Here is a 115,343-nt window from a genome sequence, read left to right as displayed (position 1 = left end):
TATCTCATGGATTGATGTGCGTGGAAGCTGGGAAGAGCGCACGCAGATTATTACACGAGCAATCGATAAAATGCTTGCGTAATCGGACTCAGTTTGATTTGGCCTTGCCAATCAGATGACCACGCATGGCAAAAAACAAAATAAACAGGTAGCAAGGCAACATAATGGCAAAGAAGGTCCATTGAAAGTCGTATTGTTCTTTCAAGCTCGCGAAAATTTTAGGGATGATTGCACCACCTGCAATACCCATAATCAATAGTGCTGATCCACGCTCAGTAAATTTTCCAAGTCCGTCAATGGCTAAAGGCCAGATGGCTGGCCACATCATGGCGTTTGCCAGGCCAAGCGCTGCCACAAAACCAACAGAAACATATCCTTTTGTTAATAAGGCTGCAACTGTAAATGCAATTCCAAGCCATGCAGAAATTTTCAATGCCGTTTGTTGCGAAATAATTTTTGGAATAGTACTCAAGCCCGCCACATAGCCAACTAACATGGCAACAAGCGTAAGTGAGGTGAAGTATTTTGTTTCGTCAGTTGGAATGTTAAAACCTTTGCCATACGTGCCGATGGCATCACCGGCCATAACTTCTGCACCTACGTACACAAAAATGCAAAACGCGCCAAGCCATAGGTAGGCAAACTGAAAAATGCTTGTTTTTGTATTTGTGCCAGTGGGTTGGGTATTAACATCGGATGCTTTTATTTCCGGTAAACCGGATTTTAAAATCCAATAAGCCAAGACGGCAAGAATAGCTGCCATGATCATGTATGGCAAATAAATGGTTGCCGCAAAGGCAGAAAGAATTTGTTCTTGTTCTTGTGACGAAGCAGCCAGGCTAACCTTTTCTTCCAGCTTGTTGATGTCTTTAAGTACCAAGGCCCCCAACACAATTGGACTAAGAATTCCGGCAACCTTATTACAAATGCCCATGATACTAATACGCTTCGCAGCACTTTCAATAGGCCCGATGATGCTGATGTACGGATTTGAAGCGGTTTGAAGAATGGATAAACCAGAACCGATCACAAATAATCCAACCAAAGACACCGGATAATTTCTGTGTGTTGCAAACTGGCCAAACACAAATGTGCCAATGGCCATTACTAACAGACCCAGCGCCATTCCCTTTTTCATTCCGGTTCTTTCTAAAATCCAGGATGAAGGCAAGGCTAGAAAAAAGTAGGCCATGTAAAAGGCTGTTGTGACCAGAAAAGCTTTGGAATCGGTATCCAACGAGAAGGCCAGCTTTACGTAGGTGATTAGCGGACCGTTAAGCCACGTAACAAATCCGAAAATGAAAAATAATATACCGATTATGATAATCGATTGGGTGTAACGGTTGGCCGTTTGCTCCATAGCTTCTAATTTTAAACTTTCGATAATAAAGTAAATTAACTGAAAGACCATGAGCACAAACAATAAACTCACCTTACTGGTATTGGCAGCAGGTATGGGCAGCCGGTATGGCGGAATAAAACAAATAGATGGCTTTGGCCCGAATGGGGAAACCATAATGGATTACTCCTTATTCGATGCCATCCGCTTCGGCTTTACCAAAGTGGTGTTTATTGTGCGTGAAGAAATAAAGGAAACTGTAAAGGAAATCTTTCTGCCAAAATTGAAAGGCAAGGTTGAAGTTGATTTTGTGGTGCAGGCGTTGGATACGCTGGTTCCTAAAGAATACCAAAACCCCGAACGGCAAAAACCATGGGGTACAGGCCATGCCATGTTGTGCGCCAAGGATGCTATTCATGAACCTTTTGCTGTAATTAATGCAGATGATTTTTACGGACAAGAGGCATTTAAAAATGTGGCTGGTTTTTTTAAGTCCTCGAACAACGATCATGCCCTGGTTGGCTATACGTTAAAGAACGTACTTTCTGATTTTGGAAGCGTTTCGCGTGGAGTAGGCGAGGAAGATGCCAATGGTTACCTGACTTCTGTTGTTGAGCGGACTAATGTTTCACGCGTGGATGGAAAAATTATTGCAAAGGAAAAAGACGGGGATGTGGAACTTAATCCCGAAGCAAAGACATCTATGAATTTCTGGGGATTTCATCCTTCCATTTTTCCGGCAACCGAAAGAATGTTCCATAATTTCTTAAAAGAAAATTCATCAAACATAAAAGCCGAATTCTTCATACCCTTAATTGCCAATGAACTGGTTAAAACCGGTGAAGGAAAAATCAAGGTGATTTCTGGTGGAAGCACCTGGTTTGGTGTAACCTATAAAGAAGACAAGGAGGCAGTTTCCCAAAAAATCAAGGATTTGGTAAACAGTGGTGAGTATCCGGCAAAGTTGTGGTGACCACAAATATTCCTGAAGAAATTCTTCAGGCGTACAATTTTGATAAGCTTCAGGTTAAGATCGCCCCTTTAGGTGTCGGTCATATTAATCAAACGTTTAAGGTAACACAAGGCTCAGCTTGTTACGTTTTACAGCGCATCAATAAGCTTGTGTTCATTAAACCAGAGTACATTGCTGAGAATATACGTCTCGTTGCCAATCACCTGGATAAAAATTTTCCGGATTACTTTTTTTTGAAACCGGTGTTATCCGCTACCGGGAATGATATTGAGTTTGATCGTGACAACCACCCGTGGCGATTATTCCCATTTGTTGAAAGCGGTGTTACCAAAGAAACCCTGACCTCGGAACTTGAGGCATTTGAAGCGGCCCGTGGTTTTGCCGCCCTTACCCGAAGACTTTCAACCTGTTCGCTAGAAAATATAAAACCCACCATCGATCGGTTTCACGACCTCACCTGGCGCGTTGAACAGTTTAGAGAATCAATTTCGATGGCTGAGCAGAGCAGACTCGAAACTGCTGCAGAGGCAATTGCTGATGCAAACCGGTTTTCTTTTTTAGCAGATGAATATAAAACACTGATTAATTCAGGGGACTTACAACTTCGCATTACGCACAACGATACAAAAATCAATAACATCCTGTTTGATACGGAAACTGCTAAAGCACGCTGTGTAATTGACCTGGATACCTTGATGCCGGGTTATTTTATTTACGATCTGGGTGATCTCATTCGAACCTGTGTGAGTCCGGTGAGTGAGGAGGAGACGGATCCTTCCAAAATTATTTTTCGAAAGAATTTTTATGATGCAGTAGTTAACGGGTATCTCACAGAAATGGGGGAAGCTTTGACAAAGAAGGAATTGCATGCGGTTTCATTTTCTGGCCTGATGATGACGTACATTATGGCACTTCGATTCCTGACCGATTACCTGAAAGGCGATGTATATTATTCCGTTCGCTATGACGGACAAAATTTGAGCCGTGCAACAAATCAATTTAAGTTACTCCAGCTTTTGTATGATGAAGTTTATCATGGAAGTAGTAACAAAAAAGGCTAACCCGAAAGTTAGCCCTTTGATCTAGAAATAAGACTTCTTTAAAACTGCTCCATGTGCGAGAAGAAGAAGTTGCCTTCAATCTCGGCATTGGCATCGCTGTCTGATCCATGAATCGCATTCGCCTCAATGGATTTAGCAAACAGGTTGCGGATGGTGCCGGGTGCAGCTTTTTGTGGGTCAGTAGCGCCAATTAGCTTACGGAAATCTTCTACGGCATTTTCTTTCTCCAAAATCATCGGCACAATCGGTCCGGATGACATGTAGGTGCAAAGGTCTTTATAGAAAGGACGTTCCTTGTGAATCGCGTAAAACTGACCTGCACGCTCCGGACTTAGTTGCGTTTTTTTCATCGCAACAATACGGAAGCCCGCTTCCTCAATCATTTTGGTAATTGCTCCCGAATTTCCGGCACTCACCGCATCGGGTTTTATCATGGTAAAAGTTCTGTTTGTCGCCATTTTCAAAGTTTCGTTAATCGGCCGCAAAAATAGTGTTTTCGGGCATAGCGCACAGTTTTGAGTGCCGATTTTGGCAATTAATTCATAATCCTATAGCGCACACCTTATTGACTATGGACTAAAATTGCCATTTTTGCCCCTTCGTTAAAAGCATGACAAACCTGCAGGAGTATAATGAGTTTATGTCTGTTTCCAGGCGAGTGGTTATTGTTACCCACTTTAAGCCGGATGCGGATGCCTTGGGATCATCTTTAGGATTGTCTGCCTTTTTGAAGAAATACGGTCATCAGGTTACGGTTATTACCCCCAGCGATTATCCGGCATTTCTCAATTGGCTGCCTGGTAATGATGAAGTTGTGATTTTCAGCGAAAGGATAGTTGAAAAAGTGAAAAGTTTGGTGGCGGATGCCGAAGTTATTTTCTGCCTGGATTTTTCTGCGTTGAGCCGGATTAACTCCATTGGCGAAATGATAAAAAATGCTTCCGGCAAGAAAGTACTGATCGATCATCACCTTGAGCCGGAAAAGTTTGCCGATTTTGAACAATGGGATGCGAAGGCGGCCTCTACTGCCGGACTTGTTTACGAATTAATTATTGAGTTGGGGGAACGGGCAAAAATTGATAGCATCATTGCCGATTGCCTGTACGCAGGTTTACTTACCGATACCGGGGGATTCCGTCATAACAACACCAGACGTGAAGAATTTATGATTGCCTCTGACCTGGTTTCTTTAGGTGCTAATCCGACACGCGTTTCAAAACTTATTTATGATACCAATACGCTTGAGCGTTTAAGGTTAATGGGTTATGTACTCAGCGAGAAGCTCGTGGTATTACCCGAATATAAGACCGCATACATGACGCTTTCGCAGGAAGAACTTAAAAAATTTGGTTCGCAGTCGGGTGACACGGAAGGATTTGTGAACTATGGTCTTTCCATTGAAGGTATTCATTTATCGGTAATGATCTATGAACGCAAGGACGAGATAAAGTTATCGTTCCGTTCATTGGGCGAATTTTCGGTAAATGAGTTGGCAAGAAAATATTTTAATGGAGGAGGTCATCGGAATGCCTCAGGCGGTTCATCTACCAATTCATTGCAGGTTACCCTTGAAAAATTTTTAAGTATTTTGCCGGAGTACAAGGAGAAGATTCTCTCAGCCCGGGTTTAACATTAAATCTAAATAAATCTATACATGAAAATCCTAAATGCAGTACTGGTTGTTGGTTTGGCAATACTATTTGCCTGTGGTGATAGTGCTAAAGAAAAAGTTACTCCAAACGGCCTTAAGTTTAACGTGATTAAAGATGGTGATGGTGTATTGCCAAAGCCTGGAGAAGTTGTTGTGTTTCAGTTTGTTTTCAGCGACTCAAAAGATTCAGTTTGGGGAGAAACCAGTGATTTGATGCCGGCAGCTGCCATGATCAACGATAGTTCAGCGCTTGTTTCAGAAGATGGCATTACCCAAATGCTGCGCATGGTCTCAAAAGGCGACAGTGTTCGGTTAAGTTTGCCTATTACTAAATTCTTTAATGAAATTGTTCGCGCACCGCTCCCTCCGGATGTTGACAGCACACTTACGTTAATCTATAATATTCGGGTTGACAGTATCATGAGTCAAATGGATTTCATGACCTACCAGCGCGAAATCATGAACGGGTTTAACGAGAAGCAACTTGCTGATGATATCAAGGCCATTGATGAACACCTGGCTGGAAAAAACATTGAAGCTGTAAAGCTGGAATCAGGTATCCGGTATGTGATTACAAAACCTGGAGTTGGTGAAAATGCCAAGTCAGGTCAGACGGTTAAAGTAAACTACTCTGGTTATTTGCTTGATGGCCAGTATTTTGATTCAAGCGTTCAATCCGTTGCTGAGGAGAAGGGAATTTATAACCCCATGCGTCCGTATGAACCCTATGAGGTTACAATTGATCAAACCAGTGTAATAAAAGGCTGGCACGAGTCGTTGAAGTACCTGAATGCCGGTGCACAGGGAACGTTTTATATTCCGTCAACCCTGGCGTACGGTCCTCAGCAGCGTAGTGAAGTGATTAAAGAAAATTCGATTTTGGTTTTTGATTTAGAGGTGTTGGAAGTAAAGTGATTATGATTATGAAGAGAAGGGCAATAAGGTTTGCAGTAGTTGGTTTGATTTTTTTAGCAACATCCTGTCTGGATACCGATTTGGGGGTATCACCTTATGAGCAATTAGGCCGTGATATTGTTGCCATTGATAATTATTTAGCAGAGAACGGCATAGTTGCACTTGTAGATGCCACCGGGATGCGGATTGTGGTACACGAATTGGGTACGGATGGCTTACCGCCAAACACCGAAAATAACGTGACGGTGAAATATACTGGTAAGTTGCTTTCAAACGGGTTAGTATTTGATTCTAACACGACAGATGGAATATCTGGAAAACTCACCGAATGGATTATGGGGTGGCAAATTGGCTTGTCTATGCTTCCAGCGGGAAGCGAGGCAACGTTGTATATCCCGTCAGGGTATGCGTATGGCACAAGGGGTCAAGGTTCAATTCCTGCTAACGCCAATCTGATTTTTGATGTGGAGATTGTATCAGTCTCACCAACACCACAACAGCAATCCAGGCTAAACGATGACATTGCCACTATCGATGACTATCTCACAACAAACGAGATTGAAGCCATTGAACATGAAAGTGGAATACGTTATGTAATCACAGAGCAGGGTTCGGGATCTATTTCCCCAACATTATATGAACAGGTAAAGATAAACTTTAAAGGAAAGTTACTTACGGATGGTACTGTTTTTATAGACCAATTAGTTGAGCCACGTACTGATTTTAGTAGCCGGGTAGTAAATTTTCCGCACGGTGTTTTGATTGGACTACAATTAATGAAGGAAGGTGATAAAGCGACTATTTATGTTCCTTCAATTTTAGCTTATGGATCGCGAGCGTACACAAATGTCCCTGCAAATTCAAATGTGATTTTTGAGATTGAATTGTTAGAAGTCAATCCATGAGTAGTTACTGTATTGCTTCCAACAACAAACACAAAATAGAAGAGATGAGCACCATAATGGGCTCATCTTTTTCTTTTTTAAGTCTGGAGAATATTGGTTGTAGTGAAGAACTGCCTGAAACGCAAAACACATTGGAAGGCAACGCACTTCAAAAAGCAAGGTTTGTTTTTAATCGGTACAAAATTCCCTGCTTTGCTGATGATACAGGCCTTGAGGTTGAAGCGCTAAATGGCGAACCTGGAGTCTATTCTGCCCGCTATGCTGGACCAACGCGCGATGCGGAAGCCAATATGAATTTACTGTTGAATAAGCTGGAAGGTAAATCCAACCGCCATGCAAGGTTCAGAACGGTAATAGCCCTGATCGATAATCAAGGTGAGCATCTGTTCGAAGGAATCGTTGAGGGAACAATCACTCATGAAAAGCGCGGAAGCAGTGGGTTTGGTTACGACCCCATTTTCCAGCCTAAGGGTTACACACAGACTTTTGGTGAAATGCCGCTATCAGAAAAAAACCAGATCAGCCATCGGGCCAAGGCTGTGGAAAAACTTTGCGCTTACCTGCTGCAAAATCAATAGAAGTTAATTTTTCGGCTCTTTATTTTAAGGCGATATTTGCGCCATGACCAAACCTTTTACCATTGGGATAACCGGAGGCAGCGGATCGGGAAAGACGTATTTTCTCAAACGCTTATCGGATCGGTTTAAAGAGACTGAACTTTGCCTTATTTCACAGGACAATTACTACCATCCACGCGACAGGCAGCAAGAAGATGAGCGGGGCGTAAAAAATTTCGATTTACCTGAAGCCATCGATCATCAACAATTTGTTCAGGACATTAAACTGTTAAAAGCCGGAAAAACCCTTACCAAGGATGAGTACACATTTAACAACCCGGCAGCAACTCCACGTAAGCTAATTTTTAAGCCAGCACCCATCCTGATTATCGAAGGGCTATTTGTTCAATATTTTCCTGAAATAGAGCATGAACTGGACTTGAGCATTTTTATCGAGGCAAAAGATTACGTGAAATTATCCAGGCGCATTAAGCGCGACAACGAAGAAAGGGGGTATGATTTGAACGATGTATTGTACCGTTACCATCACCACGTAATGCCTGTTTACGAGCGGCTTATTGAGCCCATTAAGCACAACGCTGATATTGTGATTCCCAATAACAGCCACTTTGAACGAGCCCTGGAAGTGATAATTCTAATGATTCAGGCCAAATTGGCCGGTTTTAAGGTCTGATGCCTCTTTTTTGACCCGGCTGTTTCAAAATTGCTTCAATTGTATACTTTTGTAGGCCTTAATGAAAACCTCGAAAACGATACGATTCTGGTCACTTGCTATGGGAGTTCTCACAGCAGCGGGCATCCTGTTTTCGCAGTTTTTTTTCTTTGGCCAGCAAGAAACCCTTGCAAAGGCAGAAGTTGAGCAACACGATACCACATCTAACTCTGAAGATGGGGATCAATTCATCAGCCAACCCTCTTTCTCCCAACCGGTAACCGCTTCATTTGTTCTTCAGCAAGAACTGGCAGTTATTCAGGAAATTCTTTTCGGGGATCATGAGCCGGAGGAAGCGCCTATTCAATTAACCCTTTCAACCGGAAAATTCTTTCGGGCATTGTTTCAGTTTATCATTTCACCAAACGCACCCTAACGCGTTTGAATTCTTCACTGCCGGAGTTTTACCGGTTCACTATTTCTTAAACACTTAATTTTTAATAATCAGTTTTTATGCAGAACAAAGGATTTGTAATTGTACTTACCATTATTGTTACGGCTCTTTGCTTGTTCTATTTGTCGTTTACGTTTGTATCCAACAAAGTTCAGCAAGATGCCATTGATTATGCCACCGATGCGAGTGGTGTTTTGAACCTGAGTAAAAAACAAGCTTACCTCGATTCCATCTGGAGCCAGCCGGTGTATAACCTGTTTGGCGCAGAGTTTACCTACAAGGAAGTAAAAGACAATGAACTTAGCCGTGGCCTCGATTTGCAAGGAGGTATGCACGTAACCCTGGAGGTTTCTCCGGTGGATATTATTAAGGGTCTTGCCGGAAACAGCAAAGATTCGGCATTTGTGAAAGCCTTGGCAAAGGCACATGAGCGTTCGAAAAGCAGTCAGGAGCGATTTTCAAGTCTGTTCTTTGCTGCATACCAGGAAGATAATGCGGGGGCCAGACTTGCACCTGTTTTTGCTTCAACCGCAACACGCGGTCGTATTAGCTTAAATGATTCAGATGAGCAGGTTGTTACTGTAGTAAATGAAGAAATCGACAGGGCTATTGAACGTTCCTATACGATTCTTAAAAATCGTTTGGATCAGTTTGGTACATCGCAGCCGAATATTCAGCGCTTGCCCGGAACAGGCCGAATTCAAATTGAAATTCCGGGTGCTGATAACCCCGCACGCGTACGGAAATTATTGCAAGGCGTGGCACGCCTTGAGTTCTGGGATGTGATCGAACCCAATGATATCAACAGTTCGTTGATGGCTATCAATGCAGCACTGGTTAAAGAGAGACAAGTACAAGGCGCACTAAATATAACTACCGGAGAAGATCAGGTTGGCACCTCTGCAGACACAACGCAAGCTGATGGTGTAACCGATTTGGAAAAGCAGTTACAATCGGCAGCAGCAGGAGACACAACCTCTAATAGCTTGGATTCGCTTCAGAACCTCAATGTGTCACCTTTGTTCGCCAAAAGCAATCCTCCAGGCCTTTTCCGTTATGCAGTAACGGATACGGCAGAGATTAATCGTATTTTCAAAAAGCCAGAGATTAAAAGCCTGTTGCCTAGAAATGTAGGTGTGTACTGGGCTAATAAACCCGACAAAGATTTTGGTGCAACCGAAGGACTTCAGTTGTATTTTCTTGACATGGGCAGATCCGGCCAGCCGAAGCTGACCGGTGAAGTAATCAATGAAGCGCGTCAGGATTTGGATGAATACGCAAGGCCATCAGTAAGCATGACCATGAACGCGACTGGAACCAAGGCTTGGGCAAAAATGACTGCTGAGGCAGCAAGCAAAACACCTCGCGGCCGCATTGCCATCGTGTTGGATAATTCAGTTTACTCGGCCCCCTCGGTGAATGGTGAAATCCCAAATGGTAATTCGCAGATTTCCGGAAACTTTACTGTTGAAGAGGCAAAAGACCTTGCCAACATTTTGAAGGCAGGTTCATTGCCTGCACCAACCAAAATTGTTGAGGAAGCCATTGTAGGGCCAACTTTAGGTAAGCTTGCACAAAATCAAGGACTGTTATCTTCCTTAGGTGGTCTGGTGTTGGTGGTGCTATTTATGTTGCTGTATTATTCGAAAGGAGGCATTGTAGCCAACATCGCGTTGGTGTTCAACATTTTCTTCATTTTGGGTATTCTGGCTCAATTCAATGCTTCATTAACCCTTCCGGGTATTGCCGGTATTGTGCTTACCATTGGTATGGCGGTGGATGCGAACGTACTGATCTTTGAACGTATCAAGGAAGAAATTACGCATGGTCGTAAATTAAAGGATGCTATTAAAGTAGGATATCAACGTGCATTCTGGTCTATTTTCGATTCGAACCTGACTACATTGTTAACGGCCTTCTTCCTGTTTATGCTCGGACAAGGACCGATTAAAGGTTTCGCGATAACCCTTATGATTGGTATTCTTACTTCATTCTTCACAGCGGTATATGTTTCACGCGTTATTGTAGAATGGATGACCCGTAAGGGAGATGATAGTAAAATTTCATTTGACTCGTTTATTTCCCGTGCGGTGAAGAAGAGAAGAAGGTATGAGTTTGTTGGAAACAGCCGTAAGGCGTATATCGCTTCATCTGCTATAATTCTAATTGGTTTGGCACTGCTTTTTGTAAAGCCATTGAATATGGGTGTTGATTTTAAAGGCGGACGCTCATACGTAGTAGCCTTTAGTCAGCCGGTTGCTGCAACCGAATTGAAAGTTCAGTTGACCCAAAGTTTTGAAGGAGCAGGAACGGAAGTAAAGAATTACGGCAGCAACTCATCGGTGAAAGTAACCACCTCATACCTCATTGAGGAGGATAGCGAAGAGGCTGATGAAAAAGTTCGCGAAACGCTGATCAACGCGCTTCAAACCATTACCGGAAAGCAGTATACGAGTCAGGAAGCGCAGCTTGATGATAGTCGTTTTATTATCTCAAGCTCATCAAAAGTTGGTGCAACCGTGGCTGATGATATTAAGAACTCAGCATGGGAGGCCAGTCTTTTCTCATTGATCGGTATCTTTATTTATATCCTGATCCGTTTCCGTAAATGGCAATACAGTGCAGGTGCGATCATTGCTACGCTGCATGATACGCTCTTCGTGTTTGCTGCCTTTTCTATTGCAGGATTTTTGGGAATGAGCTACGAGGTTGACCAGGTATTTGTGGCCGCTATTCTTACCATTATCGGTTACTCCATTAACGATACGGTGATCATCTTCGATCGTATTCGTGAGTATATTGGTTTTGGCGCTACCCATGACCTGCGCAAAATCTTTAACGATGCCATTAACGATACCCTGAGCCGTACCATCATTACGGCTGGTACTACGTTATTGGTGGTTATTGTGTTATTGATATTTGGTGGCCAGGTACTTTCTGGCTTTGCATTTGCGCTTCTGGTTGGGGTGTCTGTCGGAACGTATTCCTCTGTATTTATCGCAGCTCCTATCGTGTTGGATATGGATAAAAAAGGACAAGAAAAAGAAGCTAAAAAAGCTGTTGCTGCAACAGCCTAATCTAAAACTTAGAGAAGAGATAACCCCGATTGTAATTCAATCGGGGTTATTTTTTTAATTACTGTTTTGTGATTTTTCCACCCTAATGCCTACCGATAAAACTCCTTTAAGTGTATCGGTGCGCATAAATTGTTCGAAGCGCACGGTGTATTTACCTGGGTTTTTGAAGGTATAGTTTTCCAATAGCGGAAACCGGTGTTCGAATACGTACCCCAACCCCGTGCTACCAAACGGTTCTCCGGTTTTCTCATGAAAAAGCAATTGATTTATTAACTTCTTCTCCAAGGGGGTGCTGCTTAACGAGTCAGATAGGGTGTACGTAAAATAAATGTTGGCGTTGGGGTAATCCGATTCATTTCTGATGGTGAAGAAAAGATTATACGGAATAGACGTATCCGCTATTTCAAAATCAAAAGTTGGGTGTTCAGTTACTAACCAATAGCGCTCCTTGAAATCCACATTCTTTTCATATAGTCGGGTTTCGTCACATCCGCTGAACACTACGATACAAGCAGATAACAGTAACAACTTTCTCATTCCTTTTTCCGGGCTTGATTTTGGTTAGCGTTCTGATTTTGGTTCCGGTTTTTGTTACGCTTTTTCTTCTTTTTCTTCTTACCGCCTTTTTGAAATTTTTTATCGAGACGTTCCAAATCGCTATTCAAGGTTTGAATCGGAGCTTTTTCTACGGCTACATCATCGGTAAGCGTAGCTGGTTTTTTGCCCGCACGATTTAACTCCAATATTTGATTCACCCGTTCCACATTTAACGGGTACCAGGTATTCTCTTCACGAAAACCGAACCACATGATGCGTTTAAAAATATCGGTCTTTTGAAGTTTAGCTTCACCTTGTTCGGTGAGCAGCGGAGCTTCAACTTTAGGGATGTGCTGAAGCGCTTCCATATACGTTTCCAGTTCGTAGTTGAGGCAACATTTCAATCGGCCACATTGGCCGGAAAGTTTGCTGGGATTAAGTGAAAGGTTTTGGTAGCGTGCCGCACTGGTGGCTACGTTTTTAAAATCACCCAGCCAGGTTGAGCAACACAACTCCCGACCACAAACGCCAATACCTCCCAGGCGACCAGCCTCCTGACGTAAACTGATCTGCCGCATCTCTACACGAATTTTAAATTCACCCGCGAGAATTTTGATCAGTTCCCGGAAATCTACCCGGTCCTCTGCAGAATAATAAAAGATGGCTTTGGTATTATCAGCCTGATACTCTACATCTGAGAGTTTCATTTGCAGTTTAAGCTCACGAATAATTTCGCGGGTACGGTACAAAGTGGGTAGCTCGCGCTTCTTCACATCTTCGTACTTCTCCAGATCTTTGGTATGAGCCAGCCGGTATATTTTCTTGATTTCGTTGTCGTTGGCGATTTTTTTCTTCTGCATCTGCAAACGCACTAATTCCCCTTGCAGGGAAACAAAACCGAGGTGGTGCCCATTGGGTATTTCAACAATCACGGCATCACCCGTGGTAAGTTGAAGCTTATCAATATTCCGATAGAAATCTTTTCGGCCGTTTTTAAAACGAACCTCTACAATATTAAACGTATCCTGAGTGGGCATCTCCATATTGGAAAGCCAATCAAACACATTCATTTTATTGCATCCGCCTGTTTGACAGGCGCCATTATTGTTACAGCCGGCTACTTTACCGCCAACCTTGGATGATCCACACGCACAGCCCATAGTAATCTATAATTAATCAGGATTTGGCGAATCACTTCAAATTCAACAAATCCATCCCGATATCTTTTCTGAAATATACTCCTTCCCAGCTTAGTTTGGTAACCCCGGCATAGGCTTTTTCGCGAGCAGATGCCATATCAGCCCCACGACCGGTTATAGCCATAACCCGGCCACCGTCAGTTACGATATGTCCATTTACCTGCGTGGAACCTGCATGGAACACGAGGGCAGGATTTGGAGCCTCTAAACCGGATATTGCTTTGCCTTTCGGATAATCGCCCGGATATCCCCCCGAAACCATCACCACAGTTGCGGCATAGTCGGCTGTTGCTTCAACCTTCTTTCCGGAAAGTTTTCCTTCTGCTGCGTCAACGAGTAGGTCGACAAAATCATTTTTTATGCGAGGCAGTACTGCCTGCGTTTCAGGGTCACCCATGCGGGCGTTATACTCGATTACATATGGATCACCGTTACAATTCATCAGCCCGATAAAAATAAAACCTTTGTAATCGATGTTTTCTTTATGTAAGCCGGCAATGGTGGGTTTAATAATCCGGTCTTCTACTTTTTTCATAAACGCGTCATCAGCAAACGGAACGGGTGAAATGGCTCCCATGCCACCTGTATTGGGGCCTGTATCACCCTCGCCAATGCGTTTATAGTCTTTAGCTTCTGGAAGAATAACATAATCTTTACCATCGGTCAGCACAAAAACAGAAAGCTCAATGCCAGAAAGAAATTCTTCTATCAAAACTTTCGTACTGGCTTCACCAAATTTTTTATCAACAAGCATTTCACGGATAGTCGATTTGGCTTCGTTAATATCGGGTGTAATGATTACGCCCTTTCCGGCAGCCAAACCATCGGCTTTCAAAACAATGGGAGGTGCGCATTCATCAAGGTATTGAAATGCTGCATCAACCTCATGCGCTAGAAAGGTTTTTGCTTTGGCTGTAGGTACGCCATGTCGCAGCATAAATTGCTTCGAAAAATCTTTACTGCCCTCCAGCTGTGCGCCCTTTTTTCCCGGGCCAACAAGCAAAATATGTTTCAGGTTTTGATCTTGTTCAAAATAATCGCGGATGCCTTTTACCAGGGGTGCCTCCGGCCCAACCACAACCAGGTTGATGTTCTGCTCCAAACAAAACTTTCCAAGAGCGTCAAAATTATCGACAGCAATGAGCACGTTTGTGGCCAATTCAGCAGTGCCTGCATTGCCCGGAGCCACGTATAACTTATCACACCGGTTGCTTTGCTTTATTTTCCACGCGAAGGCATGTTCCCGGCCTCCGTTACCAATGATGAGAATATTCATGGGGATTGGCTTAAAAAGCCTCAAAGATGGGCCGGAATGTTTAAGGTTCAAAGTTCAAGGTTCAAAGTTTTGGGAACTTTGGCCGTTAAACTTTGAACCTTGAAGTAATTAGTGCGCGTATTCGCTCATGAAATGAATGCGCATCAGGCGAATTTCTTCTTCTGAGTAATCAGCCAGCGATTCATCATTCAGTGCAGCATCCAGGCTATCGGTTTCTGCATTCATGAAATAGTCATGAATGTCATCCTGTTTTTGAGGATCAATTAGTGCCTCGAGGTAATAATTTAAATTCAGTTTTGTGCCCGAATAGCAGATGTTTTCAATTTCCGTCAACAATTCTTCAAACGACAGGTTGGTCATCTCGGCAATCTCTTCCAGGTCAACCTTTTTATCAATTTGTTGGATGATAAAAATTTTGGTTTTCGATTTATTTACCGATGACTTGACCACTACCTCTGTAGCTGTTTCAATGTCGTTTTCCTCTACATATTGCTTGATCAACTCCAGAAATTCCTTTCCGAATTTGTTCACCTTACCCATGCCCACGCCATTTACCCCTGCCAGGTCTTCTTTGGTGAGGGGGTAGGTGGTGGCCATTTCCTCTAGTGATGGATCCTGAAAGATAACATAAGGCGGAAGGTCTTTCTCCTTAGCCATTTTCTTACGAAGGGCCTTCAGCATTTCAAAAAGTTTGTCATCGTAAGCTTTGGCATTTACCGGAACTTTTTCTGATGACACTTCCTCATCTTCAATATCGGTTGTGAAGTCGTGATCGCGGGCTAACTCAACAGGCACAGGTTTCTTCAGGAAGTTTTCACCCCGCTTTGAAATTTTTAGTACGCCAATATTGTCGATGTCTTTTTCCAGGTATTGATAAATCAACGTCTGGCGGATAACCGATTTCCAGAAATCAGCATCTTCATCGCCACCGGTTCCATAAATCGGCAAATCGAAGTGGCCATAACTTTTTACGTACTCATCCTCAATGCCACGAATCACATTCACCAGGTGATTCAGCCCGAAGCGTTCATTGGTTTGCTTCACAGCCTGCAACACGGTTTTTACTGCCTCAGTGCCATCAAAGCGTTCGCGTGGATGCACGCAGTTATCGCACATGCCGCAGTTATCTTCTTTGAACTCTTCACCAAAGTAGTGCAGTAATTGGCGCCTGCGACAAACCGGAGACTCAGCGTAGTATTCCATTTCCTGTAGCAGTACACGTGCGTTTTCACGTTCCTGCACAGACTTGTCCTTATTGAATTTTTCGAGTTTGTTCAGGTCGTTGTGGCTATAGAACATTAAGCAGTGTCCTTCCAGGCCATCGCGGCCGGAGCGACCGGTTTCCTGATAATAACCTTCAAGCGATTTGGGAACATCGTAGTGTACCACAAAACGTACATCGGGTTTGTCGATACCCATGCCGAATGCAATCGTGGCTACAATAATGTCAACTTCCTCATTCAGGAAGTCATCTTGATTTTTTTCGCGTACATCCGGATCAAGCCCTGCATGGTAAGGGGCTGCTTTGAAACCATTAACCGATAACAGTTTCGCAATCTCTTCAACTTTTTTGCGACTCAAACAATACACAATGCCCGACTTGCCCTTGTTGTCGCGCATGAATTTGATGAGTTGCTTCTTGGTTTCCTTTTTAGGGCGAACCTCGTAATACAAATTTTTGCGATTGAAAGACGACAGATATATATCTGCGTCTTCCATCTGAAGATTTTTTTGAATATCGATCTGGACTTTTGGTGTAGCGGTTGCCGTGAGTGCCACTACCGGCAGATTGCCCAGTTGCTGAATCATGGTTTTTATTTTCCGATACTCAGGGCGGAAATCATGGCCCCATTCAGAAATACAGTGAGCCTCATCAATGGCAACAAACGATACCGTTATTTTTTTTAAAAACTCGATGTTTTCTTCTTTGGTGAGCGATTCCGGAGCTACGTATAAGAGTTTGACCACTCCGTTTGCGCAATCTTTTTTCAACCGGGTAATTTCTCCCTTGGTTAAGGTTGAATTCAGAAATCGTGCATTAATTCCATAGGCATTTAGCTGATCAACCTGATTTTTCATCAGGGCAATCAATGGAGAAATTACTATGGCCAGACCATCCGACAGAATTGCCGGCAATTGATAGCAAAGTGACTTACCGGCCCCTGTGGGCATAATAACGAACGTATTTTTGCCGTCCAGTATGTTCCGGATAATAGTTTCCTGGTTACCCCTGAATTGGGTATAGCCGAAAACCTCTTTTAATTTCAGCTTTAACTCGTCTTTCTCTTCAACCAACATCATGTCTACGTACTCCTGTTATGTCAATTCTTATATCTTTGCTTATAAACAAAGCTAACTCCACAAAGGGAATTGAATATAGCAAAAAATATTAAAAACATTGCACGAGAGGTGTTATTAAATGAATCCCGGGCAATTGAAAATCTGTCTGCTTTGTTAGACAACGATTTTGAAGAATGTGTTAAAGAAATTTATTCTTCAAAAGGGCGGGTTGTCATAACAGGCATTGGCAAAAGCGGCCATATGGCCAATAAAATTGTGATGACGCCAAACGCATCGGGTTTACCCACGATTTTTAAGCATTCATCAACATCCATTAATACTTGCCCAGCCCTGACTCAGCAGGATGATATTGTGGCCTGTATTTCCGAAAGTGGTACTACTTCAGAGATAAAGGTACTTGTGCCAATATTCAAACGCAGCAACATGAAAGTTGTTGTCTGTGGCAGCGTTACAAAAACACGATTGGTATCGCAGGATCGTAAATCAATTTGTTGTAAACAATTTTCGGCTTATTACCGATTTTATTCTCAGCCTGATTTAGTGAAAGAAAGAATTGCTTAGCCCTCAGCTCTTAACCCATGAAAAAAAATATTTACGTAGTGTTAATGGCCGGGGGCGTAGGCGTGCGCTTTTGGCCATATAGTCGCAATGCAAAACCCAAGCAGTTTTTAGATGTGCTCGGCATTGGAAAGTCGTTACTTCAATCAACCTATGAACGGTTTTTACCCATCTGTCCGAAAGAAAACATTTTTGTAGTAACGCATGAGGAGCATGCCACGCTGGTTCAGGAGCAATTGCCTGAGATGAATCAAAACCAAATACTGGCCGAGCCCATGCGCAAGAATACAGCTGCGTGCATTGCTTATGCTAGCTACAAGATCAGGCAACGCGACAAAGATGCCGTAATTGTAGTAAGTCCTGCCGACCACTTGATTTTGAAGGAGAGTGAATTTGTAAGCACCATCTCTAAAGCACTTGATCAGGCTCAGGATCAGGATAAGTTGATTACGTTGGGCATTACGCCCACCCGGCCAGAAACTGGCTACGGATATATTCAGTTTTTACCGAGTAAGCAGGTGTTGAAAAAAGTAAAAACCTTTACCGAAAAGCCTGAGATTTCGCTAGCCAAGAAATTTTTAGAGAGTGGAGATTTTGTATGGAACTCGGGTATTTTTATTTGGGGTGTAGAGGCCATTATCAAAGCGTTGCAAGAACATTTACCTGAAATGACGGAAGTATTTGAGGAACATTTGGCCCAGTTTGAAACGCCACAGGAAAAGGATGCTATTGAAAAAATATACGCGCAATGCAAAAGCATTTCCATCGATTATGGTGTGATGGAAAAAGCCACCAATGTGTATGTGTGTCAGGCAAATTTCAGTTGGTCTGATTTGGGTTCCTGGAATTCCATTCACGACATCTCCGCCAAGGATAAGAACAACAACCTGATTACCGGTCAGGCATTGGTGTATGATACCCGCAATTCTATCATCCGCTCATCCACACCCGGTCGTTTACTGATAGCACAAGGCCTGAATGGTTACCTGATTGGTGAGTTTGGTGATGTGGTGATTGTGTGCGAAAAGGAGCGTGAAGACTTATTCCGTCAGTTTGTAAATGATGTGAAAGCTATGAAGGGAGGAGGAGAGTTTTTGTAAAATAGCTACGGCTTATGGGTTTCTAATTTCTGCCGCACCACTTCATAAATGGCAATACCGGCAGCCACTGAAACATTCAGTGAGCCAATTTCACCCATCATGGGGATTTTGACAAGCTCATCAGCCGAGCGTAACAGTGCATCGGAAATACCATCTTCTTCTGAGCCCATAATGAGTGCAACCGGCCCTTTAAAGGCTACATCATAAATCATTTTAGAAGCTTTTTCCGTGCAAGCCACTACCATAATGCCACTTTCGCGGAGGTAGGTAATGGTTTTCTTTAAATCTCTTTCGCGGCAAACGGGCAGGTGGTTTAATGCACCAGCGGAGGTCTTCATGGCATCGCTGGTGATCGGAGCATTTCCTTTTTCAGGAATGATCAGCGCATCTATGCCCGCGCATTCGGCCGTCCGGGCAATGGCGCCAAAGTTTCGTACATCGGTAATCTGATCCAGCATCAATAAAAACGGTTCGCGCCCATCGCTGAATGCGGCATGCACAATGTTGTCCAGTGAGGCATAGTCAACCGATGAAAGTAAACAAACTACACCCTGGTGATTTTTGGTAGTAAGGCGATTGAGTTTTTCTTGTGGTACGTAGGTAAAGGTTAAGCCAGTATCGCGAATAAGGTGCAGTAATTCGCGTACCAGTTCATTGGAAATTCCTTTTTGAATCAGAATGCGTTCAATTTGCCTGCCCGCTTTTATGGCTTCCATCACGGCACGCGTGCCGTAAATCATGTCGGATTTGGTCATGGCTTAAAAGTACGAACGATTCGGCAGAATGTATTAAAACCTTGCCTTTCGCCACAGGTCAATTATAGCGTACCAGGTGTCACGGTAATCTTCTTCACGAATCAAAACAAAATTCTCAGGATCAAAAATGGTAGGCGATTTGGTGAACGTAAATCGGCCAATGAAAGTAGTGTTGTTGTATTCCCATACTTCCCGATCGCCCAGCAGGTAAACAACCTGAGGTAACCCGTAAATAATATAAACCATTCCCCGATCGGTTTTCCAGCCTTCCTTATATGAGGTGAAGTATCGGTTGGCCAGTTCCACATTTCGGAAATAGGTGCGCATGAAATTTCGGGCTCGTTCGGCACTTCCGGTAATGCCCAATATGATTTTGTCGAATTGGGCTTTGTCATTTCCAGCGGCTTTCAATTTGTCGTATTCCTGTGCTGTGCAGATGTAAATGAGTGGCCCAACCAGGCTTTGCAGTGTGCCCAGTTTAGGGTAATCGTCTTCAACACGGAAAGCAACACCCTGCAATGAGGCTGTATCCTGCTGCAACAGGTACAAGCCTGTTTCTTTCAGGGTCAGGCTTCCTTCGGCATCCACCAACCATAATGAATCTGACCGGATGATAGGAGCAACCCGGCCTTGTTTTGTGGCGAATGGTGGACCGGCAGCCGGAAAGGCAGTTGGGTAGTGAAATACAAACACACTGCTGTCTCGGGCAAAGCCTTTGAAATGAGTGGTTTGATTTTGCGAGATAAATTTTTCAGTTAGCGGAAAACCATCTACCTCAAGGTACGGTGTTTGGCGTGTAGGAATGCGCTTGTGAAACACACGCATTCTCTTTTGTTCATTGTAAATCACGCGTGCTACTGCGTACTGCCCCGCTAAGGATTTATCTATCGTTACTTTTCCGGTCTTTACCTGTTCGTTCGGTGCTTCCGGAGAAACGTTTGTAAGCGGTGTTCCTTCTTTATCCGCTAAAGATGATCTTGCATCCCAAAGAATGTCATAATCAAAAATTCGTTTACTGGTGTCTGTTAGTTTAAGTTTGTAGTGGATGGTGATTTCGTTTCCGTTGTTGATGATTTCCCAATCCAGTTCAAACTCCTGCCCGCTGGCATACAGGTAATTGTAATTGATGGTGTTGAGTTGCTGTGCTTTTACCAACGTGCTGCCGACCAGAAAGATGGTGGTCAGTAACAGAAAAACCGGTTGTTTAAAGAAGCGAATTAATTTCAACATATTTGCCCCCTGCTATTCGAGACTGTTCGTTTACTTTTGTGCTGAATTATTATGGCTAAAATATACACAACGGAGATAACATCCGAGCATATTCCATCCGATAACCCTATTCATCAACGTTTATTTAAAGCCTATGTTGCGGCCGAGCCTTATGTTTCTGGAGATGTGCTGGAGGTAGGTTGTGGTGAAGGGCGAGGGGTGGAGTTGCTGATGCAACATGCCAAAACGTTTACTGCCGTTGATAAGATTGACGAAGCTTTGCAGGTACTTCGGAATAAATTTCCGGGTGCTAAATTTTCAGCGATGAATCTGCCGCCTTTGCATGGCTTGGGCGATAACAGCTATGATTGTGTGGTAAGCTTTCAGGTAATCGAGCACATAAAAAACGATCGTTTTTATTTACAGGAGATTCAACGGGTACTTAAGCCGGGTGGAGTGGCTTTAATTACTACACCCAATCGAAAAATGTCATTGAGCCGAAATCCCTGGCATATTCGCGAGTACCTGGCTGACGAATTAAAAGACCTCGCGAAGGGAGTTTTTTCTGAAGTGCAGATGAAGGGCATTGCCGGTAATGAAAAGGTGATGACGTATTACGAACAGAATAAGCAATCGGTGTCGCGACTGATGCGTTGGGATATCTTTAATCTGCAATACAACCTGCCTGCATGGATGTTACGCTTTCCGTATGAAGTGATGAACCGGTTAAACCGGAATAAACTTCAAACGGGTGATCAATCGCTTGTACAAAGTATCCGTCATGAGGATTATGTGGTGACAGACGATGCGGCCAATGCGCTGGATTTATTTTTGATTGTTCGCAAATAAAAAACCCCGCTAGTGTAGCGGGGCTTCTTGGTTATTTGTGTGACGTCAGTTATTGTAACTCACTCGCATAGCGTTGATAGGCATCTTCAAAACGTTTGGCCAGATCACTTTCACCGTATTTGTATAGGGCCCGTTGAAGTTCACCAAGAACAGCTATGTTATTGTACAAATCGCGAGTTAGAATACCTTCCTCAATCATAAAGTTGGCCATCTCATCAAAACGATTACCAACAATAGTTGCAATTTCAATTGCCTTTTCTTTTTCACCGACCTCTAATAGCAATTCTACCATCAGGGCATTTATGAAGTCGTAGGGAACGCCCTGATCAGGCATTTTCTCCAGACTCATCATCAGTAGCTCGCGTGCTTGTTCTGTCTTACCTTCGGCAATAAGCGCTTCGGCAATTTCATTAAAGGTTGAGCGATGATTCTGTACAAAACTTCTGTAATCAACACTAAAGAATGCATTGGGGTTATCCAATCCGCGGAAGCGAAACTTCTCGGTAAGATTTCTATAGGCCACGTCTGTGTTTACAAACTTATTCTGAGGCACCGGGTTTCTCACGGGCAGAATGCGGAATGCATTTCCTTCAGAAACCACGAAGGGCTTCAGGTCGATGTTGAATTGTTCTAATGAAGTATTGTTCACATAAATGGGACGCTCCCAATTGTTGGTATATAACAAATCCAACAATGCCAAGTCTTGTTTCATCAGGCTGTTGCCTTTTACGCGCAACCGCATTTCCGGAACCAGGTATTGCTGCAGGTTTGCAGGTATAATGCCCATCTCCTTCACTTTGGTGGTATCCACTTTTAAGATCAGGTCCTTGGAAGGGATCATGTTGGTGGTACCGTACATCGGGTGAATCAGGTTTTTGCTGTTCTTTTTGATCAAATCCAGGTACTGTGCCAGGTCAATGCTTTTAATGCCGGTTTCATAGTACATGAGGCCATCGTTGAAACCACCCTGACGGTAATTTTCTTCGGTTAGCGTATACGGGAATGGCTCCGATTCGTAATGCCTGCGCATACTTTGGTAGATGTACCAATCGGTGTTGTAGTAGCTTAATACCACTACGCGCATGTCGGTGCGTTCGCCTTCCACTTCCTGTGCATACCACAGCGGGAAGGTGTCATTGTCGCCACCGGTAAACAAGATGGCGTTAGGTTCACATGAATCCAGGTAGTTCACAGCAGAATCAACCGAGAAAAACCGATCAGAGCGATCATGATCATCCCAACCTTCGGCAGCCATGATTGTCGGAGCTGTTAAACCAAGCACGATAGCAATTAATGCGGCAGTCTTTTGGCTCTTCAATATCTTTTCAATACCGCTGGCAATGGCGATTACACCAAAGCCAATCCAGAAGCAAAACGCATAGTATGAGCCGGCATAAATATAATCGCGCTCACGTGGTTCGGATGGAGGAGAGTTCAGGTACACCACAAGGGCCACACCAGTAAGCACAAACAACAAGCCTACCACAGCAAAATTTTTCTTGTCGTTAACATATTGGTAGATCAATCCGATGATTCCGATAATCAATGGGATCATGAAGAAATTATTCCGCGCCTTGTTCACCGAAATCATCTCGGGTACATCTTTAAACCAACTCGTTGGGCCCAACCAATCTTCACCTATGTCATCTCCATCGCGGCCAGCAAAATTGAACATGAAGTAACGCCAGTACATCCAGCCGATCTGATGACTGAACATGAAACGGATGTTATCGACAAACGTTGGTTTTTCACCTTCGCGCAAGCCAAGCTTTGACCGGTACAATTGCTGATGCTGCCTGTCGGTGCTGTAAATGCGTGGAAGAATGGTCATGTGGTTCGGATCGTACACATACGAAATTTTGCGTTCAGCCACTTCATAGCGATCTTTTCCCTTACGGTACTGCGCAGCACCCTCTTTAATGTCGACAATTTGAGCCGTATAGTACTGACCATATAGGAGCGGGCGACTTCCATATTGTTCACGCTTCAGGTAGCTCACAAAACTCATAATGTCCGATGGATCATTCTCATCTATCGGAGGATCGTAGTTTGAACGGATGACAACAATGGCATATGATACATAACCGATCAGGATGAATGCGGTGGAAAGCAGGAAGGTATTTAAGGCCGGTTTGTTATTCACCTGCGTATAGCGAATACCATAAACCAACGCACCAATAACCAACAAACTGAAAAAGATTACTCCGCTACCGAAAAACAAACCAAGGGTGTTTACAAAAAACACTTCAAAGTATCCGGCCAGTGAGGGCAAGCCCGGTATGATAAAATCGTTGATAAAGATGATCAGCAAGCCACTTACACCAAGCGTAGCGATTACTCCCCAGGTGGTAGGCTTATACTTCTTGAAATAAAAGATAAGGCCCAGGGCAGGAAGCGTTACCAGGTTCAGCAAGTGAACGCCAATGGAAAGGCCCACCATGTACGAAATCAAAATCAGCCAGCGGTTGGCTTTCGATTCATCTTCAATAACATCCCATTTCAACATGGCCCAAACCACAAAGGCGGTAAAGGCTGATGACATCGCGTATACTTCGGCCTCTACGGCAGAAAACCAGATGGAATCGGCAAACGTGTTGGCCATAGCGCCCACAAACCCTGCGCCCATAAGCAGCAAGGTTTTGTTATCCGTGAGCAATTCAGGTGTGGATAGCTTTAACAGTTTACGGCCAAGCAGTGTAATCGACCAAAATGTAAAGAGTGAAGCGAATGCACCCGAAAGGACACTCATAAAGTTTATCCAATAAGCCACTTTGGTGGGATCATCAAACGCCAGAAAGGAGAACAACCGGCCCAGTAACAGGAACAAAGGGGCACCAGGCGGGTGTGGAACTTCCAGTTTGTACGATACAGCAATAAATTCACCGCAATCCCAGTAACTGGCGGTTTCTTCCATGGTTATCCAGTACACGGCCAGCGCAATAATAAAAACCGACCAACCCGTCAGGTTATTGATTTTTTGAAAGTTCATGAGAATGCTTAAACGGTTACGTATTTAAAAATCGTAAAGGGGCGAAAATACTGATTTTAGGGTTATAATAGATAGATTTAAATACTAACGGTAACACTTGGTTTACTTGTACACCACGATGTAAAAAACCAGCCACAACAGGAAAATAAGCACATAGGAACTGAGTACGATATACCACACGATTTTCTTCTCTTTTCTGGCATAATGATGGATTCCTGCGACCAGCAAAAACCAGTAGACCACCTCAAAAACATTGAGGGCACGCAAGGGATAGGCGTACCGGGTGTCAATGGAGTAGTAGTCGAAAAAGTGCATCAGCGAAAGCGGATAAAATGCCCCGATGTCGGTCCAGGCCGGATCGGGTTCAATGGTTAAAAACCAGATAATTTTGAGTAGCTCTGGGATAAAAAAAACAAACTCAGCCCCGATTACCACGCCCCAGCATTGCCCGTAGGTTACGCGGTAGCCGTACATGAAACAACCCACCCAGATGACAAAGGCAATGATGGTGAACTTCCATAGGTAAACTATTGGAATGGAAATGAACTGTAAGGTACTGATCAAGGTTAGGATTGTGCCCTCCGGCCGGTCTTGCAAAAACTCAAATGCGGCTGTTTCGTTTTCAATGAAGGATTTTTTCAGGTAGAGCAACAAAACGGTAACCAGGCAAAGTAATACAAATAGCAGTTTTTTGTCGGTTGCGAATATTGATTTAGCTTCGTTTTCCGTTTGCATACCGGGGTGTTGTTAAGGTGTTGTAATGCTATGGTTATTAAGATTCAGACACAACTTTTGCTGGCCATCATTTTTTGTTTAGTCGCGTTTTCCGATGGAAAAGCACAGCCGGTTGCAAAAAATGATACAACAATAATTCTCATTTCCGATTTGGGTGTACAGTTGCAGTGTACCCAGGCGCTGAATGATTTATACAATTTTAAATTTACCGAGGCAGAGTGGAACTTTCGCTACCTGCGTTACAAATACCGTTGGCACCCGCTGCCATATTTTTTAATGGGCCTCATTGAGTGGTGGAAAATTATGCCCAACACAAAAAGTGAGGCTCATGATGAATCCTTTCTGGCCTACATGGACAGCACCATATTGGTGGCGGAAAACCTGTACAAAAAGTATCCAGCCTATAAAATTGAAGCTTCTTTTTTCCTTTCTGCTGCGTATGGTTTCAAAGGGCGATTGTATTCCGATGAATACCGAAAGCAATGGCGTAAGGCGGCATCGGCAGGCAAGAATGCATTAAATTACCTGGAAGAAAGCAAGCAGGGCGCAGACCTGAGCCCGGAGTTATTGTTTGGCGATGCGCTGTTTAATTACTTTTCCGTTTGGGTTCCGGAAAATTATCCGGCCTTAAAGCCCATCCTGTGGTTCTTTCCTAAAGGCGATAAAAAACTTGGACTGGAGCAGTTGAAAGAAGTATCCTATAATGCCTTTTACACCCGCACCGAAGCGATGGTTTGGCTGATGCGGATTTTGAACAATTATGAGAATGATCAACCGAGGGCGTTTCAAATTAGTGAGTATTTATACAATACCTATCCGGATAATCCAGTGTTTCATCGCTACTATGCACGTATGTTGTACTCCGTTGGTCGGTTTGCGCAAGCTGAACCGGTAAGTAAGCAAATACTAGTGCGTATTGATAGTGGAGTGGTGGGGTATGAAGCTACGAGTGGGCGTTATGCCGCTTTTTTTCTGGGTCAAATCAATGAAGCCAAGCGTAACCTGGATGAGGCAAAGAAATATTATGAGTTGTGTGTGAAGTATGCCGAAGAAATTGATGCAACTGAATCCGGCTATTACCTGTATTCGTTAATCGCCTTGGGCGAAATCGCACAAAAACAAGACAATAAAGCGGAGGCTAAAAAGTATTTCACACTGGTCAAAAAGAAATCAAAACGTAAGGACGAAGCCTTTAAAGATGCCAAACGCAGACTCAAGAAGATGGAGCAGGTGGATTAGCCCTGCTCAAAGTTCAGGGTTTAAGGCTTAGTTAATCGCCAGATTTATAACTTTGAATCTGAGACTTTGAACCTGCAACGCACGTGGAACTCCGTGATCTTATCGTTACGCCTATTGTATTGATTTTGGTTTACGTGGTTGCGTACCTGGTAAGACCTCATGTAACGGATAATGTTAACCGGAAATATTTTTTTCCTGCTCTTACTTTGAAAATTGTTGGGGCAATATGTTTAGGCTTACTGTATCAGTTTTACTACAATGGTGGGGACACATTTAATTTTCATACGCGGGGAAGCCGGATAATATGGGAAGCATTTATGGACTCACCATTAGTTGGCTTTAAGTTGTTGCTTTCTAAGGGTATATATGAGCCAGGAGTCTATAAGTATGCATCAGAAATTCCATTCTATAGGGATGCTTCTTCATTTTTTGTAATCCGGGTAGCCTCCATTTTTGATTTGATTACTTTCTCAAGCTACTCAGCCACTGCCGTTTTGTTTAGCGTGATAAGTTTCGCTGGGGCTTGGGTTTTATTTTTAACTTTTTACCAGTCTTCGCCAACTCTTCATCGTTGGATTGCCATAGCCACATTGTTTATTCCATCAGTTATATTTTGGGGTTCAGGCTTGCTAAAGGATACGCTAACACTTGCCGCCATTGGTTTCTTAACTTATGCTGTTTATAAATTATTTATCCAAAAGAGATTTTCTTTTAGATCTGTGATTTTGATGTTACTGAGTGCATGGGTAATTTTTTCCATAAAGAAATACATACTGCTGTGTTTTCTTCCGGCTTTGCTGCTGTGGGTTTATGCTGGACAACTAGCTTCCATCAAATCTTTAGTAACAAGAATATTGACTGTACCTGTCGTTATTTCTGTATTGATAATTTCGGGATACTATGCCATTTATTTCGTAGGTAAGGATGACCCACGTTATTCTATTGATAAATTAGCAGAGACAGCTCAAATAACGGCCTATGATATTGGTTTCTATACGGGGAAGGATGCAGGAAGCACGTATAGTTTGGGTGAGTTGGATGGAACTTTTGTAAATATGGTTGGCAAAGCGCCTCAGGCAATAAATGTTTCTTTGTTCAGGCCATATCTGTGGGAGATCAAAAATCCATTGATGCTGCTTTCTGCACTTGAAAGTGTACTAATGTTAATGGCTACCATTTACGTTGCCTTTAAAAGCAGGCTTCGTATCAAGTTTTTGATTAACCCTACTGTTTTATTTTGTTTAGTATTCAGCATTACTTTTGCTTTTGCTGTGGGCGTATCCACATTTAATTTTGGAACTTTGGCTCGATATAAGATTCCACTTTTGCCATTTTATATACTGGCCTTGATTTTTCTTCTCCATTATTCGAATAGAGATAAGAAATTGCCGGTGTTGGAAAGTACCGAATAGCCTTCAATAACTTTTTGGCGGCCAGCCAAGCCAAGTTGTATTCTAGCCGATTGGTTGTTGATTAAGTATTCGAGGTGCGTAATCCAATCCTGTTCACTTTCAGCAAGAAAACCGTTTACACCATGGACAATAATCTGTTTATTGACACCAACCGGAGAAATTACGCAAGGTATTTCCATGGCCATATATTGAAGCGCTTTGAATCCGCACTTTCCTTTTGACCACTCGTCATCCGGCAGCGGCATAATGCCAATGTCAATTTTTGAAAGGTCTTCAGCCTCAGTTTCCTTATTCCATTTGAGGAATTCAAGATTTCGCAACTTCAAATCTGGCTTTTTGTCAGCAATTATTAATATCTGTACGTTTGGATATTTAGTTTCCAGGTATTCAAGAATGAGCTCTATTTCTTTCAGGTATTTTAAAGTAGAGTGAGATCCAGTCCAGCCAATGGTGATTTTTTCTGAATTTTTCTTTATTATTTTTCGCGGATTATGCAGGTTTTCAGTATCGATTGTAGTAGGATTAACCACCACATTGGAATTGAATTGCCGGGCATAATTGGCAAGGTACTCGTTTCCGCAGCTTACTTTATAGCTCCATGTACAAATGGATGCAACTTTGCCCCGCCAACGAAGAAGTTTTTCAATTTTCGATTCATTCGTTTTGTCTGTTAACCAGATGGCATCATCGAAGTCGTATATGATTTTCTTTCGAAGAATCTTTGCAATAATCCATTCAAGTAGTGGAGGGCCAATAGGGGCTGCTTCCCGATGGATAAATACAAAATCTTGAGCTCTCAAATTGAGCAGGGCATAGATTCTATGTATTAAACCTTTAATTACTTTTAATAACCTTTGTACTAAGCTTTTTTGAGTATAAAAGTTATGAAATGCATTTTGCTCTAGGAGCGGATACATTTTTACGATAAATTCTTTCTGCGCTAATACATTAAAATATTGCTCAAACCTAAAACGTTGAGAGGGTGCTTCATGCTTTGGATAAGGCACTAAAAATGTAATTTTCATAAAAGCACGTACATTTGTAGGTCAAAAATCGATATTAACCAATTAAGGGATGATTTCGAAGCGTTTTTTTTTCTGGCGTATTTTGGGAAGCATCAAGAAGAGTATGCCCAGCTTTGTAAGTAAGGCAATTATAAGGCTTCTTCCTTTGGCCTTTTTTTTATCATGGATTGAAATAGCTGGGTTGGTTCTGATCGTACCGGTTATTCGGATTCTTTTAGACACACGAATTATTTATGAAAATCCTCATTTGTACAAGATGTTCCTTTTAATCGATGCTAAAAATGAGATTGAATTTTTGGTTTTTTTTCTGGCGTTAATCGTTTTATTTTTCATTGTAAAGAATTTTGTCTTTTATTGGGCTTCATTTCGCCAAACGAAAATTACTTATTCAGTTGCCGAGCGCCTAACTTCACTTCAATTTCAACTATACCTTCTTCAGCCGTATAAATTGCATGTTAAGGATAATACAAGTATCCTGCTTAGAAAGATAATAGAAATACCATACAACTTTATTACTGGGATAATGTTGCCTGTAGTCCAGGTAATAAATGAATTTATTGTTTTACTGCTTATTATAGTTGGGATACTTATTTACAACTGGTTCCTATTTGTAAGCATGGTGCTATTTGTTGTTCCCTTCTTTTTGCTTTATTCAAAGTTATATAAGAAGCAACTAAGCAAAGTGTCAAAAGAGAGAGAGGTTGGGCATAGTGAGATGTTTAGAAAAGGAAGACAAGGTATTGAGGGCTTTCGGGAGATCATACTTTTTAATAAACTCAACTATTTCAAGCCTCAGTTTCACAGTGCAGTAGGTAAATTTTCCGATGCAATGGCTAAAATCTATCACCTGAATGCATTATCACCTAAGATAATTGAAACATTGGCTATTCTGTGTGTACTGACAATTTTTGTTGTTGGTATAGTACTGGGATATAATATAGAAAAGTTAGTGGCTTTTTTAGCAACTTTTACCTTAGGCGCTTATCGCCTAATTCCCTCAGTAAATAAGTTAATCCTAAGCTATAACAATATAAGATCTTCTGAATTCGTCTTTGATCATTTCCGCACAGTATCCTGGAGTCAAGGAGATGGAGTTGACAGTGAAGACATGGAGCCATTATCCTTTGAAAAACAAATCAAACTTTCAAATATTTCCTTTTCTTTTTATGAAGAGAAAAGGCTACTAAATGGTATCAATCTATCTATTAATAAGGGTGAAATTATTGGAATAGTAGGTAAATCGGGTAGTGGAAAATCTACTCTTATAAATATCATGTTAGGTCTTTATCAGCCAACTATGGGTAAAGTTTTAGTTGATGATGTTGAAATAAATCAGTTCAATTTAAAAAGCTGGCATAGAACAATAGGATATGTGCCACAAAATCCAGTTTTGATGGAGGGAACCATTCAGGAAAATATAGCATTCGGGGAATTTTCCGACAAAGTTGATGAAACACGTCTTCAATGGGCAGTTAAAAATAGTGGTCTTAAAGATTTTGTAAGTGATTTACCTTTAGGTTTGAAATCCATTATAGGAGATAAGAGTTTAAATATTTCAGGAGGACAAAGGCAGCGTATTGCTATTGCCAGAGCTTTATATCACCAGGGCAAAGTTTTGATTTTTGATGAGGCAACGAGTTCTCTGGATAGGGAAACTGAGCAATTGTTAACAGAATCTATCCGGCATTTACGTGATCAGAATTATACCATAATCATAGTTGCCCATCGGATTGAGGCACTTAAGTACTGTGATCGAATATTTAAGATAAAGGATGGTAAGCTTAGCGACTCATTAGCGTATAATGAAATTGTAGAATGGCAGAAATAATGTCTCCCTTGGTAAACGGTGCGCGTGTAGTGTTGGAAAAACAACTGAGTGCTCTAGAACTTGCTCGTCAGTATCAAGAAAAATTTCAACTTGATATTGGTTATCTTTTTAAAGAAACAACTGTAATCAACTTGTTTAGATGTACTGAGACAGGTTATCGATTTTATTATCCCTTTCATGTTTCAGGGGATGATGAGTTTTACAGACATTTTGGAATGTATGACTGGTATTATCTGTCTTGGAAATGGGAACACGAAGAAAGTTTGAAGTATATCCTTCCAGAAGATCATGTTTTGGAGGTAGGAGCTGCAAATGGAAATTTTCTTGACGGATTAAAGCAAAGGGGAATCCATAGAGCAGTTGGGTTAGAACTAAACTATAATGCTGCGGAGGAAGGGGGTAAAAGAGGTTTAACAATTTATACTGAGTCTGTTACTGATCACGCTGTAACACACTCCAATCAATATGATGTTGTGTGTTCTTTTCAGGTACTTGAACATATACCTCAGGTTAAAGAAGTTATTGAGGCCATGGTGTCTTGCTTAAAGCCGGGTGGTAAGCTTATTATTTCTGTACCAAATAATGATGGGTATATTAAAGATAACCCACTACCTAGTAAAATACTAAATATGCCCCCACATCATATGGGCTTATGGAATGAGGAGTCTTTAAGAAATTTATCTAAAGTTTTTCCGTTAGAATACGTTAAAGCGTGCATTGAACCTCTTCAGCCGATTCATATGGACACCTATCAATACACCCGGGTTAAAGGACTTCTACTTAATAGTGAGTTTCTTACGAAAATTTATTGGAAACTAAGGATTCATTTGCTTGTTCGGCAACTACTAAAACTATTTTCGAGGTACATTAAGGGGCACTCAATAATGAGCATTTATACAAAAAGATCAATATAGTCCTAAGTTAAGCATTGAAAAAGACACGAGTAATCCATTTGGTGAATAGCCTTGCCCTGGACGGTTCAGGGAAAGTAGTGATGGATTTATGTAGGCTAATTCCAAATGATAAATATGATGTAAGCGTGGTTTCCTTGACGCAGGAAATATCACTTTCAAAATTGCCTCAATGGCCTAACCACATACCTGTATTTTCTTTCGATTATTTTTTTGATTCCAATTATTCCCTGAGAAGATACATTACTTTGTTCTTTATCAGAAGCATAACCTTGAGCAGAGGAAGTGAGATAATCAGGTGTATCGAAGAACTCAAACCCGATGTTTTGCATTGCCACCTTCAGCCACGGGAACTTATTTTAGCGCTAGAGCTCAAGAAAAGAATCAATGTTAGACTTTTGTTCACAGATCATTTGAAGAGGTTAGAATGCGGTAAGTATTCATCGTTAAATCTATATGGTTTGGCTTGGACGTATCGTAAAATTTTTTCTCATTTTCATATAGTAGCGGTTTCAAAAAGCGTACAGGAGTATCATATTCATTTTTCGTTGATAAATAAAAGCATGATCCATCGGCTAATAGAAAATAAGATTGATACTTCATATTTCTTACCGGGTAAGAAAAGTGGTGACTCTTTACGTGTAATCTATGTGGCTCGACTTGAAGCCCGAAAGGGCCATAAGGTATTGTTGAAAGCATGGTCAAAATTAGGGAAACCTAAATGTCCAGTTGAGTTACAGTTGTTAGGAGATGGAGATGAAGCTTTTATAAAAGAACTAAAGTCTTTAGTGGAGCCAGGTCGTGACCAATTCCCGGTTAGGTTTGTTGGGAGTATTCAAAATGTCCTTCCGTATTTACAAGCCGCAGATATTGCTGTTTTTCCATCGTTCCAAGAGGGACTCTCCATTTCATTTTTAGAGAAAATGTCATGTGCCTTGCCAGTTATTGCCTCAGATATTCCTGAACTGGCTCAACTGATAAGCAATATGGAAAACGGATTGCTTTTTAGAACGGGTGATTCAGAGGATTTGTGTAGTAAACTGGAGCTATTAATCAATGATCGAGAACTTCGTGAGAAGCTTGGTGGTAAGGCACGTAGATTTGTAATGGATCATTACGATATCTCAAACCTGAAAACTGAGTATGAAGAAGTTTACAAAGGAATTCTTGCTCTACCATAATATTGTGATTGCATGAAGCAAGGTGTAGTTTATCTTGAGGGTCGACCAATTGCACACCCTATGCACCGAAGGTTTGCCGAAGCGGTGACAGAGTATATTGATTTTATTGATGTGAGAATGCAATGGCAAGATTTGGGACGTTCTTATTTATATAATCTCATCTGTTGGTTTGTAAATGCAAAGTATCTATCCTCAAAATACAAGAGCCAAGATATCTTCTTGATTGATAATCTCCATTTTACTCCGGTCATTATGAATATGTTGTTTGCTCGTCCTCGAAAAAAATTGGTAGTACATTTGGGTAGTCATACACTTTATTTTATTCGAGAAAAAAAGTTTTCCCGACTAAATTCATGGCTTCATAAACAGGCTTTGCAGCGGTACGATGCGCTAATTTGTGAAGGACAAATGGCAAGAGAAATAGTGACAGAGCTTTTAGGTGAAAAAGCACCAAAAACCTATGTTACTTTCTTGGGGCCACCAAGTGAGCGTGTAAAAGCACTTCAGTCAATTAAATATGCTAACTTTTCTAAAGTCATTCTTATCATTGCCAACGGCCCTTCGGATTTTCGCCTCTTTTATAAGGGCCTGGATGTAATGATTAAAGCTTTTGGATTGGCGGCTAATCAGATTGCGGATATCAAACTCAAAATACTGGGAGCTTGGAATGAAGCCACAATCGCCAAATTGCTTACAGGTTTAGAAGAGCATATTAGTAGTAGGATTTCTTTTGAAGGAAGCGTGACCAGCATTGAGGATTATTTAGCTGAAGCTGGATTGTGTTTACACTGTAGCCGTGGTGATGCCTTCCCAACCTCGACTATAGAGGCAATGACTGCTGGAGTACCAGTAATCGTGTCTGAATCAACTGGTACAAAGGAAGTGCTTGAGTTAGTTGATTCCAGATTGATTTCATCATTAGATGAAAATCAAATAGCAGATAAAATTATCTGGTTTTTTGAATTATCGGAACATGAGAAGTTAATGCTTTCCGCTGCTTGTAAACGAGAAGCGGAGAACTTTACGGAAGAAAAGGCCAAAGAACATTATGTTAAAACTTTTAATAACATTTGTAAAAAATTAACACTTTCAAGGAAGTGAATATTCTATTTTATCAACCATATAACCAGGCTGTTCCATACATTGAATCTGTTGGCGAACAATTTGTTCGGGAAAGGCACAGCGTTTTTTTTCTTACTCATGATCCTGAAGGAATTGCTCATGAAAATTTTCGAAAAGTGGGATGTAAAACTTATAGCTTACCCATTAAAAGAAATTTTTTTTTCCAATACTATTTCTTAAGAATATGGAAACTGACTGAGTTTTGTCGTGTACATAATATTGATGCTGTATATAGTCATTTTCAAGAGGCTAATCTTATTTCAGTGATTGCACAGTATTTTTGCCGATCAACATTTATAATCAACAGGCATCATACAGATTGCGCATTTGTAGATAATAATGTTCGTGAAAAATGGGGTGATAAAATAATTAATCGGCTATCCAAAATTTATATTGCCACATCACCAAAAGTACAACAGCAAATGGTAGAAATAGAAAAGACCGCTCCTTCAAAGGTAAAGTTGATAAACTATGGATATAAATTTGATAACCTGCCAATTCCTGATGATACTAAAGTTAAGGCAATAAGAAATCGGTTCCCTGCTAAATTACTATTGGTTCAAGCGGCCCGATATATTCCTGAAAAGAGGCATGAGCTATTATTAGATGCAATACAAAAAATAATTAGCTTAGGATTTAATGTAAAACTTTTATTATTAGGTAAAGGTCCTTTAGAAAAAGAAATTGAAAGCCAGATTAAAGCTAACCGCCTTGAAGGTCATGTTTTTCAGCTTGGATTTCAATCAAACATAATGGACTACTATGCGGCTGCTGATTTAATTGTTCACTTTTCAATTTCTGAAGCAAGCAACAGCGCAATAAAGGAGGCTGCTCTTGCTGACACTCCGGTGGCTGTATGTTCAAATGTTGGCGATTTTGATGATTATATTGTCCACGAAAAAAATGGCTTTCTATTGGATTATTATAACCCTGCTACTGATCTCATTCATATCGTTTCGGATATAATGATGGGAGAGTATAACTTAGAAGAACTCGGCCGTCAGTTGCACAGTGATGTTGTGCAGAAGTTTGACATTAAGAATGTGATAAAGGACTACCAGACGCTTAACAGTATAATATTAAATGGGTTTAAAAAGTAAATTCAAAACTTTGTTGTGGTTTATAAAAAGACCCAATATGTATCGTCAATTGGGTTTTCTTTTATACCAACGATTATTTCCGCATCCACTGGAAGATACAAGAGCTGAGGCAACCAGATGGTGTCAGCAACGAAGCGTTTCCTCTTTTAAGGCAATTGAAATATTGACTGGCAATGAAAGGGTTTTATCGATAGAAGAATTATTTCCGGAATTTTTGGCTAACGCCCAGCAAATTGTAAATGACTTGCCTGTTAAAATGGGTGGTGAAGCTGATCTTGAGCTTTTGTATTATTTAGCTGAGAAATGGCAAGCAAAAACTATTGTTGAGACTGGGGTGGCTTACGGTTGGTCATCTTCAATATTTTTGCTTTCACTCCAACATAGACCAGGCGGAAAACTTTTTAGTACGGATATGCCTTACCCCAAAATGAATAATGAAAGTTTTGTGGGATGTGTTGTTCCGGATGAACTAAAATCCAACTGGACTTTAGTATCTCTTCCAGATCGTCAGGCATTAACGAAGATTAAAAGGAAAATAGAAGAAATAGATCTATGTCATTATGATAGTGACAAATCGTATCGCGGTAGAATGTGGGCTTATAAGAAATTATGGCATATTCTTCGTTCAGGAGGTCTCTTTATTTCTGATGACGTGAATGACAACGTTGCATTTAGGGACTTTTCAAACAAGTTGGGTTTAAAACCAATAGTTGTTTTTTATGAGCCAGAGAATAAGTATGTGGGCATTTTGGTGAAATCGATTTGAAAGAAAAACGCAACATTCTCTATCTTACTTATGATGGACTGACAGATCCGTTGGGAGGGTCACAAATATTGCCCTATTTGATCGGATTGTCTAGTAGTTATAATATCACTGTAATCTCATTTGAAAAGAAGAGTGCTTTTATTCAGTATAGTAGCAATATTGAGGAAGTTATTGAAGGTAAAATCAAATGGATACCAAAGCAATATTTAAAGTGGCCGCCAGTTGTTTCAACTCTTTACAATCTTGTTGGGTTATGGTATGAATGTAAGTTGCTGTCACAAGATAATCACTTTCATATTGTTCATTGTCGAAGTTACATAACAAGCCTTATTGGCTTGTGGTTTAAAAGCAAATTTAAATCCCGTTTTGTTTTTGATATGCGTGGCTTTTGGGCTGATGAGCGTGTTGAGGGAGGTATTTGGAATTTAAGAAATCCAATTTTTGCGCTCATCTACAAATACTTTAAGCACAAGGAACTTGAGTTTATACACGAAGCGGATCACGTTGTGGTCTTGACTGAAAAAGCCAAACAAATCCTAAAGTCGTGGGGCAGAAATCATGCTGTATCCGTAATCCCTTGCTGTGTAGATACTGACTTTTTCACACCATATAGAGTAGAAGACGCTTCAAAACTTAGCATTCGACAATCGCTTAATTTGAAATCAAATGAGTTTGTGTTAACATATATAGGGTCATTGGGAACCTGGTATATGTTGAACGAAATGCTTGATTTCTTCAAAAGTCTTAAACTTCTACAAGAAGATGCCAAATTCTTGATTTTAACCGGTGAGCTAAAAGACACGATCTATGCCGTGGCCGAAGAGCGGGGGGTGAAAACAACTGATCTTATAATTAAAAGAGTTCAAAGAAATGAGATGCCTATTTACATTTCTATATCTGACTTCACAATTTTGTTTATTAGAAATACATTCTCAAAGCAAGGATCTTCACCAACAAAACTAGGTGAGTCACTGGCGATGGGGATCCCCGTTATAGCGAATGCAGGAATAGGTGATATTGATGTGCTGTTTAAGGACGGCAATATCGGAATGATAATAGAGGAATTTTCTTTTCGCAAGTATCAGGAAAGTGTCAAGAAGGTGCTTGAGTTTAAAGGTAATATCCTAGCCATCCGAAACCAAGCAGAAAGTTATTTATCCCTTAACCGCGGCATAATTCTATATAGCAATATCTACAAAGTCCTTTTAGATCAAGAAGACGATTCTTAAATGAAATTTTAAAGGGTTACCTTTGTAGTAACTTAGGTATGTTGTTTCATGATTGCTATGCGGTATTGTGTGTTGATTCTTGTTTGTTTTCTTCAGCTGACTGTAAACATTTCAGTCAAAGCTCAACTTCCTATAGCAGAATTCTTAGCACCGGGTTCAGTTTGTCTAAATCAGCGCATTGATTTTGTTAACCTATCTCAAAATGCAGATTTCTATGAATGGGATTTTTGTGAAGGTGATCTTCTCCAAGTTCCTACAGGGCTAACTATTGGCTCGCTTTCTGATGCCTTCAATCCGAAGGAGATGGACGTTGTGAAGGCTGGAGACAATTGGTATGGTTTTGCAACTAGTCGCAATACGAACGCTATCTATAGGATTAGCTATGGTACAAATCTAAACAATCCAACGCCACAGATCACAAATTTGGGTAATATTGGCAATGCTCTTGCTGGCCCCGAGCAGATAAAACTTGTTCAGGAAAATGGCACATGGTACGGTTTAGTGGTGAATAGTAGTACATCCACCTTGATGCGTTTGATATTTGGAGAATCGCTAGAGTCAACCCCTACAATCGAACTGATTGCTTCTAATATAAGTGCTGCAAATAGTGGTATGGATATTGGGATTACAAATGATGAAATAGTTGTAATTGTTACAAATTCCGTTAATCAGACACTTCAAATTATAAATTTGAGAAACTCAATCGAAAATACTCCTCAACCATTGGATATAATTACCGTTTCTGCTCCACTTGGTGCATCATCACTTGATGACATCAATCTTATAAGAAGTGATGGGCAATGGTATGCGTTGTTGATTGCATTCAATTCAAGAACTATATATAGGTTAGATTTTGGTGCGTCTCTATTTATGGTTCCTTCATTTTCGCAAATAATTACACCATCGTTTGCCACAAATGAACGACCGTCAGGAGTAAAAATGACCATCGATGCAGGAAGGTTTATTGGAATAGTTCAAACTTTTAATGGTTCGTTGTTTCGGTTAGATTTTGGTGCGAACATAGTGAACAGCAATCCAACTGTGACTAGTTTGGGGAATCTTGGTCTTCTAGCAAACAGTGTAAACTTTGAGTGTGTTAAGGATGGATCAAATTGGTATGGTTTTGTAATCAACCAAACAAGTAGAACAATCGCGAGGATTAGCTTCCCCAATATTTGTTTTGCGAATATTTCTTCATCCAACGAATGGAACCCAACAGGAATTGAGTACACCGCCTCTCAGACGTATTTTGCTTCTTTAATCGCTAGGAAAGGAAATAATTATGATTATTACAGTAAAGCGATCGATGTTTCGTCAAACATGGCACCCGATATTGAATTTAGTTCTCAAAACGTTTGCATAAATAACAATGTTGAATTTACCTCACAAAATACATCGGAAAATATTACATCTTATGCATGGGATTTTGGTGACATGAACACTTCTTCAGTGCCCGATCCGGTCCATATCTACACCACAGCAGGCAATTATGAAGTTCGTTTATCTGTTATAGCATCAAATGGGTGTGGCAACTTAGAACGCGATCATATTACAATTTTTAATCAACCTATCGTTGATTTTAACCTTCCTGCTGTATCACCGATTTGTACGAATCAAAATTATGAAATTATTAATAATTCTATTTTTGAAGCCGCACTTACTCCTGTTTGGGAATGGAGTGTGAATGGACAAGTAGTGACCACTAATCAAAATTTGAACTTTGCATTTCAGAGCCCTGTCAGTCAGGAGTTGAAACTTATAGCCTCAATACCTGGCTGCACAAGCGAGATTGTGAAGACTATCAATTCAGTAACCGAAGGCCCCCTTGTAAACTTCTCCTCATTCGGCCAGTGCCAGGATGCTCCGGTAACATTTACCAATGAAACAACCGGAGCGGTGAATGGGTATAACTGGGATTTTGGTGACGGACAAAATTCGATTGATGAAGATCCGCTAAACAGTTACGGTTCGCCCGGTACGTTTGATGTAACCCTTACGGCTTTTGGTACATCGGGGTGTAACAACACCAAAACAGAATCAGTAACCATTTACTCGAAACCTCTTGCTAACTTTTCCGTTGCGTTACCACCTTTTTCGTGTTCAGGTACGCCCACACAATTCACTGACATTACCCCAAATCCATTCGATAGTAATTTAGCCTCCTGGCAGTGGAATTTTGGAGATGGAAGCGGGTCGTCAACTGCACGTAATCCTCAGTACACCTTTCAAAATGCTGGTGACTATTCCGTAAGTCTTACAGCAACAACCAACTTTGGTTGCTCGGCCATTGTTCAAAAGCCTGTTACCATCTCTCCATCGCCCGTGGCAAACTTCACCAATTCTCCACCTTGCTTGGGAGTGCCCATAAACTTTACCAATACATCAACCGGATCGCTGCAATCACAACAGTGGCAAATTCAGAGCTCGTTTTATACGGTTGCCAACCCGGTGCACGCCTTTCTCACATCGGGCGATAAAAATGTAACGCTCAATGTAACGGCAACCAACGGTTGTATTGCTTCCGTTAGTCGCACGCTTAATGTTCCAACTGTTCTTACACCAGACTTCTCCGTATCAAGAAATTGTATTAACCAAGAAACTGAATTCACCGATATTACCAACGATGCCGCTGACACTGTAGTGGGATATGCCTGGAATTTTGCTGGCTTGGGTAACGGAACAGAAAACCCTCAGGTGTTTAGTTTTGCCAATACGGGTAATTTTAATGTTTCATTGTCGGTAACCACGCAAACAGGGTGCGTACACAGCACGGCAAAAAATGTTTCCATTATTAATTCACCACAAGCTAGTTTTATAGCTACGCCATCTTTTGGTCCTCCGCCCTTACAGGTTCAGTTTACAAACACATCAACGAATGCAACTACCTACCTGTGGGAGTTTAAAGATCCGAATACTTCAAGCAGCACTTCGGTTTCCCCATCGTTTACATTTTCAGAATTGGGCTCATATGAAGTTGATCTTACTGCATTTAATGCACAGGGCTGCTCAACTCTTTTTAGCAGACTCATAGAAGTCGTTATACCGTTCACTGATGTTGCCCTTACGCAACTTGAACTTATTGAAACCGGACAGGCTTCTGTTAAACCAGTAGTAACCATTCAAAACAAAGGCAACATTGCCATCACGAATTTGCCCTTAACGTTTGAAGTGGACGGAACTGCGTTTCGCACGTTCGTAACCACTTCAATCCCTCCGAATTCAAGTTACTACCACCTGTCGGATTTTGAGTTACCCGCATCTTCGTCATTAACTTATGTTTGTGCCTTGGCCGAAATCGAAGACACTTCTCCCGATGACAACCAACTTTGTGCCTCCGTTGATCAGTCCATTGTTGTGTTGGCCCCGTACCCCAATCCGGCAACGGCCCAATCACACATTGACGTGCAATGGATTGTTCGTGAAAATCGGGCAGTGGAGGTGTTTATGATCAACTCAATTGGACAAACGGTGTATTCTGAAAGGGTAAACTCAGTTTCGGGACTCAATACGTTCCGCCTGCCTGCAACTGGCTTTCAAACCGGACTTTACTTTTTACAGGTACGATCAGGTGATTTTTCCCGTACCCATCGCCTGATGATTCAGGAATAATCTGTCCGTCTGTCACTAATTCTTTCGCTTTTTCCGTTATTTTTACCAAATATTATTTGGTAAATCATCTTGCTATGAAAAATATAAAACTCGACAATACTGACCGGAAAATTCTGGAATTGCTTCAGCGTAATTCCAATATCACCAATGCCCTCCTGGCAAAGGAAATTGGATTATCGCCTGCGCCTACCTTGGAACGGGTTAACAAACTTGAGAATGGTGGCGTAATAAAAAGCTACCATGCGGTAATCGATCCGGCTTCTGTTGGGCTTGGAGTAAGCACGTTTGTAATGGTTACTTTGAAAGGTCACAACAAGGAAAACATTGAGAAATTCATGAACGCCATCAACAAAGTTGAAGAAGTGATCGAATGTCACCACATTACCGGTGCTGGCGATTTTATTTTAAAGATTATCTGTGCCGATATCGCTGCGTACCAACAATTGATGCTGGAGAAAGTTTCCAATATTGATGTTGTTGACAGCCTTCAGTCGATGGTGATTCTTTCCACCATGAAGAACAGCAAAGTGTTGCCTATTCCAAACTAATTTATGGTTTCGGAAAAAACGTTGATTCTGGATGCTGCCCAGGTGAAGCAGAAAATCCGCAGGATGGCTTTTGAGATTTATGAAAATAATTTCAAAGAGAAGTCCGTCATCATTGCGGGTATAGATGGTCAGGGATATGTGCTGGCTAAACTGTTGACCAAAGAAATTGAGGCGATTTCCTCCATTGAAGCCAAATTGGTAAAAGTGAGCCTGGATAAATTGGCGCCACAACAAGGTGAGGTTATTCTGGATTGTGATACCAAAGAGGTTAGAAAGAAATCCATTATTCTGGTGGATGATGTGCTTAACACGGGAAGAACGTTGGCATACGGCCTTAAACCTTTTCTGGACACGGATGTGAAAAAAATTGAAACCGCAGTTTTAGTGAATCGGAGTCACGCTAATTTTCCGATCTATCCGCAATACACTGGTTATGCGTTGGCCACAACCATTAAAGATCATGTAGAAGTTGTGCTTGGAAAAGAGTCGGCTGTTTACCTTAAGTAAGTTACATGTCTGTTCATAAATCCGAAATCAAAAAAATCACTACGCACCAGCTTCAGGAGATGAAGAATCGTGGTGAAAAAATTGCCATGCTCACGGCCTACGATTACAGTATGGCAAAAATCATTGATGGCGCAGGCATTGATATTATTCTGGTAGGTGATTCGGCCTCCAACGTAATGGCCGGTAATGAGACTACACTGCCGATTACGCTTGATCAGATGATTTATCATGGATCATCAGTAGTAAAAGCAGTAAACCGTGCCTTGGTTGTTGTGGATCTTCCATTCGGATCGTACCAGGGAAGTTCAGTAGAAGCTTTGCGCTCGGCCATTCGCATTATGAAGGAGGCCGGTGCACATGCGGTTAAGTTGGAGGGAGGAAGTGAAGTAAAAGATTCGGTTGAACGCATTCTTACCGCAGGCATTCCGGTAATGGGGCACCTTGGATTAACCCCTCAATCGATTTATAAATTCGGAACGTATTCCGTTCGTGCAAAAGAAGATGCCGAAGCAAAAAAACTGTTAGAAGATGCTCACTTGTTACAAGAGTGTGGTTGTTTTGCGCTTGTGTTGGAGAAAATTCCAGCTACGTTGGCCAAGCAGGTAGCAAGTTCACTGCATATTCCGGTAATTGGTATTGGTGCAGGGCCAGATGTAGACGGACAAGTACTGGTCATGCAGGATATGTTGGGGATCAATCAGGATTTTAAACCACGGTTCTTACGCAGGTATGCTGATCTTCATTCTGCCATTACAAATGCGGTTGGCCAGTATGTAACCGATGTTAAGGCGAAGGAATTTCCCAACAAGGGCGAGATGTACTAAGCGCCTTGTTATAATTTTCTTATCCAGATATTTCTGAACTGAGTTTTGTTGCCGTGATCCTGGAGCGAGATCACATCATCACCATGCGCTTCACCGTAGTGATGTAATCCGATGTACAAGGTTAATCCGTTAATCGTAACGTTGTTCTGAATCAAAACACCATTGTGCAGCACGGTGATGGTTGCCGGTGAATCCAAACTGCCATCCGCTTTAAAGCGAGGCGCACGATAGATAACATCATAGGTGTTCCACTCCAGCGGACCTTTCATGGCGTTAACCAATGGAGCGTGATCTTTGTACACACTTCCTGCCTGTCCGTTGCGATAAGTTCGGTTGTTGTACGAATCGAGTATTTGCAGTTCATATCGGTTCTGAAAAAATACGCCACTGTTGCCACGTCCTTGTCCCTGACTTTCCACAACATCGGGTGCACTGAATTCAAGATGAAGCTGGCAATCGCCAAACTTCATTTTGGTTTGTATACCTCCTGAACCGGGCACTACTTCCATATGGTCATTATCAACAATTTGCCAGGGCGCAGGCTTTGATGGATCTTTTTGACTTACCCACTGATCCAGATTCTTTCCATCGAAAAGGATGATGGCATCAGAAGGCGCATCGCCCAGGTTTTTTCCTGGAGTCACTACACGCACTTCAGGTTCCCAGATTTCTGTCATCTCCGGCTTCATGGGCATAGGTGAAACAGCAGGAGGCGTGTTGGGGTAATTCTGACTGAGAGCGAGTGTTGCACTGAACAAGAAGAAAGAAGAAAAAATGGAGATACGCTTCATGGTGTATGTGGTTGATACTGCCTTAAACTTAATCATTACAATCCGAAATCGTAAGCTCATCCTCTAACGCTCCGAACCACACCACACCATATTCTTTGTAAAAGCCGATGCCAATTGCCTTCCAGGTAATTTGGTTCCAGGTTCCATCATTGATGATTACCCGATTGTGTCCTACGCTTTTCTTCCATCCCGCCAGACCCTCTTCTGCATTGGCACCAATGGAACTGAAATATGAAATTTCATACCCGTTGCTGTTGTACCCGGATATTTCACGGGGCTTGTCCCACATGCAGCGAGCCTGCTTGTGATCTTCGGTGTAGCAGCAAGCCGTCCACTTTCCTTTTTTCGACCAGCTGTGTAGGTTACACTTTCCATTATTTGGATTATGGTTTTCGCTCAGATCTTTTGCATGCAATTGCGCTACTCTTGTCAGTTTCTCAGAGAGTGGAATAACCGGCAATCCTTTTTCCTTCCGGTAAGCCATAATCAGGTCGTACAGTTTTTTCTCCTCAGGCTGAAGACATATAGTCGTATTTTTTTTATTCGATGAGGAAGTAAACAACAGGCTTATCAGGATTAACGAAAATACACGTGGTTTCATAGCCGATTATTTCAACAAAAAACGCCCCAAACCCTTTAAGCCGTTTATTTCTATGCCGATTTTTTTAATTTCGGGCTCTTTAAGGCACAAACAATTTAATTATAATTCGATGAGCGAACAGAAAATAAGCATTCAGAACGGCAAACTTAACGTTCCCGATAATCCGACAATTCCTTTTATTGAAGGCGATGGCACCGGTGTAGACATCTGGCCGGCCTCACAACTTGTTTTCGACAAGGCTGTTGAGAAGGCCTATGGCGGAAAACGAAAAATCAATTGGAAGGAAGTTTTAGCAGGTGAAAAGGCTTATAACAAAACCGGAAACTGGATGCCGGATGAAACCATGACCGCCTTCCGTGAATACCTGGTAGGCATCAAAGGCCCATTGACCACACCTGTGGGTGGAGGCATTCGCTCATTAAACGTAGCCCTTCGTCAGGATTTGGATTTGTATGCTTGTGTACGTCCAGTTCGTTGGTTTAAAGGTGTTCCTTCTCCTGTTAAGGAGCCACACAAAACGGATATGACCATCTTCCGTGAGAACACCGAAGATATTTATGCGGGTATTGAGTTTCAGGAAGGAACCGAAGACAACAAAAAGTTTTTGAAGCTTTTTGAAGAAAACTATCCGAAACTTTACAAGAAGATTCGTTTTCCGAAAACCGCTGGAATTGGAATTAAGCCTGTTTCAAAAGAAGGAACGGAGCGCTTGGTTCGTTCGGCCATTGAATTTGCCATTGCCCACAAAAAGCTAAGCGTAACCTTGGTACACAAGGGTAATATCATGAAGTTCACCGAAGGTGGTTTCCGTGATTGGGGATATGCGTTGGCGAAAAGTGAGTTTGGTGCGAAAGACCTGGATGGCGGACCATGGCAGGTAATTGAAAAAGATGGCCATAAGATTGTGATCAAAGATTCAATTGCTGATGCGTTCTTGCAGCAGATTCTTCTTCGCCCCGATGAATATTCAGTGGTAGCCACACTCAACCTGAATGGCGATTATATTTCTGATGCCTTGGCTGCTATTGTAGGCGGAATTGGAATTGCGCCTGGCGGAAACATCAACTACGTAACCGGTCACGCTATTTTTGAAGCCACACACGGCACGGCACCAAAATATGCCGGTCAGGATAAAGTAAACCCTGGGTCTGTCATACTTTCCGGTGTAATGATGCTGGAGTACATGGGCTGGCAGGAAGCTGCTGATCTGATCGTAAAAGGTTTGGAAGGCGCTATCTCGTCTAAGAAAGTTACCTACGATTTCCACCGCCTGATGGATGGGGCTACTTTATTAAAGTGCTCTGAATTCGGCCAGGAAGTGGTGAAGAATATGTAATCCGATTTTTTTGATAATGAGAAGCCTCACATTTTGTGGGGCTTTTTGTTTTTGTTAGAAGCCTAACATCTTGATTGCGGTAAGTGCAGCTTCTTCCCCTTTGTTGCCATACTTTCCACCTGCACGATCAAATGCCTGTTGTTTGTTCAGGGTAGTCAATACACCAAAGATTACTGGCTTTCCGGTTTTCAATCCAACTTCGGTAAGGCCATAAGCTACTGCCTGGCAGATGTAGTCGAAGTGTGGCGTTTCCCCCTGGATTACACAACCCAAGCAGATCACTGCATCAATTTCATCACGTTGGGCCATCCATTGTGCACCAAGAGATAATTCAAATGTTCCCGGTACATTTTTTCGGATGATGTTTTGTTTTTGAACGCCATGCTGAGTCAGACTGGCTACTGCTCCGGTATACAACGCTCCGGTTATTTCTTCATTCCATTCAGCCACGACAATAGCAATTCGTGATGCTGATAAATCAATACGGGTTTGAATTTTTCCTGAAGGCAGTGATCCGGCCATAGTGTTTCTGATTTTTTGACAATAAAAAAGGGATAGAAACTATCCCTTCAAAAGTAATTTAATTTCTACTACGAATTGCTCTCCAGCTTTGCCTTAAACTTTCGGGCATTCTGGTATTCGGAAGATTCCCAATATTTGGTGATGATTTGATCGTATGCGGCTTTTGCTTTTTCTGCCTGATTCAATTTTTCGTAGGCCAAAGCAGCTTTCATCAAATAAGTAGGTGTGAAAAAGCGATTGGGTTTATAAGCAGCAGCCTTGTCGTAATAGGTTGCCGCTTCTTCAAAGTTTTCTTCCTCCATGTACGCATCACCAATCAGGCTGTAGGCGCGTGCCTGTACCAGCAAATCGTTTGAGCTGAAGTCTTGTAAGTAAAGTCTGGCAGCTTCGTATTTACCTTGCTTCAAGTAAGAAACACCGGCATAGAAGTGCGCCAGGTTTGCGGCATCAGAAAATTTGTATTCGTCAATAATGTCAATGAATCCCAGGTTGTTTCCATCGCCATTTAACGCCAGATTAAGGCTGTCTGCTTCGAAATAATAGATTGCCTGGAACATCTCGCGTTGAGCCTGGGCATCCTGGTTTGATTTATAATACATGAAGCCAAAATATCCGGCAACGGCCACCAACAATACAGCCACTACACCAATAACCAACTTTGAGTTTTGTTCCAGCCAGTTTTCAGCGCCTTCCAGCTTTTCTGCAAGGGCTTCCGGATTTTGTAACAGATCTTTTGATTCGTCTTTCTTCGCCATGACAATACTACATTAGCCACCCAACAGCCGTCAGGAGGGGCCGCAAAACTACTAATTACAGGATATTAAACAAAAGGTGTTTTAGTCGGCAATGAAGGGATAATCAGCCTCAGCATAAATATCCGTTAACGCCTCTGATGGATCGGGGAAGTTGGATTCTTCAGCAAACTTCACACTTTCTTCAACCTGGGCTGCCACTTTTTCTTCAATTTTCTGAAGGTCTTTTTCTGTAGCAAATTTCTTGTCGAGAATGGTTTTACGCACCACTTCAACCGGGTCGCGCTGCTTGTATTCTTCTACTTCTTCCTTGGTACGGTATTTTTGCGGATCAGACATGGAGTGTCCTTTGTATCGGTATGTTCTGAATTCCAAAAGGGTAGGTCCATCGCCTTTGCGGGCACGTTCAGCGGCTCTTGCAACAGCTTTGTGAACTTCTTCAACCTTCATGGCGTCTACCGGTTCGGAGGGCATATCGTATGATTCACCCAATGTATATAGTTCCGTTACGTTGGAGGTTCGCTTAACGGATGTACCCATGGCGTAACCATTGTTTTCAATAACAAAAATCACGGGTAATTTCCACAACATGGCCAGGTTTAACGCTTCGTGGAAAGCACCCTGACGTACGGCACCATCCCCCATGTAGCAAATACACACATTGCCGGTTTTATTATATTTTTCAGAAAATGCAATTCCGGCACCTAAAGGAATTTGTCCTCCTACAATGCCATGCCCGCCAATAAAATTCACAGCTTTATCAAAAATGTGCATGGAACCACCTTTGCCTTTCGAGCAACCGGTTTCTTTGCCGTAGAGCTCAGCCATTACTGCATTCGGGCTGGTGCCCAACGCCAATGGGTGTCCGTGATCGCGATAAGCGGTGATCCACTTATCGTCTTTAGTCAATGCTGAAACGGCACCCGCAGCACACGCCTCCTGACCGATATATAAGTGGCAGAAACCTTTTATCTTTTGCATCCCATAAAGCTGCCCGGCTTTCTCTTCAAACTTGCGCATCAGCAACATGCTCTCGTACCAGTACATATAGGTTTCTTTTGAAAAACCAGTTTCTGAGCCTTTTGATGTGCTGCTTTTCTTAGCTTTGGCGGTCTTGGACATATCCCTAATTTTGATTCGGACTGCGAAAATAGGGTACAATTGGACAACTGCCAAGTGGATGCCCTGAAAACGGATTTCAAACATTTTTTAAGCTAATTCCCTGCACGTGCGCCTGAACCGCCTTCAGTTGAGCAACTTTAAAAACTATGAGGAACTGGAGTTGAAGTTTCCATCGCAGATCAATTTTTTATTGGGCTTGAATGGGAGCGGCAAAACAAACCTGCTGGAAGCCATCTATTACCTGTCTACAACAAAAGGGTTTTCAGCCAGTTCGGATACGCAGAACATCAAGCATGGTAAAGACTTTTTTTTCATCAAAGGTGAATTTGAAAATGATAATAAGACGCATGACGTATTCTGCCAGGTGCAAGCCGGCCGGAAAAAAGTTTTTCGTGAGGATAGTCGCGATTATGAAAAGCTCAGCGATCACATCGGTCGGTATCCGGTGGTGCTTATTTCTCCGCTTGATGTTGACTTGGTGAAGGAAAGCAGCGATGCCCGCAGAAAGTTTTTCGATCAGATGATCGCCCAGGTTGATCACGTTTACCTGGAGGCGTTGATGGAATACCACTATGCTTTAAAGCAGCGAAATGCTTTGCTGAAAATGTTTGCTGAGCAAAACAAGGTTGATTATCAGATGATTGACTTGTACGACCAGCAATTGTCACGTACCGGAAAGGTTCTTTATGAAAAGCGAAATGCTTTCGCAGCCGAATTTCTACCCTTATTCAATAAAGCATACGCACTACTGGTTGATGAACAGGAAGAAGCCACGTTAACCTATTCTTCTCCACTTGAACTCAACACCATGGAGGAGGGATTGAAAGAGAGTTTAAAGAAGGACTTGATTCTTCAGCGCACCACCTTTGGCATTCACCGCGATGACTATGTTTTTGGATTTGCCCATGGTGAACTGAAGCGATTGGGCTCTCAGGGCCAGCAAAAGTCGTTTTTAGTAGCTATTAAACTTGCCCAGGTTGAAGTTATCAAGGCTCATCTCGGGTTTAGCCCTATGCTGCTTTTAGATGATATTTTTGATAAATTGGATGACACCCGCATTGCCAGGTTGCTCCGGGTAGTATCTGGGAAGGATTATGGCCAATCTTTTATTACCGATGCCGGTCCGGAGCGAACGTTGGCCATGATGAAGGAACTGAAAATTCCGGGTGATGTTTATGAAGTTGATGGAGGTCGCGTTAAGCCAAGAAAAGCGTGAAAGACAATAAAGACAATAAAGCCGGTATTACACCCATTGGTGACGCCATTCGCAGCTTGCTGAATTCCTATCACCTGGAATCGAAATTCGATGAGGCTCAGGTCATTGCCTCGTGGGAGCGACTGGTAGGAGAGCCCATTGCCAGGCGCACCCGCAAGGTGTTTATGAAAAACCGGGTACTTTTTGTGGAATTCAAAACGGCCTCCATGAAAAACGATTTTCTGCTCCATAAGTCAAAGGTTATTGAACTCTTCCATCAGGAGTTCGGAAAGGGCATTGTTACGGACATTGTGATTATTTAATAATCAGATTGTTTTCGGCCTTTTTTAAAATGTTTGACTAAACCAAAAAACCGTATAATTTTGCACTCCTATTTTTAGAAAACCCTGTTTTTGGGCACGTTCCATCAGGCTTTTCGAAAGCGTTCTAGGAAATATTTTAGTTCGGGATTGGTGAGGAGTAAAAGCCCCCTGATTCCGTTGAAAGGGGGAATACCAAAGCGGCCAACTGGGACAGACTGTAAATCTGTTGTCTTATGACTTCATAGGTTCGAATCCTATTTCCCCCACTCCTTATCCCGCCTCTCCTTTAGAAGAGGCAGGTTGAGGCAATGCGGGAGTAGCTCAGTTGGTAGAGCGGCAGCCTTCCAAGCTGCAGGTCGCGGGTTCGAGCCTCGTCTCCCGCTCTGATGCTGTTGTAGCTCAGGGGTAGAGCACTTCCTTGGTAAGGAAGAGGTCGTGAGTTCAATTCTCATCAACAGCTCTAACGTTGAAGTTTCTTGTGAGGCTCAACGGCTTAACCAGAAAGAAGTTCTGGTTGTAAACGTATTGAATAGTTGCATGCTTTGATTTCGGATGAGTAGCGCCATCGGTTTGGAAATCAATGTGTTCAACCTGCCGCAAGGCAGACGAATAAACCCTTATTCGACAGGCTTATCATGTTTAGGGTGTATCTTCTGAAAGGAAGATTTAAGAAGTAAAACTTAAATTAATTATACACTTTAAACTTTAACTGGAATTTTCAAATATGGCTAAAGAAACATTTGATCGTTCGAAACCTCACGTAAACATTGGTACCATTGGTCACGTTGACCACGGTAAAACCACCCTTACTGCGGCTATTACGCAGGTGCTCTCTAAAAAGGGACTCGCTGCTGTGCGCGATTTCTCTTCTATCGACAACGCACCTGAAGAAAAAGAAAGAGGTATTACTATCAACACCTCACACGTTGAGTACGCTACAGACAAGCGTCACTACGCACACGTTGACTGTCCTGGTCACGCTGACTATGTGAAGAACATGGTTACTGGTGCTGCCCAGATGGACGGTGCTATTCTTGTAGTGGCTGCTACAGATGGTCCTATGCCTCAAACTCGCGAGCACATTCTGTTGGCTCGTCAGGTAGGTGTACCTGCACTTGTTGTGTTCATGAACAAAGTTGACTTGGTTGACGATGCTGAATTGTTGGATCTTGTTGAAATGGAAGTACGTGAACTGATGTCTTCTTACAACTTCCCTGGCGATACTATGCCTGTAATCAGAGGATCTGCTCTTGGCGCCTTGAACGGTGAGCCTAAGTGGGTTGAGAAAGTGGAAGAATTGATGAACGCAGTTGATGAGTTCATTCCAATTCCTACCCGTTTGATCGACAAAGATTTCTTGATGCCTGTTGAAGACGTGTTCTCAATCACTGGTCGTGGTACTGTTGCTACCGGCCGTATTGAGCGTGGTGTGATCAACTCAGGTGATGCAGTTGAAATCCTTGGTATGGGTGCTGAAAACCTGAAGTCTACCGTGACTGGTGTGGAAATGTTCCGCAAAATTCTTGACAGAGGTGAGGCTGGTGATAACGTAGGTCTGTTGCTCCGTGGTATTGAAAAAGAGCAAATCCGCAGAGGTATGGTTATCTGCAAGCCTGGTTCAGTAACTCCGCACGCTAAGTTCAAGGCTGAGGTTTACGTATTGTCGAAAGAAGAAGGTGGTCGTCACACTCCATTCTTTAACAAGTACCGCCCTCAGTTCTATTTCCGTACCACTGACGTAACAGGAGAAATCATGTTACCAGCTGGCGTAGAAATGGTTATGCCTGGCGATAACATCTCTATCGAAGTTCAGCTGATCAACAAGATTGCTATGGAGAAAGGTCTTCGTTTCGCGATTCGTGAAGGTGGCCGTACCGTAGGATCTGGTCAGGTTACTGAAATTCTTGACTAGTTAACGGATAAGTGCCCGAAAGGGCATTTCTCTGAAAATCAATAACATAAGGCGTTTCTGAAATTTTAAGGAACGCCTTTGTTTTCTATAGTTTCTATTTCTACCTTTGCAGTCCTTTTGAGCTGCATAAGGTATTGAAATGTAACTTGGTGTAACTCAGAAGGTTGAGGGGGCCTTAAAAGCCTGCAAAACCACGGGGTTTCACCTAAAAACGGGTGTAGCTCAATTGGCAGAGCAGCGGTCTCCAAAACCGCAGGCTGGGAGTTCGAGTCTCTCCACCCGTGCTAAACGCAAAAAAACTGATGCAGAAGATTAAAACATTCTTTTTGGAGTCTTGGGACGAGCTTAAAAATAAGGTCTCCTGGTCCAGTTTTAATGAATTGCAAGGCAGCGCCATTCTGGTGTTGGTTGCCTCAACAATTTTTGCATTGGTAATTGGTGGTATCGACTGGGTTTTTCAAACCGGGTTGGAGTGGTTCTATAGGGAATTTTAACCGGCAGGTTCGATGGGCGAATTGAAGTGGTATGTATTGCGCGTCATCAGCGGCCAGGAAAAGAAGGTTAAAACTTACCTGGAAAATGAAATTGAGCGCGAAAAGCTACAGGAATATATTCCGCAGGTTCTGATTCCTTCCGAGAAGGTGTACGAAATGCGGGGTGGCAAGAAGCGTGTTCGGGAAAGAAATTTCTTCCCGGGTTACGTGTTGATCTCAGCCGATCTTTCTCATGGGGAAGCCTATCACTCGGTTAATAATATTCCGGGTGTAATTGGATTTCTGGGAAACAATGGCTCAGGTTCTTCAAAAGATCCGGTGCCCTTGCGCCAATCTGAGGTGAACAGAATCCTCGGTAAGGTTGATGAGATTGATACGTTCGATGAAAAATTGGAAACACCTTTTATTAAAGGTGAATCCGTGAAAGTAATGGACGGACCATTCAGTGGGTTTACGGGAACGGTGGAAGAGATTTTTGAGGAGAAGAAAAAACTCAATGTAATGGTGAAAATATTCGGCAGGAACACGCCTGTTGAATTGAATTATATGCAGGTTGAAAAGTTAGATTAAGGAATATCATGGCAAAGGAAATTACAGGGTATTTGAAATTACAAGTTAAGGGAGGTTCAGCAAACCCATCTCCTCCAATTGGTCCTGCTTTAGGTAGCAAGGGTCTTAACATCATGGACTTTTGCAAGCAGTTCAATGCGCGTACTCAGGATAAACCGGGTCAATTGCTTCCGGTTTTGATCACTATATATAACGACAAGTCGTTCGATTTTGTAATCAAAACACCACCCGCTGCTAACCTTATCCTGGAGACGATGAAAAAGCAGAAGGGTTCAAACGAACCTAACCGTACCAAAATCGGATCCATTACCTGGGATCAGGTAAAGGCCATTGCTGAATTGAAAATGCCGGATTTGAACGCATTTAAAATTGAGTCGGCAATGAAAATGGTTGCAGGTACAGCCAGAAGTATGGGCGTTACCGTTGCGGGTACACCTCCCTGGGAAAAATAAATAACCGACTGATTACAAAAGAAAGTCATGGCAAAGATTTCAAAAAACAGAAAAGCCGTAGAGGCGAAATATAATCCGGATAAGCTCTATTCGCTGGATGATGCATCGCAACTGTTGAAGGACATTACCTTCACCAAGTTTGATGCTTCCGTGGATATGGATATCCGGTTAGGCGTTGATCCTAAAAAATCCGACCAGATGGTTCGTGGCGTAGTGTCTCTTCCTCATGGTATCGGAAAAGCAGTTCGTGTACTGGTGCTTTGCACACCTGATAAAGTTCAGGATGCGAAAGATGCCGGTGCCGATCACGTTGGTCTGGATGATTACATCCAGAAAATTGAAGGTGGCTGGACAGACATCGATGTGATTATCTGTACGCCTACCGTAATGGCCAAAGTTGGTAAACTTGGCAAGGTATTGGGCCCTCGCGGCTTGATGCCAAATCCTAAATCAGGAACTGTTACGCTCGAAGTTGGTAAAGCGGTTAAAGAAGTAAAAGCCGGTAAAATCGACTTCAAAATTGATAAAACAGGAATCATACACGTGAGCATCGGGAAAGCTTCCTTCTCGCCTGACAAAATCAGGGACAATGCCATGGAGATGATTAATGTGGTTGCCAAACTGAAGCCTGCCTCAGCGAAAGGTGCATACTTTAGAAGTATCAGCATCTCAACAACGATGAGTCCGGGTGTAAAGATTGACATGGGTTCTATTGCTGGTATCTAAGAAAACAAAAACATGACCAGAGAAGAAAAAGCACAAATTATAGAGGAACTCAGTCAGAAGTTTGCGGACAACATGCACTTCTATATTACCGATGCAGGCGGATTAACCGTTGAGCAGGTAAACAATTTCAGAAGGCTTTGCTTCAAAAGCGGCATCGAATACCGCGTGTATAAGAACACGTTGATTCGCAAAGCGCTTGAGAAGCAAGAAGGTGTTGATTTTACTCCGCTTTTCGGAACCTTACACGGCTTTTCGGGCGTCCTCTTCTCTAAAGAAGCTGGAAACCTGCCGGCACGCGTAATAAAAGAGTTTCGTAAAAAACTGGACGGCAAACCTGTACTGAAGGCAGCCTCTATCGACTCCGACTTTTTTATCGGAGAAGAAAACCTCAATACGCTCAGCGAGCTGAAGAGCAAGAATGAGCTTATTGGTGATGTTATTTCCTTGTTGCAATCACCTGCCAAGAATGTATTGTCTGCTTTGTTAAGTGGCAAGCAAACACTTGGTGGCTTGATGAAGACTTTGGAAGAACGCGCAAAATAAATTGTTGAATCAAAATTTTAAATTTTAGTAAAAATGGCTGACGTAAAAGCTCTCGGAGATCAACTCGTTGAACTCACCGTTAAAGAAGTAAGCGAACTCGCTTCTTACCTGAAAGAAACCTATGGCATTGAGCCTGCAGCTGCTGCTGTAGTAGCAGGTCCTGCTGCTGGTGGTGCTGGTGGTGGCGCTGCTGCTGAAGAAAAAACCAATTTCGATGTTGTATTGAAAGCTCCTGGTGCTAACAAACTTCAAATCGTGAAGCTTGTTAAGGAACTTACTGGTCTTGGCTTGAAAGAAGCTAAAGATGTAGTAGACGGAGCTCCTAAAACAATCAAAGAAGGCTTACCTAAGGACGAAGCTGAAAACCTCAAGAAGCAACTCGTTGAAGCGGGTGCTGAAGTTGAGCTGAAGTAAGCTTCTTGAAGGCGAACGGTACGTCTAACGCCTTCTGTTAGACCTTGCCCCAATGCGTAATTGGGACAAGGTCTATTCCTATTTATACCTATGGTATTTATACCTGTGGCAACGTACCAGCCACAATTCGTCCAGGATTTGAACATAAACGTTAAGCACCTTGGCAAAGAAAAATAGTAACGGTAGAATTGATTTCTCCTCTGTAGAAAAAATAATCGACTACCCTGATTTTCTGGATGTACAACTCCAGTCATTCAAAGACTTCCTGCAAATCGACACGCCTGCTGAAAAGCGGCAAAACGAAGGTTTGTATAAAGTTTTTGCCGAAAACTTCCCGATCTCTGATTCGCGCGAAAACTTTGTATTGGAGTTCGTGGATTACACCATTGATCCTCCAAAATACGATGTGGATGAATGCATCGACCGGGGGTTGACATTCTCTGTACCCTTAAAGGCAAAATTGCGCCTCACCTGTAACGATGAGGATAACGAAGATTTTGAAACGATTGAGCAGGAAGTATTCCTTGGGAATATTCCATACATGACTGAAAAGGGCTCGTTCGTAATCAATGGGGCCGAGCGTGTTATCGTGTCACAGCTTCACCGTTCACCGGGTGTGTTCTTCGCCATGAGCAAGCACACCAATGGTACGAAGTTGTATTCCGCACGTATCATTCCGTTTAAAGGTTCCTGGATTGAATTCGCGACTGACGTGAATTCGGTGATGTATGCGTACATCGATCGTAAAAAGAAATTCCCTGTTACCACGTTGCTTCGTGCAATTGGTTTCGGAACAGATAAAGATATCCTTGATCTCTTCGGTTTGTCTGAAGAGGTGGAGGCCAACAAGAATACGTTGAAGAAGATTGCCGGCCGTAAGCTGGCGGCACGTGTTCTTCGCACCTGGACAGAAGACTTCGTGGATGAAGATACCGGTGAAGTGGTATCCATCGATCGTAACGAGGTATTGCTGGAGCGTGACCATGTATTGTCGCAGGAAGATGTAGACACGATCCTGGAATCAGGTGTGAAGTCGATCATTCTGCACCGCGAAGATGTAAACGTGGCTGATTACCACATCATCTTCAACACGTTGGCAAAAGACAACTCTAACTCTGAGAAGGAAGCGGTTGAGCAAATCTATCGCCAATTAAGAAATACAGAAGCGCCTGACGAACAAACGGCTCGCGATATTATTCAAAGCTTGTTCTTCAGCGAGAAGCGTTATGACCTTGGTGAAGTTGGTCGTTATAGAATCAACAAGAAACTTGGCCTTGACCTGTCTTACGACCAGCGCGTTCTTACAAAAGAAGATATTATTCTTATCGTGAAGTACCTGATCGGATTGATCAACTCAAAAGCATTGATCGATGATATCGATCACTTGAGCAACCGTAGGGTGCGTACCGTAGGCGAACAATTGTACACCCAGTTCGGTGTGGGTCTTGCCCGTATGGCCAGAACCATCAAAGAAAGAATGAACGTTCGTGATAACGAAGACTTCAAGCCTGTTGATCTGATCAACGCGCGTACATTGTCTTCAGTAATCAACTCGTTCTTCGGAACGAACCAGCTTTCACAGTTCATGGACCAGACGAACCCGCTGGCCGAGATTACGCACAAGCGTAGAATGTCAGCCCTCGGTCCAGGTGGTCTTTCACGTGAACGTGCCGGCTTTGAAGTTCGTGACGTACACTATACGCACTACGGTCGTCTGTGTACCATCGAAACTCCGGAAGGTCCGAACATCGGTTTGATTTCATCGCTTTGCGTTCATGCCAAGGTGAACAAGATGGGCTTCATAGAAACGCCTTATCGTAAGATTGAAAACGGAAAGGTTAAGAAGGAACTTATATTCCTTACAGCCGAAGAAGAAGATACCCACAACATTGCCCAGGCAAATGTGAAGGTTAAGCCAAATGGCGAATTCATTGAAGAGCGTGTGAAGGCTCGTTTTGAAGGTGACTTCCCAGTGGTAGAGCCTAAGGAATTGAAGTATATGGATATTGCTCCGAACCAAATCGTTTCGGTTGCTGCGTCTATGATTCCATTCCTCGAACACGATGATGCGAACCGTGCGTTGATGGGTTCAAACATGCAACGTCAGGCTGTACCATTGGTGCGTCCTGAAGCGCCAATTGTTGGAACCGGTCTGGAAGGTCGCATTGCGCTGGATTCCCGCGCACTGATCACCGCTGAAGGTGAAGGTGTGGTGGAATTTGTGGATGCGAAGAAAATTGTAATTAAGTATGATGTTACAGAGGAACAACGCTCTGTAAACTTTGATAATGAGGTAAGAACGTATAGCCTGGTGAAATTCAGAAGAACCAACCAGGACACGTGTATTAACCACACACCACTAGTTAGAAAGGGTGACCGTGTTACGCAAGGCCAGCCGCTTGTAGAAGGGTACGCAACCAACAACGGTGAGCTTGCACTTGGAAGAAACCTGTTGGTGGCTTACATGCCATGGCAAGGTTACAACTTCGAGGATGCGATTGTAATTTCTGAGAAAGTGGTTCGCGATGATGTGTACACTTCTATTCACATTGAAGAATTTGAACTGGAAGTACGCGATACCAAGCGTGGTGAAGAAGAATTGACTTCAGAAATTCCGAACGTAAGCGAAGAAGCCGTTAAGCATCTTGATGAGAACGGTATCATTCGCGTGGGTGCGGAAGTAAAAGAAGGTGATATCCTGATCGGTAAAATCACTCCTAAAGGTGAGACCGATCCTACACCAGAAGAGAAACTACTGCGCGCCATCTTTGGTGACAAGGCAGGTGATGTGAAGGATGCTTCCCTTAAGGCGCCTCCATCATTAAAGGGTGTGGTAATCGATACGAAGTTGTTCTCCAGACCGAAGCGCGACAAAGATGTTCGCTCGAAGTCGAAGAAGGAACTGGATGCACTGAAGAACAAGTACAGCAAAACATTGGCTGACTTGCGTGCTGAAATGATCAAGAAGCTTACTGCCTTATTGAATGGAAAGGCCAGCAATGGTGTGAAGCACAAGTTTGGTGATGAGTTAATCAGCAAAGGCGTTAAGTTCTCTGCAAAGGTTATCGAGAATAACCTTTTCCCTGACAAGAACATTTACAGGGACGAAAGCAACTATGCCGTACCGGAAGAAGTAAACCTGATAGCCGATATTTCACTGGATAACTGGACCAGCGATGATCATACCAATGATCTGGTAGCTCAGTTGGTGAAGAACTACCTTGTGAAAAGAAATTCCTATGCAGGTGAGTTCAAGCGTGAACGTTTCACATTGGAAGTTGGTGATGAACTGCCTACGGGTATCGTTCAACTGGCTAAAGTGTACATCGCGAAGAAACGTAAGTTGAAAGTGGGTGATAAGATGGCGGGTCGTCACGGTAACAAGGGTGTTGTAGCTCGTATTGTTCGTGAAGAAGATATGCCATTCCTCGAAGATGGAACACCGGTTGACATTTGCTTGAACCCGCTTGGTGTACCATCTCGTATGAACTTGGGTCAGCTCTATGAAGCTGTACTTGCCTGGGCAGGTTTGAAACTTGGCCGCAAGTATGCCACACCGATTTTCGATGGTGCTTCGCTTGAACAAGTTCAGAATGAATTGAAGGAAGCCGGCTTGCCTGAGTATGGCCGTACCTACTTGTATGATGGCTTAAGCGGTCAGAAGTTTGACCAGCCTGTAACCGTTGGTGTAGCGTACATGCTGAAACTCGGTCACTTGGTTGATGATAAGATGCACGCACGTTCTATCGGACCATACTCACTCATTACGCAACAGCCGTTGGGTGGTAAAGCACAGTTCGGTGGACAGCGTTTTGGAGAAATGGAGGTTTGGGCTATCGAAGCATTCGGTGCATCCCATATCCTGCAGGAAATCCTTACCATCAAGTCGGATGACGTTATCGGTCGTGCAAAAGCATACGAGTCGATTGTGAAGGGAGAAAATATGCGCAAGCCTAATATCCCTGAATCATTCAACGTATTGGTGCATGAACTGAGAGGTCTGGCACTTGAGATCACGATGGATTAATAAACTTGAACTAGAAACCTGAAAACTGAGCGTATGTCTTTCAGAAAAAATAAAAAATTCAACAGCGATTTTTCCAAAATCACCATCAGCCTGGCTTCTCCGGAATCGATTCTGGAAAGTTCACATGGCGAGGTGACACAACCGGAAACCATTAACTACAGAACCTACAAGCCTGAAATGGGCGGCTTGTTCTGCGAGCGTATTTTCGGTCCGGTTAAGGATTGGGAATGTCACTGCGGTAAATACAAGCGCATTCGTTACAAAGGCATCATCTGCGACCGTTGCGGTGTAGAAGTTACCGAAAAGAAAGTAAGACGTGAGCGCATGGGGCACATCGAATTGGTGGTTCCGGTAGCACACATCTGGTATTTCCGTTCCCTGCCGAACAAAATCGGTTACTTGTTGGGATTGGCTACCAAGAAATTGGATCAGATCATCTACTACGAGCGCTATGTGGTTATCCAACCCGGTGTGAAGGAAGAAGACGGTATCAATAAGATGGATTTCCTCACTGAAGAGGAATACCTGGATATCGTTGACAAACTTCCTCGAGAAAACCAATTGTTGGATGACAACGATCCGAAGAAGTTTATCGCCAAGATGGGTGCTGATGCATTGGAAATGTTGTTATCCCGTCTTGATCTGGATACGCTTTCATATGATCTGCGCCACCAGGCAGCAACCGATACTTCTCAGCAGCGTAAAGCTGAAGCGTTGAAGCGTTTGAAAGTAGTTGAAGCTTTCCGCGAAGCCAACACGCGTGTGGAAAACCGCCCCGAGTGGATGGTGATCAAGATGGTGCCTGTTATTCCGCCTGAACTTCGTCCGCTTGTGCCGTTGGATGGTGGTCGTTTTGCTACCTCTGATTTGAATGACCTTTACAGACGTGTGATTATTCGTAACAACCGTCTGAAGCGTCTGATTGATATTAAAGCGCCTGAAGTAATTCTTCGTAACGAGAAGCGTATGCTTCAGGAAGCGGTTGACTCGTTGTTCGACAACTCACGTAAAGTGAATGCTGTTCGTTCCGATGGAAACCGTGCGTTGAAATCGTTGAGCGATATGCTGAAAGGTAAGCAAGGACGTTTCCGTCAGAACTTGCTTGGTAAGCGTGTTGACTACTCTGGTCGTTCCGTTATTGTAGTAGGTCCTGAGCTCAAATTACATGAGTGCGGATTACCTAAAGATATGGCTGCTGAATTATTCAAGCCATTCATCATCCGAAAGTTGATTGAAAGAGGAATTGTTAAAACCGTTAAATCGGCTAAGAAAATTGTTGATCGTAAGGATCCGGTGATCTGGGATATTCTTGAAAATGTATTGAAAGGACATCCTGTATTGTTGAACCGTGCCCCTACGCTTCACCGTTTAGGTATTCAGGCTTTCCAACCAAAACTGATTGAAGGAAAAGCGATTCAGTTACACCCGTTGGTATGTACTGCATTTAACGCTGACTTTGACGGTGACCAGATGGCCGTTCACGTGCCGCTTGGCCAGGAAGCTATTCTTGAAGCATCGGTATTGATGTTGTCTTCGCACAACATTCTTAACCCGGCTAACGGTGCACCTATTACTGTACCTTCTCAGGACATGGTGTTGGGCTTATACTACCTCACAAAAGGAAGAAAGAGCACACCTGAAAATAAAGTATTGGGTGAAGGCCGCATGTTCTACTCTGCTGAAGAGGTGATCATTGCACACAACGAAGGCAAACTGGCTAAGCATGCACATATCAAAGTACGTGTAAAAATGCTTGATAAGAAAACCGGTGAACTGAAAGATCAGGTGATTGAGACAGTAGCTGGCCGTGTATTGTTTAATCAATACGTTCCGGAGGAAGCTGGTTTTGTAGATGAACTGCTAACCAAGAAGAAACTGCAAACCATTATTGCCGATGTATACAAGGCGGCCGGTCTTTCTAAAACCGCGAAGTTCCTGGATGATATTAAGGATCTTGGTTTCCAGATGGCCTACAAAGGTGGTTTGTCAATGGGCTTGAACGATGTGAAGATCCCGGTGGAGAAAGAGAAGTTTGTTTCTGATGCGCAGAAAGAAGTTGATGCGGTTTGGAACAACTACATGATGGGTCTGATCACCGATAACGAACGTTACAATCAGGTTATCGATATTTGGACGCGTACCAATACCATGTTGACCAACACGTTGATGCGTCAATTGGAAGAAGATACGCAAGGCTTCAACCCGATCTACATGATGATGCACTCCGGGGCCCGTGGTTCACGCGAGCAGGTACGTCAGTTAGGTGGTATGCGTGGTCTGATGGCCAAGCCGCAGAAAAACCTGGCTGGTTCAGTAGGTTCAATTATTGAAAACCCGATCCTTTCCAACTTCAAAGAAGGATTGGATGTATTGGAATATTTTATCTCTACCCACGGTGCACGTAAAGGTCTTGCTGATACCGCGTTGAAAACGGCTGATGCGGGTTACCTGACGCGTAGGTTGGTAGACGTTGCGCACGACCTGGTAATCACTGAAGAGGATTGCGGTACGCTGCGTGGCTTGAAAGTTACAGCCCTGAAGGATAACGAAGATATCGTTGAACCTTTGTCTGAGCGTATTCTTGGCCGTGTAACGGTACACGATATCTATGATCCGTTGACAGAAGAATTGATCTGTCCTGCGAACTCCGAGGTTACTGATGAGATCGCGAAGCGTGTAGAAGAAACAAGCATTGAAGAAGTTGAGATTCGTTCCGTACTGACATGCGAATCGAAAATGGGGGCTTGCTCCAAGTGTTATGGACGTAACCTGGCTACCGGTAAAATGGCAGAAGCAGGTGAGGCTGTTGGTGTAATTGCTGCTCAGTCGATCGGTGAACCTGGCACACAGCTTACCCTTCGTACCTTCCACGTGGGTGGTACAGCATCCAACATTGCGGTTGATGCCAACATCAAGGCAAAATTCCCAGGTGTAGTTGAGTTTGAAGGAGTTCGTTTTGTGGATACAACCGACCGTGATGGTAATAAAGTACAGGTGGTGATGGGTCGTACAGGTGAAATCCGAATCCTGGATAAGGAGAAGGGACGTGTACTTATCAGCAACAACGTGCCTTACGGTGCATTCCTGAAAGTGAAGGACGGTCAATCCGTAGAGAAGGGTGATGAGCTTTGCTTCTGGGATCCATACAATGCGGTTATCCTTTCTGAGTTTGACGGTGAAATCGGATATGAGGCAATCATTGAAGGCATCACCTATAAGGAGGAATCGGATGAGCAGACTGGTCACCGTGAAAAAGTGATTACAGAAACTCGTGATAAGACAAAGAACCCGGCCATTATTGTTAATGGCAAGTCGGAGACGAAGTCATATAACATCCCGGTAGGGGCACACTTAGCTGTTGATGAAGGTGAGAAGATTAAAGCCGGTCAGGTACTGGTGAAAATCCCGCGTACCATTGGCAAGTCTCGCGATATTACAGGGGGTCTGCCACGTGTAACGGAATTGTTTGAAGCACGTAATCCTTCGAACCCGGCCGTGGTGAGTGAGATTGATGGTGTGGTAACCTATGGTGGTATCAAGCGTGGTAACCGTGAAGTGTTCATTGAATCACGTGATGGTGTACAAAAGCGTTACTTGGTGCCGTTGTCTAAGCACATCCTTGTTCAGGATAACGACTTTGTGAAAGCGGGTCAGCCATTATCGGATGGATCAATTTCTCCGGGTGATATCCTGGCGATTAAAGGTCCAACTGCTGTTCAGGAATACCTCGTGAATGAAATTCAGGAAGTATACCGTCTGCAGGGTGTGAAGATTAACGACAAGCACATTGAAGCTATCGTTAGCCAGATGATGCAGAAAGTTGAAATCATCGATCAAGGTGATACCAACTTCTTGCCTGGCGAATACGTAGATAAGTTCTCCTTCCGTGAGGAGAACGATAAGATTCTGGATAAGAAGGTTGTGATTGATGCGGGCGATTCTGACAAGTTTAAGCCTGGTCAGATTATCACCAGTCGTGAATTGCGTGATGAAAACTCTTCGTTGAAGAGAAAAGATCAAAAGACTGTTGAAGTTCGCGATGCATTGGCTGCTGTTTCTCGTCCTACGTTGCAAGGTATCACGCAAGCGTCTTTGAAGACGGAGAGCTGGTTGTCAGCCGCCTCGTTCCAGGAGACTACCAAAGTGTTGAGCGAAGCTGCTATCCGCGGTAAGGCCGATCGCTTATTGGGTATGAAGGAGAACGTGATCGTAGGTCATCTGATTCCTGCCGGTACAGGTCAGCGTAGGTTTAACAGCCTGATCGTAACACATCAGGATGAATACGATACATTGACACGTGCATTGGAAACTCCGAAATCTCAGGATAAAGAGAAAGAGCTTCAGGATTAATTAGTTTCGGGTTCAAGGTTTAAAGTCAGTATCTCTCAAAGTGGAGTGCAACTTTAAATCTTGAACCTTGATTTTTAAATCATACCATTATGGCCGAAGAAAAGAAAGAGAAGCAGGCACCGAATCAGATTAACATTGAGTTATCAGAGGAGATAGCCGAGGGTATTTACTCGAACCTGGCCATGATTGCACATTCCAATAGTGAATTTGTGATTGACTTCATTCGGCTGATGCCGGGTGTTCCAAAAGCCCGGGTAAAGTCAAGGGTTATCATTACTCCTGAGCATGCCAAGCGCCTGTTGGCCGCCCTTAAGGACAACATCGACAAATACGAAAACGCTTTTGGCCCCATCAAGCAAACTCCCGATATGCCAAAATTCCCTATGAATTTTGGGGGCACCGTTGGTGAGGCTTAGTCGGAAAACCTTTAAAACAGGCTGAAAACGAAGATTTTGACTCTAAAAATCTTTATTCAAAGGCTTTGTATCCTTTCTTTCTTTATAATACCTTTGCAGTCCTAATTTTTGACAGGTTTATAATAACGACTTATAAATGCCGACCATTCAACAACTCGTACGAAAAGGCAGGAAAAAACTGACTTCTAAGTCAAAATCTCCAGCCCTTGATTCATGTCCTCAGCGCAGAGGTGTTTGTACACGTGTGTACACAACCACCCCTAAGAAGCCGAACTCGGCTATGCGTAAAGTTGCCCGTGTGCGCCTCACCAACCAAAAGGAGGTAAACGCATACATTCCGGGCGAAGGACACAACCTGCAGGAGCACTCTATTGTGTTGATCCGTGGCGGAAGGGTAAAAGATCTTCCAGGTGTTCGTTACCACATCGTGCGTGGAGCGTTGGATACGGCCGGTGTAAACGGACGTTTACAGAGTCGTTCTAAATATGGTGCAAAACGCCCTAAAGCTGGTGCTGCTGCAGCTCCTGCCAAGGGTAAAAAATAATCTGATCGGTCATGAGAAAAGCAAAACCCAAGAAGAGATACCTGTTACCGGACCCTAAGTTCCAGGATACGTTGGTTACCAAGTTTGTTAACTACCTGATGGAAGACGGTAAGAAAAGTGTATCGTACAATATTTTTTATGATGCCGTTGCTTTGGTTGAAAAGAAGACCAATGAAAGCGGTTTAGAGGTTTGGAAGCGTGCCATGAATAACTTGATGCCTTCTGTTGAAGTGAAGAGCCGTAGGGTAGGTGGTGCTACATTCCAGGTACCTGTTGAAATCCGTCCTGAGCGTAAAATCAATTTGAGTATTAAGTGGTTGATCGACTACGCACGTATGCGTGGTGAAAAGACCATGATGGATAAATTGGCAGGTGAAATCATTGCCGCATCAAAAGGCGAAGGTGCTGCGATCAAGAAAAAAGATGATACGCACCGCATGGCTGAGGCCAACAAGGCATTTTCACATTTCAGATTTTAATAGAGGAGTAGGATACGCATGTCAAGAGATCTTAAATACACAAGAAATATTGGTATTGCTGCGCACATTGATGCGGGTAAAACAACTACCACAGAACGTATTCTGTACTATGCCGGTGTAAATCACAAAATCGGTGAAGTGCATGATGGAGCAGCTACCATGGACTGGATGGCGCAAGAGCAGGAGCGTGGTATTACCATTACATCTGCGGCTACAACCGTTTATTGGAATTACAAGAGCAACAAGTATCACGTTAACATTATCGATACGCCAGGTCACGTGGATTTTACCGTTGAGGTAAACCGCTCCCTTCGTGTATTGGATGGTCTGGTGTTTTTGTTTAGTGCTGTTGATGGTGTTGAACCACAGTCTGAAACAAACTGGCGCCTTGCCGACAATTATAAAGTAGCCCGTATTGGTTTCGTTAATAAAATGGACCGTGCAGGTGCTGATTTTCTTGGCGTTTGCAAGCAGGTTAAAGAAAAATTAGGCAGCAAGGCCGTTGCTCTTCAATTACCAATTGGTGCTGAAGAACATTTTAAAGGTGTTGTTGACTTGGTTAACAACCGCGGTATTATCTGGAATGAAGAGGATAAAGGGATGACCTTTACCGAAGTTCCTATTCCGGCTGACATGGTGGAAGAAGCAAAGGAGTATCGCGAGAAACTTCTTGAAGCTGTTGCCGAGTATGATGAGACATTGATGGAGAAATTCTTCAATGATCCTGAGACGATTACTGAGGCTGAGATTATCAATGCACTCCGTAAGGCTACTATTGATATGGCCATCGTTCCGATGGTTTGTGGTTCATCCTTTAAGAACAAGGGTGTACAAACCATGCTGGATTATGTAATGGAGTTGTTGCCCTCTCCGCTGGATAAGGATAACATCATCGGAACAAATCCGGATGATGAATCTGAAGTAACGATCAAGCCAGATGAGAAGGAGCCCTTTGTAGCACTTGCATTTAAGATCGCAACCGATCCATTCGTTGGTCGTCTGTGCTTTATCCGTGCGTATTCAGGTGTGTTGGAGTCTGGCTCTTATGTATACAATACCCGTTCGAACCAGAAGGAACGTATTTCCCGTGTGTTCCAGATGCACGCGAACAAACAGAATCAAATTGAACGCCTGACTGCCGGTGATATTGGTGCGGTCGTAGGCTTTAAGGATATTAAAACTGGCGATACCCTTTGCGATGAAAAACGTAAGGTGGTATTGGAATCCATGGTATTCCCTGAGCCGGTAATTGGTTATGCTATTGAGCCTAAGAAACAGGCTGATGTGGATAAACTCGGTATGGCTATCTCCAAATTGGTGGAAGAAGATCCTACCCTGCGTGTAAATACCGATCAGGAAACAGGTCAGACCATTCTTCGCGGAATGGGTGAATTGCACCTTGAAATCATCATCGATCGCTTGAAGCGCGAGTTTAAAGTAGAGATTAACCAGGGTGCTCCGCAGGTGGCGTACAAAGAAACGCTTACGACTACGGTTGAGCACAAGGAAGTATACAAGAAGCAGACTGGTGGTCGTGGTAAGTTTGCCGATATCGTATTTGAAATCGGTCCTCGTGAGGATGGAAAAGAAGGCCTTGAGTTTGTGAACGATATTGTGGGTGGTGTTATTCCTCGTGAATTCATCCAGCCTGTTCAGAAAGGTTTTGAATCAGCGATGGTTAACGGGCCTTTGGCAGGTTACCCGATCGATTCGATGAAGGTTCGCCTTTTCCATGGTTCATACCACGATGTTGACTCTGACTCGCTGTCGTTTGAATTAGCTGCCCGTATTGGTTTCAAGGAAGCAGCAAGAAAGTGTGGTCCGCAATTGTTGGAGCCGATTATGAGTGTGGAAGTATTGACTCCAGATGAATTTACAGGTTCTGTAACCGGTGATTTGAACCGCAGACGTGGTTTGATGAAGGGTATGGATAGCCGCGGTGGTGCGCAGGTTATTAAGGCCGATGTTCCGTTATCGGAATTGTTCGGTTACGTAACCGATTTGAGAACGATTACCTCTGGCCGTGCATCGGCTACGTTAACCTTCTCGCACTATGCTCCGGTTCCTAAAAACCTGGCCGATAAAGTAATTGATGAAGTTAAGGGCGCTGTTGCCGCAAAATAAATATCTAAAAGACGTTTAGATCATGAATCAGAAAATCCGAATCAAACTCAAGTCTTACGACCACAACCTGGTAGATAAGTCTTCTGAGAAAATTGTGCGTGCTGTAAAGGCAACTGGCGCTGTGGTAAGTGGACCCATTCCATTGCCAACTGAAAAAGAAAAATTCACGGTGCTGCGTTCACCACACGTGAACAAGAAGTCGCGTGAGCAGTTTCAACTTTGTACCTACAAGCGCTTGGTTGACATCTATTCCAACAGCGCTAAAACCGTAGATGCCCTGATGAAGCTTGAACTTCCCAGCGGTGTTGATGTGGAGATCAAAGTGTAGTGATTTAACTTGCAAGAATTCACAAAAGCCATTCCCAAACGGGTGTGGCTTTTTTATTTTAGTTGGCGGTGAAAGTACAAGGTATGATTGGGGAGCAGATCAGGATGCGCAATTTTTACCAGGTCTTTGAGTATCAGATCCGGACGCAAGTACCCAAGCTCCAGAAATTCGCTGCCACCTTTTGCTCCTTTGCGGATATCGTACGTAAATACCTTTCCTTCTTTGAATGCCTTAAATCGTGTGTAGCGGTTGTCGCTACCTGCAATGGATTGGAGATCCATGAAGGAGGCTACACCAATCCATAAATCAGCATCGTGAGCCTTCTCATAGACGGACTCAAAGCTCAGTTCAAGAAAACCGGTTGATAAGTTATCCTCCCACAGGTAGGTGCAGCCTGCGTCCTTTAGCAACTGCGCAGCATAATTTTTCCCTCCCGGCAAAAACCACGTGTCGCCATAAACCACACCGCTCATTACCGTGGGTTTGTAGTTTACATTTACAACAAGATCCTTAGTTTGATTATAACGCTTTTCGATTTCTGAAAACACCGAGTCGGCCAAATCTTCTTTATTGAAGAATAGCGCCATAAACTTTATCCATTCAGCCCGTCCCAGCGGATGCTCCTCCAGGTATTCCCCGTTAACAACCACCGGGATATTCAATTCTTCCATTTTTTTAAACTGCCCCAGATCGCCTGAGATGGTGTAACCCATTACCAGGTCGGGTTTTAGCATGGCTAAGCGTTCAACGTTCATTGATTTATCTACACCAAGTTCTGATACTAATCCTTCGTCTATGCGTGCGCGCATTTTTTCTGAGCTGATGTAGTCGGTGGTAGGAAAACCGACCAGTGCTTCTGTTTCATTTAGGTAATCAAGCAAAGGAACATGCGAGGTAGAGGTGCACACCATTCGTGTAATGGGTACCCTAATCACTTTCGTCTCGGCATCATGTTCGGGTATCGAACTACCTTGCTGAACCAATAAGTACTTGATTCCCGACTTTGCGTTTGGATAAGGTTTAATCACTTCTACAAGTTTGCTGTTTTCCAGGTAGGTTACTGCAAATCCCTTTGCGTATTTGATGCTGGTTAGTTGATCAGGTGAATCTGGAAGAGGCTGTGCAACCTCTTTGCGTTTGCAACCAAGAAATGTGATGAGAATCAATAGCAGACCGGATAATCTCATTCTGATGAAATCTTTACAATGATTTAATAAGGGTATTGAACAACGCTTCAGCTGCGCGTTGTGGTGTAATGGCCTTACCTAAAACCTGTTGCTCAAGTTCAGCCCTGCGTGCAGTAATCTTGTCAGACTTCTCAATCTGCAATTTTATCAACGACTCAAAGCATTCATGCATCCAGGAAACTTGTTGATGCTGCCGCCTTGTATCCAAATACCCGTTTGCTTTCATTTTTTTTTCGAAGTCGGAAAGGGTATTCCAAATGTCATGAATACCGTCCTGGGTTATTGATGAACACGTGAGGACTTTCGGAGTCCAGCCTGACTCATCGGGCCGCATAACATGAAAGGCGTGTTGATATTCGGCTTGCGCTTCACGGGCATGTTTAACATTGTCACCGTCTGCTTTGGTTATGGCTACGCCATCGGCCATCTCCATTATGCCTTTCTTAATGCCTTGCAGTTCATCTCCTGCACCAGCCAGCATCAACAGTAAAAAGAAGTCGACAATTTTTTTTACCGCTGTTTCGGATTGCCCCACGCCAACGGTTTCAACGATAATGAAATCAAAACCGGCTGCTTCGCACAAGTGTAGCGCTTCACGGGTTCGGTGGGCTATACCACCTAATGCTTCGCCAGTTGCCGATGGACGAATAAATGCCATTGGGTTTTTAGCCAACGTTTCCATTCGTGTTTTGTCGCCCAGTATGCTGCCTTTGGTTAAGCTGCTGCTTGGATCGACAGTCAGCACAGCCACTTTTTTATTGTGCTGAATGGCGTGTGCACCAAAGGTTTCAATAAACGTGCTCTTACCAACCCCTGGCACGCCAGTGATTCCCACCCGTAACGACTTTCCGGTATGGGGCAGAATGCTTTCCAGTACCTGATCTGCAAGTGTGCGATCTTCGGAAAGGGTGCTCTCCATCAGGGTTATGGCTTTTGCCAACACTATACGATCACCCTGAAGGATTCCGGTTACATATTCCTGATGCGTTAACCTCGCTTTCAATGGGGATTATGAATAGATTTTAGTAGCTTAAATTTCTAAATTTACCTGATACTAAACCCTCTTATGAAGAAATATTTCTGGATAGATGCAGCGTGGGCAACACTTTTCATTTTCGTAATGATGGGTGGTATCTACAAGTTGACTCAGCTACGTTTCTTTGATGCCTTTGATTCGATTGGTAAGGCACTTGAAGATGTGGAGTTAACTGACTTGGTATTCTCTCAGTTACGAGAAGATCCCCCTTTGGATACAAATATTGTTGTGATAAATTTTGGTGAACTGAGTCGCAGACAAGTTGCAGAACAAATCAGGATAATCAGCCAATTTAAACCTAAAGTAATTGGTCTTGATGGGTTTTATAATTGTCAAGGACTTCCACGAGACACAGTCTATTGTCCTCAATTAATTGACAGCCTTGGCAATGTCATGTTGATGGAGGCAATTCGAGAAGCTGGAAATGTGGTACTGGTAACAAAGCTTTTACAATCTGATTCACTCCTTAGTCGGAATGTTGATGATGAATATGATTCATTGGAGAGGTCTGATCCTTTGTTTACGGAAGTTGCTGCAAAAGAAGGTTATGCAAGTCTTGAAACAGAAGCAGCTTATCAGGATGATGTAAAAACCTGTCGAACTTTCAACCCTCAAATGCAAGTCAACGGAGAGAGGCAACTTGCTTTTTCGGTCCAAATGGCTATGCTATATGATTCGGTAAAGACAAACCGATTCCTTGCTCGAGACAATTTTTCTGAGATCATTAACTATCGTGGAAATGTTGCTGACTTTTTTGGTCAAACAAAATATCCATCAGTTTTCTACACTTTAGACGTGGAGGATGTTTTTTCGGAAAATTTTCTACCAACCATGATAGAGGGTAAAATTGTGATTTTCGGCTTCTTAGGTAAAGAGTTAGGGGATCCATCCTGGAGTGATAAGTTTTTCACTCCCCTGAATTTGAATATGGCAGGAAAAGCAAATCCAGACATGTTTGGGGTGGTTGTTCATGCCAATATAGTATCCATGATAATGAATGAGGACTATATTGAGAAAATGGAGAATTGGCAAGAATGGCTGATGGCTATTGTGCTATCTTATCTTAACGTGGCATTATTTTCGCTTATCTACATAAAATTGCCCGATTGGTATGATGGCATAACCAAGTTAATTCAGGTTGTTGAGTTGTTGGTTTTGTCATTTCTGATGGTTGAAATATTTGATTTGTTTAGCTATAAATTTGACACCACTGTTACACTTGCAGCAATTGCCTTAGTGGGAGATTCATTTGAAATATACTCAGGCGTTATAAAAAACACTTACAAAAGGATAAAACATCGATTTAGGTTTACCAAAAGCAAGGAACCTGTATAAATCTTAGAATTCGCACTTATATTTTATAATTTGCATATCTAATAAGACAAAAAACCCATGAAAATCAGAGATTTAGCTGTTTTCCTCCTATTTGTGTTAGCCGGAACAGTTGCATTTGGTCAAGATTATGCCTTTAAAGTTATGGCCAATAAGGGCACTAACGAGGTAAAATCAGGGGATTCCTGGCAACCTATAAAGACTGGCGCAAGCCTAAAATTGAATGATGAGCTTAAAGTTGCCGATAACGGGTACCTTGGTTTAATCAGTGCCGGTGGTAAGCCTGTAGAGGTGAAAAAGCCTGGACCGGTTAAAGTAGCGGATCTGGCAGCTCAGGTAAAGGGAGGCTCCAGCGCAGTTAATAAATACACAGAGTTTATTCTTAGCAGCAATGCCGAAGAGAAAAAGAACAAACTTAGTGCAACAGGGGCCGTTCACCGTGGTGACCCATTGGCTGAAAAAGCTATCAAGGTAATGTTGCCTGAAAATCAAAACGCAGGTGTATATAACAATGAAGCAGTTATCAGATGGGATGGGAGTAAGGTTACTGGCCCATACGTAGTTACGTTAAGCAATATGTTTGAAGAGCAGTTAGATAAAGTTGAAACAGCTGAAACCAGCATTGTGATCAACCTCAATGATCCGAAATTTGTGAACGAAACCGGAATTTTTGTTGTGGTTCGCTCCCAGGCTGACCCCAACCAGGTTTCGAAGCAGCACTTAATCAAAAAACTTTCTCCGGATGCTTACGAGAAAGTAAAGCGATCTATGAACGACATTATGGGTGAAGTGAGTGAGCAGACTGCCCTTAATAAATTTATACTTGCAGGTTTCTATGAAGAGCAGGGATTATTTATCGATGCGATCTCAGCCTATGAGGAGGTGCTGAAACTTGCTCCAGATGTTACGTACTACAAGGAGGTATATGATGATTTTCTCATCAGAAATGGACTTAAGCGCTAAGTATTTAGCTTAGCATAATTCTTTTAAAAGCTGCCCACATGCTTATGGGGCAGCTTTTTTATTTAGGTAAAAGCGTTCACCTATTAATTTTATTAATCATTAAGCAAAAAAAGACCATGAAAACAGTTCGCTTTATTTCAATTGCAATGCTGCTTATGACACCGGCATTGCTCCATGCTCAGTCTTTCGCATTCAAGGTGTTGGCGAGCAAAGGCTCTACTGAGGTAAAATCAGGAGAAGCCTGGGAACCCCTGAAGGTTGGTGCACAGTTAAAAGCAGCCGATGAAATTAAAATTCCGGCTAATGGATACCTGGGCTTGATGCACGCCAGCGGTAAACCGCTACAGGTTAAAGAACCCGGCAGCCACAAAGTTGTTGACCTGGCATCGCAGGTAGGGAAAGGTTCAAGTGCATTAAATAAGTACACAGATTTTATTTTAAGTTCCAATCAAGAGAAGCAAAACAAACTGGCAGCAACAGGAGCAGTACACCGTGGTGTGAAAAAGGACATCATGCTATGCTTGCCAAGCGACCCGTCAAAAGCTGAGGTAGCGGGTGATCGATTCCTGGCGTTGTGGACATCCGATGGTTCTGCTAACTATAAAGTTGTGGTGATGGATTTGGGCGAAGACGTATTGGCGACTTATGAAGTAACGGAACCGTTTGTGGCAATTGAGTTTAAGGATAAGTTGGCTGGTGCACCACAAATTTTGGTGCAGGTTACGTCTGCTGAAGGTAATGTTTCGGAGAAGTATACCGTTAAAAGATTAACCGGTCATAAAAAGAACAAGATTATTGGCGATGTAGAGGAACTATTACAGTCCACACAACCTACCGGCATCGACAAGTTTGTGCAGGCATCCTATTTTGAAAGCCATTTGATGATTGTTGATGCCTTGACAGCCTATAAAGCTGCAGCGGAATTGGAGCCGGACGTGTATCAGGAAGAGTATGAGGGTTTCCTGGTGAGGTTTGGATTTAAAAAGGAATAAACAAGCAGTAGACCATCGTTTCAAAAAACGGCTTCCAGGTGCTTTGGAAGCCGTTTTTATTGGGTTTGGCTGTACAGTATATTATCCTATTTTTGTGAACATCAAAAAATCCACTTCCAAATGAGTGTCTTGGTAAATAAAAACTCCCGGGTGATTGTTCAGGGTTTCACCGGTTCTGAAGGAACGTTCCATGCGGGTCAGATGATTGAGTACGGAACCAATGTAGTAGGTGGGGTAACGCCCGGAAAAGGAGGCTCGGAACATTTGGGCAGGCCGGTTTTTAATACTGTCAAGGAAGCGGTTGAAAAGACAGGGGCCGATGTGTCTATCATTTTTGTTCCACCTGCATTTGCTGCGGATGCCATTATGGAAGCCACCGATGCAGGCATCAAGGTAATTATTGCTATCACCGAAGGCATTCCGGTAAAGGACATGATGGTTGCCAAAAAATATGTAAAGAGTAAGCAAGATGTGGTGTTGGTTGGACCCAACTGCCCGGGTGTAATTACTCCAGGCGAAGCCAAGGTTGGTATTATGCCGGGCTTTGTTTTTAAGAAGGGTCGTGTGGGTGTGGTTTCAAAATCAGGTACACTTACGTATGAAGCCGCTGACCAGGTAGTGAAAGCAGGATTGGGGGTTTCAACAGCAATTGGTATTGGGGGAGATCCGATTATCGGAACGCCTACCAAAGATGCTGTTGAATTGTTGATGAACGATCCGGAAACAGATGCGATTGTAATGATCGGTGAGATTGGCGGCAACTATGAACCCGTTGCTGCACGTTGGATTAAAGAAACTGGAAATAAAAAGCCCGTGGTGGGATTCATTGCCGGCCAAACGGCCCCTCCAGGCAGGAGAATGGGACATGCTGGTGCCATCATTGGTGGTGCGGATGATACTGCGGCTGCGAAAATGAAAATCATGCGCGAATGTGGCATTCACGTGGTTGAGTCGCCAGCGGATATTGGAGAAACGGTTGCCCGTCTATTGAAGAAATAACAATCAGGTTCCTTAAAAACTTGCCCTGAATTCGCGTTCGAGGTAGCTGTTAAATTCCTGAACGTTATCAAACGTTGTTATTTTTTCCGGATTAAGTTCTGTATCGTCATTAAGGAAAATCACCTCTGCACAAAAATCCTTTAGCAGGTACAAATAGGCCTTACGCCCGTTTTTCAAACGTGTTCCCAGCATCGTTCCCTTTTCACGCAAAGCAGCAATTTGACGGGCTGCAGAAAGACTTTTGAAATACAATTTTCTGAACATGATTAATGAATTTGTTCCGTTTAATACGGCAAAAATAGGGTGGAGTTACCCCCTGTCATAATGGAGGCTTTTTAGAGTATGTGCACTTTGAGCGCATAAAGGGGAAGTTGACGCACAACCTTAGGAGTTGCCCGGTAACCTTACACGCCCGATTCAACAGATTTGATTGAGCATGTAGTCTAGTGGCTTACTTAAGCCTCAATTACTTCAAAAAAGAGGAAAATCTTGCACCACCTTAATTAGCCTACAATAAGTTGTTTGCCAGGTTCGCCAGCTCAGAACGTTCGCCTTTTTCGAGGGTTATGTGGGCATAGAGCTCATTACCCTTTAGCCGATCGATCAGGTAGGATAGGCCATTACTTTGGGCATCGAGGTACGGGGTGTCAATCTGGTAGATATCGCCCGTAAATATGATTTTGGTGTTTTCGCCTGCCCGGGTGATGACGGTTTTTACTTCGTGCGGAGTCAGGTTCTGAGCCTCGTCAACAATGAAGCAAATGTTGGATAAACTTCGTCCACGAATGTAGGCCAGTGGTGTAATAACCAGTTTTTCCTGGTTCACCATTTCGGTGATCTTGGAGTATTCCTTGTCTGATTCGCTGTATTGATTTTGAATAAACTTCAGGTTATCCCATAGGGGCTCCATGTAGGGATTAAGTTTCGACTTGATGTCACCCGGAAGATACCCGATGTCTTTGTTACTTAATGGAACGATCGGACGAGCCAGGTAGATTTGCCGGAAGTCGCGCTTTTGTTCCAGTGCTGCGGCCAATGCAATCAGTGTTTTTCCTGTACCCGCAACGCCTTGTATACTTACCAGTTTAACCTCGGGTTTTAGCAGGGCGTGAATGGCAAAGGTTTGTTCTGCATTTCGGGGCTTCACACCATATATGGATCGCTTCTCAACCTGCTCTATCATTTCATTGAACGGATTGTAGTACGCCAGCACTGATTTTTTACCACTCTTCAAAATGTAGTAATGGTTCTTTTCAGGTTTGATTTTTCCCAGAATTTCTTCCGGGGGGCAATATCCCTTTTCGTAAATCAGATTGATGATGTCTGCATTCACATCTTCAATAACGGTACGGCCCGAATAGAGCGAAGAAATATTTTGAATTTTACCAGTCGTGTAATCTTCGGCATGCAAGCCGAGGGACTTAGCTTTTAGCCTCAGGTTTACATCTTTCGAAACGAGTATAACCTTGCGTCCCCGTTCTTCTTTTTGAAGCAGCAGCGCGGAGTTTAGTATGCGGTGATCGGGTTTATCTTCATTAAACACCCGGTTGGCATCCAGCGTACCATTTCCGCTGGTGTCCATAATCACCTTAAAATCTCCCTTTCCTTTTCCGTTGATCGGGTTCCACTGGTGCAGCATTTGGTCTTTGGCCAGCTTATCCATCAGCCTGATAAACTCACGTGCTTCAAAGTTCTTAGTGTCGTTTCCTTTTTTGAAGTTGTCCAGTTCCTCCAGCACGGTAATGGGAATACCGATGTCGTGTTCATCAAAATTGAGGATGGAGTTGTGCTCGTAAATAATTACGGACGTGTCTAACACGAAGATTTTTTTCTCCTTTTTAGTCTTTGACATAAGCGTAGCGGATTAAAAAAAATGAATGAGCAAACACACCTGCAATAGGGTATTGTGTATTGATCTGAATACGGATGCAAGAGAAGTTTAAAAAATTAATGAGGAAGCCCTTCATCTCCAAAACTACCGGAAGTTAGGTAAATGCCCGGTATTTGCAAAAGAAACTAATCGGGGTAAATTTTTTTGGAAGCTATCTCAAACTGTTTCCTTTATGGGTCTGATGCTTCACGGTTAATTATAGAATTTCCAACCCTTTCTTTTTGAAATCATCAAAAAAAGGATTGTCCGGATTTAGTTCAGTAATTAAGGTATGAATAGCATGTGTCTCGCATACCTTATAACGTTTAATTGAATTTAGTTTTTCAGAAATACTTAATGAGACTATTTTTTTGGAGGCTTGTATCATGGCCCTTTTCAAGTGGACTACCTCCAGGTCAATTTCAGATAAACCAAAACCTGCATCGAAGTAACTCGTGCCTAAAAAGCAAAGGTCGGCACGTATTTGAGATATGGTATTGACTGTATCCCCACCTAACGCAATCTGGGATTCGTGGGAAAGTCTGCCCCCTATCAGGATAGTTTCAACATTTGGGTGTTCCGATAATTCCATAGCCACCAGCAAGCTTGGCGTGAAAACAGTGCCATGGAAAGTAGATGGGAGAAGTCGGGCCACCTCCAGGTTCGTGGTTCCACCGCTCATCAGTATGCCTTGGCCATCATTCAACAAGGAATGAGCTTTTCTGGCAATCACCGACTTTTGTTCGTGTGCATAAATGTTGTTTTCCTTATAGGTGTATACATGGAAGGAATTTGAAATGGCTCCACCGTGCACCTTTTTTATTTTCCCTTGTTCATCAAGGTATTTCAAATCTCTTCGCACGGTATCCTCCGATACATTCAGGTTGTTGGCCAAATCGGAAAGTAGTACCCTGTTCCGCACCTGAACTTCACTTAAAATGAAATTTAAACGCTCTTCTTTCAGCATGATTAACAGGGATGTTGCAATTTCTTGCTGCTTTTGATTGGCTTTTGCTCAAATTATCATATTTTCAAAAGGTTTTTTGCAAAGTATCCCGAAAAATTTCGAAAAACTTTGCAAAACCACTAAAAACCATGTTTCACTTAATCAATTACCACATGATCAAAAAGCTTTACTGTTTTAAGTTAAAGCCACGCGACAGTATTCAAACCATGTTGCCGGTGCTTAGGATGTTTTGTTGGTTGATTTTTGCTGCTGGCATTATTTTTTCCTTTCCTGCCAATGCCCAGGAACGCACAGTCACCGGAAAGGTGAGTTCAGCGGATGATGGCTCAGCTTTGCCTGGTGTGAACGTAATTTTGAAAGGTACGTCAACCGGAGTTGTTTCTGATGCCCAGGGAAATTTCACTATTCAGGTTAATCCTTCAGGCGGGACACTCATCTTTTCTTTTATTGGTTTTCAAACCCAGGAGGTTGAAATCGGTGCACGAACAGAGATCAATGTCCAGCTAAGTGTTGATGTAACACAACTCTCAGAAGTTGTGGTTACTTCTTTCGGTATCGAGAAGAGTAAGCAATCATTGGGGTATGCTGTACAATCTGTGGGTTCAAAAGAATTAACTGAAGTTAGGCAACCAAATATTGTGTCGGCACTACAAGGCCAGGTGGCTGGTGTGCAAATAACAAACACAGGTGGTGGTCCAGGTATGGGAGCAAGGATTTTGGTACGCGGTGTAACTTCATTGAATCCAAATGCAGATAACCAGCCGCTCTTTATTGTAGATGGTGTTCCTATTGATAATACAACAAACGAAAACTCAACTTTTTCACGCGGAATGTCCAACCGGGCTGCTGACATTAATCCGAATGATATTGAGACCATCAGCATTCTGAAGGGTGCTGCTGCAACGGGTCTTTACGGGGTACGTGCCGCAAATGGTGCGGTAGTAATTACTACCAAAAGAGGAAAATCAGGAGGTGGCCTTACGATTAATGTGGGCACCACCTTTAGTGCGGATAAGATTAATAAGCTTCCGGAATTTCAGAAAAATTTTGGACGAGGATGGTATGGCATAGATGATGGTAGCGTGTATTCTGCTTCGGGAGCCTTGATTGAAGCTCAATCAGTAGTTGATCCGACTTACGTGTATTATAACAATTATGAAAACTTTTTCAGGACCGGAGGTATGCGCGATTCTTATTTCAATATCTCTGGTGGAAATGATGTATTTACCTTTTATACATCCGTAAACAATACTGATCAAAAAGGAATTATTCCTTTCTCCGACTGGGGAAGAACATCGGCTCGTTTTCGGGGAACAGCAAAATTCAGTGAGAAGTTTAATATAGAGGCCAGCGTAAACTACTCCAATTCTGGAGGAAACAGAGTGCCTCATACCAGTATGGGTGAACGGCTTATGTACTGGTCGCACACGCAGGACATAACCAAGTATAAGAAGCCTGACGGAACGCAGATAGCTGGCATTCTGTCTGCTAATCCTCTGTGGACAGCCGAATTTTGGACGTATGAAGATCGGGTAGACCGCACTATCGGCAACCTGACTTTTAACTACAAACCAGTTGATTGGCTACAATTTACCTACCGGTTTGGCCATGACTTTTACGTGGACAAGCGTGATGAAATAGTACCCGGTGCCAAAGGAGTTGCCGGAGAAAATCTCAGCGGTCTCAGTGCAACTGGTTATATGGAGCAGCGCAGGTTTATTAACCGGGTGGTGAACTCCAACTTTTTTGTAACGTTCGATAAAAAGATAACACCGGACTTGAATGCAACTGCCCGCATTGGTCATGAGTTATTTGAAACGGATCTCAACTATAGCTATAACTATGGGGGCAATTTTGTGACACCAGGTTTCTATAGCTTCACTAACGTACGAGAACAACGGGTGACAGAAAATACGTTTAGAAGACGTTTAGTTGGAGTATTCGCGGATGCCACTTTAGATTATAAAAGCTTTTTGTACCTCAACCTAACGGCCAGAAATGACTGGACATCCACTTTGCCAGTTGGTAATAACTCATTCTTTTATCCTTCGGCAAGTTTGAGTTTTGTGTTTAATGATGTACTAAACCTACCAAGCCAATTGAGTTATGGAAAATTACGTGCTGCGTATGGACAAGTAGGTAAGGATACAGAGCCCTACAGAACAGCTTCTACCTATGAGGTCGCATCTGCGTTCCCACTTAACGAGATTGTAGGTTATGTACGATCTGCTCAAAGGGGGAGCAACCAGTTGGTTCCTGAAATAACAACTACCGTTGAGTTTGGAACAGAACTAAAGTTATTTGAAAACAAACTAGGAGTTGATTTTACCTGGTATAAAGCCAATAGCAAAGATCAGATTCTTGCCGTGCCGGTATCAAATACAACCGGGTATTCATCTTTATGGATCAATGCAGGAGAAATTGAAAACAAAGGTATTGAGCTGACACTTAGCGGCACACCCCTGCAGATAGGTGATTTTCGTTGGGACGCAATGGTTAATTACACTCGGAATAGGAATATGGTGGTTGATATAGCAGAAGGTGTTACAGATATCCCATTGGCAAGCCAATCGGGTTATCTGGCAGCAACTGTGACCATGCGTATTACCAATGGTCAGCCCTATGGGGATTTGTATGGAACCGGTTACCAACGATATTACCCGGGTGGTGAGCCTGAGGGAATTACCCATTTAGACAGAAACAGACCCATTGTAATTTCGAGTTCCGGCTCCAATGCAGGATTTCCAATGCTGACTCCTGCCAGCAAACAACTAGTGGTAGGAAATGCGATGCCTGATTGGTTAGCTGGTATCCGAAACACCTTCAGTTACAAAAATCTTTCACTTTCTTTTTTGGTTGATGTAAGATGGGGAAATGATCAGTATGACCAGTATGGTAACTGGCTTGCTGCATTTTTGAAGCCTGACTTCACCAACGACAGAAATGACGTGGTAATTTTTGATGGGGTATTAGCAGATGGTACACCCAATACCCAACAAGTTTGGTTAGGCCAGGGTCTTGGACCGGATGGAAGAGATTATGGCGCTGGTTATTATAGAAATATTCACAGGGCAATGTCCGAGAACTTTGTATATGATGCCTCTTTCGTGAAGTTGCGTAATGTAACGTTGAATTATAACCTGCCAAAGAGTTGGCTTACACCTCTATCAATCAGGGCGGTATCTGTATCGGCATCCTTGAATAATATTATTTTATGGACACCGTGGGGTAACTTCGATCCGGAATCGTATGCAAGCGGTACAGCAAGTAATGCTACAGGTCTTTCTGGTATGGGTTATCCAGGAACAAGAAGCGCGCTGTTCTCTATTAATCTTACCCTATAATGTTTAAAAGTATGAAACTAAGATTCTTTATATTATTAATCATCGTGGGTGTTTTCACAGGCTGTGAAGATTATCTTGACGTTAACACAGACCCTAATAGACCAACGGTTGTTCCGGTTAAGGGACTAATGTCGGTAGTCAGTATGCGAACAGCTACTAACACGGCTAATATGGGCAATACTACTTCATATTTCGTACAGTACCTGGCTGGCCCCAACGCGGGCGGCAATACGGATACCCACCAGGAAATAAACCCAAATGGGACGTGGGTGGGTATTTACAACGTACTAAGTAATCTGAGCGATATGGAGTTACTGGCTCAACAACAGGGAGCACCAAATTATGTGGGGGTGGCTAAAATTATGAAAGCCATCAACCTGGCACTTTTGGTTGATTCCTGGAACAATGTGCCGTATACGGACGCTTTTTTTGTTCAGACTATTAAGCCAACGTATGACAATGGGCAGCAGTTATATACTGAAGTTTTCACACTGTTGTCGGATGGAATTACCGAATTGGAAAAAACCGAAACTACGTTGACTATGGGAACAGATGATTTCATGTTTCAAGGTAACCTTTCACGGTGGATCAAAACAGCATATGCTTTGCGGGCACGGTACCTTAATCATTTGAGCAAAACACCAGCGTATGATCCGGATGCTATTTTGGCAGCTATTAATAACGGGCTTGCGGGTAATGCCGACAATGCGAAAGTTGTTTACTTTGATGTAGCCAATGCGCGTAATCCATGGGGAGTAGTTTCCATGAACCAAGCAGGCTTAGTACTGGATGGTTGGATTTCGAAGCAAATTGTAGAGGCTATGGATGGAACTACATTCGGTGTTATAGACCCACGGATGGAGTTTATGTTCAGTAAGACACAGCAGGGAACTTTCAGGGGTACAACAAATGGTGCTGGGCGCGATCCTGATGTTGTTGATCTCAGGCTGGATGCTTCAACATTGGTTGAAAGTACGTTCTATGCCAACCGAACATCTCCTGTAATGGTTATGACGTTTGCCGAGCAGAAGTTCATAGAAGCAGAGGCTTACCTGGCAAAGGGTGCAGCCTTTAATGCCCAGGCATATGCAGCATACCTGGCTGGAATCGCGGCACATATGGATATGTTAGGTGTCGATCCTGTTGACAGGGATGCCTACATCAGTGATCCTGAAGTTTCAGTTGGTGATGCAAACATAACCCTTGATTTGGTGATGAAGGAGAAATACGTGGCTATGTTTTTGCATCCTGAGGCATGGAATGATGCCAGACGGTATGATTTTCAGTATGAAGATATGACTGTCCCTGATCAGTTAAATGAAAACCTGAATGGCCAGTTCAGCAGAAGATTACAATATCCGTCAAGCGAGTTCTCAACAAATTCGGTAAATGTACCGGAGGTGACTTTGTTAGACAGGATTTGGTGGGATCAAAACTAACCATGATGAATATGAAACCTTACATAAGACTATTTATAATACTTGTTATTGCGGTAGCATTTGGCTCCTGCGAAGAAAATGCTGTAGGCCCCTCCTACAAAAAGATAGGGACATCAACAGCTACTAATGCGTTTATCACAGTATCACCTGTTTCATCAGTTGCGCCAACAACTGGCACCGATGTTACTGTAACCTTAAGGTATGTGAATATCAAGAGCGACCCAGCCAAGACACTTGTTCTGAAATTGCGTGAGGGTAGTGGTGAATTTACAACTATTCAGACTTTTGATGAATCCAATCAAGATACAGGTGTTGAATTAACGCGTACTGTTAACTACACAATTACACAGCCTGCGGGAACTTCATTAACCTTTAGACTGGAACTAACTACTCAGGCTGAATTCCCCAAGTTAGTTAATCGTCCAGCTTTTCCTGTTCGGTAAAATTTGTTTAGTATTTAAAATGAGAATGAGGTCGTCTGAAAGGCGGCCTCATTTTTTTTGAATGAACAAATTTTTGACTAATAATTTTTCTTTAAAACTCACACGATTTTCATTCAAAACCTCATCATAAACCGATCTTCTTTCTCTTGTGGAACAATGTTCAACACATTTGCGGCCACAAGTTTCACCAGTCGGGAGGAGGCTTGGCTTAGACTAAGCCCTGTAAGTTTGGCAAAACCGTGAAGTGAAATTGATTCGTGTGTTTGCAGGTATTTCATGAGTTGCTCTTCATGTTCGCTGTAGGTAAAAGCAACACTTTGTTTTCGTGATTTCAGAAAGGTAATCTGTGCCAATTCTTTACTGCCTCGAATGGTTTTGTCTGCGGTACGAAAATAGGCGTGCTTTTGATTGCGCGTTTCAAAAAATGCGTGGGGCTTTCGTTTGCTTGATGGTACGGTCAAGCTTATCACAAATTTTTCCTTAGGTGTTACAATAATTTCTTGCTTGAATTTCAAAAATGGTCGGCACCGGTTTTTAAGTAGTTTGATTACCGGAAGCAACTCTTCGTCTGGATGCATAACGCCAGGAATTGTTCCTTGATCGGAAACACCTATCAATAAGGTTCCTCCTTTTGTATTGGCAAAAGCAATTAACTCCCGAACAACCTGCTGCGGATTGGATGTATTCTTCTTAAATTCAAGATGTAAGCCCTCGCCCTGCGCGACCTGTGTTTTTAATTGCCGGAAGCGTTGCTCATCGTATGCCGCCCCTTCCCAGTATTTCTTCGTCATCTTCATCGTCTGGGTCATCTTTTGGCAAGCTAAACATTGAACTCAATAAATCCTTAAACTGCGTACCGGATGCCAGGTGATGTTTGCTGATCAAACTGTATTCAGCAAGGCCATGCAACGCAAACTCCATCAAAAGGAGTTGTGTCTTGCTATCCGGATCTTTGTGATATGCTTTTACCAGGTCTTTGAGTCCGGGCACTGACTTCAGTGCCTTCTCGTAATCCCGATCACTCAAATCATGTAACAAGTCGATGTAGTTTCCATCACCAAACCAATCGGTAATTTTTTTATACGGACTTTTTTCTTTTTGTTTTCTGAACTTATCCGGGTCGGGAAAATACTGTACGAATTGTGTTCGTATCGCTTTGCCAATCAGGTTTTGCGCAACAATGCCTGGCCCTTCCTGTTCGCCTTCGTATACCAACTCAACCTTTCCGGTAATAGATGATACGATGCTTCCCAGGTCTGAAATTCGTGAGGTAGTTTGCGTTTCACTATTGATCAGCATTCTCCGCTCAGCCGATGCCAGTAAAGTTTCAAAGGCTGAAATGGTAAGGCGGGCAGAGACTCCGCTTTTGGCATCAACAAATTCACTCTTGCGCGCTTCAATGGCAACCTGTTCAACCAAATTACTGATCAGATCAGGCACCGTGATGTGTTGCCGGGTGCCGGTGAGTCTTGCTTCCTGGTGTGTAATTCGCTTACCGGTTTCTATGTCTTTTGGATAGTGCGTAATAATCTGACTGCCAATTCGGTCTTTAAGTGGCGTTACAATGTTACCGCGATTGGTATAATCCTCCGGGTTGGCGGTAAATACAAATTGGATGTCCAGCGGCAGTCGAACTTTAAATCCACGAATCTGAATGTCACCTTCCTGCAAAATATTAAACAGGGCAACTTGTATGCGCGGCTGCAAGTCGGGCAATTCGTTAATGACAAATATGCCTCTATGCGAACGGGGAATCAAACCATAATGAATCACGCGCTCATCGGAGTACGGTAATTTTAAAGAGGCCGCTTTAATTGGATCAACATCGCCAATCAAATCAGCAATGGAAACATCGGGTGTGGCTAGCTTTTCTGTGTATCGCGCATCACGATGTAGCCAGGTAATGGGTGTTGTATCTCCCAGTTCATTTACCTTATCAATGCCAAAGCGCGAAATCGGATGAAGTGGATCGTCATTCAGTTCTGATCCTTCAATTACAGGAATGTATTCATCCAGCAGGTTAACCATCAAACGGGCCAGTCGTGTTTTGGCTTGTCCGCGTAAGCCCAGCAGGTTTATGTCATGTCCAGCAAGGATAGCACGCTCCAGGTCGGGGATTACTGTTTCTTCGTAACCCCAGACGCCTTGAAAAACGGTTTCTTTATTTTTCTTTTTTCGGATCAGGTTTTCACGAAGTTCATCTTTTACACTTCGCGATCTATAACCCGACTCTTTCAGTTGTTTCAGATTTTTTATTTTAACGATCTCCATGGTTGTGGTTGTCGCTTAAAAATTTTTTCTACGATTTTTCTTAAAATCTTCAAATACCAAATTGCCAAGTCCTTGCAGGCCACTGTAGTAGGCATTTCCGTTATTGGCTTTTGTAAACTCGCGAACAAAAGCTTTCAGATAGGGATCGGTAGCCAGCATAAACGTGGTTACCGGAATTTTTAATTTTCGAAGGGAGCTTGCCAGGTTTAAGGTGCGCCCCAGAATTTTCTGATCCAACCCGAAACTGTTTTTGTAATAACGGATGCCCTCCTTGATACAGGTTGGTTTGCCATCGGTGATCATAAAAATCTGCTTGTTCGGATTTTTCCTTCGCCTCAGCGTATCCATGGCGAGTTCCAATCCCGCAACGGTGTTCGTATGGTAAGGTCCTACTTGCAGATAGGGTAAATCCTTGATCTCAATCTGCCAAGCATCATCGCCAAATACCAAAACATCTAATGTGTCTTTCGGGTAACGTTTTGTGATTAATTCAGCGAGCGCCATGGCTACTTTTTTGGCTGGTGTTATACGGTCTTCTCCGTATAGAATCATGGAGTGCGAAATGTCAATCATCAGCACCGTTGAGGTTTGCGATTTATACTCGCGTTCCATCACCTCAAGGTCTTCCTCCGTTATGAAGAAGTTATCAAGACCATGATTGATTTGTGCGTTGCGCAAGGAATCAGTCATGGAGATTTGCTCCAGCGTATCGCCAAATTCATAGTCCCTTCGTTCGGTGGTTGGCTCATCTCCACGCCCGCTATGAAACGTTTGATGTTCGCCTCCTTTTGCTTTTTTAAGCTTGCCGAAGATTTCTTCCAAAGCAGATCTTCTAAGATTTTGTTCACTGCGGGCATTGAGTTTCAATTCGCCATCCCGTGGGGATTCTTCGATATATCCTTCTTTTTTGAGCTGTTCAATGAAATCGCCAATGCCATAGTTTGGGGAGGTGATCTTGTATTGTTTGTCCAGTTCGGTAAGCCATTCCAGGGCTTCTGCAACATTTCCGGATGTAATCAATACCAGCTGCATGAAGATTTTCAGCAGCTTTTCGAAGTCGCTTTTAGCGAATTCGGGTGGCGGGGTATATTGACTGAAACGGTATCCGAGCATTTTCTTACGATTTATTTATAACCCTGATGCCTGTAATTCTGTTTCTTTTATTGGTTATTTATTTTGAACCCGTGTAAGGTTACGTTGGACAATTATTCATTTTTTTCAAGATTCAACGCTTACTTTTGGCCTAAATTAACAATTAAGGGTTATGAAAAAGTCTATACTGGTTTTATTCGTTCTGGCCGTTACATTGGCTTCATGCTCTTCTTATACGTGCGCCACCTATGTTAAGGCTCCTGTAGAAAAGAAGGGCACTGCTGAGCAGAAAATGTAAGCTTGCCGAACTAAGAGAGTTACACCAACCACCTTTCAGGTGGTTTTTTTATTCCCCGATCTGTCCTATCTTCGTACTACTTTTTAAGCTAGTACTATGCTCAATCGCATACCTCCATTTTTTAAGAACTTCTATGTAGTAGCCGGGCTTATATTTCTGACCTGGATGTTTTTTCTGGACTCCAATGATTTCTTGTCGCGGTTTAAACTGGCGGGCAAGTTGCGTTCATTGGAGAATGAAAAGGAATATTATCAGGAAAAGATAAAGGAAGTTGAACACGACCGGGAGGAGTTATTTGGCGACCGGGAATCGGTAGAAAAATTTGCCCGCGAAAAATATTTAATGAAAAAGGATAACGAGGACGTATTTGTTGTCGTTGAAGAGTAAAACGAAAAGTTATGCGCTTTACAATATTTATTTTTCTGATGCTATGTGCCGGGTTTGCAATTGCACAAGGTGAAAATAATAGCCTTAAAGGTACTCCTGCAAAAGAAAGAATTGTAACAGGTGGTGGTTTTGGCTTGGGATTTGGTAATGTGCAGGATTTTGTTTCGGTCTCACCAGTCATTGGCTATGCGGTTACTAGGAAGTTTTTAGTTGGCAGTGGACTATCGTATCGATATTCAAAATACAAAATTCCTGAGCCCGATGTTTCTTTTAATGATTACACTATAAATCCATTTGCCAGGTTTACCGTGTATAATGGAATTTTTCTTCAAACCGAGTATGAGTTTATGAACTATCAGTTGCTTGTTGGTGGAGAAAAGCAGCGAAGAACTTTCAATAGTTTTTTGGGTGGTGCCGGATACATTCAGCCCCTTGGAGAAAGAACTGCATTTTTTGTCATGGCTTTATATAATTTTTCATATACGGCTTCTGACGCTCTTTACACCCCCTATCAAAGCCCTTGGGTGATTAGAGCCGGGATTAATATTGGCAATTTTATTTTCTAAAGAGTTAATCCAAATTTTTTCCCAAGCTCGGAAAGATCTTCCACCACTTTTGGATTTAACGGAATACCTTGGTCTTGTCGTTGAGCGTGCATAATTCTTTCGGGTTCACCGTGAATGAGCACATGATCGTATCCTTCTGCTGCTTTCGCTGACTTGAATCGTTTGATCCAATTATCCATGTGTTGCTTGAATTCTGTAGCAGGTCTGAAGGCATCCACACGCATGGCGCCAACAAAATGCCCGATGCCTTTTCCAACGGGATCAGCCGGTGGTTGTAAAAATGCAACAAAAGGAGGAACCCAAGGTCCATAGTTTGCACCGGAAAGCACAGCCGAAAGAATATCTACCATGGCGCCTAAACCATAGCCCTTATGACTGCCATGTTCGTAATCGCTGCCAAGTGGAATCAACGCACCTCCCTCTTTTAATTCATGTGGGTTGGTAGACGATTTTCCTTCTTTGGTTTGTATCCAACCTTCTGGGGCGTCTTTATTTTTTCGTTGAAGAATTTCAAGCTTTCCATTCGCTGCCGTGGTGGTAGCCATGTCGAGCACAAACGGAGGTTCCTTGTCGGCAGGAATGGCAATCGAAATTGGGTTGGTACCCAATAGGCGCTCAACAGAAAAAGTAGGAGCCACCAGCGGACTGGCATTGGTCATGGCCCACCCGATCATGTCGTGTTTTAGTGCCATCATGGAATGATAGCCCGCTATGCCGAAATGGTTTGAGTTGCGAACAGCCACCCAGCCCGTTCCGGCTTTCTCCGCTTTGGCAATGGCCAGTTCCATAGCTTTGGGGGCAACCACTAACCCAAGTCCGCTGTCGCCATCAATAACAGCCGTACTGGGCGATTCATGCACCACCTGAATGTTTGGTGTTGCATTGATCCGGTTTGCTTCCCATAGACGCACATAGCCGGAAAGTCGCGCCAGGCCATGTGAATCAATTCCGCGAAGGTCGGCTGAAAGCAGTACTTCAGTAGCCAGTGAAGCATCGGCATCTGAGCAACCGATTTTTTTGAAGATGGCATATGAAAAATCGCGAAGCGTACGTACCGGATAACTTTTTTCTGTTGTCATGGCGGCAAAGATAACCTCAATTTTATTTTCACCGTAAAACAAGATTTTTAGGGGTGTAAAAGTTATACCTTAGTTGTGTGGAATCTTAGAGCTTTTTGCATCTGAGGATAAAAATGATTTTAGCTATGAAACGTATTTCTTTAATTCTTGTACTTATTGGATTGATGCTTTTTGCAGAAGCGCAAACCGAAAAACAGGTTGATTCTAAAATTTCACGCGTTACCGTGTTTTTGAACCGGGCCCAGGTTACCCGTGAATTGAAAACCCGGGTGGAGGCGGGACGCACCAACCTGATTTTATCCGGTCTTACGGCCAACCTTGATCAACAAAGCATTCAGGTAAGCGGAAAGGGCGCGATAACCATTTTGGGTATCAATCATAATCAGAATTACCTCAGTGATCATAACCGACCAAAATCCTTGCAGGTGTTGTACGATTCACTTGAGTTTTATCGCAAGCAATTGCTACAGGAGCAACATCAGAATGAAGTCTTGAGTAAAGAAGAACAATTATTGCTCAGTAATCAGAAAATTGGTGGTACAAATCAAAATCTGTCTGTCAATGAGCTTAAAGCAATGGCCGATTTTTACCGGAGCCGCTTAAGCGATATTGGCACCGGAAAAATTAAATCGGATGAACGCATCAAAAAAATAAATGAACGCATCACTAAACTCAACCAGCAAATTCGCGAGCAGAATGATTTGTACAACCGCAACACCAGCGAAATTGTAGTAAGCGTTTCAGCCGATGCAGCAACAGCCGTAGAACTTGAAGTTAACTACATTGTTGCCAATGCCGGTTGGTACCCGGTGTACGACTTACGGGCAGCCAATACGCGTAGTCCGGTGCAGTTGAATTACAAGGCCAATGTTTTTCAAAGCACCGGTGAGGAATGGAAAAACGTCCGACTGAAACTGAGCACGGCAAACCCGAGCCTGGGTGGTGTTAAACCGGAGTTATTTAGTTGGTATCTGGATTTTTATCAGCCTTACGTAAAGGCTTTGCAGGGTAGGGCTGCTGGAGTGCAAGTTCAGAGGACTATGAAGCCTCAAGATAAAGAGGAGATACAAGTTGAATTTGATATTGAAGTTCCAGAAGAAGCAGCAACTATCTCTGACTTTACTCAAACTATACAGACTTCCTTAAATACGGAATTTGATATTAGTTTGCCGTACACCGTTTCGTCTGCCTCTAAGCCAACACTGGTAGACATTCGCAATCATGAAATGAAGGCAGAGTACCTGTATTCAACAGCACCTAAAATCGATCAGGATGCATTCCTGTTGGCGCGTGCCACCGGATGGGAAGAGTTTAGTCTATTGCCGGGTGAAGCCAACGTGTTTTTTGAGGGCACGTTTGTGGGTAAAAGTTATATCGATCCGAATGTAATCAAGGACACGCTTTCGGTTTCCTTAGGTCGCGATAAGCGGATTGTAGTGAAACGCGAAAAAGTAAAAGATTTCACCACACGCAGGACCATTGGCTCCAACATTCGTGAATCTTTTGCATGGGAAGTTTCAGTGCGCAATACTAAAAATGAAGCAGTAAAGATTTTAGTTGAAGATCAGGTCCCTGTTTCGCGCAACAGCCAGATTGAAGTAACGGTGTTGGACATAGGCGGTGCCAAATACAATAAGGATACCGGCAAACTGGTTTGGGAAATGAACCTGCAACCCAACGAGACCAAAAAGGTGGTGTTCAAGTATGAGGTGAAATATCCAAAGGATAAAACCATCAGCGGATTATAAACACTAGAGAGTGCTAGAGGCCATCTCAAAAATCAATTTCAATGTCAGCCTGAGCTTGTCGAAGGCTATTTCGAGTTACCAAACCGGTTTCGACAAGCTCAACCTGACATAAGAGTGTATTTTTGAGATGACTTCTAGTTGAAAACGGTCTTCATTATAAGTATAGAGACCGTTTTATTTTGTGTGATTGTATTCCGAAATGTTTTATTACTTTAATCGGATAATCGCGTGCCTATGCGTAACAATATTTTCTTTATTGCCCTGGTAGCCGCCATGGCGGGCTTTTTGTTTGGGTTCGATACAGTCGTTATATCTGGAGCGAACCTGCCTATTAAACAATTGTGGAATACCTCTCCGTGGTTTCATGGTTTATTCATCATGTCGATGGCGTTGTGGGGCACGGTAATCGGAGCGTTGTTTGGTGGAAAACCAACTGAAAAGTACGGACGGAAAAAAGTTTTATTTTGGATTGGTGTGCTCTACACTATTTCGGCCATAGGTTCTGCATTGGCGCCTGATCCGTATTCCTTTTCATTTTTCCGTTTTATTGGTGGTGTGGGTGTTGGTGTTTCATCCATTGCTGCACCAACCTACATTGCTGAAATCGCAACCACGCGTTTACGAGGGAGATTGGTAGCCATGTATCAGTTCAATATTGTGTTTGGTATTCTGATAGCGTTTATCTCCAATTATTTACTGCAGGGCTTTGGCGGAGCAAACGACTGGCGATGGATGCTGGGGGTAGAAGCTATACCGGCTATACTCTATACAGTTTTAGTATTGCGCGTTCCGGAAAGTCCGCGGTGGTTAATTTCGCAACACGATGATGCGAAGGCAGCAGAGAAAATATTGACTGATCTGGGCGCTGAAAATGTTAAGGAAGAAATTGCATCCATTCAGGCGTCCACCGGGCATGAGGTGCATCACGAACCCTTGTTCAGTAAAAAATACACCAAGCCGATTTTGCTTGCATTCTTCATCGCATTCTTTAATCAACTATCCGGCATCAACTTCATTTTGTACTATGCACCTGAAATTTTAGAGCGTGCCGGCCTGGCTGCCAAGGATTCATTATTCAATTCCATCGCCATCGGAGGGACTAATCTGATTTTCACATTCGTTGGCTTGTACTTCATTGACCGAACCGGCAGAAAAAACCTGATGATAATTGGTTCGCTTGGTTACATGCTTAGCCTTTCGATGGTGGCGTATGCATTCTATGCACAAGCTGGTGCAGCCTTTATGATGTCATTCCTGCTGGTATTCATTGCGGCACATGCCATGGGGCAAGGTGCGGTTATCTGGGTTTTTATTTCAGAAATCTTCCCCAACAACGTTCGGGCATTGGGTCAATCGTTAGGGGCCAGTGTGCATTGGGTGTTTGCCGCTTTGATTACCCTGCTTACTCCTGTGTTTCTGGATCAATCGAAAGGACTGTTGCGAAATGATCCGTGGATCATTTTTGCCTTCTTTGCCGGCATGATGACCTTACAACTGATTTGGGTGCTCACCAAGTTTCCGGAAACAAAAGGAGTATCGTTAGAAGATATCCAGCGAAAGCTGGGGATTAGCTAAACTGCTTGCCCAGGTAGGCGAGTGCACCTTCTTTCAGGGCATAAGTCGAAACTCGAATTTGTTCGAACGGAAAGTTTTTCAGCAGGTAATCAATCATGCATGAGGCCACCACGATCATGTCTACGCGCATTTCAATCATGCCGGGAATGGCCATACGCTGCGACCTGTTTTTGGTAATAAGTTGAAGGTGAATTTTTTGAAAGCCTTCAAGGGTTAAAGGCGTTTCGCGATCATCGTCATTTCTGATAATATTTTCCTCCAGGCAAAAAATGTCGCTGAGTGTATCAAATGTTCCGGAAGATCCAACTAATGTTTTCGGTTGAAGTTGATTGATGATTTCCATTAGCGGTTTCAGTACTTCGGAAAAGTATTCATTCAATAGACTGATCTCATTTTTTGTGATGGGATCATTTTTGTGGAATATTTCCAATAAACGTTGTGCGCCAATCTCAAAACTCCGTTTCCAAAAAATGGTTGTGTCGTTGGCTATGATAAACTCCACACTGCCTCCACCAATATCCATGATCAACGATTTTTCTTCGCCTAGATTAAGCGCAGCGCGAACACCGAAGCAAATAAATTCAGCTTCCTGATCGCCAGAAATTACAGTGACCTCTATTCCGGTTTCTTTTTTTATTTCCTGAATAACGGCTGATCCGTTTTTGGCATTTCGTAAGGCACTTGTTCCAAAGGCAAAAATCTGTGCCATGCCCGCTGAATTAATTTTTTGTTTGAAATCCTTCAGTGTTTTCAGGGCCCTGGCCAGTCCATCATCAGTAATCATATCGCGGTTAATACCACCTTTTCCAATCTTTACTGCCTGGCGGTCGCGGTGAATGATGTGGAAGGAATCACCCTGCTTTTCCGCTATGAGTAAGTGGAAAGTATTTGTGCCTAAATCAATTATGGCCAGTTTCGTGTTCATAGTAAAATCGAACCAATTTAATACTTCCTTTAGCTATATTTCGAACCGAAATTAATGACCATGGCAAAGCGAGAACTTTCAGACGCTATTCTTCAGCAAAAATTTGATGAACTGGAACGTAAAAGTCAGGAAGCCCTGACCGGAGGTGGGGAGAAACGGATTGAACAACAACACGCAAAGGGTAAATTAACCGCACGTGAGCGTATTCAATTGTTAATGGATGAAGGCTCATTTGAAGAGTTGGGAAAATTTGTGATGCACCGCTGCAAGGATTTTGGGCTCGACAAAGAATATTACCTGGGTGATGGCGTAGTAACGGGTTATGGAACGGTAAGCGGAAGGTTAGTTTATGTTTTCTCACAAGATTTTACCGTGTTTGGTGGCTCATTATCAGAAACCCATGCGGAAAAAATAGTGAAGCTGATGGAGCTTGCCATGAAAAATGGTGCTCCGGTAATTGGCTTGAACGATTCCGGTGGTGCCCGTATTCAGGAAGGAGTTGTGTCGTTGGGTGGCTATGCTGATATTTTTTACCGAAATACTTTGGCGTCAGGTGTTATTCCGCAAATCTCGGCCATCATGGGTCCGTGTGCCGGTGGCGCTGTGTATTCACCCGCCATCACCGATTTTATTTTGATGGTGGAGAACACTTCCTTCATGTTTGTCACTGGACCGAACGTGGTGAAGACCGTAACGCATGAAGATGTTACGTCAGAAGAACTTGGAGGAGCCACCACGCACAGCACAAAAAGTGGTGTAACTCATTTTGCTTGCGCGAACGAACTGGAGTGCATTCAATACATAAAAAAGCTATTGAGTTACATGCCCCAGAATTGCGAGGAGGAAGCACCACGATTACCGTACACATCTGGCAATGAAAGCAGGCCGCAACTCAACAACATTGTACCTGCCAACCCCAATCAGCCCTACGACATGCGCGAGGTGATTGATGGCATTGTAGATGATGGAAGTTTTTTTGAAGTGCATAAAAACTTTGCCGAAAATATTGTGGTGGGCTTTGCGCGATTGGCGGGCAGGAGTGTGGGCGTAGTTGGAAATCAACCGGCATCACTGGCAGGCGTGTTGGATATTGATGCCAGCGTAAAGGCTGCTCGCTTTGTTCGTTTCTGCGATAGTTTTAATATACCATTATTGGTACTGGAAGATGTACCCGGATTTTTACCTGGAACCGATCAGGAATGGAATGCGATCATTACCAATGGGGCCAAGTTATTATATGCCTTTTCAGAGGCTACCGTGCCACGCGTAACGGTGATTACGCGAAAAGCGTATGGCGGAGCTTATGATGTGATGAACTCGAAACACATCGGGGCCGATTTGAACTATGCCTGGCCAACTGCTGAGATTGCCGTGATGGGCGCGAAAGGCGCTGCTGAAATTATTTTCCGAAAGGAAATTTCAGAAGCGGCAGATCCGCAAGCAAAGCTCAACGAGAAGGTAGATGAGTACACCCGGAAGTTTGCCAATCCATACCGGGCTGCACACCGCGGATATATTGATGAAGTCATTTATCCCGACCAAACCCGCGAAAAGCTTATCCGGGCTTTTCAGATGTTGGAGAATAAGGTGGCTACGCTGCCGAGAAAAAAACATGGCAATATTCCGTTGTAGTTTTCAACCTGATTGTCAGTAAATTCACGAATTAATTATTTCTACTATGGATAAAAAAAGTAAAGCCTTCTTATACGAATACCTGAACAATGCATCACCCACCGGTTTTGAACACTCTGGTCAGCAGATATGGCTTGATTACCTGAAGCCATACATTGATGATTACATGGTGGATGTTTATGGTACAGCCGTGGGTGTCATCAACCCGAAAGGAGCCTACAAAGTGGTTATTGAAGCACATGCCGATGAGATATCGTGGTTTGTAGCATACATTACCGATGATGGCTACATCTATGTAAAGCGCAACGGTGGTTCCGATCATCAGATTGCTCCATCTAAGCGAGTAAACATCCACACAGAAAAAGGAATTGTAAAAGGTGTGTTTGGCTGGCCGGCCATTCATGTGCGTGACGCTTCAAAAGAAGAGCCTCCCACGTTGAAAAATATTCACATCGACATTGGGTGTGAGTCGAAAAAGCAAGTAGAGGCGTTGGGCGTTCACGTTGGCTGCGTGATTACGTTTGAGGATGAGCTGATGGAGATGAACAAAAACTACCTGGTTGGCCGGGCGTTGGATAACCGCATGGGTGGTTTTATGATAGCCGAAGTAGCCAGACGAATTAAGGAGAACAAGAAAAAGCTTCCCTTCTGCCTATATATTGTAAACTCTGTTCAGGAAGAAATCGGGTTACGCGGTGCCGAAATGATTTCGCGCAGACTGAAGCCCGATTTGGCCATTTGTACAGACGTTACCCACGACACCTGTTCGCCCATGTATAATAAAAAGGACACGGGCCACATTAAGTGCGGAACAGGGCCTGTGCTCTGCTACGGGCCGGCTGTTCAGAACAACGTGCTGAAAATGATCATCCAAACGGCTGAAAAGAAGAAAATACCATTCCAGCGCCAGGCGGTAAGTCGCTCCACAGGTACAGATACGGACTCATTTGCCTATAGTGCGGAAGGAGTAGCCTCTGCGCTCATTTCCTTGCCTTTGAAGTATATGCACACTACTGTGGAAACTGTTCACAAGGATGATGTGGAAAACGTAATCAAGCTTATTTATGAGGTTCTGCTGCAGTTGAAACCCGGTCAGGACTTCCGGTATATAAAATAGATTGAAAATTCACCATTTTTTGACAAACCCTGAGTTCCAAATTGGAATTCAGGGTTTGTCATTTTTGGACAAATTGAGAGCTTCAGAAGACCCAAAATGTGGTTTCTGAGCTTTAATCGCCATTCTTGAAATTGGAAGAGCCAATTTGCACCCTTTTTGATTAATGCGGGTGTGTAAAAAAGTAGGTTAAAACCTTACATTAGAAAGAATAGCTTGTGTATGTGAATTCGCGGTTTTAATGGGCCCCCTACTTTTGTATCGTTGACAGGGAAATTTTATAAAACTTAATAAATAACTGAAACCTCTCTAAAAATGAAAAAAGTAAGCTTAATTCTGTTCGCACTTGTTCTGAGCCTTGGTGCATTTGCTCAGGAAAGACCCACCCATGAAATCCATGCGGCTATGTTGTTCAACTTTATCAAGTATGTACAATGGCCTGATGATGCAGGTGGAGAATTTGTTGTAGGTGTAATTGGCGAAGACGATGTGTTCAATACCTTGAAAACCTGGTATGATGGCAAGCCGAAAGGCAACAAGAAGTACGTTATCAAGAAACTTTCTTCTGGTGCTGATGCGGCCTCTTGCCATGTGGTTTACGTTGGTAAATCAAAGAGCAAAGAATTCGAAAATGTAAAGAATACCATTACCGGTAAGCCAGTTCTTACAGTAACTGATGGAAACGGTCTTGGCCAGAAAGGTAGCTGCATTAACTTCAAAGTTATTGATGGTAAGCTGAAGTGGGAGTTGAATCAATCAACCTTCAGCAATTCGAACCTGAAGGTTTCGAACCAGCTGAGCAGCATGTCTATCTTGATCTAATTTATAATGATATTATTCTTCCGCGACCCCGGAAGAATGGGTTTGAATCGAATAGGGTTTAGGTTAAACGTTCAAAACCGGTAATATAACGCGCAGGGTCACGGAGTTTTATTGAGAGGGTCTTTCTTCGTGTGCTCTGTGCGTTTGTCTTTAAAAGGAGCGCCTTTTGTTAAACAAAGGGTGCTCTTTTACTTTTGTGGAAATGCCAGTAAAAACAACCACGGATCAGCTTGGTCACTCAGTTGAAATTCCCTTTCCGCCAACGCGGATAATTTCCCTGGTTCCCTCACAAACTGAATTGTTATACGACCTGGGGCTCGATGCAGAAGTTGTTGGGATTACCAAATTCTGTGTTCATCCGCCTGAATGGCGAAAAACCAAAACCATAATCGGGGGAACTAAGAAATTTAATTTTGAGGTGATCGATCGACTAAAGCCTGACCTGATTATTGGTAACAAGGAGGAGAATTATAAAGAAGGTATTGAAGCACTTCGACAAAAATACCCGGTTTGGATGAGTGATATTGTTACTCCAGCCGATGCCATGAACATGATGCGGTCAATTGGTGAGATTACTGGTAGGGCGACACAAGCTGAAAAATTGGCTGGCGAAATCCAGCACTCGTTGGATGGAATAAAGGGGTGGCTTCGGAAACCTCAGCCACCTATTCTGGAACCTCAGCCTCCAATTCATGATCCTCAGTCACCAAAGAAGATTCCGTTGCCTGAGGCTCTCGAAGGCAACGGAAAAATGGTATTGTATCTGATTTGGCGAAACCCCTGGATCGGAGCAGCATCCAACACATTCATTCACGAAATGCTAACCTTGGCAGGATTTGAAAACTGCTTAATGGAGCGGGAACGCTATCCTGAGCTTTCTGTGACTGATCTAACAACGTTAAATCCTGATTTGATTTTTCTTTCTTCCGAGCCCTACCCATTTTCAGAAAAGCATATTGAAGAGATACAATCGCAGGTTCCCAACGCAAAAATTTTATTGGTTGATGGTGAAATGTTTTCGTGGTATGGAAGCCGGATGCGCTATTTCGCCAGCTACCTGGCTACACTTCAGCTAACGTAAAGCCTACCGTTTTCAAATCATCCCAGTATCCGGGATATGATTTTCTCACCACCGTTGGATTTTCAATGACGATATCCCGTAAGGTTGCCAGAGGGGCAAAGGCCATGGCCATACGGTGATCGAGATAGGTGTTGATGGTTGGAATTGTTTCCGGAATGTTATGGGTGGGCACCAGTTTCCAGGATGATCCTGTTTCAATTAGTTGAGCTCCGATTTTTTGAAGCTCCTGGTGTAGCGCGTGAATGCGATCGGTTTCTTTAATGCGCAAGCTTTCCAAACCTGTAAAGGTGCCATGTATTCCTTTTGCCGCACAAACCACAGCCACGGTTTGAGCCAGATCGGGGCAATGGGTAAAATCAAATGTTAGTTCTGTGTGTGCTTCCTTTTTTGTCAGCAGCAGGTTGTTGCCCCGTGGTTCCGACTTCACACCAAGCTGCTCCATCAGGTCGGCAATTACCCGGTCGCCTTGAAATGAACGCATGGTGATGTTGGGCAGTGTAATTTCGGCTTGATCCGCAAGCGCGGTAAACGCAAACCAGTAGCTTGCAGCCGACCAGTCGGCCTCAATCCGATAGTCACAGGGTTTGTAGGGTTGCGGACCGACTTCGATTACATTTTCGTTTACCTGAACCTCCACGCCAAATTTCCGCATCAACGAAGCCGTCATATCAATGTAGGGCTTGCTTCCCACCTTACCGGTCAAAGTAAGTGTCAGTCCTTTTGGAAGCGTGGGGGCAATCATCATGAGTGCAGAGATGTATTGACTGCTCACATCACCGCGTATGGTCAGTTGATTGGTTTTCTGTCCTTCAAATCCTTCAATTTTTAGGGGTGGAAATCCTTCTTTTTCCAGGTAGGATATTCGGGCACCCAATACGCGCAGGGCATCAACCAGCAGCCCGATGGGGCGGAGTTTCATACGATCCGTTCCGGTAATTACTTTCTCTTGACCCTGAACAGCCAGGTAAGCGGTGAGAAAGCGCATGGTAGTTCCCGCGTCCTCTACATCCAATACAGGATCGGAAGAGTTGATCAACTGCCTCATCAACACCGTATCGTTTGCCTCCGAAAGGTTGGTTAAGGTTGATTTTCCGCCACCTAACGCATCCATAATCAGTACACGATTGCTTATGCTTTTAGAGGCCGGAAGCCGGTTTACCGTTCCGGTTAACGTTTTGTGTTTGGTAATGTGTATGCTTGAGCTCACGTTTAGCTAATGGTTGTAAGGCAAAATCGAATGTTAGTTAAAGATTTTTTTTCGTTGAGTGAAACAAATGATGATCAATTCCAGTTAACTTTGATATATGAACACAACCGGAAAAATAACGCTGGGATTGGGAATTGCATCGGCAGCTTTACTGGCGGCTTATCTTTTCACGGGCGACCGTAAAAAGAAGACCACTGAATTTATTGCCAAGAAAGCTGATGATTTAAAGCGCACCATTCGGAAAAAGATGGAGTCTTTCGATGATTCGGAAGCACATTATGTCTGAAGTGAACTGTAAAATGCCAACGCACCAACAATCTCTTCTTCGCTAACTGCACAATCCCAACGTGCCTTCCCGATTCCTTCGGGTAGCACGGCCAGCACCGTATTGCCCCTGTTTTTCTTGTCCTGAATGCAAAGCGCGGCTATTTGACCGTATTCGTTATTAGAAATTTCCAGCTTTCCATAAAGCTTAAGGATATACGCAGCTATTTGCCCGACTTCTTCATCGGTAATCAGCTTTAGATTTTTGGCAATAAAGGCCTCCGCTACTAATCCGGCAGCAACAGCTTCCCCATGTAAAATCCGGTTGCCGGATTTCAGAAAATGGGATTCCAGTGCATGGCCGATGGTGTGACCAGCATTCAGTATTTTTCTCAATCCCTTTTCTGTGGGGTCTTGCTGTACGACAGATGACTTGAACTCAGCGGAATGGCGCAACAGAATATCCCAGGGTTGTTCTTCAAGAGGCTTGCTTCGCAGTTCATTCCACAGGGTTCGGTCAGAGATCAGCGCGTGCTTGATTACTTCTGCAAAGCCGGAGCGTAGTTCGTTTACGGGTAACGTTTTAAGAAATTCACTGTGAATCAGCGTAAGCACAGGCTCCTTAAACAACCCGATGTGATTTTTAAAATGTTGGAAATCAATCCCCAGTTTTCCGCCAATGCTGGCATCAGCCATGGCCAATAAGGTGGTTGGCATCAGCATAAAATCGATGCCACGTTTATAGGTTGCGGCACAAAATCCACCCATATCACCGAGCACACCGCCACCTAAAACAATCAGCATGGAATGCCTGTCCATAGCCAAGTCAGTCATCTGCTCCCAAATGTGCGCACATGTTTGTAGGGTTTTGTTCTCCTCACCGCTGTTCACGGTAATCACCGCGTGTTCCGGTAAATGTGGTTGAACTAGCGGATAGCAGTGCTTCAGTGTGTTTTCATCGGTCAGTACGGCAATTTTGTTGTAGCCGCCTTTTTGCAGGAAGAGGTTGAGGTATGGTCCGGGGTTGTCGGTTAATTTCAGGTTGGCAGGCAACATTATTTTTCTGGCTCAGATGTTTTGTTCATGATCTCCGTTTGTATGCGAATCGATTCATCATGAATGATTTTGTAAAGTTCGCGAATAAAATCGGGAGAGAGTAGTGCCAGCTTGGCCCATTCGGGTCGGGTTTGCATGATCTCATTCCAGCGTTCCAGTTGAAATACCGTTACGTGATTGTCTTTTTTATAATCCCCGATTTTCTCAATCATTTTCATGCGGGTGGAAAGTGTTTCAATCAACTCCTGATCGATATGATCAATCTTTTCCCGTAAAGCTTCCAGATGATTAATAAATAGCGCATTGGAAGAGGATCGTTCACTTACCCGGAGCTGACTCAAAATTTCTTTTAACACCTCGGGAGTAACTTGTTGCTGGGCATCACTCAACGCCTTATCCGGATCGGGGTGCGTCTCAATCATCAACCCATCGTAATCCAGATCCAATGCCTTCTGCGATACTTCAAAAATCAACTCGCGGTTACCGGCTATGTGACTGGGATCGCCAATAAGCGGAATATCCGGATGCAGGGTTTTTAGTTCCAACGGTATTTGCCACAACGGCTGGTTCCGAAACCTGGATTTTTGAAACGAAGAAAAACCCCGGTGGATGGCACCCAATTTTTTTATTCCCGCGCGATGCAGTCGCTCCAACGCACCAATCCAGAGTGATAGATCGGGGTTAATCGGGTTCTTTACCAAAACAATTTTGTCGGTACCTTTCAGGGCATCAGCAATTTCCTGAACACTGAAAGGATTAACAGTAGTGCGGGCACCAATCCAAAGAATATCAATACCTGCTTTTAGTGCCAACTCTACGTGAGCCGGATTAGCAACTTCAGTCGCAAAGGCCAAACCTGTTTCCTGCTTCACATCAGCAATCCAACTAAAAGCGGTCTCACCCATTCCTTCAAACGAATTGGGTCTTGTTCGAGGTTTCCAAATGCCTGCCCGCATAATGGAAATATCCATTGCTTTTAGGGCTTGGGCTATAGTTAAAAGCTGTTCGGGACTTTCGGCACTGCACGGTCCGGCAATGACGAAAGGTTGGTTTGAGTCGGAATTTTTATAGTCAGAAACCCAATTTTTTGTGTCCATTCGGTCAGAAAATTAAACAATGCATGTGAGAAAATTACTGTTCTGTTTTTGAACAAAACCCAATCGCTAAAGTTTAGGACAAGGGCTGATAAAGCTCATGTTTTGCGGTATTATTGCAGCCTTGAAACATTAAGCCATCGCCTTATCTTTAGGCCACTTTTACCTATGGAATCATCGCCCAAAATCTCTTTTGAAGATACCGAAACAGCATTTGCGTATAAGTCGGACGCAGCCCTGAAAAAGGCAAACTTCATATTCTCTCTTGTTAATCACCCATGGATTTCGTCCCTGGCTACCGCATCTGTCAAGGCATCATTAAGCCTTCGGCTGCCGGTGGAAGGGTTGATCAAAAAGACAGCCTTTGACCATTTTTGTGGCGGTGAAAATATTGAACAGGCCACACGGGTAGTGGAGGAGCTTGGTAAATTTCATGTGGGCGCCATACTTGATTACTCCGTTGAAGGAGGTGATGATGAGGCAGGTTTTGATGCCACGGCTGAAGAAACCATGCGTACCATTGAACAGGCGCATAAGTCGGACAACATTCCGTTTTGTGTTTTTAAACCCACCGGGCTGGCTTCAGCAAAACTGCTAACCAAAATTCAGGCAGGAGAAACATTAACTGAAGAAGAGCAAAAGGCGTATGAACGTGCCTTTAATCGCTTTGATAAAATCTGTGCAAAGGGATATGAATACAACATGCCCATCTTGATTGATGCTGAAGATTCCTGGTATCAAAACCCGATTGACAAGATGGTGCTAGAGTTGATGAAGAAGTACAATAAAGAACGCGCAATCGTGTATAACACGTATCAGCTTTATCGTACGGCTGGTTTGCCAAACCTGCGTAACCATTTCCATGAGGCAGTTATGAATAATTATTATTTCGGAGCCAAGCTGGTACGGGGCGCATACATGGAAAAAGAGCGCGAGCGGGCTGCGAAGAACGGGTATGAAAGTCCTATTCACCCAACCAAAGAAGCAACCGATGATGCCTTTAACAAGGCGCTTGCCTTCTGCATTGACAACAAGCAACGCATTTCCGTCATGTGTGGCTCGCACAACGATTACAGCAATTATTATTTGACTGTGCTGATGGAAAAGCATAGCATGCCGAACAACGATCCGCGGGTGTGGTTTGCGCAGTTGTACGGTATGAGCGATAACATCTCGTTTAATTTAGCCAAGGCTGGTTACAATGTGGTGAAGTATTTGCCTTACGGGCCGGTTCGCTCCGTGATGCCTTATTTGTTACGTAGGGCGGAAGAAAATACTTCGGTTGCGGGGCAGAGTAGTAGGGAGTTGACTCTCATAAAAAAAGAACTATCCCGAAGAAGGAATAACCAATAGCTGAAAGTTTAAGGAAACTTTAGTATCTAAGAATATCATTCAAGGTTTTCAGTATTATTTCAAATTCGGATTTACCGATCGCACCAACTTTATTTATCAACCGCTCTTTTGATAAGGAACGGATATGAAAAACAAGAATTTCAGACTCTTGCTTAAGTCCGTTTGATTTGGAAGGCGTTAAAACAGGATTGCCTTTATAACGTTTGATTTTCGTTGTAAGTGGCGCAACGATAATGATGTTCAGATGTTCATTAAGCAGGTTGCCACTTATAATGACCACGGGTCTGAGTCCTCCTTGTTCGCTACCTTTAATCGGGTTGAGGTCAGCAAACCAAATTTCTCCCTGCTTCATTTCTCCAACTGCCTTAGGTAGTCTTCCATGCCTTCTTCAGCAATTGTTAAAATATCCTGATCTGTAGCAGCCCGTTTATACGATTTCACATATTCCGCTTTTTCCAGGTGCTCCAAGTAGAGCCTAAGTGCGTTCTCGATCAATTTGTTTTTTGGAACGGATAGCAATTTAGCTTTTTCTGAAAGTTGTTTCAGGAGGCTTTCGGGGAGTGTACTGGTGAATGTGGCCATTTGATTCATATTTATGGTATGCAAATATAAAACATATTTAAATCTGAATTATTGCCCATCCCATTATTCCCTTATTTTTGCGGCTGAAAACCGTATTCCATGCAATTAAGCGAACAAGAAATTATCCGCAGACAGGCCAAAGAAGAATTGGAAAAGCTGGGTATAAACCCATATCCGGCTGAACTTTTTGACGTTAACGTTTCTGCACAAGAGATACTGGAGAACTATACTCGCCACAAAAGTGACTACCGTTCCATCTCCATAGCAGGGCGCATTATGAGCCGCAGGATTATGGGCTCGGCTTCCTTTGCAGAACTTCAGGATGAAACCGGCCGCATTCAGATTTATGTGCGCAGGGACGATATTTGCCCCGGTGAAGACAAGACTTTATACAACACGGTTTTCAAAAAGCTTGTGGATATTGGTGACATCGTTGGGGTGAAGGGGTATTGCTTCACTACACAAACCGGTGAAATATCCATCCATGTAACGGAGTTAACCATTCTTTCAAAATCATTGCGGCCCCTTCCTGTGGTGAAGGAAACAACCGATGAGCAGGGCGTAGTACACAAGCACGATGCCTTCAGCGATCCGGAGCAACGCTACCGCATGCGGTATGTTGATTTAATTGTAAATCCGGAAGTGCGCGAAACGTTTGTAAAGCGCACCAAGCTGGTGAACTCCATGCGCCAGTTCCTGAATAACAAGGACTACCTGGAAGTGGAGACACCCATTCTTCAGCCGTTGTATGGTGGTGCTGCTGCGCGTCCATTCAAAACGCATCACAATACGCTCGACATGACCTTGTACCTGCGTATTGCAAATGAGTTATACTTAAAACGGTTGATTGTGGGTGGATACAATGGCGTGTATGAATTCTCAAAGGATTTCAGGAATGAGGGTATGTCGCGGTTTCATAATCCCGAGTTTACCCAGATAGAGTTGTATGTAGCGTACAAGGATTATTTCTGGATGATGGATCTGGTGGAGGAGATGATTGAGAAAGTAGCGCTTGATTTACACGGTACCACTAAGGTAAAAGTAGGTGAACATGAAATTGATTTTCGCAGGCCGTGGAAGCGCTTCACCATGTTCGAGGCCATTCAGCATTTTACGGGTATTGATATTTCCGAAATGGATGAGGCTGCTTTGCGTGAAACATGCAGGAAACTGAATGTACCGGTTGATGAAACGATGGGCAAAGGAAAATTGATTGATTCCATTTTTGGAGAGAAGTGCGAACCGCTACTTATTCAACCAACTTTTATTACGGATTACCCGGTGGAGATGTCGCCCTTGGCAAAGAAGCACCGCAGCAAGCCGGGTTTGGTAGAACGCTTTGAAGCGATTTGTAATGGAAAGGAAATCTGCAATGCATTCTCTGAATTAAATGATCCGATTGATCAGCGTAAGCGGTTTGAAGAACAACTTGAATTAGGCAAGCGTGGTGATGAAGAAGCCATGACGTTAGATGAAGACTTTCTACGTGCCCTTGAATTTGGTATGCCGCCCACAGCCGGATTAGGTGTGGGCATTGATCGCTTGTGTATGATCATGACGAACTCGCCCTCCATTCAAGATGTGCTGTTCTTTCCACAAATGAAGCCAGAGAAACAAGGTGGTGGATTTACAGAACGTGATGCGGAGCAACTGGGTATCCGTAAAGAACTTTTTCCTATCCTTCAAAAATTGGGTATACAATCTGTTGAACAGCTGAAAGCTTCAAAAGCATCCAAACTTTTTAATGATGTCTGTGGTATGCGCAAAAAAATGAAGCTGGAAGATGTGAAGAACCCGACTATGGAAGAAGTTGAAGGTTGGTTGAACTAGTTCTAAGTTCAGGTCTATCGGATGTTATCAAAGAAAGGTTTGCGTCTTTCCAACTTTAAATCCTGCAGTACAGAAGCTTTCACTGCAATTCTGAAATTGTAGTAGGTAAATCTTCCAAAAGGCCCCCAGTTGAAATTTAAGGTCCAGCAATGGAGATCGCGGGTGATGCCCACGTTGGTCGTGGTGAACTCCATGTTTTCAAAATCAAAACCCGAGTTGAAGGTGACCTTCCATTTTTCTGATAGAGACATGTCGCCTGAAAACTGGAGTGATTGCGAAATGCGCACATCGTTGTTAATCGGCCGCGAGTATGACAAACTGTAATTCATTTGCAAACTCCATGGAATATTAAAATCTACATACGATTCAGGATTATTCAAGTAAAACTGCTTTTCCTGTTCGGGTAAATTGGAGTTGGCAATGTTTTGTCGGGTTTCTTGATTTTTGTCCCGCGCTTTTGGATTCAGGTTTGAACCAATCGCCAATGTAGCTGAAGTTATCCTTCCTATTTTTCCACCTTTAATGGCGTATTGATCGATCCGCCTTTCAATTGATCTTCCCTCTTCATCAATGCGAGTCACGTAGGCATATGGATCGAGGGTGGATGAAAAGTTAATGTTGATCAGGTTGTCCAGTATGTTGGTGTTGGCCGAAATGGAGATGTTGGAGAGATTAAATGAGTCGGCCACAATGTTGTAGGAAGTACCCAGGGATAAGCTGTTTAACAGACTTACTTTCCGGGCAACCGTATCTTTTTCCGATTTGACTTTCATCTCCAGGGTATTTCCAAGACCGATACCAATATTTCCACTTCTGCCGGTTGTAGAGGTACCGTAAATAAATCCCTGGTGTCGCGATTGATAGATGGTTCGTCCATTCTGATTGATGGCCTGAAAGTAGTTGTCGTTTTTGGTGAAGTCTGGCGTGTAACTAACTGATATGTTTGGGTTAACCACGTGGCGAATGGCTTTTACTTTACCGCGCTTAAAAAAGTAGGTTCCATAAATCCGTGTATTGAAACTGGTGCTAAAACTGTAATTGGAAATTCTGTTGAATCCCCTGATCGTATCGGCTGGCACCAGGGTCGGACGATTGTTCACGATGTCATATTCCCAATTTAATTTTTCGAAGTACCATTTTTCTTCATAGGAAACAGATGGTGATACTGTGAAGTAGCGTAATGCTTTGAATGAATATGACATGGGTATGGAATGCCGGATTCCATTTCTTCCATTTTCAATGAAGGAGGTGAGATTGCTCATGGTGAAGGGAGCGATACTATCCTGTTGTGGGTCACTTCCTATTCGGCCCACGTTGTTCGTAATTCTATTGGTGGCCGCCATGCTGTAGCCGATGGAAAAGTTATCCAGTTTAGTAGGCTTTCCATCTTTGCGCTGAAACGGATAGAGGTTGCGCATGTTCACTGTAAGGGTGGGAGCGGTTAAATTAACTTGTTGCGTAACCAAATCCTGATCGTGGCTCATGTTCAATCCCATACTAAATGGCGTACCCCGAAATGTTTTGTTGTACGAAATATTGGAGTTCATTTTTCGGGAATTGTTGTTGAAACCTCCAGCATTGATGCTCTCCGGCATTCCAAAATTCAGGTTGTTGTTGGTGTTGTACGAATTTGATGCGGCACTTACAGAAGCACTAAACCGACCCGTACCCTTTGTTTGTGGCGAATGATTCCACCGAACACTGAAGTCGTTTCGTATGTTTTGATCTTCAATGCGGTTTGTAGCATTGGTTTTTGAAAAGCTGAAATTCATCCCACCCGTAAAGTGATACTTCCAACTGTAGGGCATATCAAAATAAAGTACATAGTCGCCTTTAGAGTATAAATCAGCCCGCACCGAAAATTTTACGTATTCACTGATATCTAAAAAATAGCCAAGGCCTCTCAGGTTAAAGCCGCGTAAGCGCTCTTCACCATATGATGGAAAGAGTATCCCTGATTTACTTTCTTTTTCTGCCGGAAACATACCAAATAGAAACCCGATGGGATAAAGCGGTATATCATTGAACTGAACATAAAAAGGTCCTGAAACAATTTTGTCCTTTGGAATGGCTTTGGTTTTTGTTGAGCGGATTACAAAGTGTGGATGTTCCAGGTTACAGGTAGTGTAACTGTTCTTTATACTGAGTAGCTCGTTTCGTTCATTCTTAAACACCAGATCGCCATGCAGGTAGCCTTCGCCCTGTTGTGTAACCACTTCAGAAATGCGAGCACGACCGGTTTTAAAATTGTAGGTTATGTCTTTTGTTTCGTATAGTTCAGCGCCATTCTTAAAAATAGGATAGCCGATTCTTCGTCCCAGTGAATCGCGTGTGCCATGTGCAGTGAGTGTGCTGTTGGCATAGTCGATGGTAATTTCATCTGCCTCCAATTCAATGGAACCGTAAACAATCTTGGCATTCCCGTATAACCATATGAGCTGACCATCCACACTCGAGTTGATGGAATCACGTGCACTGTATTGTATGGTGGTTTCTATGTCTCCCTTTTTGGGTGGTATACTGTCGGCAGGGTTTTTGACTGAATCGGCTGATGATGCAGTACGTAGGGATATCGGATTTTGAGCCTGGGTGGAAAGGAAACTGCAAAAAGCAAAAGCAAAAAATAAAATGACGGCAACTCGCACAACAGGACTATTGAAAGACAGATCTTTAGCTTTTGGTGAAAAATTCACAATTTTGCCCAAAGGTATTGCAAATCGACTGAACATTGTACTGCCCGTGAGGATTATAGGAATAGGCCTTTTATTAGCAATAACCTTGCTAAATTCTGCAGTTTATGCGCAGAACGGTGCGTCTGCATCTAAAAAATTTACCATTTGCCTCGATCCGGGTCATGGCGGTAATCAACCTGGAACTTTCGGCTCCTTTGCTAAAGAGAAAGATGTAACCCTTAAGGTAACACTGCTGGTAGGTAAAATAATTGAAGAGAACATGCCGGATGTAAATGTGGTGTATACCCGCAAAACCGACATGACCATTGGTTTGAAAGAGCGAGCCAAGGTGGCCAACGATAACCACGCAGATATTTTTGTCTCCATTCATGCCAATTCGCTTCCCGAAACTACACCCTATAATCGGAAGCAAGCCATTTTTGGTACCGAGACTTACGTATTGGGCTTGCACAAAACACAGGAGAGTTTGGAGGTTGCCATGCGTGAAAACTCGGTGATCTTATTGGAGGAGAATTACGAGGAAAAGTATCAGGGCTTTGATCCCAATTCACCCGAATCATACATTCTGTTCAGCCTCACGCAATCGGCCAATCACGAGGCCAGTATTCAGTTGGCCAGTCTTATCGAAGATCAGTTCGGGAAACGGGCTGGGCGCAAAAGCAGAGGTGTGAAGCAAGCGGGTTTTCAGGTGCTTTGGGAAACGGCTATGCCGGCAGTACTGGTTGAGATTGGCTATCTTTCCAATGTAAAAGAAGAAAAAGAGTTGAATTCTGCACAAGTGCAGGAGTATATTGCGTCTGCTATCTACAGAGCCATTAAAGAGTATAAAAACAAGGTAAAATCTTTAAATTAGGCTTTGAACTTCATCTGTACCCCATGACAATATCAAAAGAAGTGCGTGTTGGCCTGTTTATGGTCGTGTCGTTAGTGTTGTTGTACCTCGGCTTTAATTTTTTAAAGGGTATCGATTTTTTTTCATCCCGAAAAAAGTATTACGCCATCTACGACAATGTCGACCTGCTGATGCCTTCCAATCAGGTTTACCTCAGTGGTGTTTCGGTGGGCCGGGTAAGTGAAATACAGATTGATCAGATTCGTGATCGTGTTATCGTTGAGCTTGAAATTGACTCGTATGTCGTGTTGGGTGATTCGTCCATCGCCATCCTAAATGGTGATTTTTTGGGAACCAAGTTTATCCAACTTTCGGTAGGGAATTATACAAATACGCTCAATCCGAAGGACACCCTTCGTTCAGTTGTAGCCAAAGGGATAACAGCTTTTCTGGAAGAGAATGCAGCACCGGTAGCCGATAACTTACAATCAACGTTAAGAAAACTGAATACAATTCTTGATAACCTTTCCAGAAATTCACAAAAGCTGGATAAGATGTTTGATGATTTTGGCTCAACACCGGAAAAAGTTAACTATACCATTGATAATGCCAATCGAGCGATTGTTGGCATGTCTGATAGTATTAAGTTGGTTACTAAAAATGTGAACATCGCCTTACAAAACATTAACCCAACACTCAGAAATTTTAAAACACTTTCTGATTCGTTAAAATCCATAGAGGTAAACGAAACGCTCTCCAGAATTAAGGTAACCCTCACCAAGCTAAACGAAACGATGGATAAATTCAGCAAGGGGGATAACACGGCAAGTAAACTACTTACAGAAGATTCGCTTTATGTTAACCTCAACAAAATGCTGATGTCAATCGATTCATTGGCAACTCACTTCAACGAAAATCCAAAACATTTTATGGCTCCATTGGGTAAGAGCCGTAAGAAAATTGAGCGTGAACTGGAAAAGCAGCGGAAAGAAGATTAATCTGAATTTGGATACATGATTGAACGAGACCTGGAATTTAACCGAAACGAAGATGTGTATAAACAACTGGTTCACCAGTTGCAGGCAAAAGCAAAAAAAACAAAAGCAGGTGGCGGACAGAAAAAGATCGATGATCAGCACGCCAAAGGAAAATTAACCGCCCGCGAACGTATTGAATACCTGACAGACAAAGGTTCACCTTTTCTTGAGATTGGATTATTTACCGGTGAAGGCATGTACACCGAATATGGCGGATGCCCTTCCGCAGGTGTGGTTACCGGTATCGGGTACATTCACGGCAGGCAATGTGTTGTGGTAGCGAACGATGCAACCGTAAAAGCAGGCGCTTGGTTTCCGATCACCGCAAAAAAAAATCTCCGCATCCAAGAGATCGCGATGGAAAACCGGCTGCCCATTATCTATTTGGTGGATAGTGCCGGAGTGTTTCTGCCCATGCAGGATGAAATTTTCCCCGACAAAGAACATTTTGGCCGGCAGTTCAGGAATAACGCAAGGATGTCGTCCATGGGTATTGTTCAAATTGCTGCCATTATGGGAAGTTGTGTGGCCGGTGGTGCTTACCTTCCTATCATGTCGGATGAAGCGATGATTGTAGATAAAACCGGGTCGATTTTTTTGGCCGGATCCTATTTGGTGAAAGCTGCAATTGGTGAAGATATTGACAATGAAACTTTGGGAGGAGCGACTACGCATTGTGAAATTTCCGGTGTAACGGATAACAAGTTTCCTAACGATCAGGCATGCCTCGATTACATCCGATCCATCTTTGATAAGATTGGTGAATATGAAAAAGCTGGGTTTGATCGAATTGAACCGAAAGCTCCTGCTGAAGATCCGAATGAAATTTACGGATTGTTTCCAGCGGATCGTGTTAAGCCGTATGATACGCTTGAGATCATTAAACGATTAGTTGATAATTCTGAGTTTGACGAATATAAAGCGCTATATGGCAAAACCCTGATTTGCGGAACCGCGCGTATTGATGGTTGGGCGGTAGGCATTATCGCCAATCAACGTAAAGTGGTAAAAACCAAAAAGGGCGAAATGCAAATGGGGGGCGTAATCTACTCCGACTCTGCAGATAAGGCCGCACGCTTTATCATGAATTGCAACCAACGAAAAATTCCGCTGGTTTTTTTACAAGATGTAAGTGGTTTTATGGTGGGCAGCAAGGCAGAGCATGGCGGGATTATAAAAGATGGCGCCAAGATGGTGAACGCCATGGCCAACTCAACCGTGCCTAAGTTTACGGTGATTATGGGTAACTCATACGGAGCCGGTAACTATGCCATGTGTGGTAAAGCGTATGATCCAAGATTGATTGTTGCCTGGCCTTCTGCTCAGATTGCTGTAATGAGTGGAGCCTCAGCAGCAAAAACATTATTACAGATTCGGATAAGTTCATTGAAAGCTGAAGGAAAAGAAATTTCGAAAGAAGAGCAGCAGAATTTATTGAAAGAAATAACCGATCGGTACAACGATCAGCTTAGCCCGTACTACGCGGCTTCGCGTTTATGGGTAGATGATGTTATTGATCCGTTGGAAACACGTAAAGTTATTTCCATGGGTATTGAGGCTGCCAACCATGCTCCTGTTGAACGGTTTAATGTGGGTGTAATCCAAACGTAATGACGGCAAAAGAATTAAAGGCGCTGGTTTCGTTGCTGGATGATGAGGATGATCAAGTCGTTTCTCACGTTACTGATAAAATACGTTCGCTCGGCAAAGAAGTAATTCCGTATCTGGAACAGGAGTGGGAAAATAATTTCAACCCACAAACGCAGCAAAAAATTGAAAGCCTCATTCACGATCTTCAGTACGAGTTATTGAAGCATCGGGTAACCGAATGGTATAAAAGTCCGGAGCAGGATTTACTTACCGGCTTTTGGTTGGTGGCTACGTATCAATACCCCGATCTTGAACTCGAGAAACTAAAGCAGGATCTCGAACAGATTTATTATGAAGCCTGGCTGGAGTTCAAACCGGATATGTACCCGATTGATCAGGTTAAGGTGCTGAATGGTGTGCTTTTTAATAAGCTGAAGTTTTCAGCCAACACCAAAAATTTTCATTCGCCCGGCAATTCCATGATCAACGTGGTGTTGGAAACGCGTAAGGGTAATCCTATTTCATTGTGCGTAATCTATATGATGGTAGCGCAGAAGTTGAAGTTACCCGTGTATGGTGTCAATCTTCCTAACCTGTTTGTGCTGGTGTATCAGGATGGCAACCAGGTGTTTTACATCAATGCCTTTAACAAAGGGCTTATTTTTTCCCGGCAGGATATTGAAAACTACATTCACGAATTAAAGCTGGCTCCCCAAGCTTCATTTTTTGAACCCTGCTCCAACCTGGAAATTATTCGCAGGGTGTTTCGTAACCTCATTATGTCGTTTGATAAAATGGGTGAGCACGAAAAAGCCGAAGAGGTGAAAGAGTTATTGCTCATCATTGCTGACGGAGCAGACCTGGGCGTGTAGCCTTACACGTTATACACAATCACAAAATCCGGGTATTGTTTATAATACAGCGAAAGCGTTGTTTCTTTTTCCGGAGTGATAATGTGTCCGGTGAGTATCCCGGTTAGCTCAAGGTTAAACGGTTCTATCAACAGATTTTCTGCAAATACCAAATCCTTTTTTCCATACACTTTCATCATCGCTTCCTTGGCACTCCAATAAATGCTATTCTTGATGAGATTAATTCCTGCATCTTTTAATTCCGAAGGAGAAAACATACGCGGGGCAATGCGCAATAACTTTGATTTGAAATGCTCCAGATCAATACCAACTGCTTTTTCAGTGTCGATAATAGCCGTTACATACGGATAGGAGTGACTAAGGGAAATGTGATGCGGATGACTGCGTAATAAAGGCTTCCCATAAATATCTTTTGTTAACCCATGATAGTTAAGTTTCAATTGCTCAACCAGATTTCTTACCAATGCGCGGGCAGCCAGAAACTCACATCGCTTTTCCGGATGCGTAATTTCTGCCGGAATAATTTCTTCACCAGATAGCCGATTCAACTCTTCCTCCGATTCTTCGATTTTCCACAAGCCCCACGCGCGGGTTTTGGTTATGTCGGTTTCCAGTTGAGGCATAATGGTTTAATCTTGAGCAATTTTACTATAAACTCACCTAAACTTTCAGCACTTTCGCGCAGTTATTCGGGTATGAGTACCATTGCTGTAAACAGGCTACACAACCTTACCGGTCATAGAGATTCGATCTATACCCTGCTCCAGGCTGATCAACCCAACCGATTCTTTAGTGGCTCAGGGGATGGTATGGTTGTACTTTGGGATCTGGAGAAACCCGATGAGGGTACATTGATTGCCCGATTGGCCAATTCCATTTACGCCATTCACCGCCATTCGGAAACAGATCTGTTAACAATTGGCCATAATTATGATGGCATTCATTTTATCGATTGGAAGAATAATAAACAGGATGGTTCGTTACACCTTACCAAGGCCGCCATTTTTGATATCCAGCATGTAGGGAATACGTTGTTTGTGGCTGATGGCGATGGAACAATCATCAGGGTTGATTTGAGTACTCGGGCGATTCTGAGTCGTACTAAATCCTCAGAAAAAAGCGCCCGAACCATGGCTATCAATCGAAAAACCGGTGAGTTGGCCGTTGGGTACAGTGATTGCTGTATCCGGGTGTTTGATGTTGACTCAATGAACATGAAATACGAATGGAATGCACATGCGAATTCGGTTTTTACCGTGCGGTACACCCCGGATGGCAATTTTCTGATGAGTGGATCTCGCGATGCGCGCCTGAAAGTATGGGATGTACGGGCCGGATACACCCCCGCTGCGGAGGTGGTGGCGCACATGTATGCAATAAATCACCTTGATTTTAGCCCTGATTCCAAACATTTCGTAACTTGTAGCATGGATAAGTCCATAAAAATCTGGGACTTAGACGAACTGAGGCTGTTGAAAGTAATAGACAAGGGCAGGCATGCCGGCCACGGCACCTCGGTGAACAAACTGTTGTGGACGAACCACCACGGACAATTGGTGAGTGCCAGCGATGACCGCACCATTTCCGTATGGGATATAAACTTGAATAATCAGAGCCTGGATACCTGATTTTTTATCGGCTCTTATTTTTTAAACTTAACCAGTAGTACCATGAAAATTACACCGCTTGAAATCCGGCAAAAAACCTTCGAGAAGCATTTTCGCGGATATGACAAGGATGAAGTGAACGCTTTTCTGCTTACCCTGTCGCAGGAATGGGAACGCCTTGTGGATGAAGGCAAGGAATTTAAGATAAAGCTTGAAGCGGCCGAACGTGAAGTAACCAAGCTGAGAGAGGTGGAAAGCTCATTGTTCAAAACGCTTAAGACGGCAGAAGACACGGGGGCGAATGTGATCGAACAGGCGCGTCAGGCGGCTGATTTGCATTTACGCGAATCACAACTCAAGGCTGATGCCATGATGAATGAGGCCAAGATGATGGCCAACAATACGATTGATGAAGCTGAGCAACGTGCCAAGCAAGTGATGGCTGAAATGGAAGAGCGCCTTCGTGGGATGGTAGAAAGCTACAAGAAGCTCGAATCATCGCGTGATGATTTGTTGCAGGAGCTTAAGCGTATCTCACAGGATAATATTGAGCGGGTTGATCGTATAAAAAATGGAACAAAGGCATTTGATGCGGATCAACATCTTTCACAAGCCCGAAAGGAAATCAAAAAGATCGTCTTCCCGAATGCGGATCAACAAGCTAAAGCCAAAACGGTGGAGCAACCCAGGTTAGTGGTTCCTGTACCTGAAGTATCCGAAACAACGATTGATTCTGTAACTGAAACAGAACCCGAAGCTGAACCGGAAATGGTGTTGGAACAGATAACGGTGGTGGCTGAAACCCGGACGAAAAAAATCACTTCTTTTTTTGACGAGATTGGATGACCGGACGTGTTGCGCTTGAAGGTCTGGAGTTCCATGCGTTTCATGGCGTTTACCCGCATGAGCGTGAATCCGGAAACTGGTTTGAAGTAGATATTGCCGTTGAAACGGATTTTTCGGCTGCAGCCTTTGAGGATGATTTGTCGGGTACGGTTAACTATGAAACCCTGTTTGCTATTGTTAAGGAAGAGATGGATAAACCTTCCAAGCTCCTTGAAACAGTAGCCGGTAAAATCATTGATGATATTTTACAAGAACTTCCCGTTGTTCATTCAGTTGACATTAAAATCTCCAAGGTAAACCCTCCCATTGGTGGCAAGTGTAAGCGAGCCACTGTTCAGGTTTTTAAAAAGCGATAATTCATGAAGTATTTTGTTCTCATTTTTCTGTTTCTCAATTTTTGTTTTGAATCCTCATTCGCCCAGGAAAAACAGGCATTCAAATTATTTAACAAAGAAGGCAAGTCGGCTGACTACCAAAAAATGATTACCGAGTTGGCAAAAGCCGATGTGGTATTGTTTGGTGAAATGCACGACAATTCCATTAACCATTGGCTTGAACTGCAAGTGGCCAAGGATTTGTACGCGATTAATCCAAAACTTACCCTTGGCTTTGAAATGTTTGAAGCCGACAATCAGTTGGTGCTGAACGAATACCTGACCGGTGTGATTGAAGAGCGGCATTTATTGAGTGAGGCCAAAGTTTGGGATAACTACAAAAACGACTACAAGCCTTTGATTGAATTTTGTAAAGCGCAAAAGTTAAATGCCATTGCCACCAATGTACCGAGACGTTATGCTAATCTTGTTTATCGCAAAGGGATTGAGGCGCTGACTACGCTTCCGGAGGAGGCCCGCCAAAACATTGCGCCTCTTCCCATTGAAATCGATCTGGAATTACCGGGATATAAAAATATGATTTCATCCATGGGCGGACATGGCGGCCCGGGAAGCGGAGAGAACATGGCCCGATCGCAAGCCGTGAAGGATGCTACCATGGCACATTTTATCATTCAGAATATGAAGGAAGGTGTCTTCATTCATTACCATGGCGCTTATCACTCCCAAAATTTTGAGGGGATCTACCATTACCTGAAGAAGGCAAAACCTTCATTGAAGATAGTGACCATTCATCCGGTTAGTCAGGATGCGATAGACAAACTAAATGATGAAAACAAAAACACAGCCGACTACATCATTGCGATTCCGGCTGATATGACAAAAACCTATTGATCCTGAGATGCTTTTCTGCCTTCATCAAGGGCTTTCAGCATGACATCTTTAACGGTTTGCACCCGCTTTAATTCCTTTTCTAGGTAATCGCGCTGCGCCTCCTTTTCATATTCTTCCGGGCTGAATTCACGCATCCAGCTCATCATGCTCTTGCTGGCGGAATCCAGTAGCAGCACGGTTTGCTCCATCTGTTGCTTTTTATCTTCTACCAAATCAGGTGAATTTTTGATCTTTTCCTCCAGATCTTTCTTAAGCCTGTAAAGCTCATCCATGCTGGGCATCACTTCATCGTGGATGTCCATCACCTCATTATACAGCACTTTATTTGGGTCTTCTTCAGCTTTTTTCTGGCCGCAATACGTGAGTGTAAAGCTTAGCAGGGTAAGGAGTGCAATCGTTTTTTTCATGGTGATTCAGAGGTATTTGTATCAAAGATATCGACAACCATACGCTTCCCAAACCGTTCCTAACAGGCATTAGTTCATTGAAAATTATGTTTGAAATATTTTGTCGGCAATTGAAAATACCTTTTCTTTAGCCCATTGATTAGAGAAATGAAAAGCATCAACGCATCTTTTTGGTTTTACTACTACTATTTTCAGGCCCTTCCGGGATTTGAACGAGTAGCGGTATGTTGTTGATGTAAACGATAACAGAGAACTCAGAAAAGTCCCGGTGAATAGCCGGGACTTTTTTTGTGCTCTCGTTTTTGAACTATGAGAACGAACATGACAAAAAACAAGAAACTGAAAATCGCCATACAAGGATTGGAAGCCAGCTTTCACGAAGTAGCGGCACGAACTTATTTTCAGCAAGCTATTCAACCGGTTGAATGCTTGACTTTTCATGCGTTATGCGAAAGCTTAAAAAAGGGCGAAGCTGATTTTGCCGTAATGGCCATTGAGAACAGCATTGCCGGAAGCATCCTTCCGAATTATTTTTTACTTCAGCAATATCACTTCAGCATTGTGGGCGAGTTATACCTGCCCATTCACATGCACCTGCTAACCTTGCCTGGTGTAAAGCTGTCCGATATCAAAACCATTGAATCACACCCAATGGCTTTGCGCCAGTGTACCGAGTTCATCCACACGTTGAATGGCATTGAAATCCGCGAAAGTGATGACACGGCTCTTTCAGCAAAGCGTGTTAAAACATTAAAGCTTAAACAAACCGCAGCCATTGCCAATGAGTTGGCTGCGAAAAAGTATGGTCTGCAAATTCTGGAGAAGCGCATTGAAACCCACAAGAAAAACTTTACGCGCTTTCTGGTGTTAACCCGTAAATCGGAAAATAATGAAAAGGCAAACAAGGCATCGTTGAGTTTTGAAGTGGCCAATGAAGTGGGCAGCCTGGCTGATGCATTGATGACGTTCAAGCTAAATCAGATCAACTTGTTAAAAATTCAATCGATACCGGTTATCGGAAAGCCCAGTGAATACCGCATTCATGTAGATGTGGAATGGAAGCGGAGAAAACAGTATGACGATGCGATGAAGCAGGTGTTGCGGCAGGTAAAAAACTTAAACGTATTGGGTGAGTATAAGAAGGCAAAAATTGAATACAACTAATGAATTGTTCAGAAATACTATGATTGAAACCGCGAAAAGAATACAACACATTGAGGAATACTACTTCAGCAAAAAACTGGCAG

106 protein-coding genes and 4 tRNA genes (2 of these 110 cut by a window edge) are annotated in these 115,343 nt (G+C 43.1%); 76 read left to right on the top strand and 34 right to left on the bottom strand.

Annotated features, from left to right (window positions below):
- Positions 1-82: the 3' portion of an ATP-binding protein gene (locus QY309_14560; protein ID WKZ59081.1), read on the top strand. The gene continues 443 nt to the left of window position 1, outside the view; 82 of the gene's 525 nt are visible here — the last part of the coding sequence; its start codon lies beyond the left edge, outside the window; it ends in the stop codon at positions 80-82.
- 6 nt (positions 83-88) lie between these two features.
- On the opposite strand, the gene QY309_14555 is transcribed toward QY309_14560, so the two are convergent.
- Positions 89-1,360 (bottom strand): sugar MFS transporter, encoded by a 1,272-nt coding sequence (locus QY309_14555; protein ID WKZ59080.1) that lies wholly within the window; start codon positions 1,358-1,360, stop codon positions 89-91.
- A gap of 49 nt (positions 1,361-1,409) precedes the next feature.
- Here QY309_14555 and QY309_14550 point away from each other — a divergent pair, with 49 nt between their 5' ends.
- Positions 1,410-2,312, top strand: a complete 903-nt coding sequence (locus QY309_14550; protein ID WKZ59079.1) for a sugar phosphate nucleotidyltransferase — start codon at positions 1,410-1,412, stop codon at positions 2,310-2,312.
- Positions 2,306-3,373: an aminoglycoside phosphotransferase family protein gene (locus QY309_14545; GenBank protein ID WKZ59078.1), complete on the top strand. Its 1,068-nt coding sequence runs from the start codon at positions 2,306-2,308 to the stop codon at positions 3,371-3,373. Before QY309_14550 ends, QY309_14545 begins: the two co-directional genes overlap by 7 nt.
- A 38-nt stretch (positions 3,374-3,411) precedes the next feature.
- On the opposite strand, the gene QY309_14540 is transcribed toward QY309_14545, so the two are convergent.
- Positions 3,412-3,831 (bottom strand): nucleoside-diphosphate kinase, encoded by a 420-nt coding sequence (locus QY309_14540; GenBank protein WKZ59077.1) that lies wholly within the window; start codon positions 3,829-3,831, stop codon positions 3,412-3,414.
- A 152-nt stretch (positions 3,832-3,983) separates the two neighbouring features.
- Between QY309_14540 and QY309_14535 the strand changes: the two genes are divergently transcribed.
- From QY309_14535 to secDF, 7 genes are all read left to right on the top strand, one after another.
- Positions 3,984-5,003 (top strand): bifunctional oligoribonuclease/PAP phosphatase NrnA, encoded by a 1,020-nt coding sequence (locus QY309_14535; protein WKZ59076.1) that lies wholly within the window; start codon positions 3,984-3,986, stop codon positions 5,001-5,003.
- Positions 5,004-5,027: 24 nt separating this feature from the next.
- Positions 5,028-5,939 carry an FKBP-type peptidyl-prolyl cis-trans isomerase gene (locus QY309_14530; protein ID WKZ59075.1) on the top strand — a complete coding sequence of 304 codons (912 nt, stop codon included), beginning with the start codon at positions 5,028-5,030 and terminating at the stop codon, positions 5,937-5,939.
- Positions 5,940-5,947: 8 nt separating this feature from the next.
- Complete coding sequence (locus tag QY309_14525; protein ID WKZ59074.1) at positions 5,948-6,844, top strand: FKBP-type peptidyl-prolyl cis-trans isomerase; 897 nt, start codon at positions 5,948-5,950, stop codon at positions 6,842-6,844.
- Positions 6,841-7,422, top strand: coding sequence for a non-canonical purine NTP diphosphatase (locus tag QY309_14520; protein ID WKZ59073.1), 582 nt, complete (start codon positions 6,841-6,843; stop codon positions 7,420-7,422). Before QY309_14525 ends, QY309_14520 begins: the two co-directional genes overlap by 4 nt.
- 43 nt (positions 7,423-7,465) lie before the next feature.
- Complete coding sequence (locus QY309_14515; protein WKZ59072.1) at positions 7,466-8,095, top strand: P-loop NTPase fold protein; 630 nt, start codon at positions 7,466-7,468, stop codon at positions 8,093-8,095.
- A gap of 61 nt (positions 8,096-8,156) precedes the next feature.
- Positions 8,157-8,510, top strand: coding sequence for a hypothetical protein (locus QY309_14510; GenBank protein ID WKZ59071.1), 354 nt, complete (start codon positions 8,157-8,159; stop codon positions 8,508-8,510).
- Positions 8,511-8,587: 77 nt separating this feature from the next.
- A complete protein-coding gene (secDF, locus tag QY309_14505; GenBank protein ID WKZ59070.1) occupies positions 8,588-11,605 on the top strand; it encodes a protein translocase subunit SecDF in 3,018 nt (1,005 codons plus the stop codon).
- A gap of 54 nt (positions 11,606-11,659) precedes the next feature.
- Here the strand turns inward: secDF and QY309_14500 are convergent, their stop codons facing one another.
- From QY309_14500 to recQ, 4 genes are all read right to left on the bottom strand, one after another.
- Positions 11,660-12,142: a gliding motility lipoprotein GldH gene (locus QY309_14500; GenBank protein ID WKZ59069.1), complete on the bottom strand. Its 483-nt coding sequence runs from the start codon at positions 12,140-12,142 to the stop codon at positions 11,660-11,662.
- A complete protein-coding gene (gene ricT / locus QY309_14495) occupies positions 12,139-13,302 on the bottom strand; it encodes a regulatory iron-sulfur-containing complex subunit RicT (protein WKZ59068.1) in 1,164 nt (387 codons plus the stop codon). Before ricT ends, QY309_14500 begins: the two co-directional genes overlap by 4 nt.
- Positions 13,303-13,333: 31 nt before the next feature.
- Positions 13,334-14,617 carry a phosphoribosylamine--glycine ligase gene (gene purD / locus QY309_14490; GenBank protein WKZ59067.1) on the bottom strand — a complete coding sequence of 428 codons (1,284 nt, stop codon included), beginning with the start codon at positions 14,615-14,617 and terminating at the stop codon, positions 13,334-13,336.
- 108 nt (positions 14,618-14,725) lie between these two features.
- Entirely contained in the window at positions 14,726-16,915 is a 2,190-nt protein-coding gene (gene recQ, locus QY309_14485; protein WKZ61707.1) for a DNA helicase RecQ, read from the bottom strand.
- A 72-nt stretch (positions 16,916-16,987) separates the two neighbouring features.
- On the opposite strand from recQ, the gene QY309_14480 reads away from it, so the two are divergent.
- The gene (locus QY309_14480; protein WKZ59066.1) at positions 16,988-17,479 is read left to right on the top strand and encodes an SIS domain-containing protein; all 492 of its coding nucleotides are present in this window, start codon (positions 16,988-16,990) and stop codon (positions 17,477-17,479) included.
- A 17-nt stretch (positions 17,480-17,496) separates the two neighbouring features.
- Complete coding sequence (locus tag QY309_14475; GenBank protein WKZ59065.1) at positions 17,497-18,576, top strand: mannose-1-phosphate guanylyltransferase; 1,080 nt, start codon at positions 17,497-17,499, stop codon at positions 18,574-18,576.
- 5 nt (positions 18,577-18,581) lie between these two features.
- On the opposite strand, the gene rlmB is transcribed toward QY309_14475, so the two are convergent.
- Together rlmB and QY309_14465 are read right to left on the bottom strand one after the other, a co-directional pair.
- Positions 18,582-19,331: a 23S rRNA (guanosine(2251)-2'-O)-methyltransferase RlmB gene (gene rlmB / locus QY309_14470; protein ID WKZ59064.1), complete on the bottom strand. Its 750-nt coding sequence runs from the start codon at positions 19,329-19,331 to the stop codon at positions 18,582-18,584.
- Between the two features lie 33 nt (positions 19,332-19,364).
- Positions 19,365-20,561: a GWxTD domain-containing protein gene (locus QY309_14465; GenBank protein WKZ59063.1), complete on the bottom strand. Its 1,197-nt coding sequence runs from the start codon at positions 20,559-20,561 to the stop codon at positions 19,365-19,367.
- A gap of 51 nt (positions 20,562-20,612) precedes the next feature.
- Here QY309_14465 and QY309_14460 point away from each other — a divergent pair, with 51 nt between their 5' ends.
- Entirely contained in the window at positions 20,613-21,389 is a 777-nt protein-coding gene (locus QY309_14460) for a class I SAM-dependent methyltransferase (GenBank protein ID WKZ59062.1), read from the top strand.
- A gap of 49 nt (positions 21,390-21,438) precedes the next feature.
- Here QY309_14460 and QY309_14455 read toward each other — a convergent pair whose 3' ends face one another.
- The gene (locus QY309_14455) at positions 21,439-24,378 is read right to left on the bottom strand and encodes a DUF2723 domain-containing protein (protein ID WKZ59061.1); all 2,940 of its coding nucleotides are present in this window, start codon (positions 24,376-24,378) and stop codon (positions 21,439-21,441) included.
- Between the two features lie 102 nt (positions 24,379-24,480).
- A complete protein-coding gene (locus QY309_14450) occupies positions 24,481-25,113 on the bottom strand; it encodes a hypothetical protein (GenBank protein WKZ59060.1) in 633 nt (210 codons plus the stop codon).
- A gap of 30 nt (positions 25,114-25,143) precedes the next feature.
- Here QY309_14450 and QY309_14445 point away from each other — a divergent pair, with 30 nt between their 5' ends.
- Both QY309_14445 and QY309_14440 read left to right on the top strand, forming a co-directional pair.
- Complete coding sequence (locus tag QY309_14445; protein WKZ59059.1) at positions 25,144-26,352, top strand: tol-pal system protein YbgF; 1,209 nt, start codon at positions 25,144-25,146, stop codon at positions 26,350-26,352.
- 317 nt (positions 26,353-26,669) lie between these two features.
- Positions 26,670-27,764 carry a hypothetical protein gene (locus tag QY309_14440; GenBank protein ID WKZ59058.1) on the top strand — a complete coding sequence of 365 codons (1,095 nt, stop codon included), beginning with the start codon at positions 26,670-26,672 and terminating at the stop codon, positions 27,762-27,764.
- Here the strand turns inward: QY309_14440 and QY309_14435 are convergent.
- On the bottom strand, positions 27,716-28,564 hold the full coding sequence (locus QY309_14435) for a glycosyltransferase family 4 protein (GenBank protein ID WKZ59057.1): 849 nt from the start codon (positions 28,562-28,564) through the stop codon (positions 27,716-27,718). The two genes, QY309_14440 and QY309_14435, sit on opposite strands and share 49 nt — an antisense overlap.
- Positions 28,565-28,838: 274 nt before the next feature.
- Between QY309_14435 and QY309_14430 the strand changes: the two genes are divergently transcribed.
- The 11 genes from QY309_14430 to panB all read left to right on the top strand — a co-directional run bounded on the left by QY309_14430 (position 28,839) and on the right by panB (position 42,414).
- Complete coding sequence (locus tag QY309_14430; protein ID WKZ59056.1) at positions 28,839-30,617, top strand: ABC transporter ATP-binding protein; 1,779 nt, start codon at positions 28,839-28,841, stop codon at positions 30,615-30,617.
- Entirely contained in the window at positions 30,605-31,531 is a 927-nt protein-coding gene (locus tag QY309_14425) for a class I SAM-dependent methyltransferase (protein WKZ59055.1), read from the top strand. The genes QY309_14430 and QY309_14425 overlap by 13 nt, the downstream gene beginning before the upstream one ends.
- A gap of 14 nt (positions 31,532-31,545) precedes the next feature.
- Complete coding sequence (locus tag QY309_14420; GenBank protein WKZ59054.1) at positions 31,546-32,709, top strand: glycosyltransferase family 4 protein; 1,164 nt, start codon at positions 31,546-31,548, stop codon at positions 32,707-32,709.
- 12 nt (positions 32,710-32,721) lie between these two features.
- Positions 32,722-33,810, top strand: a complete 1,089-nt coding sequence (locus tag QY309_14415) for a glycosyltransferase family 4 protein (protein WKZ59053.1) — start codon at positions 32,722-32,724, stop codon at positions 33,808-33,810.
- Positions 33,807-34,931, top strand: a complete 1,125-nt coding sequence (locus QY309_14410) for a glycosyltransferase family 4 protein (GenBank protein ID WKZ59052.1) — start codon at positions 33,807-33,809, stop codon at positions 34,929-34,931. The genes QY309_14415 and QY309_14410 overlap by 4 nt, the downstream gene beginning before the upstream one ends.
- The gene (locus QY309_14405) at positions 34,915-35,697 is read left to right on the top strand and encodes a class I SAM-dependent methyltransferase (protein ID WKZ59051.1); all 783 of its coding nucleotides are present in this window, start codon (positions 34,915-34,917) and stop codon (positions 35,695-35,697) included. Before QY309_14410 ends, QY309_14405 begins: the two co-directional genes overlap by 17 nt.
- On the top strand, positions 35,694-36,926 hold the full coding sequence (locus tag QY309_14400; GenBank protein WKZ59050.1) for a glycosyltransferase: 1,233 nt from the start codon (positions 35,694-35,696) through the stop codon (positions 36,924-36,926). Before QY309_14405 ends, QY309_14400 begins: the two co-directional genes overlap by 4 nt.
- A 48-nt stretch (positions 36,927-36,974) precedes the next feature.
- Positions 36,975-40,535 carry a PKD domain-containing protein gene (locus tag QY309_14395; protein WKZ59049.1) on the top strand — a complete coding sequence of 1,187 codons (3,561 nt, stop codon included), beginning with the start codon at positions 36,975-36,977 and terminating at the stop codon, positions 40,533-40,535.
- 74 nt (positions 40,536-40,609) lie between these two features.
- Positions 40,610-41,083, top strand: a complete 474-nt coding sequence (locus QY309_14390; GenBank protein WKZ59048.1) for an Lrp/AsnC family transcriptional regulator — start codon at positions 40,610-40,612, stop codon at positions 41,081-41,083.
- Positions 41,084-41,086: 3 nt separating this feature from the next.
- Entirely contained in the window at positions 41,087-41,590 is a 504-nt protein-coding gene (locus tag QY309_14385) for a phosphoribosyltransferase family protein (protein ID WKZ59047.1), read from the top strand.
- Positions 41,591-41,595: 5 nt separating this feature from the next.
- Positions 41,596-42,414, top strand: coding sequence for a 3-methyl-2-oxobutanoate hydroxymethyltransferase (panB, locus tag QY309_14380; GenBank protein WKZ59046.1), 819 nt, complete (start codon positions 41,596-41,598; stop codon positions 42,412-42,414).
- 8 nt (positions 42,415-42,422) lie between these two features.
- Here the strand turns inward: panB and QY309_14375 are convergent, their stop codons facing one another.
- Both QY309_14375 and QY309_14370 read right to left on the bottom strand, forming a co-directional pair.
- Positions 42,423-43,205: a DUF1080 domain-containing protein gene (locus tag QY309_14375; protein WKZ59045.1), complete on the bottom strand. Its 783-nt coding sequence runs from the start codon at positions 43,203-43,205 to the stop codon at positions 42,423-42,425.
- A gap of 28 nt (positions 43,206-43,233) precedes the next feature.
- Positions 43,234-43,806 (bottom strand): CAP domain-containing protein, encoded by a 573-nt coding sequence (locus tag QY309_14370; protein ID WKZ59044.1) that lies wholly within the window; start codon positions 43,804-43,806, stop codon positions 43,234-43,236.
- A gap of 109 nt (positions 43,807-43,915) precedes the next feature.
- On the opposite strand from QY309_14370, the gene icd reads away from it, so the two are divergent.
- The gene (gene icd, locus QY309_14365) at positions 43,916-45,142 is read left to right on the top strand and encodes an NADP-dependent isocitrate dehydrogenase (GenBank protein ID WKZ59043.1); all 1,227 of its coding nucleotides are present in this window, start codon (positions 43,916-43,918) and stop codon (positions 45,140-45,142) included.
- Positions 45,143-45,196: 54 nt separating this feature from the next.
- On the opposite strand, the gene ribH is transcribed toward icd, so the two are convergent.
- The 3 genes from ribH to pdhA all read right to left on the bottom strand — a co-directional run bounded on the left by ribH (position 45,197) and on the right by pdhA (position 47,538).
- Complete coding sequence (gene ribH, locus QY309_14360) at positions 45,197-45,664, bottom strand: 6,7-dimethyl-8-ribityllumazine synthase (GenBank protein WKZ59042.1); 468 nt, start codon at positions 45,662-45,664, stop codon at positions 45,197-45,199.
- A gap of 68 nt (positions 45,665-45,732) precedes the next feature.
- Positions 45,733-46,419, bottom strand: a complete 687-nt coding sequence (locus tag QY309_14355) for a tetratricopeptide repeat protein (GenBank protein WKZ59041.1) — start codon at positions 46,417-46,419, stop codon at positions 45,733-45,735.
- An 81-nt stretch (positions 46,420-46,500) separates the two neighbouring features.
- Positions 46,501-47,538 (bottom strand): pyruvate dehydrogenase (acetyl-transferring) E1 component subunit alpha, encoded by a 1,038-nt coding sequence (gene pdhA / locus QY309_14350; protein ID WKZ59040.1) that lies wholly within the window; start codon positions 47,536-47,538, stop codon positions 46,501-46,503.
- A 106-nt stretch (positions 47,539-47,644) separates the two neighbouring features.
- Between pdhA and QY309_14345 the strand changes: the two genes are divergently transcribed.
- The 20 genes from QY309_14345 to rpsJ all read left to right on the top strand — a co-directional run bounded on the left by QY309_14345 (position 47,645) and on the right by rpsJ (position 66,435).
- Positions 47,645-48,754: a DNA replication/repair protein RecF gene (locus tag QY309_14345; protein ID WKZ59039.1), complete on the top strand. Its 1,110-nt coding sequence runs from the start codon at positions 47,645-47,647 to the stop codon at positions 48,752-48,754.
- Complete coding sequence (locus QY309_14340; protein WKZ59038.1) at positions 48,751-49,056, top strand: DUF721 domain-containing protein; 306 nt, start codon at positions 48,751-48,753, stop codon at positions 49,054-49,056. The genes QY309_14345 and QY309_14340 overlap by 4 nt, the downstream gene beginning before the upstream one ends.
- A 183-nt stretch (positions 49,057-49,239) precedes the next feature.
- Positions 49,240-49,322, top strand: a tRNA-Tyr gene (locus QY309_14335).
- Positions 49,323-49,366: 44 nt separating this feature from the next.
- A tRNA-Gly gene (locus QY309_14330) sits at positions 49,367-49,439 on the top strand.
- 5 nt (positions 49,440-49,444) lie between these two features.
- Positions 49,445-49,516 (top strand) — tRNA-Thr (locus tag QY309_14325).
- Between the two features lie 264 nt (positions 49,517-49,780).
- Positions 49,781-50,968 (top strand): elongation factor Tu, encoded by a 1,188-nt coding sequence (tuf, locus tag QY309_14320; protein ID WKZ59037.1) that lies wholly within the window; start codon positions 49,781-49,783, stop codon positions 50,966-50,968.
- Between the two features lie 211 nt (positions 50,969-51,179).
- Positions 51,180-51,252 (top strand) — tRNA-Trp (locus QY309_14315).
- 18 nt (positions 51,253-51,270) lie between these two features.
- The gene (gene secE, locus QY309_14310) at positions 51,271-51,462 is read left to right on the top strand and encodes a preprotein translocase subunit SecE (GenBank protein ID WKZ59036.1); all 192 of its coding nucleotides are present in this window, start codon (positions 51,271-51,273) and stop codon (positions 51,460-51,462) included.
- A gap of 12 nt (positions 51,463-51,474) precedes the next feature.
- Entirely contained in the window at positions 51,475-52,032 is a 558-nt protein-coding gene (gene nusG, locus QY309_14305) for a transcription termination/antitermination protein NusG (GenBank protein ID WKZ59035.1), read from the top strand.
- Positions 52,033-52,040: 8 nt separating this feature from the next.
- The gene (gene rplK / locus QY309_14300; protein ID WKZ59034.1) at positions 52,041-52,484 is read left to right on the top strand and encodes a 50S ribosomal protein L11; all 444 of its coding nucleotides are present in this window, start codon (positions 52,041-52,043) and stop codon (positions 52,482-52,484) included.
- Between the two features lie 27 nt (positions 52,485-52,511).
- On the top strand, positions 52,512-53,210 hold the full coding sequence (gene rplA / locus QY309_14295) for a 50S ribosomal protein L1 (protein WKZ59033.1): 699 nt from the start codon (positions 52,512-52,514) through the stop codon (positions 53,208-53,210).
- Between the two features lie 12 nt (positions 53,211-53,222).
- Positions 53,223-53,753: a 50S ribosomal protein L10 gene (gene rplJ / locus QY309_14290; protein ID WKZ59032.1), complete on the top strand. Its 531-nt coding sequence runs from the start codon at positions 53,223-53,225 to the stop codon at positions 53,751-53,753.
- A 33-nt stretch (positions 53,754-53,786) separates the two neighbouring features.
- On the top strand, positions 53,787-54,167 hold the full coding sequence (gene rplL, locus QY309_14285; protein WKZ59031.1) for a 50S ribosomal protein L7/L12: 381 nt from the start codon (positions 53,787-53,789) through the stop codon (positions 54,165-54,167).
- Positions 54,168-54,327: 160 nt separating this feature from the next.
- On the top strand, positions 54,328-58,194 hold the full coding sequence (rpoB, locus tag QY309_14280; GenBank protein ID WKZ59030.1) for a DNA-directed RNA polymerase subunit beta: 3,867 nt from the start codon (positions 54,328-54,330) through the stop codon (positions 58,192-58,194).
- Between the two features lie 33 nt (positions 58,195-58,227).
- Positions 58,228-62,544, top strand: a complete 4,317-nt coding sequence (gene rpoC / locus QY309_14275; protein ID WKZ59029.1) for a DNA-directed RNA polymerase subunit beta' — start codon at positions 58,228-58,230, stop codon at positions 62,542-62,544.
- 89 nt (positions 62,545-62,633) lie between these two features.
- The gene (locus tag QY309_14270; GenBank protein WKZ59028.1) at positions 62,634-62,960 is read left to right on the top strand and encodes a DUF3467 domain-containing protein; all 327 of its coding nucleotides are present in this window, start codon (positions 62,634-62,636) and stop codon (positions 62,958-62,960) included.
- A gap of 136 nt (positions 62,961-63,096) precedes the next feature.
- Positions 63,097-63,504 carry a 30S ribosomal protein S12 gene (gene rpsL / locus QY309_14265; GenBank protein ID WKZ59027.1) on the top strand — a complete coding sequence of 136 codons (408 nt, stop codon included), beginning with the start codon at positions 63,097-63,099 and terminating at the stop codon, positions 63,502-63,504.
- An 11-nt stretch (positions 63,505-63,515) separates the two neighbouring features.
- Positions 63,516-63,983: a 30S ribosomal protein S7 gene (gene rpsG, locus QY309_14260; protein ID WKZ59026.1), complete on the top strand. Its 468-nt coding sequence runs from the start codon at positions 63,516-63,518 to the stop codon at positions 63,981-63,983.
- A gap of 18 nt (positions 63,984-64,001) precedes the next feature.
- Entirely contained in the window at positions 64,002-66,107 is a 2,106-nt protein-coding gene (fusA, locus tag QY309_14255; GenBank protein ID WKZ59025.1) for an elongation factor G, read from the top strand.
- A gap of 22 nt (positions 66,108-66,129) precedes the next feature.
- Positions 66,130-66,435 carry a 30S ribosomal protein S10 gene (gene rpsJ, locus QY309_14250; protein ID WKZ59024.1) on the top strand — a complete coding sequence of 102 codons (306 nt, stop codon included), beginning with the start codon at positions 66,130-66,132 and terminating at the stop codon, positions 66,433-66,435.
- Between the two features lie 53 nt (positions 66,436-66,488).
- Here rpsJ and QY309_14245 read toward each other — a convergent pair whose 3' ends face one another.
- Both QY309_14245 and meaB read right to left on the bottom strand, forming a co-directional pair.
- On the bottom strand, positions 66,489-67,622 hold the full coding sequence (locus QY309_14245) for an ABC transporter substrate-binding protein (GenBank protein ID WKZ59023.1): 1,134 nt from the start codon (positions 67,620-67,622) through the stop codon (positions 66,489-66,491).
- A 13-nt stretch (positions 67,623-67,635) separates the two neighbouring features.
- Positions 67,636-68,625 (bottom strand): methylmalonyl Co-A mutase-associated GTPase MeaB, encoded by a 990-nt coding sequence (gene meaB / locus QY309_14240; protein ID WKZ59022.1) that lies wholly within the window; start codon positions 68,623-68,625, stop codon positions 67,636-67,638.
- A gap of 63 nt (positions 68,626-68,688) precedes the next feature.
- On the opposite strand from meaB, the gene QY309_14235 reads away from it, so the two are divergent.
- The 4 genes from QY309_14235 (at position 68,689) to sucD (ending at position 72,944) form a co-directional block, all read left to right on the top strand.
- Entirely contained in the window at positions 68,689-69,993 is a 1,305-nt protein-coding gene (locus QY309_14235; GenBank protein WKZ59021.1) for a CHASE2 domain-containing protein, read from the top strand.
- A gap of 57 nt (positions 69,994-70,050) precedes the next feature.
- The gene (locus QY309_14230) at positions 70,051-70,953 is read left to right on the top strand and encodes a hypothetical protein (protein WKZ59020.1); all 903 of its coding nucleotides are present in this window, start codon (positions 70,051-70,053) and stop codon (positions 70,951-70,953) included.
- Positions 70,954-71,069: 116 nt separating this feature from the next.
- The gene (locus tag QY309_14225) at positions 71,070-71,945 is read left to right on the top strand and encodes a hypothetical protein (protein WKZ59019.1); all 876 of its coding nucleotides are present in this window, start codon (positions 71,070-71,072) and stop codon (positions 71,943-71,945) included.
- 120 nt (positions 71,946-72,065) lie between these two features.
- The gene (gene sucD / locus QY309_14220; GenBank protein ID WKZ59018.1) at positions 72,066-72,944 is read left to right on the top strand and encodes a succinate--CoA ligase subunit alpha; all 879 of its coding nucleotides are present in this window, start codon (positions 72,066-72,068) and stop codon (positions 72,942-72,944) included.
- 12 nt (positions 72,945-72,956) lie between these two features.
- Here sucD and QY309_14215 read toward each other — a convergent pair whose 3' ends face one another.
- The 3 genes from QY309_14215 to QY309_14205 all read right to left on the bottom strand — a co-directional run bounded on the left by QY309_14215 (position 72,957) and on the right by QY309_14205 (position 75,781).
- A complete protein-coding gene (locus QY309_14215) occupies positions 72,957-73,208 on the bottom strand; it encodes a hypothetical protein (protein ID WKZ59017.1) in 252 nt (83 codons plus the stop codon).
- 244 nt (positions 73,209-73,452) lie between these two features.
- On the bottom strand, positions 73,453-74,796 hold the full coding sequence (locus QY309_14210) for a PhoH family protein (protein WKZ59016.1): 1,344 nt from the start codon (positions 74,794-74,796) through the stop codon (positions 73,453-73,455).
- 235 nt (positions 74,797-75,031) lie between these two features.
- A complete protein-coding gene (locus tag QY309_14205) occupies positions 75,032-75,781 on the bottom strand; it encodes a DeoR/GlpR family DNA-binding transcription regulator (GenBank protein WKZ59015.1) in 750 nt (249 codons plus the stop codon).
- A gap of 152 nt (positions 75,782-75,933) precedes the next feature.
- On the opposite strand from QY309_14205, the gene QY309_14200 reads away from it, so the two are divergent.
- The 3 genes from QY309_14200 to QY309_14190 are packed head-to-tail and all read left to right on the top strand — an operon-like array spanning position 75,934 to position 81,007.
- On the top strand, positions 75,934-79,125 hold the full coding sequence (locus QY309_14200; GenBank protein WKZ59014.1) for a SusC/RagA family TonB-linked outer membrane protein: 3,192 nt from the start codon (positions 75,934-75,936) through the stop codon (positions 79,123-79,125).
- An 11-nt stretch (positions 79,126-79,136) separates the two neighbouring features.
- On the top strand, positions 79,137-80,564 hold the full coding sequence (locus tag QY309_14195) for a SusD/RagB family nutrient-binding outer membrane lipoprotein (GenBank protein ID WKZ59013.1): 1,428 nt from the start codon (positions 79,137-79,139) through the stop codon (positions 80,562-80,564).
- A gap of 11 nt (positions 80,565-80,575) precedes the next feature.
- Positions 80,576-81,007, top strand: a complete 432-nt coding sequence (locus QY309_14190) for a hypothetical protein (GenBank protein WKZ59012.1) — start codon at positions 80,576-80,578, stop codon at positions 81,005-81,007.
- A gap of 113 nt (positions 81,008-81,120) precedes the next feature.
- On the opposite strand, the gene QY309_14185 is transcribed toward QY309_14190, so the two are convergent.
- The 3 genes from QY309_14185 to QY309_14175 are packed head-to-tail and all read right to left on the bottom strand — an operon-like array spanning position 81,121 to position 84,391.
- The gene (locus QY309_14185) at positions 81,121-81,798 is read right to left on the bottom strand and encodes an ATP-binding protein (GenBank protein WKZ59011.1); all 678 of its coding nucleotides are present in this window, start codon (positions 81,796-81,798) and stop codon (positions 81,121-81,123) included.
- Positions 81,761-83,278 (bottom strand): sigma 54-interacting transcriptional regulator, encoded by a 1,518-nt coding sequence (locus QY309_14180; protein WKZ59010.1) that lies wholly within the window; start codon positions 83,276-83,278, stop codon positions 81,761-81,763. Before QY309_14180 ends, QY309_14185 begins: the two co-directional genes overlap by 38 nt.
- A gap of 15 nt (positions 83,279-83,293) precedes the next feature.
- Complete coding sequence (locus tag QY309_14175) at positions 83,294-84,391, bottom strand: VWA domain-containing protein (GenBank protein ID WKZ59009.1); 1,098 nt, start codon at positions 84,389-84,391, stop codon at positions 83,294-83,296.
- Between the two features lie 151 nt (positions 84,392-84,542).
- Here QY309_14175 and QY309_14170 point away from each other — a divergent pair, with 151 nt between their 5' ends.
- The 3 genes from QY309_14170 to QY309_14160 all read left to right on the top strand — a co-directional run bounded on the left by QY309_14170 (position 84,543) and on the right by QY309_14160 (position 85,621).
- Positions 84,543-84,668, top strand: a complete 126-nt coding sequence (locus tag QY309_14170; GenBank protein WKZ59008.1) for a hypothetical protein — start codon at positions 84,543-84,545, stop codon at positions 84,666-84,668.
- A 96-nt stretch (positions 84,669-84,764) separates the two neighbouring features.
- Complete coding sequence (locus QY309_14165) at positions 84,765-85,055, top strand: septum formation initiator family protein (GenBank protein WKZ59007.1); 291 nt, start codon at positions 84,765-84,767, stop codon at positions 85,053-85,055.
- Between the two features lie 11 nt (positions 85,056-85,066).
- On the top strand, positions 85,067-85,621 hold the full coding sequence (locus QY309_14160; protein ID WKZ59006.1) for a hypothetical protein: 555 nt from the start codon (positions 85,067-85,069) through the stop codon (positions 85,619-85,621).
- Here the strand turns inward: QY309_14160 and QY309_14155 are convergent.
- Positions 85,618-86,700 (bottom strand): Ldh family oxidoreductase, encoded by a 1,083-nt coding sequence (locus tag QY309_14155; GenBank protein ID WKZ59005.1) that lies wholly within the window; start codon positions 86,698-86,700, stop codon positions 85,618-85,620. The genes QY309_14160 and QY309_14155 overlap by 4 nt on opposite strands.
- Before the next feature lie 125 nt (positions 86,701-86,825).
- Here QY309_14155 and QY309_14150 point away from each other — a divergent pair, with 125 nt between their 5' ends.
- Both QY309_14150 and QY309_14145 read left to right on the top strand, forming a co-directional pair.
- Entirely contained in the window at positions 86,826-88,448 is a 1,623-nt protein-coding gene (locus tag QY309_14150) for a DUF4139 domain-containing protein (GenBank protein ID WKZ59004.1), read from the top strand.
- Between the two features lie 234 nt (positions 88,449-88,682).
- Positions 88,683-90,023 (top strand): sugar porter family MFS transporter, encoded by a 1,341-nt coding sequence (locus tag QY309_14145; protein ID WKZ59003.1) that lies wholly within the window; start codon positions 88,683-88,685, stop codon positions 90,021-90,023.
- Here QY309_14145 and QY309_14140 read toward each other — a convergent pair.
- Positions 90,016-90,948, bottom strand: a complete 933-nt coding sequence (locus QY309_14140) for an exopolyphosphatase (protein ID WKZ59002.1) — start codon at positions 90,946-90,948, stop codon at positions 90,016-90,018. The two genes, QY309_14145 and QY309_14140, sit on opposite strands and share 8 nt — an antisense overlap.
- Positions 90,949-91,008: 60 nt before the next feature.
- Between QY309_14140 and QY309_14135 the strand changes: the two genes are divergently transcribed.
- From QY309_14135 to QY309_14120, 4 genes are all read left to right on the top strand, one after another.
- On the top strand, positions 91,009-92,580 hold the full coding sequence (locus QY309_14135; GenBank protein WKZ59001.1) for an acyl-CoA carboxylase subunit beta: 1,572 nt from the start codon (positions 91,009-91,011) through the stop codon (positions 92,578-92,580).
- Positions 92,581-92,626: 46 nt separating this feature from the next.
- Entirely contained in the window at positions 92,627-93,697 is a 1,071-nt protein-coding gene (locus QY309_14130; GenBank protein WKZ59000.1) for a M42 family metallopeptidase, read from the top strand.
- A gap of 312 nt (positions 93,698-94,009) precedes the next feature.
- Positions 94,010-94,516, top strand: coding sequence for a YfiR family protein (locus QY309_14125; protein WKZ58999.1), 507 nt, complete (start codon positions 94,010-94,012; stop codon positions 94,514-94,516).
- A gap of 202 nt (positions 94,517-94,718) precedes the next feature.
- The gene (locus QY309_14120) at positions 94,719-95,597 is read left to right on the top strand and encodes a helical backbone metal receptor (protein ID WKZ58998.1); all 879 of its coding nucleotides are present in this window, start codon (positions 94,719-94,721) and stop codon (positions 95,595-95,597) included.
- On the opposite strand, the gene aroA is transcribed toward QY309_14120, so the two are convergent.
- The gene (gene aroA, locus QY309_14115; GenBank protein ID WKZ58997.1) at positions 95,578-96,804 is read right to left on the bottom strand and encodes a 3-phosphoshikimate 1-carboxyvinyltransferase; all 1,227 of its coding nucleotides are present in this window, start codon (positions 96,802-96,804) and stop codon (positions 95,578-95,580) included. The two genes, QY309_14120 and aroA, sit on opposite strands and share 20 nt — an antisense overlap.
- A gap of 97 nt (positions 96,805-96,901) precedes the next feature.
- Here aroA and QY309_14110 point away from each other — a divergent pair, with 97 nt between their 5' ends.
- Complete coding sequence (locus tag QY309_14110) at positions 96,902-97,090, top strand: hypothetical protein (protein WKZ58996.1); 189 nt, start codon at positions 96,902-96,904, stop codon at positions 97,088-97,090.
- On the opposite strand, the gene aroB is transcribed toward QY309_14110, so the two are convergent.
- A complete protein-coding gene (gene aroB / locus QY309_14105) occupies positions 97,081-98,124 on the bottom strand; it encodes a 3-dehydroquinate synthase (GenBank protein WKZ58995.1) in 1,044 nt (347 codons plus the stop codon). The two genes, QY309_14110 and aroB, sit on opposite strands and share 10 nt — an antisense overlap.
- Positions 98,124-99,221 carry a bifunctional 3-deoxy-7-phosphoheptulonate synthase/chorismate mutase type II gene (locus QY309_14100; GenBank protein WKZ58994.1) on the bottom strand — a complete coding sequence of 366 codons (1,098 nt, stop codon included), beginning with the start codon at positions 99,219-99,221 and terminating at the stop codon, positions 98,124-98,126. Before QY309_14100 ends, aroB begins: the two co-directional genes overlap by 1 nt.
- A gap of 165 nt (positions 99,222-99,386) precedes the next feature.
- Here QY309_14100 and QY309_14095 point away from each other — a divergent pair, with 165 nt between their 5' ends.
- Entirely contained in the window at positions 99,387-100,571 is a 1,185-nt protein-coding gene (locus QY309_14095; protein ID WKZ58993.1) for a proline dehydrogenase family protein, read from the top strand.
- 19 nt (positions 100,572-100,590) lie between these two features.
- Here the strand turns inward: QY309_14095 and QY309_14090 are convergent, their stop codons facing one another.
- Positions 100,591-100,923, bottom strand: coding sequence for a type II toxin-antitoxin system PemK/MazF family toxin (locus tag QY309_14090; GenBank protein ID WKZ58992.1), 333 nt, complete (start codon positions 100,921-100,923; stop codon positions 100,591-100,593).
- On the bottom strand, positions 100,920-101,153 hold the full coding sequence (locus QY309_14085; protein WKZ58991.1) for a ribbon-helix-helix domain-containing protein: 234 nt from the start codon (positions 101,151-101,153) through the stop codon (positions 100,920-100,922). Before QY309_14085 ends, QY309_14090 begins: the two co-directional genes overlap by 4 nt.
- A 99-nt stretch (positions 101,154-101,252) precedes the next feature.
- Here QY309_14085 and lysS point away from each other — a divergent pair, with 99 nt between their 5' ends.
- Positions 101,253-102,983: a lysine--tRNA ligase gene (gene lysS / locus QY309_14080; protein ID WKZ58990.1), complete on the top strand. Its 1,731-nt coding sequence runs from the start codon at positions 101,253-101,255 to the stop codon at positions 102,981-102,983.
- 14 nt (positions 102,984-102,997) lie between these two features.
- On the opposite strand, the gene QY309_14075 is transcribed toward lysS, so the two are convergent.
- Entirely contained in the window at positions 102,998-105,676 is a 2,679-nt protein-coding gene (locus QY309_14075; protein ID WKZ58989.1) for a putative LPS assembly protein LptD, read from the bottom strand.
- An 85-nt stretch (positions 105,677-105,761) separates the two neighbouring features.
- Here QY309_14075 and QY309_14070 point away from each other — a divergent pair, with 85 nt between their 5' ends.
- The 4 genes from QY309_14070 to QY309_14055 are packed head-to-tail and all read left to right on the top strand — an operon-like array spanning position 105,762 to position 110,007.
- On the top strand, positions 105,762-106,529 hold the full coding sequence (locus QY309_14070) for an N-acetylmuramoyl-L-alanine amidase (protein ID WKZ58988.1): 768 nt from the start codon (positions 105,762-105,764) through the stop codon (positions 106,527-106,529).
- A gap of 23 nt (positions 106,530-106,552) precedes the next feature.
- Positions 106,553-107,506: an MlaD family protein gene (locus tag QY309_14065; protein ID WKZ58987.1), complete on the top strand. Its 954-nt coding sequence runs from the start codon at positions 106,553-106,555 to the stop codon at positions 107,504-107,506.
- A gap of 15 nt (positions 107,507-107,521) precedes the next feature.
- Positions 107,522-109,156, top strand: a complete 1,635-nt coding sequence (locus tag QY309_14060) for an acyl-CoA carboxylase subunit beta (protein WKZ58986.1) — start codon at positions 107,522-107,524, stop codon at positions 109,154-109,156.
- Complete coding sequence (locus tag QY309_14055; protein ID WKZ58985.1) at positions 109,156-110,007, top strand: transglutaminase-like domain-containing protein; 852 nt, start codon at positions 109,156-109,158, stop codon at positions 110,005-110,007. The genes QY309_14060 and QY309_14055 overlap by 1 nt, the downstream gene beginning before the upstream one ends.
- Positions 110,008-110,009: 2 nt before the next feature.
- Here QY309_14055 and QY309_14050 read toward each other — a convergent pair whose 3' ends face one another.
- Positions 110,010-110,630: a 4'-phosphopantetheinyl transferase superfamily protein gene (locus QY309_14050; GenBank protein ID WKZ58984.1), complete on the bottom strand. Its 621-nt coding sequence runs from the start codon at positions 110,628-110,630 to the stop codon at positions 110,010-110,012.
- Between the two features lie 12 nt (positions 110,631-110,642).
- Between QY309_14050 and QY309_14045 the strand changes: the two genes are divergently transcribed.
- Genes QY309_14045 through QY309_14030 form a run of 4 tightly spaced genes read left to right on the top strand, consistent with a single transcriptional unit; the run spans position 110,643 to position 113,689 of the window.
- Positions 110,643-111,635, top strand: coding sequence for a WD40 repeat domain-containing protein (locus QY309_14045; protein ID WKZ58983.1), 993 nt, complete (start codon positions 110,643-110,645; stop codon positions 111,633-111,635).
- 42 nt (positions 111,636-111,677) lie between these two features.
- A complete protein-coding gene (locus QY309_14040) occupies positions 111,678-112,460 on the top strand; it encodes a DivIVA domain-containing protein (GenBank protein WKZ58982.1) in 783 nt (260 codons plus the stop codon).
- Positions 112,457-112,816 carry a dihydroneopterin aldolase gene (folB, locus tag QY309_14035; GenBank protein ID WKZ58981.1) on the top strand — a complete coding sequence of 120 codons (360 nt, stop codon included), beginning with the start codon at positions 112,457-112,459 and terminating at the stop codon, positions 112,814-112,816. Before QY309_14040 ends, folB begins: the two co-directional genes overlap by 4 nt.
- A gap of 3 nt (positions 112,817-112,819) precedes the next feature.
- A complete protein-coding gene (locus QY309_14030; protein WKZ58980.1) occupies positions 112,820-113,689 on the top strand; it encodes a ChaN family lipoprotein in 870 nt (289 codons plus the stop codon).
- Here the strand turns inward: QY309_14030 and QY309_14025 are convergent.
- Positions 113,683-114,096, bottom strand: coding sequence for a hypothetical protein (locus QY309_14025; protein ID WKZ58979.1), 414 nt, complete (start codon positions 114,094-114,096; stop codon positions 113,683-113,685). The genes QY309_14030 and QY309_14025 overlap by 7 nt on opposite strands.
- Positions 114,097-114,417: 321 nt before the next feature.
- On the opposite strand from QY309_14025, the gene QY309_14020 reads away from it, so the two are divergent.
- A complete protein-coding gene (locus QY309_14020; protein WKZ58978.1) occupies positions 114,418-115,260 on the top strand; it encodes a prephenate dehydratase in 843 nt (280 codons plus the stop codon).
- A gap of 19 nt (positions 115,261-115,279) precedes the next feature.
- On the top strand, positions 115,280-115,343 hold the 5' portion of the coding sequence (locus QY309_14015) for an aminotransferase class I/II-fold pyridoxal phosphate-dependent enzyme (GenBank protein WKZ58977.1). It continues 1,136 nt past the right edge of the window; the window shows 64 of its 1,200 coding nt (coding positions 1-64); the start codon lies at positions 115,280-115,282; its stop codon lies off the right edge, out of view.

The organism is Cyclobacteriaceae bacterium, assembly GCA_030584025.1.
Taxonomy (GTDB): Bacteria; Bacteroidota; Bacteroidia; order Cytophagales; family Cyclobacteriaceae; genus UBA2336.
Note: the sequence above shows the minus strand (reverse complement) of the source record. Positions and strands in the feature narration are given on the sequence as shown.

What these genes read in the sequence shown, in the direction of transcription:
- QY309_14555 (WKZ59080.1), bottom strand. Translation starts at nt 1,360, where the DNA reads ATGGAGCAAACGGCCAACCGTTACACCCAATCGATTATCATAATCGGT.
- QY309_14550 (WKZ59079.1), top strand. Translation starts at nt 1,410, where the DNA reads ATGAGCACAAACAATAAACTCACCTTACTGGTATTGGCAGCAGGTATG.
- QY309_14540 (WKZ59077.1), bottom strand. Translation starts at nt 3,831, where the DNA reads ATGGCGACAAACAGAACTTTTACCATGATAAAACCCGATGCGGTGAGT.
- QY309_14535 (WKZ59076.1), top strand. Translation starts at nt 3,984, where the DNA reads ATGACAAACCTGCAGGAGTATAATGAGTTTATGTCTGTTTCCAGGCGA.
- QY309_14530 (WKZ59075.1), top strand. Translation starts at nt 5,028, where the DNA reads ATGAAAATCCTAAATGCAGTACTGGTTGTTGGTTTGGCAATACTATTT.
- QY309_14525 (WKZ59074.1), top strand. Translation starts at nt 5,948, where the DNA reads ATGAAGAGAAGGGCAATAAGGTTTGCAGTAGTTGGTTTGATTTTTTTA.
- QY309_14520 (WKZ59073.1), top strand. Translation starts at nt 6,841, where the DNA reads ATGAGTAGTTACTGTATTGCTTCCAACAACAAACACAAAATAGAAGAG.
- QY309_14515 (WKZ59072.1), top strand. Translation starts at nt 7,466, where the DNA reads ATGACCAAACCTTTTACCATTGGGATAACCGGAGGCAGCGGATCGGGA.
- QY309_14510 (WKZ59071.1), top strand. Translation starts at nt 8,157, where the DNA reads ATGAAAACCTCGAAAACGATACGATTCTGGTCACTTGCTATGGGAGTT.
- secDF (WKZ59070.1), top strand. Translation starts at nt 8,588, where the DNA reads ATGCAGAACAAAGGATTTGTAATTGTACTTACCATTATTGTTACGGCT.
- QY309_14500 (WKZ59069.1), bottom strand. Translation starts at nt 12,142, where the DNA reads ATGAGAAAGTTGTTACTGTTATCTGCTTGTATCGTAGTGTTCAGCGGA.
- ricT (WKZ59068.1), bottom strand. Translation starts at nt 13,302, where the DNA reads ATGGGCTGTGCGTGTGGATCATCCAAGGTTGGCGGTAAAGTAGCCGGC.
- purD (WKZ59067.1), bottom strand. Translation starts at nt 14,617, where the DNA reads ATGAATATTCTCATCATTGGTAACGGAGGCCGGGAACATGCCTTCGCG.
- recQ (WKZ61707.1), bottom strand. Translation starts at nt 16,915, where the DNA reads ATGTTGGTTGAAGAGAAAGACGAGTTAAAGCTGAAATTAAAAGAGGTT.
- QY309_14475 (WKZ59065.1), top strand. Translation starts at nt 17,497, where the DNA reads ATGAAAAAAAATATTTACGTAGTGTTAATGGCCGGGGGCGTAGGCGTG.
- rlmB (WKZ59064.1), bottom strand. Translation starts at nt 19,331, where the DNA reads ATGACCAAATCCGACATGATTTACGGCACGCGTGCCGTGATGGAAGCC.
- QY309_14465 (WKZ59063.1), bottom strand. Translation starts at nt 20,561, where the DNA reads ATGTTGAAATTAATTCGCTTCTTTAAACAACCGGTTTTTCTGTTACTG.
- QY309_14460 (WKZ59062.1), top strand. Translation starts at nt 20,613, where the DNA reads ATGGCTAAAATATACACAACGGAGATAACATCCGAGCATATTCCATCC.
- QY309_14455 (WKZ59061.1), bottom strand. Translation starts at nt 24,378, where the DNA reads ATGAACTTTCAAAAAATCAATAACCTGACGGGTTGGTCGGTTTTTATT.
- QY309_14450 (WKZ59060.1), bottom strand. Translation starts at nt 25,113, where the DNA reads ATGCAAACGGAAAACGAAGCTAAATCAATATTCGCAACCGACAAAAAA.
- QY309_14445 (WKZ59059.1), top strand. Translation starts at nt 25,144, where the DNA reads ATGGTTATTAAGATTCAGACACAACTTTTGCTGGCCATCATTTTTTGT.
- QY309_14440 (WKZ59058.1), top strand. Translation starts at nt 26,670, where the DNA reads ATGGACTCACCATTAGTTGGCTTTAAGTTGTTGCTTTCTAAGGGTATA.
- QY309_14430 (WKZ59056.1), top strand. Translation starts at nt 28,839, where the DNA reads ATGATTTCGAAGCGTTTTTTTTTCTGGCGTATTTTGGGAAGCATCAAG.
- QY309_14425 (WKZ59055.1), top strand. Translation starts at nt 30,605, where the DNA reads ATGGCAGAAATAATGTCTCCCTTGGTAAACGGTGCGCGTGTAGTGTTG.
- QY309_14415 (WKZ59053.1), top strand. Translation starts at nt 32,722, where the DNA reads ATGAAGCAAGGTGTAGTTTATCTTGAGGGTCGACCAATTGCACACCCT.
- QY309_14405 (WKZ59051.1), top strand. Translation starts at nt 34,915, where the DNA reads ATGGGTTTAAAAAGTAAATTCAAAACTTTGTTGTGGTTTATAAAAAGA.
- QY309_14395 (WKZ59049.1), top strand. Translation starts at nt 36,975, where the DNA reads ATGATTGCTATGCGGTATTGTGTGTTGATTCTTGTTTGTTTTCTTCAG.
- QY309_14390 (WKZ59048.1), top strand. Translation starts at nt 40,610, where the DNA reads ATGAAAAATATAAAACTCGACAATACTGACCGGAAAATTCTGGAATTG.
- QY309_14385 (WKZ59047.1), top strand. Translation starts at nt 41,087, where the DNA reads ATGGTTTCGGAAAAAACGTTGATTCTGGATGCTGCCCAGGTGAAGCAG.
- panB (WKZ59046.1), top strand. Translation starts at nt 41,596, where the DNA reads ATGTCTGTTCATAAATCCGAAATCAAAAAAATCACTACGCACCAGCTT.
- QY309_14375 (WKZ59045.1), bottom strand. Translation starts at nt 43,205, where the DNA reads ATGAAGCGTATCTCCATTTTTTCTTCTTTCTTCTTGTTCAGTGCAACA.
- QY309_14370 (WKZ59044.1), bottom strand. Translation starts at nt 43,806, where the DNA reads ATGAAACCACGTGTATTTTCGTTAATCCTGATAAGCCTGTTGTTTACT.
- icd (WKZ59043.1), top strand. Translation starts at nt 43,916, where the DNA reads ATGAGCGAACAGAAAATAAGCATTCAGAACGGCAAACTTAACGTTCCC.
- ribH (WKZ59042.1), bottom strand. Translation starts at nt 45,664, where the DNA reads ATGGCCGGATCACTGCCTTCAGGAAAAATTCAAACCCGTATTGATTTA.
- QY309_14355 (WKZ59041.1), bottom strand. Translation starts at nt 46,419, where the DNA reads ATGGCGAAGAAAGACGAATCAAAAGATCTGTTACAAAATCCGGAAGCC.
- pdhA (WKZ59040.1), bottom strand. Translation starts at nt 47,538, where the DNA reads ATGTCCAAGACCGCCAAAGCTAAGAAAAGCAGCACATCAAAAGGCTCA.
- tuf (WKZ59037.1), top strand. Translation starts at nt 49,781, where the DNA reads ATGGCTAAAGAAACATTTGATCGTTCGAAACCTCACGTAAACATTGGT.
- secE (WKZ59036.1), top strand. Translation starts at nt 51,271, where the DNA reads ATGCAGAAGATTAAAACATTCTTTTTGGAGTCTTGGGACGAGCTTAAA.
- nusG (WKZ59035.1), top strand. Translation starts at nt 51,475, where the DNA reads ATGGGCGAATTGAAGTGGTATGTATTGCGCGTCATCAGCGGCCAGGAA.
- rplK (WKZ59034.1), top strand. Translation starts at nt 52,041, where the DNA reads ATGGCAAAGGAAATTACAGGGTATTTGAAATTACAAGTTAAGGGAGGT.
- rplA (WKZ59033.1), top strand. Translation starts at nt 52,512, where the DNA reads ATGGCAAAGATTTCAAAAAACAGAAAAGCCGTAGAGGCGAAATATAAT.
- rplJ (WKZ59032.1), top strand. Translation starts at nt 53,223, where the DNA reads ATGACCAGAGAAGAAAAAGCACAAATTATAGAGGAACTCAGTCAGAAG.
- rplL (WKZ59031.1), top strand. Translation starts at nt 53,787, where the DNA reads ATGGCTGACGTAAAAGCTCTCGGAGATCAACTCGTTGAACTCACCGTT.
- rpoC (WKZ59029.1), top strand. Translation starts at nt 58,228, where the DNA reads ATGTCTTTCAGAAAAAATAAAAAATTCAACAGCGATTTTTCCAAAATC.
- QY309_14270 (WKZ59028.1), top strand. Translation starts at nt 62,634, where the DNA reads ATGGCCGAAGAAAAGAAAGAGAAGCAGGCACCGAATCAGATTAACATT.
- rpsL (WKZ59027.1), top strand. Translation starts at nt 63,097, where the DNA reads ATGCCGACCATTCAACAACTCGTACGAAAAGGCAGGAAAAAACTGACT.
- rpsG (WKZ59026.1), top strand. Translation starts at nt 63,516, where the DNA reads ATGAGAAAAGCAAAACCCAAGAAGAGATACCTGTTACCGGACCCTAAG.
- fusA (WKZ59025.1), top strand. Translation starts at nt 64,002, where the DNA reads ATGTCAAGAGATCTTAAATACACAAGAAATATTGGTATTGCTGCGCAC.
- rpsJ (WKZ59024.1), top strand. Translation starts at nt 66,130, where the DNA reads ATGAATCAGAAAATCCGAATCAAACTCAAGTCTTACGACCACAACCTG.
- QY309_14245 (WKZ59023.1), bottom strand. Translation starts at nt 67,622, where the DNA reads ATGAGATTATCCGGTCTGCTATTGATTCTCATCACATTTCTTGGTTGC.
- QY309_14235 (WKZ59021.1), top strand. Translation starts at nt 68,689, where the DNA reads ATGAAGAAATATTTCTGGATAGATGCAGCGTGGGCAACACTTTTCATT.
- QY309_14230 (WKZ59020.1), top strand. Translation starts at nt 70,051, where the DNA reads ATGAAAATCAGAGATTTAGCTGTTTTCCTCCTATTTGTGTTAGCCGGA.
- QY309_14225 (WKZ59019.1), top strand. Translation starts at nt 71,070, where the DNA reads ATGAAAACAGTTCGCTTTATTTCAATTGCAATGCTGCTTATGACACCG.
- sucD (WKZ59018.1), top strand. Translation starts at nt 72,066, where the DNA reads ATGAGTGTCTTGGTAAATAAAAACTCCCGGGTGATTGTTCAGGGTTTC.
- QY309_14215 (WKZ59017.1), bottom strand. Translation starts at nt 73,208, where the DNA reads ATGTTCAGAAAATTGTATTTCAAAAGTCTTTCTGCAGCCCGTCAAATT.
- QY309_14210 (WKZ59016.1), bottom strand. Translation starts at nt 74,796, where the DNA reads ATGTCAAAGACTAAAAAGGAGAAAAAAATCTTCGTGTTAGACACGTCC.
- QY309_14205 (WKZ59015.1), bottom strand. Translation starts at nt 75,781, where the DNA reads ATGCTGAAAGAAGAGCGTTTAAATTTCATTTTAAGTGAAGTTCAGGTG.
- QY309_14200 (WKZ59014.1), top strand. Translation starts at nt 75,934, where the DNA reads ATGATCAAAAAGCTTTACTGTTTTAAGTTAAAGCCACGCGACAGTATT.
- QY309_14195 (WKZ59013.1), top strand. Translation starts at nt 79,137, where the DNA reads ATGAAACTAAGATTCTTTATATTATTAATCATCGTGGGTGTTTTCACA.
- QY309_14190 (WKZ59012.1), top strand. Translation starts at nt 80,576, where the DNA reads ATGAAACCTTACATAAGACTATTTATAATACTTGTTATTGCGGTAGCA.
- QY309_14185 (WKZ59011.1), bottom strand. Translation starts at nt 81,798, where the DNA reads ATGACGAAGAAATACTGGGAAGGGGCGGCATACGATGAGCAACGCTTC.
- QY309_14180 (WKZ59010.1), bottom strand. Translation starts at nt 83,278, where the DNA reads ATGGAGATCGTTAAAATAAAAAATCTGAAACAACTGAAAGAGTCGGGT.
- QY309_14175 (WKZ59009.1), bottom strand. Translation starts at nt 84,391, where the DNA reads ATGCTCGGATACCGTTTCAGTCAATATACCCCGCCACCCGAATTCGCT.
- QY309_14170 (WKZ59008.1), top strand. Translation starts at nt 84,543, where the DNA reads ATGAAAAAGTCTATACTGGTTTTATTCGTTCTGGCCGTTACATTGGCT.
- QY309_14165 (WKZ59007.1), top strand. Translation starts at nt 84,765, where the DNA reads ATGCTCAATCGCATACCTCCATTTTTTAAGAACTTCTATGTAGTAGCC.
- QY309_14160 (WKZ59006.1), top strand. Translation starts at nt 85,067, where the DNA reads ATGCGCTTTACAATATTTATTTTTCTGATGCTATGTGCCGGGTTTGCA.
- QY309_14155 (WKZ59005.1), bottom strand. Translation starts at nt 86,700, where the DNA reads ATGACAACAGAAAAAAGTTATCCGGTACGTACGCTTCGCGATTTTTCA.
- QY309_14150 (WKZ59004.1), top strand. Translation starts at nt 86,826, where the DNA reads ATGAAACGTATTTCTTTAATTCTTGTACTTATTGGATTGATGCTTTTT.
- QY309_14145 (WKZ59003.1), top strand. Translation starts at nt 88,683, where the DNA reads ATGCGTAACAATATTTTCTTTATTGCCCTGGTAGCCGCCATGGCGGGC.
- QY309_14140 (WKZ59002.1), bottom strand. Translation starts at nt 90,948, where the DNA reads ATGAACACGAAACTGGCCATAATTGATTTAGGCACAAATACTTTCCAC.
- QY309_14135 (WKZ59001.1), top strand. Translation starts at nt 91,009, where the DNA reads ATGGCAAAGCGAGAACTTTCAGACGCTATTCTTCAGCAAAAATTTGAT.
- QY309_14130 (WKZ59000.1), top strand. Translation starts at nt 92,627, where the DNA reads ATGGATAAAAAAAGTAAAGCCTTCTTATACGAATACCTGAACAATGCA.
- QY309_14125 (WKZ58999.1), top strand. Translation starts at nt 94,010, where the DNA reads ATGAAAAAAGTAAGCTTAATTCTGTTCGCACTTGTTCTGAGCCTTGGT.
- QY309_14120 (WKZ58998.1), top strand. Translation starts at nt 94,719, where the DNA reads ATGCCAGTAAAAACAACCACGGATCAGCTTGGTCACTCAGTTGAAATT.
- QY309_14110 (WKZ58996.1), top strand. Translation starts at nt 96,902, where the DNA reads ATGAACACAACCGGAAAAATAACGCTGGGATTGGGAATTGCATCGGCA.
- aroB (WKZ58995.1), bottom strand. Translation starts at nt 98,124, where the DNA reads ATGTTGCCTGCCAACCTGAAATTAACCGACAACCCCGGACCATACCTC.
- QY309_14100 (WKZ58994.1), bottom strand. Translation starts at nt 99,221, where the DNA reads ATGGACACAAAAAATTGGGTTTCTGACTATAAAAATTCCGACTCAAAC.
- QY309_14095 (WKZ58993.1), top strand. Translation starts at nt 99,387, where the DNA reads ATGGAATCATCGCCCAAAATCTCTTTTGAAGATACCGAAACAGCATTT.
- QY309_14090 (WKZ58992.1), bottom strand. Translation starts at nt 100,923, where the DNA reads ATGAAGCAGGGAGAAATTTGGTTTGCTGACCTCAACCCGATTAAAGGT.
- QY309_14085 (WKZ58991.1), bottom strand. Translation starts at nt 101,153, where the DNA reads ATGGCCACATTCACCAGTACACTCCCCGAAAGCCTCCTGAAACAACTT.
- lysS (WKZ58990.1), top strand. Translation starts at nt 101,253, where the DNA reads ATGCAATTAAGCGAACAAGAAATTATCCGCAGACAGGCCAAAGAAGAA.
- QY309_14065 (WKZ58987.1), top strand. Translation starts at nt 106,553, where the DNA reads ATGACAATATCAAAAGAAGTGCGTGTTGGCCTGTTTATGGTCGTGTCG.
- QY309_14060 (WKZ58986.1), top strand. Translation starts at nt 107,522, where the DNA reads ATGATTGAACGAGACCTGGAATTTAACCGAAACGAAGATGTGTATAAA.
- QY309_14055 (WKZ58985.1), top strand. Translation starts at nt 109,156, where the DNA reads ATGACGGCAAAAGAATTAAAGGCGCTGGTTTCGTTGCTGGATGATGAG.
- QY309_14050 (WKZ58984.1), bottom strand. Translation starts at nt 110,630, where the DNA reads ATGCCTCAACTGGAAACCGACATAACCAAAACCCGCGCGTGGGGCTTG.
- QY309_14040 (WKZ58982.1), top strand. Translation starts at nt 111,678, where the DNA reads ATGAAAATTACACCGCTTGAAATCCGGCAAAAAACCTTCGAGAAGCAT.
- folB (WKZ58981.1), top strand. Translation starts at nt 112,457, where the DNA reads ATGACCGGACGTGTTGCGCTTGAAGGTCTGGAGTTCCATGCGTTTCAT.
- QY309_14030 (WKZ58980.1), top strand. Translation starts at nt 112,820, where the DNA reads ATGAAGTATTTTGTTCTCATTTTTCTGTTTCTCAATTTTTGTTTTGAA.
- QY309_14025 (WKZ58979.1), bottom strand. Translation starts at nt 114,096, where the DNA reads ATGAAAAAAACGATTGCACTCCTTACCCTGCTAAGCTTTACACTCACG.
- QY309_14020 (WKZ58978.1), top strand. Translation starts at nt 114,418, where the DNA reads ATGACAAAAAACAAGAAACTGAAAATCGCCATACAAGGATTGGAAGCC.